Below are 96,188 nucleotides of genomic sequence, written 5' to 3'. Positions count from 1 at the left end.
GCTGGGCAACGACACTTATGTGGTCGATAACGCTGGCGACACCATAAGCGAAACCAGCACCCTGGCCAACGAGATCGATACCGTGCGTTCGTCGATCAACTGGACACTGGGTGCCAATCTGGAAAACCTGATCCTGACCGGGACCGCCAGCCTTAACGGCACCGGTAACAGCCTGAACAACCTGATCACGGGCAACAGCGGCAACAACATCCTTGACGGTGGCGCCGGTGACGACACCCTCGATGGCGGTATTGGCGCCGACACCATGATCGGTGGCGATGGTGTCGATACCTACTACGTCGACAACATCGGCGATGTGATCATCGAAACCGACGCTTCGCCTACCGCTTATGACCGGGTCTTCTCCTCCATTGACTACACCCTCGGTGACAACGTCGAGAATCTGCTGTTCGTCGGCACGGCCAACCTGCGCGGCATCGGCAGCAATGTTGCCAACCGCATGACCGGTAACGCCGGCGACAACTACCTCGACGGCGGCCTCGGTGCCGACACCCTGATAGGTGGCTTGGGCAACGACACTTACGTCGTCGACAACGTCGGCGACACCATCAGCGAAACCAGCACCCTGACCAACGAGATCGATACCGTGCGTTCGTCGATCAACTGGACACTGGGTGCCAACCTGGAAAACCTGGTCCTGACCGGGACCGCCAGCCTTAACGGCACCGGCAACAGCCTGAACAACATACTCACGGGCAACAGCGGCAATAACACCCTCGAAGGCGGTGCCGGTGATGACATCCTCGACGGGGGACAGGGCCATGACCTGATGATGGGGGGATCTGGTTCCGACACTTACTATGTCGATGATGCCTTTGATTTCATTTTTGATATGGGTGCCATGCCCAACGACGTCGATCAGGTGATAGCGTCCATCGACTACACCCTGGACAGCTCCATTGAAAATCTCACCCTTGCCGGTAGCGAAAACCTCAATGGTACTGGCAGCGAAAAGAACAACGTGCTGACTGGCAACGCCGGCAACAACACGCTCGATGGCGCAGCCGGTGCCGACACCATGATCGGTGGCGCCGGCAACGACACCTACGTTGTGGATAACATCAACGATGTCGTGATCGAGCAGATCGGCGAAGGGCATGATCTGGTCAGAACCAGTATCAGCTACACCCTCGGCGCCAATGTCGAAGACTTGACGATGTTTGGCGACACGTGGGGTGCACTCACCGGCAATGCGCTGGACAACACCATCACAGGCAACTCCGCCACCAACTACATCGATGGCGGGCTAGGCGCAGATACCATGATTGGTGGAGCCGGGCATGACGTCTACAACGTGGATAACATCAACGACGTTATCGTTGAACTCGCGAATGAGGGGATTGATACCGTCAACACCAGCATCGACTACACACTGGCGGACAACGTCGAAGATGGTCAGATGATTGGCAGTGCCAACCTGAATCTGACAGGTAATGCCCTGGAAAACGTCTTGCACGGCAACGATGGCAACAACATCCTGTCGGGCGGTCTCGGCGCTGATCGCATGATTGGCGAGGGCGGCGACGATATCTTTATTGTGGATAACGTCAATGACCTCATCTTCGAGTTCCAGAATGGCGGTCACGACCTGATCCGCACTTCGGTCGACTACAACCTTTCGGATTACGTCGAGGACGGCACCCTGCTCGGCAGCGCAGACCTGACAATGTGGGGCAACAACCTCGATAACATTCTGACGGGTAACGCCGGCAACAACGTACTCGGCGGCAATGGCGGAACCGACAAACTGTTCGGTGGGGAAGGAAACGACACACTGTACGGTGGGTGGGGACATAGCACGTTGACGGGCGGTACCGGGGCTGACACCTTTGCCATCACTAACATGATCAATCTCGGAAAGGAATTCGGAACAAGCTCCTCGCAGAACGTCATTGCCGATTTCAACGCTCTGGAAGGGGACAAAATCGATTTCTCCAAATTCGACATTGACCCGATGACCCTCGGCTACCAACACTTGACGTTCATTGGCTCCAATGAATTCACCGGGCTGGGGCAACTGCGTTTTGCAGATAACGTCCTGTCGGGCAACCTGAGCGCAGACGCTGGGGGGCACTTCGAAGTGCAAGTGGTGGGCGTCAACTCGCTCAGTGCGAACGACGTCATCGTCTGATCCCTTAGCTGCCTGAAACATTCGAAGCTGAAAAATGAAAACACCCCGCCATCGCGGGGTGTTTTTTTTGTCCACGTTTTTTATTTCCTAGGCCAACAGGCCCAGCTCTTTGGCCCGCGCCACTGCCTGCGTCCGCCGCTCAACCCCCAGCTTGCTGTTGATATGACTGGCGTGGGTTTTCACGGTGTGCAGCGAAATGAACAATTGCTCGCTGATTTCCTGGTTCGAACAACCCTGGGCAATCAACCGCAGTACGGCCAGTTCGCGACTGCTGAGCTGTTCGGTGACCGTGGACTCCGGCATCTGCCGGGGCGGCGCTGGCGGTAGATGCTCGAGCAATTGCTGGCCTGCCAGTCCGGGGAACGCCAGCAATTGCCCACGCAACCAGTCCGTGTGCTCCTTGGCCAATCCATCGAATGGCTGCAACACCCCGCCGGCCGCCAGCTCCAGCGCCTGGCTCAACGTCTTGCGTGCTTCCGGCTCGCGCCCGCCCGCCAGTAGCAACGCCACCTTTTGCGTCAACGCCATCACGCTGAGTAACTGGCGCCCGGTTTGCTGACCGTTTTCGTGCAGCACGTCCAGCCGCCCTTCGGCGAGCATCGGCTGGCCGCGCGTCATGTCGAGCAGCGCTTGTTGCAGCTCCACGTGCAATGGCAATTGGGGGTGAAACTCCGGCGGCGCAGCGGCGCGCTCGCCGGTGTAGGTCTGGCCCAACCGCGCCAGCCACGCCTCGGCCAGATCGGTGCGGCCCTGCGCCAGCCACAACTCACATTTGACCAGCGTGATCATTGCCAGATAGTAGATCGGCGGCACGTCCCAGATGTGCATCAGGCGTTCGGCTTCGGCCAGTTCGGCAAAGGCCTTGGCGAACTCGCCGCTGCTGCCATCCAGACGCGCGATCACGCAATGGCCAATCAATACGCTGATGTCGCGACAGGCCCGTGCCTCGCCGATCCCGGCCAACAAGCGCACGCGTGCGGCCTGAGGCTGCAAGCGCATCGCCAACAGAAAACCCTCGTACAGGGTCAGCCGCGCGCGCACCGCATACAAACGTTGTGGCGAGAGGCCGCGCAACCGTTCCAGCCCCTGATGGACTTCATCGAGTGCTCGCAGAATTTCGCCACGCGATTGCAACACCCGTGCACGGTCGTAATGGGCCAAAGCTTCGAACAACGGATTGCCGACCCGCTGCGCCAGCTCCAGGGATTCACGGTTAAGACCGCGTGCGCGCCACAGATCGCCATCGGCAATGGCCAGATTGGACAAGGTCGATAGACACATCAGCCGTTGGCCATAACGTTTGGCCGGCAGGCTTTCCAGGGCCTCGGTGCAATATCTGATCGTCAACTCCCGATGCCCACGCCCCCGAGCGATGATCCCGCTCAACGCCAGCCATTGCGCCAGCATCGATTTTTGCGCGGTGGCGGAAGGTGCCGGCAGGAAGCGGCTCAAGTGGCTGGACAACTCTTCGGCGGCATCGAGCTGGCAGGCCAGCCCCAGCGCCCAACTGTAGAGAACGATCAGCCGCGGCGTGCTGATCAGCAGGCTGTCGGGCAAATCCATTTTCCAGCGCAGCAGCATGCCGACGTTTTGCTCGGCCAGCAGTTGCTCCTCCGAGAGGTTCTGCACCAGGTTCGCGGCGACATCGAGGTGACCGGCGCGCAACGCCTGTTCAACCGCTTCATCCAGCAGCCCCTGCGCGTTGAACCAGCGACAGGCGCGCAGGTGCAGCGTGGCCGTCGGCACCATCGCCTGAGCAATCGGCCGGCTGCGCAATAAATCAGAGAATAAATGGTGATAACGATACCAGTGCCCATGCTCATCCAGCGGTACCAGAAAGACCTGATGCGCCAACAGGAAACGCAGAATCTCGGCGCTGTCGTGGGCCTCACGAACGGCATCGCACAACTCACTGCAAAAACGCTCTTGCGGTGCGGTTTCATAGAGGAACGCCTGCACTTCGGCTGGCAGGCAATCGATGACTTCTTCCAGCAGGTAGTCGCGGATCAGCCCTTCCCCGCCGTTCAGCGCTTGTGGCAGCGCCGCATCGCTGCCCGCTTCGGACACCGCCAGCAGCCAGAAACGCAAACCGGCGACCCAGCCTTCGCTGCGCTGAATCAGGTTTTCCAGCGCTTCGCCGCGCAGCGAACTGCTATGACGATCAAGCAAGGTCAGCGCTTCGTCATGGGTCAGGCGCAGATCCTGCTCATGCAACTCCAGCAACTGCCGCGACAGACGCAAGCGCGCCAGATGCCAGTCCGGGCGCTGGCGACTGGTGACCATCACCAGCAAGCCATCAGGCAGATGATTGAGGAAAAACTGCAGGCAACGGTCAAGCACCGGACCTTGCGCGAGATGGTAATCGTCGAGCACCAGCAGCAACGGCGCAGCAGGATCGAGGTGCAGCGCCAGCTCATCAAGCAGGCCGTCGAGCCATTCTTCAAAGGCAAAGGGCTGATGGCGTTGGCGCATTTTCAGCAGGCCGAGTGCGCGACTGCCCAGTTGCGGAAAATAGTCCTGCAAACCTTCGAGCAAACGTTCGAGAAAGCGACCGGGGTCATTGTCGCGAGGACTCAGGCCCAGCCAGAGGCTTTGCCAGTGCGCCGGCAGACTCTGACAGAACTCCACCGCCAGCGAACTCTTGCCGAACCCGGCGGGGGCGCTGACCAGCAACAGCCGCCCACCGAGCCCGGCCTGCAGGCGCTCGCAAAGGCGTGGTCGCAACACGTAGCCGTCGGGTAATGGCGGGCGAAAAAAACGCCCGTCCAGTGCCGCGACGGCAACGCTTGCGGGACCCGGAAGTGGGGACAGATCAGTCATGGCCGGCTCTTGTTCGAATTGCTGTTGGCGGCGTTGCAGATGTCCGCAGACTAGCCTTAAACGAACCGGTTATGAAGGTTGCTGCTACAAATGGCTACAAAAAGGCTACACCCTCCTGTGGCTCCCCCCCTACAAAAGCAAAAAAACGCCCCGAACCAGTCGGGGCGTTTTCACGAGGATGCGGCCTCGGGTTACAACGGGTTAGCGGACACCATCCTGACGCAGGGCGGCCGGGGTGAAGTCGCTGGTGGTAGCGGTGAAGCCGAAGTCATAGGCACTCTTCTCTTCGTTCTTCATGCCCAGTGCCAGATAGCGGCCGGACTGCAGGTCGTAAAGGGTTTCCAGGGCATACCACGGCACTTGCTTGTCGTAGTAGTTCTCGGCGTGTGCTTCAGCGACGCGCCACAGTTGGCCACGACCGTCGTAGTGGTCGATCACCGCAGCCTGCCAGGTGTCTTCATCGATGTAGAAGTCACGCTTGGCGTAGATGTGGCGCTGACCTTCCTTCAGGGTTGCTACCACATGCCAGACGCGACGCAGCTCGTAACGCGCCAGGTCCTGGTTGATGTGGCCGGCCTTGATGATGTCGGCGTACTTCAGTTTCGGATCGTCGAGTTTGTAGCTGTCGGAGGCGATGTACATCTCTTTCTTGCCTTCGAGCTTCCAGTCGTAGCGATCCGGCGCACCGTTGAACATGTCGAGGTTGTCGGAAGTCCGCAGGCCATCCGCCGCAGTACCCGGGCCGTCGTAGGACACTTGTGGCGCACGACGGACACGGCGCTGACCGGCGTTATAGACCCACGCCGAACGTGGCTCTTTCACCTGGTCGAGGGTTTCGTGCACCAGCAGCACACCACCGGCCAGACGTGCCGGCGCGGTCACTTTCTGCTTGAAGTAGAACAGGATGTTGCCCGGGTTCGCCGGATCGTAGTCCTTCATCTTGTCGCGGAACACGAACTGATCCTGGAAGTACACCAGGCTGTACGAGCCGTTCGGTTGCGGCGTGGCCTGGGTCACCAGACGGGTCACGCTGCCGCCGCGATAACGGGTGATGTGGTTCCAGATGACTTCCACACCGGTTTTCGGAATCGGGAAAGGCACCGCGGTATCGAAGTTTTCCAGACCGTTGCCGCCGGACACCAGGTTGGTGGTGGTAGCGTTTTTCTTGATGGCGGCGAATACGTCATCCGGCACGGTCGCACCGCGATGGGACGGATAGACCGGCATCTTGAAGGTTTCAGGGTAGCGCTTGAACATCGCGTACTGACCTGGCGCCAGTTTGTCCTTGTACTTGTCGACGTCTTTCGCGGTGATGGTGAACAGCGGTTGCTCACTGGCGTATGGGTTGGACAGGAACCCCTTGCTATCGACCGAGCCGGCGTTCTTCGGCAGCGGCTTCCACGCCGGGATCGAACCGTCGGCGTTACCGGCCATTTCGGCGCCCATCGGCGTCAGGCTCTTGCCCAGTTTGTCGGCTTCGGCAGCAGGCACGGCGGCCATGACGCCGGTCGCCAGCAGCGACAGGCCCAGAACACCGGCGTGGAACAGACTCTTTGTTATTTTCATAAATTCGTTCGTCCTGAATGCAGTGCTTAGAAGTTCACGCCGAAGCTGAGCGCAACGAAGTCGCGGTCATCCACAGTGGTGTACTTGCCGTCAAAGAAGTTGGTGTAAGCCAGGCTCGCGGTGTAGGTGTTCTGGTATTCGGCATCAACGCCCAGGCTGACCGCTTTGCGACCTTCCTCGAAGTTGCCGCCAGGGCCTGGCGAGTAGCCGCTGACGTCGTGGGACCAGGCCACGTTCGGCTTGAGGTTCACACCGGCGAAGACGTCGTTGTATTCCCAGATGGCGCGACCGCGGTAACCCCACGACATCGATGTGGTGAAACCGTCGTTGTCGCAATTGCGGCTGCGGTTGTTCTGCGGCGAACCCGGCCCTGCACCGTTGATGGTGCTGGCGTTGAGAATGTTGGCGCAGGTGTTGGCTGTGCCAGTGGCCGGCAACTCGCCCGGGCCATACACCGGATCGCGGCCATAACGCTTCTCGGAACGGCTTTCCAGGCCGCCGACGTAGGTCGCGCCGACTTCACCGACGAGGGTCAGACGGCTGGCGCCCATGACCTGGTCGAAGAAGTGCGTGAACGTTGTCTGGATCTGGGTGATTTCCTTGCGTTCGTAACCGTGCAGGTCCTGACCCGGCACGCCATTGAGAATCGAAGCGTTGGTCAGTGCACCACCGATCGGACGCACACCGGCGAACAGGATGTCGGTGGAGTTCAGTTGCACCGGCGCGTTCGGACGGTAGCTGATCTCACCGCTCCACGCCGTACCGGTAGGCAGGGTGGTGGAGAAGCTCAGACCGTAAAGGCGAATGTCTTCAGGGTATTCAATGAAGTAGTTCGAGTTGCCCGCTACCAGCAGTGGCGCGAGCGCGGCAAATGGCCCCGGCAGCGAGGCCGCAGTGTTGTAGACAGACTGCGGTGCACCAGTCGCACTGAAGATCGGCGCACGGCTGTGGTAATTCATGAAGTAGGCGCCGAACTCGGTATCGAGTGGCTCGAACATGTATTTGAGGGACGCCCCCCACTGACCGCTGTCGCGGGCATCGCGATCCGGGCCGCGACGCACCAGCACGCCTTCTTCGTTGACATCGACGCCTGCGCCCGCCAGAGGCCCCAGGGCAATCGCCGGAATCTGCGAACGCTTGTTCAGCACGCGCAGATTGCTGTCGCAGCCATCCGCAACGATGTCCGGCTGAGAGAAGAACGTGCCGCAGTTATCGACGACGGTCTGGTCCCATTCCAGCTGGTAGAACGCTTCAGCCGAGAGGTTTTCGGTCAGGCTCTGCGACACGTAGAACATGTTGACCGGGATCAGGCCTTCCTTGATCTCGGCGCCCGGACGACGGAACGCGGAGACGTCGATCGGGTTGATCGAGTTGATGCCGCCGCCGATGAAGGTACTTTCACCCCAGCTCACCACCTGCTTGCCCAGACGCACGGAACCCGGCTGATCGGCAATCGCGTAGTTGTGGTAGACGAAGGCGTCGAGGATCTGCCCGCCGGACGATTTCGCGCCCTCTTTGCGACCCGAATCGCTGATGTCCTTGAACTGGCGGCTTTCATCCTTGAGTTCGAAGTCGTACCAGTATTTGCCACGGACGAACACGCCGGTGTCGCCGTATTTCAGTTCAAGGTCATGGATGCCCTTGAAGATCTTCGAAAAGGTTTCACCGCTCTTGAAGTTGGCGTGACCGTCATCGGATGTCTGCGACAGGCCGTGGCCACCGTTGTTGACGCCGATGAGGTTCTTGTTCGGGCTCTGAGTAGACCAACTGGCACCGATCGACAGGGACGAGTCGAACTGGCCCTCGATTTCACCGACGTTGAAACTGACGCCGAATGCGGGCCCGGCGAGCGAAGAGGCAAGACTGACCGCCAGAGGCAGTTTCGCCCGGCGCCAGAACTGGTTTACTGAGGTCATCGACGCTACTCCATGTGCATTATTGTTATGGCAGTGAGTACTTTTAAAAACGCCTGAAGGACCGGGTGCCAGAGACAACCCGAAATCACTCCAAAGATGCATCGCCCCGATTTGTGCGTGTGCTCCGTTCTTAAAAATCCTTGAGCGGACTATAGCCAGCAGGTGGTACTGCTTGATCCCTCTAAAGTGTGATTTGCAGCTGCCGGCCACTCTGGAACAGTCCTTTCGCCAGTCCGACGCATGTCGGCACGGCAAGGATGGCTGATTTTTTCGATTTCACAAGCCAAGCGCTTGCTTGGTGGGTCTGGCGCGCCGGTTTCGGCGCGCCAGCAGACACTCAAAGTGTCGAGAGGAAGGTGCTGTTGTTGGCCTGCCATTCGGTGATGTCGAGGCGGATGCGCTTCTTGTCGAGCTTGCCGACGCTGGTCTTGGGAATTTCGGTAACAAGGGCGATCTGACTCGGGATTGCCCACTTGCTCAGGTGGCCCAACTCCACGAACGGCTTGAGGTGTTCCTTGAGCTCGCGTGCCCCGATCACATGCCCTTCGCGGATCACCAGCAAGGCAAACGGGCGCTCGCCCCACTGCGGATCGGCGATCCCCACCACTGCTACTTCGCGTACCGCGACGTGACGACTGATCAGGTCTTCGAGGTCCAGCGAGGAGATCCACTCGCCGCCAGTCTTGATCACGTCCTTGATGCGGTCGCGGATGTCGATCACGCCCATGCTGTCGAGCGTGGCGACGTCACCGGTGTGCAACCAGCCGCCGGCCCAGAGTTCGGCGCCCTTCTGCGGTTCGTTGAAATAACCTTCGGTAAGCCAGGGCGCGCGCAGCACCAGTTCGCCCTGGGTCTCACCGTCGGCCGGGAGGAAATTGCCGTCGCCGTCGACGATTGCCGCTTCCACCAGCGGCCCCGGCACACCGGCCTTGATTCGGTAAGTGGTGCGCTCGTCTTCGGTGCCGGCCATCAGCTCGTCATTGAGGTGCGCGCAGGACACCAGCGGCCCGGTTTCCGACATGCCGTAGGCGGCGGTGAGCTGAATGCCGCGAGCCTTCGCGGTTTCATACAGCGTGCGATTGAGCGCGCTGCCGCCAATGACGATTTTCCAGCCGCCGAAATCGGTGCCTTGTGCGCCTTTGGCGTTAAGCAGCATTTGCAGAATGGTCGGCACGCAGTGGGAGAAGGTGACCTTCTCTTTGCGCCACAACTCCACCAGAAACTCCGGATCGTAGCGGCCCGGATAAACCTGCTTGAGTCCGAGCATGGTTGCCACGTATGGCAGACCCCAGGCGTGAACGTGGAACATTGGCGTGATCGGCATGTACACATCGTTGGTGCCAAGCAGGCGCACGCTGTCGATGGAACCCATGATCGTCGACACACCCATGGTGTGCAGCACCAGTTGCCGATGGGTGAAATACACGCCTTTCGGGTTGCCGGTGGTGCCGGTGGTGTAGAACGTGGTTGCGACCGAGTTTTCGTCGAAGTCCTGGAAGTCGTACTGCGGACTTGCAGCGGCCAGCAGTTGCTCGTACTCGCCGACCAGATTCGGCAAATCGGCGGTTTTCTCCGGCAGATCGGTCAGCAGCAGGGTTTTCTCGACCGTGGTCAGGTGCGGCGCGATCGCTTGATACAACCCGACGAACTCGCTGTTGACCAGCACAAAGCGGTCCTCGGCGTGGTTCATGGTGTAGAGGATCTGCTCCGGCGACAGACGCACGTTGATGGTGTGGATCACCGCGCCAATCATCGGAATCGCAAACATGCATTCCAGGTAACGGTGGCTGTCCCAGTCCATCACCGCCACGGTGTCACCGGCCTTGACACCGGCCGCCGTCAGCACGTTGGCCAACCGCGCCACGCGCTCGATCAGGGTCGGGTAGCTATAGCGAATCTGGTCGCGGTAAATGATCTCGCGGGTTTTCTCGTAACGGGCGCCGGACATCAGCAGCCGTTTGATCAGCAATGGATACTGGTAGGCCCCATCGGCCGGGGGAATGACGCGAGTCTGCAACATAAGAATCCCTTTTCTGACTGCACGGTGTTGGCGTAGAGATTGGTACTCTAGAACCCTTATACGCCAGCCAAATCAGCCAAAGGAATGATTTGCAAAGCCGTACAAATGCTAGCTTTGCGCCAGCATTTGCCGGTTTTCGTCTTCGGTCAGGCCGTTTGTCCTACTGCCTCTTCAGAAGGCGTGCGTGGGAATACGACTGCAGCAAGGAAGGTCAACGCGCCGAAACCCGCGAGAATCAAGTACAGGCCTACAAAACCATGGCGCGGTTCGACATAGGAAATCAGCGGAATCGCCGTCGCACTGGCGCCAAACGATAAACAGTAACGCAGGGCGAACACCCGTGATTGCCATTGCGGGGCGACGAAGTTGGCAACCATCGCATCGTTGACTGTTACCTGCCCGAACACCACGAACATGAACGCTGCACCGAGGGCAATTACTGCCCAGCCGTCGGCATAGGCCAGCGCAAACAGCAACGGTGCCTGGCACAGCGTCAGGACAATGAACGGCCATTTCAGGCTGAGCCGATGCAATATCCGACCAATGCTCAACTGCGCGACCGCGCCGAAGGCATAGGCCAGACTGACCACCACGCCGAGGGTTTGCGGCGAAGCGAACAGCTCATGCAAACGCTCCTGAAACAGCTTTGGATAGGTCATGGTGGTGGCGTTGAACACCACACCGCCGGTGGCCGTGGCCAACGCCAGCACGCCGAACACCATCATCATCGAAATACGCTGACCGGCGGCACCTTTGAGTGGTGTGTGCGCACGCTTCGGAATCGGTTCTTCACGCACCTGCAAAGCGAAACCAACCCCCAGCACAATCGCCACTGCGCCCGGGATCAGAAACGCCGATCGCCAACCGAATTGCGCCACCAACAACCCCGTGATCAACGCAGAAAACGCCACGCCCAGATTGCCCCACATGCCATTGATGCCGATTTCGCGGCCACGGTTCTGCGCGTAAGCAACCAGCATTGCCGTGCCGACCGGGTGATAAATTGCCGCAAAAATACCGATCAGGGTCAGGCCGATCACCAGCATGCTCGGGCTGTTGCTCAGCCCGGTGAAGATCGCCGAAGCGCCAATGCCGAAGAAAAACACCAGCATCATCTGTCGCCGACTCCAGTGATCACCCAGCCAACCAGCGGGTAGTGAACAAGCGCCGAAGGCAATGAAACCGCCCAGTGACAAGCCGATCAGTGCGGCGTAATCGAGACCGAACGCTTGAGTCATGCCAAGCACGGCGGCGGGAAAAATCAGCATGAACATGTGATCGATCACATGCGCGGCGTTGATATAGCGAATGACATTGCGGGATTGATTCATGGCGGCACGCTTTACGTTGTTGTGTGGCGCTTATGCTAAGTTGGCCATAAAGCGCATTCCTGCCAAGCAAGTCATCGAATCAGACATGTTGATCAGCCACTTCGAACACGGCCCGGTGAGTGCCTACCCCCGGGATTATCTGGATGGCGCGCACCAGCCGCTGCACCTGCATCGCGAGGCGCAGTTGTTGTACGCGGTCAGCGGGATCATGCGCGTGGTCACGCAATCGGGTGCGTGGGTGATTCCGCCGAGTCGCGCGGTGTGGATTCCACCCGAGGTGGCGCACGAGATTTTCATGAGTGGCGATGTGCAGATGCGCTCGCTGTTCATCGCCCCTGAGCTGTCGCCCGCCAGCCTGCAACAGTGCTGTGTATTGGCGGTGACGCCACTGCTGCGCGAGCTGATCCTGCGTGCCGTGCAAGGGCCGCCGCATGCCGACAATCCGTTGATCCAGCAACTGATGCTCGAAGAACTCGCCAGCCTGGAGAACCTGCCGCTGCACATTCCGATGCCCACTGACCGGCGTCTGCAAAACATTTGTCTGGCGCTGCTGCACACCCCGGATCACGCCAATACGCTGGAAGACTGGGCGCAGCAGGTTGGCGCCAGCTCACGCACGTTGGCACGGCTGTTTCAGCAGCAATTGCAGATGAGTTTCAACGCCTGGCGCCAGCAGCTGCGCCTGATGGAAGCCCTGCCGCGCCTGCTCGCCGGGGACAGCGTGCAGCGTGTGGCGCGGGATTTGGGTTACGGCAGCGCGCGGGCGTTCAGCGCGATGTTTCGCCGTTTGCTTGGGGAAAATCCCCGCGAATACCTGAATAACCTGAGCAAGCTCAGCGAACTCGTGTAGGAGCTGTCGAGTGCAACGAGGCTGCGATCTTTTGACTTTGTTTTTTAAGATCAAGATCAAAAGATCGCAGCCTTCGGCAGCTCCTACACAGTAGGATCAATGCATCTCGGTGAACGCGATTTTCACGCCGAGAGCAATCAGCACCGCGCCCATGGTGCGGTCGAACCAGTGGCCCATGCGGGCGAAACCGGCGCGCACCCGTTGCTGGCTGAACAGCATCGCCACCAGGCAGAACCAAATCGCAGTTGCGACAGCCAGGTAAATCCCGTAACCGGCCTGCACGGCCAGTGGCGTGTGCGGATTGATCACCACGGTGAACAGCGACAGAAAGAACAGTGTGGCTTTCGGGTTCAGGCCGTTGGTCACGAAGCCTGAAGTGAATGCGCCGCGAGCGGTGCGTACGCCAGCCTCTTTGTGCAGATCATCGGTGACGGTTTTCGCCGGTTGCGCGCGCAATGCCTTGAAGCCGATGTACAGCAAGTACGCAGCCGCCGCCCACTTCAAGGCGTTGAACAGCACAATCGATTGCGACACGATCAGGCCAATGCCGAGCAGCGAATAACCGACGTGCAGGAAAATCGCCGTGCCGACACCGAGTGCCGTCCAGGTGCCCGCGCGGCGCCCGTGGGTCACGCTCTCGCGCACTACCACGGCGAAGTCCGGGCCGGGGCTGGCGACGGCCAGCAAGTGGATCAGTGCAACGGTCAAGAACTCGGTCCAGTACATGGGGGCTCCTTTCGGCCAGGCGTATCAATTTGTTTCATCTGGTAGGCTCGGCAGATTACGCCCAACGCTCACAGCACAAAAGGTACAGTTGATGACGAACACGCGCCGCGCGGTATTCCTTGATCACCCTTCGCTGGATCTCGGCGACCTCGACCTCAGTCCGTTGCGCGAGTGTTTCAGCGATCTGCAGCTGTTCGCCCAGACCTTGCCCGAGCAAGTCAGCGAACGCCTGCATGGCGCCACCGTCGCCATTTCCAACAAGATCCTGATCGACGCCGCCGCGATGGCCGCCAACCCCGAGCTGAAACTGATCCTGATCACCGCCACCGGCACCAACAACGTCGACCTTGCTGCCGCCCGCGCTCACGGCATCACCGTGTGCAACTGCCAAGGTTACGGCACGCCGTCGGTGGCGCAGCACACGATCATGCTGCTGCTCAACCTCGCCACGCGTCTGGCCGATTATCAGAAAGCCGTTGGCGAAGGTCGCTGGCAACAGGCGAAACAGTTCTGTTTGCTCGACTACCCGATTGTCGAGCTGGAAGGCAAAACCCTCGGCTTGCTCGGGCATGGCGAACTCGGCGGCGCCGTGGCGCGATTGGCCGAAGCGTTCGGCATGCGCGTGCTGCTCGGGCAGATTCCCGGGCGCCCAGCCCGCCCGGATCGCTTGCCACTGGATGAGCTGTTGCCGCAGATTGACGCCCTCACCCTGCACTGCCCGCTGAACGAACACACCCGCCACTTCATCGGTGCCCGCGAATTGGCGTCGATGAAACCCGGAGCATTCGTGGTCAACACGGCACGCGGCGGATTGATCGATGAGCAAGCGCTGGCCGATGCCTTGCGCAACGGTCACCTCGGCGGCGCGGCTACCGATGTGTTGAGCGTCGAGCCGCCGACCCAGGGCAATCCGTTGCTCGCGGCGGACATTCCGCGCCTGATCGTCACCCCGCACAACGCCTGGGGCAGCCGCGAGGCACGGCAGCGCATCGTCGGCCAATTGACCGAAAACGCCCAGGCGTTTTTCAGCGGTAAGGCGCTGCGGGTCGTCAGTTGATAAACTGCGGCACTTTTTTTTGAGGAGCAGTTATGGATCCGCGCAGTGAAGTACTGCTTCGTCAGCCCGAGTTGTTTCAAGGTTCGTTGCTGTTGGCCGGTTTGCCCGCCGACGATTTGCTCGGGCGCCTGCCCAACGCATTCGGCTGGTGCTGGCATGCCGGCGATCAAGCCGCGCTGGACGCGCGCTTCGAAGGTCGCAGCCATTTCGGCGTGAATGTCCCGGAGCGCGAGTTCGACAGCGCCGTGGTGTTCTTGCCAAAATCCAAGGATCTGACCGATTACATCCTCAACGCGGTGGCTTCGCGTCTGGCCGGCCGCGAAGTGTTTCTAGTCGGCGAAAAACGCAGCGGCATCGAAGGCGCGTCCAAGCAGCTCAACCCGTTCGGCAAACCGCGCAAGCTCGACAGCGCTCGTCATTGCCAGCTCTGGCAAGTCACCGTAGCCAACGCGCCGGAAGCAAAATCCCTGGAAAGCCTGGCGCAGACCTATGAATTGCCTTTGGCCGAGGGTTCGCTGAAAGTCATCAGCCTGCCGGGCGTATTCAGCCACGGTCGCCTGGATCGCGGCAGCGCCCTGCTGCTGGAGCATCTGGACAAACTGCCGAGCGGCCATTTGCTCGACTTCGGTTGCGGCGCGGGCGTGCTGGGGGCTGCGGTCAAACGTCGCTACCCACACAATCAGGTCACGTTGCTGGATGTGGATGCGTTTGCCGCTGCCAGCAGCCGTCTGACGCTGGCGGCCAACGGTCTGGAAGCCGAAGTGCTGACCGGGGACGGGATCGACGCTGCACCAATGGGTTTGAACGCTATTCTGAGCAACCCACCCTTCCATGTCGGCGTGCATACCGATTATTTCGCCACCGAGAACTTGCTGCGAAAAGCAGCGAAACATCTGAAAAACGGCGGCGAACTGCGCTTGGTGGCGAACAGCTTCCTCAAGTATCAGCCGCTGATCGAAGAGCATTTGGGTGTGTGCGCAATCAAGGCTGAAGGCAATGGTTTCCGGATTTACCGGGCCAAGCGCGGCTGAAAATTTGTTCTTGCCCAAACGGATTTGCCTAGGCAGAATCCGCTCCGTCCTAGGGGAGTAGTCTCCCACGAGCGCCAAGCTCGTCCGGCATACGTCAACATACTTGATCCTCAGATCATGGCGTATGCGACCCAAGCGTCCGCAGCAGACGGATCGCAGGGTTTGACAAGACCTATGACACGCACACCTTACCCGGGGCGGGAAGGCTGTACGTGTCATAGCCGTGTCGACCCGCCCCTTAGGAAATCCTGATGCTGGACTCGTTACTCGTTCCCACCGCAATCGTTGCCTTGGCCGAAATCGGCGACAAGACGCAACTGCTCGCGCTGATTCTTGCCGCTCGCTTCCGCAAACCCTGGCCGATCATTGCCGGTATTGTTGCCGCGACCCTGGCCAACCACGCAGCAGCCGGTGCGGTCGGCGCCTGGTTCGGCAGTTTCTTCTCGAATGCGACGTTGCACTGGATACTCGCCGCAAGCTTCACCGCCACTGCGCTGTGGACATTGGTCCCGGACAAAATGGACGACGATGAAACCAGCACCGCGCGCAAGTTCGGGCCTTTCCTGACCACGTTGATTGCGTTTTTTCTCGCCGAAATGGGCGACAAGACTCAGGTCGCCACGGTAATGCTGGCCGCGCAATACCCGGATCTGTGGCTGGTGATTATCGGTACGACAGCGGGCATGTTGATTGCCAACGTGCCGGTGGTTCTGGCGGGTAATTTTGCTGCGGACAAACTGCCACTGACCCTGATCCGTCGCCTCGCGGCCTCGGCATTCATGATTCTGGCGATCGTTGCGGTGTACAAGGCAATGCAGAGCAGTGGCTGGGTTTAACCCTGAGAGAAGGATCGTTCCCACGCAGGGCGTGGGAACGATCACCGACTCAGGATTTAGGCGCTTGTTCGTACAGCGGCATGACCTTCGGAATCGCCGCCTGCAACGAGGCAATCCGGCTGGTCGAAGCCGGGTGAGTGCTCATGAACTCCGGCGGCGAACCCTCCGACGCCTTGCTCATTTTGTTCCACAAGGTGATCGCGGCGTTCGGGTTGTAACCGGCACGTGCGGCCAGTTCCAGGCCGATCAGGTCGGCTTCGTTTTCGTTGGCGCGACTGTTCGGCAGGGTCATGCCGTAATTGGCCACGGTGTCGGCCAGCGCCAGACTGTCCTGACCCAGACCGAGCAACGCACCTGCGCCCTGCTTGGCCATTTCAATCCCGTAAGCCTTGGACATCGCTTCACGACCGTGTTCGCGCAGGGCGTGGGCGATTTCATGGCCCATGACCGCGGCAATTTCATCGTCGGTCAGTTTCAGGCTGTCGATCAGCCCGGTGTAGAAAATGATCTTGCCGCCAGGCCCGCAGTTGGCGTTAAGTTCATCACTCTTGATCAGATTGACCTCCCACTGCCATTGCGCCGCATCCGGACGGAAGTTCGGCGCCTGGGCGATCAGGCGGTTGGCAATCGCCTGAACCCGCTTGGCCTCGGGGCTGGTCTTGTCCAGCACACCTTTGCTGGAGGCCTCGCCGACGGTCTTCTGATACGACTGGGCATACATCTGGTCGACCTCTTGCGAGGACAGCATGCTGAACATGTACTGCTTGCGCTCGACACCCACGGCGCCGCCGCTGGTGGTGTTGACCGACTGACAACCGACCAGCAACAGCGCTGCGCTCAGTGCACTTACAACCAATGTCTTGTTCATTCAAAAGCTCCCTGAAAACCTGTCGCGTATCCTAGGCGGGTAATTGTATCGACGCCAGATACAACGGACGTGTTGCAGCGACTTTCAGACGTTTCCCACTTGGCCTGTCGTAAAAAATTCACAGCCACCATCAAGCCCCGTGCAACTGCGTCGCGCACTGATCCATTTGCGACATCGGCTTTCAATTGCACCTGCTCGCACTCATGGCCCAATGCCGGCTGCCGATACATCAGCGCAGACGTCCTCTTGCGTGCGGAGCTCCCATGAAGTTCAAGTCGATCCAGTTTTCCGTTGCCGCCCTGGCTGGCGCCATCGTGCTTAGCGTGGTGGCCGCGCTGGTGCTGTATGCGCTGTTCTCCGGTGCGCGCACGCAAGAGATGGTGCAACAGCGTACTCAGGCGCAGTTCGAGCAAGTCATCGAACAGCGCCTGACTTCGCTGGCGCAAACCCAGGTCAGCCAGATCCAGCGCGAACTCGAAGCGCCGCTGCTGATCGCCGGCGGACTGGTGCGGGTCAACGCCCTGCTCGGTACGCCGGGCGCCGATGGCCAGCCGCGCCTGACCGTCAGCCGCGAACAACTGATCAGCCTGATCAAAGAAAACGTCGAAAAGAACCCGAAGATTCTCGGCACTTACATCGGCTGGGAAAAGAACGCCCTGGACCACAATGACGCGGCCTACGTCGGCACCAGCGTGGTCGGCATCGATGCCGCCACCGGGCGCTTCCTGCCATGGTGGTTCCGCAACGATGACGGCACCCTCGGTCTCGACAAACTGGTCGACGTCGACGACCAGAAAACCCTGTCCACCGGCGTGCGCGCCAGCGAGTACTACCTGTGCTCGAAGGAAACCAAGAAAGCCTGCGTGATCGATCCGGCGCCGTACAAGGTCGGCGACAAGATCGTCATGCTCGCCTCCTTTATTGAGCCGATCATGCTCAACGGCGCTTTCCAGGGCATTGTCGGCGCCGACCTGTCGGTGAACTTCATTCAGGAAATGCTCCTCGGCGCCAACCAGAAGCTGTACAGCGGCGCCGGGCAAATGGCGCTGATTGGCGGTAACGGGCGGATCGTTGCCTACACCAAAGACCCGAGCAAGTTCGGCGAAAAAGTCAGCGACATCCTCGACGCCGAACAAACTGCCAACATGGCCAATCTCAAGCGCGGCGAAGTGACTTACTCGGTGAACAAGGACAAGGGGCGCATCGAGTTGTACCTGCCATTCGGCATCGGCCAGACCGACGCGCGCTGGACGTTGATGTTGCAACTGCCGCTCAACGCGGTGATGGCGGATCTGCAAAAGCTACAGGCCGATCTGGATGCTCAGCGTAAATCCGACACCTTCGGCATGGCCATGGTCGGTCTGCTCATCGCGGGCATTGGCTTGCTGGTGATCTGGCTGGTCGGCCACGGCATCGCCCGACCGCTGAAGCAAATGGTCGCGATGCTCAATGACATTGCTCAGGGTGAAGGTGATCTGACCCGACGCTTGAGCAGTGATCGCAGCGATGAATTGGGCTCGATCGCCAAGGGCTTCAATACCTTCCTCGCTAAATTGCAGGCGATGATCACCCAAGTGGTGACGTCGGTGCAGAGCGTCAGCGATTCTTCGGAACACACCGCCGACATTGCCATTCGCACCAACATCGGCATCCAGAAACAAATGGCCGAGATCGATCAAGTCGCCACGGCGGTGCAGGAAATGACCGCCACCGCCCAGGACGTCGCGCGTAACGCTACGCAGGCTGCGCAAGCGGCCAGCCATGCCGATCAGGCGGCGAGTCAGGGCATGCAGATCGTGCGTGACACGTCCGATTCGATTGGCGTGTTGGCGCTGGAAATCGGCAAGGCTGTCGATGTGGTGCAGACCTTGGCCAAGGACAGCGAGAACATCAACGCGATTCTCACGGCGATTCGCGGGATTGCCGAGCAGACCAATCTGCTGGCGCTGAACGCGGCGATTGAAGCGGCGCGTGCCGGCGAGCAGGGTCGCGGCTTTGCCGTGGTGGCGGATGAAGTGCGCAATCTGGCGCAGAAAACCCAGAAAGCCACTGAAGAAATCCAGTCCATGATCCAGCAACTGCAACAGGGCACCCGCGATGTCGTGCGGGTCATGGAGGACAGCCAGAACCGCACTGACGAAAGCGTGCAGCACGCGGCGAAAGCGGCTCAAGCACTGGAGACGATTACTCACGCGGTATCGGTAATCAACGACATGAACACGCAGATTGCTAGCGCGGCTGAAGAGCAGAGCGCGGTGGCGGATGACATCAATCGCAACGTGATCAACATTGGGCAAGTGGCCAATGAAGTGGCGGGTGGCGCGGATGAGTCGAGTTCGGCGAGCGCGGATCTGACCAAACTGGCGGAGCAGCAGCGGCGGTTGATCAATCAGTTCAAGGTCTGAAAAGCCAAGAGCACCCTCACCCTAACCCTCTCCCAGAGGGAGAGGGGACTGATTGGGGGATATTGACGAAGTACACCGACTTGAACGCTTTTCACCGAATCCATAATCGCCACGATTTTTCAGGTCGATGCATGACGGTAGAAAACTCGGTCAGTCCCCTCTCCCTCTGGGAGAGGGCTAGGGTGAGGGGCTTTTGATCTAAATGCTTTAACCCGGAGTCAAACACTCCGGCCCATTGAGCTTCGGATCATTAATCAGATTCGCCAACACCCGCTCACGCAATGCAGCAGGTTCACTGGCCAGCAACCCCTGCAATACATGTAACGGCGTCTCCGGATCCAGCCAAGCCGCCTGCCCCGCCTCATCCAAAATCAACGGCCGGCGCTGACTCGACGCCGGCTGAGTAATCACCGCCGTGCTCAGCCAGACCTGCTCCTGCACCGGATACGCCTCCCAGATCGCCGCAAAAAACAGCGAAGCGCCCTCCCCCGGCGTCAGCCAGTACGGCCGCTTGCGCTGCGTTCCGCGCCATTCGTAGAAACCATTCGCCGGCAGCAGGCAGCGACGCTGGCGCAGTGCCTCACGAAACATCGGTTGCTCAGCCACGGTTTCCGCGCGGGCATGCGCCGGCGTCTTCGACAAATCGGTCAGCCACGGCGGCGTCAGCCCCCAACGGGCGAGGGCCAAGGTGCGCTGGCCATCTTCAGCGGCACGCAGCATCAACACCGAATCATTGGGGGAAATGTTCCACTGCGCCTGCTGATCGGCGGGAAAACCTGGCAGGGCCGCGAAATCGCGGTTCCAGCGAAACAGGGCATAACGTCCACACATGGGGCAACACGACTCTGAAGTAAAACGAAGCTCAGCCTAACAGACCAGCGTCCCGGGAAAGCTCTCCGGTTCATCGCCGGGCAGCGGCAGCGCGGCATTGTACGCGGTGATCAACTCACGGGCGTATTCGGCCTGATCGTTATCCACAGACAAGCCCAACAGACCGAAGATCGGCAGCTCGCCGGTGCCACCGAGCAAATCGCGGCCAATCAAGTGCGCCTCGATGCCTTCGCTGGCGAGCATGCCCTTGAGCATTTCACCTTCCATCAGGTTTTCCGGCTCGTAGATTCGCTGCATGGGCGCGCCTCACTCGTTTTCGCTGAAGACTTCCAGAAACCAGTCCTCTTCGTGTACCTGCAATACAAACGTGATTGGCCGGCAACACACCTGACAATCTTCGATATAGGTCTGATCGCCACCGGACAGGTCCACTGACGTTTCGACCGTTTCCCCACAATAAGGACATTCGTATTCAGCAGGTTCCAGCATCGCGGTCTCCCAAGTGACTTGTGCGTATAATCGCCGGTCTATTTGCAGGGCTATTTTTGTCTGGCTACTTTTTCAGACCGTGCCCCGCGGGTTTTCGATCAAAACCTTTACTTACCCTAGCCGTTTCCAACAAGAGAGCATGATGGGCGAATTCGATGCCATCCGACCTTACGACGACAGCGAAGTACCTGTGGTACTGGCAAGACTGCTCGGCGACAAGGCGTTTCTAGATATCCTCACCCACTTCCGCTTCCCGCGTTTTGCCGGTGCCTTCGGCTGGATGCTCAAACCACTTATAGCCCATCGGCTGCGTCGTGAGTTCGCCGACGTGACCTCGGTGGCGACGTTGCAGGACAAGGTCGAGTCCTACGTCGACCACACCATCGAGCGCGCCACCGACGGCGTGACCTACACCGGTGTCGAGCAATTCAAGTCCGGCAGCGCCTATCTGTTCATCGCCAACCACCGCGACATCGTGATGGACCCGGCCTTCGTCAACTATGCCGTGTACCACGCAGGCCTGCCGACCCCGCGCATCGCGATCGGCGACAATCTGCTGCAGAAGCCGTTTGTCAGCGACCTGATGCGCTTGAACAAGAGCTTCATCGTTCACCGTTCGATCACCGGCCGTCGCGAGAAAATGGCTGCGTATCAACTGTTGTCGGCGTACATCAACCACTCGATCCGCAACGATTGCGCGTCGATCTGGATCGCTCAGGCTGAAGGTCGGGCGAAGGACGGCGACGATCGCACCGAGTCGGCGATCCTCAAGATGTTCCACATGAGCCGCAAGGACGAGCCGTTCGGCGAAGTCATTCGCTCGCTGAACGTCACCCCGGTGTCGATCAGCTACGAATACGACCCGTGCGACCAGGCCAAGGCCCGCGAGCTATTCATCCGCGCCACCACCGGCACCTACGCGAAAGCGCCGGGCGAGGATGACGTAAGCATCGCCAAGGGCATCACCGGCTACAAAGGCCGGGTGCACGTGAACTTTGCGGCGCCGATCACCGAGCTGTTTGAAGACACCAAGCAATTGGCGGTCGAAATGGACAAGCAGATTCTCGGCGGCTACCGGTTATTCCCGGTGCATTACCTGGCGTACTCGCAGTGGGCCGATGCCGATCCGCAGTTGAATGTGCCGAAGGCTGCCGAGGTTTTCCCGGCGGATGAGCTGGCCAAGGCGCAGGAAGAATGGCAGAGCCGGCTGGACGCTTGCCCTGAGGAGCATCGTCCGTATCTGGTCCTGCAATATGCGACGCCGGTGCGTAATCAATACCGGGTCAAGGCTGGGTTGCCGCTGTAAAACAACGGCAAGATCAAAAGATCGCAGCCTGCGGCAGCTCCTACAGGGGATTCGTGTAGGAGCTGCCGAAGGCTGCGATCTTTTGCTTTTAGAAGCGTGTGCTGATCCAGGAGACGATCAGGGCCAGCGCGAGGCAGGCAAAACCAAAACGGTAGAAAAACCGGTTCATGCGCAAGGTCGCCCAGTCCAGGATCGGCTCGGCATTCGGCTGTGCCTGACGCTGGGCGGCAATGCTGGCCATCGCGCGCTGTTCACGGCGGCGGGTCGCATGCAGCAGCCAACTGCCTGGAAACGCCAAGAGCAGCGCCAGCAGGTTGATCAATTTGGCGGGATGGGCGGTAAACAGTGTCATCAAGTGCAGCGACATCACAGACCTCTATCTGAACCGGTATGGCAGACGCCCGATCGACGACTGCGGCGCGGATTCTAACCAAACCTGCCGGTTCACCCCCAGTCTTTGCGACAAATAACCTGACAATCGACCGATGGCTGTCCTGTGTCACGGCATCGTCATGTGGATAGGCCACCCTGCGCACCTCGAAACACACATGGAACGCGACATGCTTCACGCTGAAAACCAGGATCGTCTGTACCTCATCACGCCTTACGACGAACAACAAAGCCTCGTCGGCAGCCTTGCCTTCAATGTTCAGGATCGCCATTGGCTGGTGTATTGCGCGCTCGGCGGGCATCAGCATGCAGATTTGCCGGAGACGGATTTGCTGACGGGCGTCAGCGTGCTCGACTTCTATTCTCAGGCGGCCTGAAAATAGCAAAAGCACCCTCACCCTAGCCCTCTCCCGGAGGGAGAGGGGACTGACCGAGGTGGATTTTCGAGGTACATCGACCTGAAAGTTCGAGGTGAATGCAGATCTCAAGAAAGACACCGATCTGCTCCCTTTCCCCCTCGCCCCCTTTGGGGGAGAGGGCTGGGGTGAGGGGGATCGATTTCCCATACGCCACAAGCCTCGAACCTGACACCCACAAAAAAGCCCGAAACCATCACTGGCCCCGGGCTTTTTCACATCCGCCGAAAACTTACTCAGCCAAAACCTGACCCACAGTCGGATCCTTGAACAGACGCGTCAGCGCATCGCTCAAGACATCGCTGACCAGTTTGGTGTTGGTTTCCTGGTTCGGCGCCATGCCGAAACGCTGGTCCAGCGACGCACCGTAACGGCCGCTGTAACGGCGGTTGGCGTTCTGCACGTCGGAGCGGAAGGTCGCGCCGATGGTTGCTTCGGTCACGTACATGCCTTCTTTCGGCGACTGATACTTCAGCTCGGCCAGCGTCACGGTCAGCTGTGGAGCATTTGGCGCGTTGTTGGTCGGGGTGAACCCGAGCAGACGCACGGCGGCTTCAGCCTGAGCCTGCAGCTTCGGCAGGATCTGCTCGCGCTGCACAGTGATGGCGCTGGTTTCCGGGTACAGACCGCCACGGGTGCCGAGGGTTGGCGACGGACGACCGTCTACTACACGCACAACAACAGGCTGGCCACGGCCGACCGCAGGCAACTGGGTGGTCAGCTTCGGCTCCGGGTTCAGTTGTTGCGGGCTGTGGGCGCAGCCGGCCAGGGTCAAACCGGCCACAGTGATCAAACCGAACAACAGGCGTTGCAACATGCTCTTCTCTCCAGAATCAGGCACAAACAGGCCGGCAGTATAGCGGTGGGCCACTGCGGGTAACCAGCGCCCGGCAGCGAATACTGAAATGTCTGACAAAGCCTTGGGAAAGCGGTTCCTGTCACAGATTATTCACCCGCCATACACGTTCACGTCACGGCGCTTTGGCAACCTTGCAATCAGTCCCCCACAAGGTACTCAATCATGCGTTATCTGATCTCGTTGTTCGCCCCACGTCCGCTGCATCGCAGCTTCGCCCTGCTCGACCGCAACGGCCATTGCCAGGCATTCAAGCAGTGCAGCCTGCAGCCGATGGGTGACGGTTGGGTGGAAATCGAAGAAATCCGCCTCAACTGGTTGCACCAGCCACTGCCCGCCAGCGCCCGCGTCATAGCGTCGCAGCCCCGCGCACGGGTGCAAGCGATGTTGAGCATCTGACCGGATGCCTAATAAAAGTCATTAAACACGAGCAACTGCCCGCATTTCTTCGATACAATCTCCCCCCGATTATAAGGACGTCTCCTGATCGGGCCCCGCAACAGCGTCAATGCGCATGCATCGACACCCAAAATCGCCCACAGAGAGCCGCCCACACAGATCGAGTGAAGTTGGCGCGCTTGCCTGTTCTTCCGGCAAAAACCCCGCTTTTCGCGAATCTGCAGAGCTGTCATGACGCTCGGCCACCGCGTTGTTTTGCCTTTGCGGGCAAGGTGCCAGGCCTGGACAGCCCTTTTTTGAGGTTCACGTCTTCAAAAGAGCGTGAAAAAAACGGGTTTTCACAACTTCACAAGAGTGTGGCGAGCAAATGAAAAGTTTTGCGTCTGAACATGCACCATTAGCGTCTGAAACAGCCCAACGACACAGGACCGGGTATACCTCGAATATCGGAGCCTGAAGCCTGTCCGCTACGGATTTGGTTGCACAAAAACGGATGTCTCGACCATAAGTCGAATTGCCAGCCGCGCGCTGAAATGAGTTCATGGAGCTCTTGAAGCCAAGCCGCATACATCCGTCGAAGTTGCGAAAAATTGCGAAGATTCGGACATGGCGAACCTGACCACGGATAGCTGGGGCACAACTGACCTGTCCCGGAACGCCTGGCAGCCATGCCGACAATTTGGTGCTGCAGATTTTGGAGACGCGTTAAATGGCGCATAACGAAGCAGTCGACGTAGTTCTGGTTGGGGCGGGCATCATGAGTGCCACCCTTGCCGTGCTGCTCAAAGAGCTCGACCCCGCGATCAAGCTGGAAGTCGTCGAGCTGATGGATTCCGGTGCCGCTGAGAGTTCCAACCCTTGGAACAACGCCGGTACCGGCCACGCCGGTCTGTGCGAGCTGAACTACACGCCGCAGGCCGCCGATGGCACCGTCGACATCAAGAAAGCCGTGCACATCAACACCCAGTTCGAGGTGTCGAAGCAGTTCTGGTCGTACCTGACCAAGAAAGGCACCTTCGGCTCGTGCAAATCCTTCATCAGCCCGGTACCGCACCTGAGTTTCGTCCAGGGCGACTCCGGCGTGTCGTTCCTGAAAGAACGTTTTGACGTGCTGCACAAGCACCACGCCTTCGCCGACATGGAATACACCGAAGACAAGGCCAAAATGGCCGAATGGATGCCGTTGATGATGCCGGGCCGCTCGCCGGACGAAGTCCTCGCCGCCACTCGCGTGATGAACGGCACCGACGTCAACTTTGGCGCCCTGACCAATCAGTTGCTCAAGCACCTGACCAGCGCACCCGACACCCAAGTCAAATACTGCAAGCGCGTCACCGGCCTCAAGCGTAACGGCGCTGGCTGGACCGTGAGCATCAAGGACGTCAACAACGGCAACACCCGTGAAGTCGACGCCAAGTTCGTCTTCCTCGGCGCCGGCGGTGCCGCCCTGCCATTGCTGCAGGCTTCGGGCATCGAAGAAAGCAAAGGCTTCGGCGGCTTCCCGATCAGTGGCCAATGGCTGCGCTGCGACAATCCGGAAGTGGTCAAACAGCACCAGGCCAAGGTTTACAGCCAGGCCGCCGTGGGTTCGCCACCGATGTCGGTGCCGCACCTGGACACCCGCGTGGTCGACGGCAAGAAATCCCTGCTGTTCGGGCCATACGCCGGTTTCACCACCAAGTTCCTCAAGCACGGTTCCTTCATGGACCTGCCGCTGTCGGTGCGCGCCGGCAACATCGGGCCGATGCTGGCCGTGGCGAAAAACAACATGGACCTGACCAAATACCTGGTCAGCGAAGTGATGCAGTCGATGGAACAGCGTCTGGATTCCCTGCGCCGTTTCTACCCTGAGGCGAAAGCCGAAGACTGGCGCCTGGAAGTGGCCGGCCAACGGGTGCAGATCATCAAGAAAGACCCGAAAAAAGGCGGCATCCTGCAGTTCGGTACCGAACTGGTTGCGGCCAAGGACGGTTCCCTCGCCGCCCTGCTCGGTGCTTCGCCAGGTGCGTCGGTGACCGTTTCGATCATGCTGGAACTGATCGAGAAGTGCTTCCCGGCCAAGGCCAAGGGTGAGTGGGCTGGCAAACTGGCCGAGATCTTCCCGGCCCGTGAAAAGGTTCTGGAAACCGATGCTGCGCTGTATCGCAAGATCAATACGCAGAACAACATCGCGCTGGAGCTGGTTGAAGAAAGCAGCGAGACCCCAAGCTACGCTTGATCAAGCCGCATAAAAAACGCCCCGATCGGGGCGTTTTTTTATGTCTGTCAGAAGCAAAAGATCGCAGCCTGCGGCAGCTCCTACATGGGATGTGTATTTATCCTGTAGGAGCTGCCGAAGGCTGCGATCTTTTGATCTTAAGCGCGAGCTTTATCGATCAGCTCGATGTAGTCCGGGGCGTTGCGCTGATCGGCGATCAGGTCAACAAAGGTCTTGCCCTGCTCGTCCTTGCCATCGACGTCGTAACCGGCCTCGACGAAGAAGCCGAGGAAGCGTTCGAAGTCATCGATACGCAGGCCACGGTAGGCCTTGATCAGTTTGTGCAGCGACGGCGAAGTGGCGTCGACCGGTTCAAAATCGAGGAACAGCTTGATCTGCTCATCGCCGATCTCGTCACCAATCACTTGTTTCTTATCTTTACGCATTGCCGACTCCAGCTCGCAGACATTACACGGGGCGGGCAGTTTACCCCTGCCCGGCCGCCGGGCTCAACGCGATCGCACCGCCCCGGTGTGCAAATCGGCCCAGATATGGCCGTTGGCGTAACTGAGGAACTGCACATACACGGTGTCATTGCGCAGCAGATCGATGATCACGCGGTATTGGGCCTGTGGATAAAACAACGTCAGGGTTTTGCTCTTGTCGTCGTAGACCGGTTTTTTCAGGCTTTTACTTTCGCCGTCGAAATTGACCAGTACTTGAGTGATCGTCGCGCCCTTGTTCAGGGACTTGCCCTTGAGGCGAATCATCAATGGCGAGGTAACCGGAATCGGCTGCTGATTGGACTGACGTTGCGCGCCGACGACCACCGAGTAATCGGTGACCTGCAGAAGTTGCTGCTGCTCGGGCTCGGCATCGCGCACGGTCAGATCGTCCGGCGGCAGGAATTGGCTGTGCATCGGCGCGGCGGACAGCGGCAGGCTGAGGATCAGTAAAAGCGCGGCGAGGCTGCGGATCAAGAGGCGCATGACAGGCTCCGGAGGGCGGGGCCGAGCACTCTAGCATGGGTATCACGCAAACAAATGTAGGAGTGAGCCTGCTCGCGATTGCGGTCTGTCAGCAACGTTGATGTTGGCTGATACGACGCTATCGCGAGCAGGCTCACTCCTACAGGGGATGGTGCAGGGTCTTACATGCCTTTAACGGCAAAGATCCCGTTGGCGTTGCGCCAGTAGCCTTTGTAGTCCATGCCGTAACCGAAGATGTAGCGGTCAATGCACGGCAGGCCAACGAAATCGGCTTTCAGGTCAGGACGCGCTTTGCGGTCGTGGTCCTTGTCGATCAGTACGGCGGTGTGCACTTTGCGCGCGCCGGCGTGTTTGCAGAAGTCGATGATCGCACCGAGGGTGTGACCTTCGTCGAGGATGTCGTCGATGATCAGTACGTCGCGGTCGATGAACGAGACTTCCGGCTTGGCTTTCCAGAACAGGTCGCCGCCGCTGGTTTCGTTGCGATAACGGGTCGCGTGCAGGTAGGAGGCTTCCAGCGGGAAGTGCAGATGCGTCAGCAGTTTGCCGGAGAAAATCAGCCCGCCGTTCATCACGCAGAACACCACCGGGTTGCTGTCAGCCAGTTGTTCGTTGATTTGTGCACCGACACGGGCGATGGCCGCCTCGACTTCAGACTCGGTGTACAGGCAGTCAGCCTCTCGCATGATTTGACGGATATGCTCGAGATCAGCGGACATGGCGCTCTCCAGGGGGGGAATGTGGGGGGGTATGGCTGCGAAAAGCGGGCAAAGGTACGCATCTCGCGAGGCCGAATCAAGCCTTTATGGACTAACGTACAGAATGTCCTATAGGACATCACCCTCGGATAGATTAATCTAGGCCGGTTTTTTTGCCCGCCGCCGGAGTTTTTCCATGCCCATCCTCGAGATCCGCCATCCGCTGATCCGTCATAAACTCGGCCTGATGCGCCGCGCCGATATCAGCACCAAGAACTTCCGTGAGCTCGCTCAGGAAGTCGGCGCCCTGTTGACCTATGAAGCTACAAAAGATTTGCCGCTGGAGTCCTACGATATTGCAGGCTGGTGCGGCACCGTGTCGGTCGAGAAAATCGCCGGCAAGAAGATCACTGTCGTGCCGATCCTGCGCGCCGGCATCGGCATGCTCGAAGGCGTGCTGAGCCTGATCCCGGGTGCCAAGGTTTCCGCTGTGGGTGTCGCCCGCAACGAAGAAACCCTGCAAGCGCACACCTATCTGGAAAAACTGGTTCCGGAAATCGACGAACGGTTGGCGATGATCATCGACCCGATGCTCGCCACTGGCAGCTCGATGGTTGCGACCATCGACCTGTTGAAAAAGGCTGGTTGCAAAGACATCCGCGCGATGGTGCTGGTTGCCGCGCCGGAAGGTATCGCAGCAGTCGAAAAAGCTCACCCGGACGTGACCATCTACACCGCGTCCATTGATGAGCGCTTGAACGAGCACGGTTACATCATTCCTGGACTTGGCGACGCCGGTGACAAGATCTTCGGCACCAAGCAGAAGGACGCTTGACCATGCAGCAAGAGTTCAACGATCCGCTCTGGCGCACGGTGCTGTCCGGCGCCCAGATGCTGTTCGTGGCTTTCGGCGCTTTGGTGCTGATGCCGCTGATCACGGGCCTTGACCCGAACGTGGCACTGTTTACCGCAGGTCTTGGGACGATCCTGTTCCAGATCGTCACCGGGCGTCAGGTGCCGGTGTTTCTGGCGTCGAGCTTCGCTTTCATCACCCCGATCATTCTCGCCAAGGGCCAGTTCGGCCTCGCCGCGACCATGGGCGGAGTGATGGCAGCCGGTTTCGTCTACACCTTCCTCGGCCTTGCCGTGAAGATCAAAGGCACCGGATTTATCGACCGTTTGCTGCCGCCGGTGGTGATTGGTCCGGTGATCATTTCCATCGGTCTGGCCATGGCACCGATTGCCGCAAACATGGCAATGGGCAAGGCTGGCGACGGTTCTGAACTGATCCATTACCAGACCGCGATGATGATCTCGATGCCGGCATTGCTGACCACGTTGATCGTGGCGGTGTTCGGCAAAGGCATCTTCCGTCTGGTGCCGATCATTTCCGGCGTGCTGGTCGGTTTTGCCATGGCGTTCTATTTCGGTGTCGTTGATACCGCGAAGATTGCCGCAGCGCCCTGGTTTGCGATTCCGCACTTCACCGCGCCGGAGTTCAACTGGCAGGCGATCCTGTTCATCGTTCCGGTGGCGCTGGCGCCGGCCATTGAGCACATCGGTGGCGTGATTGCCGTCGGTAGCGTGACCGGTCGCGATTACCTGAAGAAGCCCGGCCTGCATCGCACCCTGCTCGGTGACGGCATTGCCACCACCGCTGCCGGCCTGTTCGGCGGCCCGCCAAACACCACCTACGCCGAAGTGACGGGCGCGGTGATGCTGACCAAGAACTACAACCCGAAAATCATGACCTGGGCGGCGATCTTCGCCATCAGCCTGGCGTTCATCGGCAAGTTCGGCGCGCTGCTGCAGAGCATTCCGGTGCCAGTGATGGGCGGGATTCTGTGCCTGCTGTTCGGTTCGATTGCGGCGGTGGGGATGAACACCCTGATCCGTCACAAGATCGATCTGGGCGAGGCGCGCAATCTGGTGATTGTCTCGGTGACGCTGGTGTTCGGCATTGGCGGTGTGCTGGTCGGCACCGGCACCGGCCCGGACGACTTCGGCCTCAAAGGCATTGCGCTGTGCGCGGTGGTGGCGATTGCGCTGAACCTGATTCTGCCGGGCAATGATGGCTGGAAGAACAAGAAGGCGGATGAGCCGCTGATCTAACCCCTTAGATCTGATCGTTCCCACGCTCTGCGTGGGAACGATCATGTGGGAGTGAGCCTGCTCGCGATTCGCTTTCAGAGCGCCAGCGGTGCTCTTTCGCAGAGAGTCGCCAAGGCTTTCGCCCAATGCGTGTCATCATTCAGGCACGGCACCAGCACCAACTCTTCGCCCCCCGCTTCGCGGAACTGTTCCTTGCCGCGATCACCAATCTCTTCCAGCGTCTCGATGCAATCGGCGACAAACGCCGGGCACATCACCAGTATTTTCTTCACGCCGCTTTTCGCCAGTTCATCCAGCCGCGCTTCGGTGTACGGCTCGATCCACTTGGCCCGACCCAGACGCGACTGAAACGACACCGACCATTTGCCATCCGGCAGGCCCATTCGCTCGGCGAACAACGCCGCTGTCCGCAGGCATTGCGCGCGATAACAGGTCGCCAATACCGCAGGCGAAGCGTTCTTGCAGCAGTCGTCATTCTTGAAACAATGATTGCCGGTCGGATCGAGTTTGGTCAGATGCCGCTCGGGCAAACCGTGGAAGCTCAGCAGCAAGTGATCGTAATCCTGCTGCAAATGTGGCCGGGCGCTTTCAACCAGCGCATCGAGGTATTCCGGCTGATCGTAGAACGGCTGCAGCACCGACAATTGCACGTCGAGCTTCTTCTGGCGAATCACCCGTTTGGCTTCTTCGATCACCGTGGTCGTAGTGCTGTCAGCGAACTGCGGATACAGCGGCGCCAGCGTGATGCGCTTGTGCCCCGCCGCCACCAGCTTGAGCAAACAGGTTTCAATCGACGGCTCGCCGTAACGCATCGCCAGTTCCACCGGGCCGTGATTCCACTGTGCGGTCATCTGCTGTTGCAGACGACGGCTGAGCACCACCAGCGGTGAGCCCTCCTCCCACCAGATCGAGGCGTAAGCGTGGGCCGATTGTTCCGGGCGCTTGACCAGGATCAGCGACACCAGCAAACGCCGCACCGGCCACGGCAGGTCGATCACGTACGGGTCCATCAGGAATTGGTTGAGGTAGCTGCGTACATCGGCCACTGAGGTTGAGGCCGGGGAACCCAGGTTGACCAGAAGCAAAGCGTGATCGGTCATGCAACGTCCTATTTCAGAGGCGGCTGGAGAGATCGTCCAGGGCCGCGCGTAAATCCGTGAACTGGAAAGTGAAACCCGCTTCCAGCAAGCGTGCCGGCAGGGCCTTCTGGCCGCCGAGCAACAACAAAGACATTTCGCCGAGGCCGACTTTCAGTGCCAGCGTCGGCATCGGCATGAACGCCGGGCGGTGCAGAACGCTGCCCAGCGTCTTGGCAAATTCGCGATTGCGCACAGGTTGCGGCGCGCACGCATTATAAGGACCACTGGCCTGATCACGATGCAGAAGAAAATCAATCAGGGCGATTTGATCGTTGATATGAATCCACGGCATCCACTGCCGACCATTGCCCAAAGGCCCACCCAGCCCGAGCTTGAAGGGCAACAGCAAGCGCGACAAAAAGCCGCCCTCGGCCGACAGCACCAGACCCGTTCGCACCAGCACCACGCGGATTCCCTGCGCTTCGGCACGTTGCGCGGTTTCTTCCCAGGCGATGCACAACTGGCTGGCGAAATCATCGATCACCGGCGGCGAATCTTCCGTCAGCTCGCGCTCACCGCCGTCGCCGTACCAGCCGATCGCCGAACCGGAGATCAGCAGCGCCGGTTTTTGTAATCGCGTTTCCAGCCAGGCCAACAGGGTTTCGGTCAGGGTGATGCGGCTGCTCCACAGCAACGCTTTGCGTCGATGGGTCCACGGCCGATCGGCAATCGGCGCACCGGCCAGATTGATGATCGCGTCGACCGACTCTTCGCCGAGGTCTTCCAGGCGCGCAATACCACGTACCTGCGCACCACAGATTTTCGCGACTTTCTCCGGCTTGCGGCTCCACACCGTCAAGCGATGGCCCTGCCCCAACCAGTGTCGGCAGAGCTGACGTCCTATCAAACCAGTACCGCCGGTCAGCAATATGTGCATGACATCTTCCTCGCGTGGCGTTTAACCCGGATCACTAGTCTATTTTTATAAGCAGGGATCTTTTCTATCGGGCAGGCTCTATTGTTTAACCATAGGCCAAGCTGTCAGAACGAGAACGCTAGAAGTTATACCAAAAAACAAAATTGTACAGGTTTCATCCACGGCGTAGTCTGTACAGAAAGGTAAACGAGGCCCCTATGACTGTACCTATCGCAATCATCGGCACCGGCATCGCCGGGCTCTCCGCCGCCCAGGCTCTGACAGAGAGCGGGCACACCGTTCAATTATTCGACAAAAGTCGCGGCAGCGGCGGGCGTATGTCGAGCAAGCGCAGTGACGCTGGCTCGCTGGACATGGGCGCGCAATATTTCACTGCCCGCGACCGCCGCTTCGTCACCGAAGTGCAGCGTTGGCAAAGCCAGGGTTGGGTCGCCGAGTGGACGCCACAGCTCTACACCTATCAGGGCGGGCAACTGAACCTGTCGCCGGACGAGCAGACCCGATGGGTCGGTGCGCCGCGTATGAGCGCCATTACTCGTGGCTTGCTTGACGGTCTGGAAGTGCACTTTGCCTGCCGGATTACCGAGGTCTATCGCGGTGAAGAACATTGGCACTTGCAGGACGCCGAAGGTTTCACGCACGGGCCGTTCAGTCATGTCGTGATCGCCACGCCAGCACCGCAAGCGACTGCCCTGCTGGCCGCCGCACCGAAACTTGCCGGGGCCGCCGCCGGGGTGAAAATGGACCCGACCTGGGCCGTCGCCCTCGCTTTCGAAACACCACTGGATACGCCGATCGAAGGTTGCTTTGTGCAGGACAGCCCGCTCGACTGGTTGGCGCGAAACCGCAGTAAACCGGGGCGCGACAACACCCTCGACACGTGGGTGCTGCATGCCACCAGCGCGTGGAGCCGGCAACACATCGACTTGTCCAAGGAAGCGGTGATCGAGCAACTGCACGGCGCCTTTGCCGAGTTGCTGCACAGCGCCATGCCCGCGCCGACCTTCAGCCTCGCCCACCGCTGGCTCTATGCGCGACCCGCGACGGGCCACGAATGGGGCACGCTGGCCGATGCCGATCTGGGCCTCTACGCCTGCGGCGACTGGTGCCTGTCCGGGCGCGTCGAAGGCGCTTGGCTCAGTGGCCAGGAAGCTGCGCGACGCTTGCACGAACACCTGCAATGAACCGCATCAATCCGCAAAAATTGCTGCTGTCGAAATGGACAGCAGCTCAACCGCTGAATCGTGAAAAACATTTTCTGGTGACCGAACTGTTCCGAGATGAGGAAGGTACGGTGCTGGAAGTCGAATTGCAGGCGGTGTTGACCAAGCGTGCCGAACGACTCGATTGGCAAGTCCTCAAGAACAACGATCAGTGGTTATTGGGTTGGCAATAAAGCCCCCCTGTAGGAGTGAGCCTGCTCGCGATAGCGTCGTATCACTCAGCATCAATGTTGCTGACATACCGCAATCGCGAGCAGGCTCACTCCCACAGTGAATTGCGTTCAATCAAAAAAGTTGTACAAATAATTTGACTTGTACACCCATGAATCTATGCTGACGAAAGTTGTACAGAGATCTACCTCTGTACAGGTATAGATTCGAGGTGCCCATGTCAGATACTTGCGTAGCCAAGCCAAAAATCGCCATCAGCGCCTGCCTGCTGGGTGCCGAGGTGCGCTTCAACGGTGGGCACAAGGAATCGCGACTGTGCAGCCGCACCCTCACCGAGCATTTCGATTTTGTCCCGGTATGCCCTGAAGTCGCCATCGGCCTGGGCATCCCGCGCGAACCGATCCGCCTCGTTGGCGAGGCCGAGCATCCGCAAGCGGTCGGCACGGTCAACCCGGCGATCAACGTCACCCAGCCATTGGCCGAGTACGGCACGAAAATGGCCGCCGAGCTTGATGACATCTGCGGCTACATCTTCATGCAGCAATCGCCGTCCTGCGGCCTCGAACGGGTCAAGGTCTACCACACCAACGGCGCCCCGGTGAACGGCGGCGGGCGCGGGATTTACGCTCAGGCGTTTTGCGCACAGCACCCGGATCTGCCCGTGGAAGAAGCCGGGCGCCTCAATGATCCAGTACTGCGCGAGAACTTCATCACCCGCGTGTTCGCCTACAGCGAATGGCAACACGTCCTTGCCGGTGGCCTGAGTCGTCGCGCCCTCACCGAATTCCATTCGCGCTATAAATATTTGCTGATGGCGCACAATCCGCCGCAATACAAAGCGCTGGGCAAAATGCTCGGCAACATGGCCGACACCGATCCCGCCGAACTCGGCCCGCGCTATTTCAGCGAACTGATGGCGGCATTGAAGAAATGCGCCACCCGTGGCACGCACTGCAACGTTTTGCTGCACATCAGCGGTTATCTGAAACAGGCAATCAGCGCCGAAGACAAACAGGAAATGCAACACGTCATCGGCCAGTACCGCCAGGGCATCGTGCCGCTGGTGGTGCCGTTGACGCTGCTCAAGCACCACTTTCGCCTCCATCCGGATTCGTACATCGCGCAACAGGTTTACCTGCAACCGCACCCGGAAAACCTCAGCCTGCGAAACGCAATCTAATGAACGACAAAATGGATACCAGCGCCCAGGAAGACCTTGGCGCTGATTTTAAAAAAGCCCTCGACGAGGGCTGGCTGCCGATTCGCGAAGTCGCCCGGCAGACCGGCGTCAACGCGATTACCCTGCGCGCGTGGGAACGCCGCTACGGGCTGGTCGTGCCGCAACGCACGCCCAAGGGCCACCGGCTGTATTCGGCCGAACATGTGCAGCGGATTCTGACCATCCTTACCTGGCTCAACCGTGGCGTCGCGGTCAGCCAGGTCAAACCTCTGCTCGACACACCACAGGCGTTCAGCGAAACCGTGGAAAACGACTGGCAGCGGTTGCGCCAGACACTGCTGACGGCCGTCACGCAACTCAATGAACGCAGCCTCGACGACAGCGTCAATCAGGCCATGGCGCTCTACCCGCCACGCACATTGTGCGAGCAATTGCTGATGCCGCTGTTGGCGGAACTGGAGCAGCGCTGGCAAGGCCAGTTTGGCGCGCAGATGGAGCGGGTGTTCTTTTATTCATGGTTACGCAGCAAATTCGGCACACGCATCTACCATAACAATCGTCAGTTGCATGGCGCCCCGCTGCTATTGATCAATCATTCCGACCTGCCACTGGAACCTCATCTGTGGCTGTGCGCGTGGCTGATCAGTAGCGCTGATTGTCCGGTGCAAGTGTTTGACTGGCCGCTGCCTGCCGCCGAACTGGCGCTGGCGGTCGAACATCTGCAAGCCCGTGGCGTACTGCTGTATTCCAGCAAAGCCATGAACCTTGCGCAGTTGCCCAAACTACTGAACGGAGTCGGTTGTACCAAAATGCTGGTCGGACCAACGGTATGCATCCACCACGCCGAGTTGTCCGTAAAAACCTCAGAGATGGCTGATGTGTTCCTGGCTGAAGACGCGCTTGTAGCGCACCAGGTGCTCGTTCAGCGTGGGCTGATCTAATGGACGCAGTGAGTTCCGACATGCAATTGATCTGGCTGCGCAGCGACTTGCGCCAACATGACAACACCGCCCTCGCGGCCGCCGCAGCGCGCGGCCCGACGGTCGCCGTGTACCTGTTGAGCCCGCAGCAGTGGCTGGAACATGACGATGCGCCGTGCAAGGTCGACTTCTGGTTGCGCAACCTGCGTGAGCTGAGCGCAAGCCTTGGCAAACTCAACATCCCGTTGCTGATTCGCACCGCAACCCATTGGGATCAAGCCCCGGCAGAACTGCTCAAACTCTGCCGGCAGCTGAAGATAGCGGCGGTTCACGCCAATGAAGAATATGGCGTTCATGAAAGCCGTCGCGATGCAGCGGTAGGCGAAACACTAAAGGCCGAGGGCATCACCTTTCACAGCTATCTCGACCAGTTGCTGTTCAAACCTGGCAGCGTGCTGACCAAGACCGAGAGTTACTTCAAGGTGTTCAGTCAGTTCCGCAAAGTCTGTTACGAACGCCTGCATCGCTCGATGCCGGCGCTGGTCAAGGCCCCCGGCAAACAGGAAAAACTTGAGCTCAGCAGCGATCCGATTCCCGACTCGGTTAAGGGCTTCTCGACGCCGAGCCAGACCTTGCGCGATCTATGGCCCGCCGGCGAAAACGAAGCCCGGCGCCGTCTCGACACCTTCACCGACGCGCAGATCGACTACTACCAGAGCGAACGCGACTTCCCGGCCAAACCCGGCACCAGTCAGCTCTCGGCGTATCTCGCGGCCGGCGTGATTTCGCCGCGCCAATGCCTGCACGCCGCCCTGCAAAGCAATCAGGGCGAGTTCGAGAGCGGCAAGGTCGGTGCGGTCACCTGGATCAACGAGTTGCTGTGGCGTGAGTTCTACAAACACATTCTGGTCGGCTATCCACGGGTCTCTCGGCACCGTGCATTTCGCCCGGAAACCGAGGCGTTGGCCTGGCGTGATGCGCCGGACGATCTTGCCGCATGGCAAGAAGCGCGCACCGGTCTGCCGATCATCGACGCGGCCATGCGCCAATTGCTCGAAACCGGCTGGATGCACAATCGCCTGCGCATGATCGTGGCAATGTTCCTGACCAAAAACCTGCTGATCGATTGGCGCGAAGGCGAACGCTTTTTCATGCGCCACTTGATTGATGGCGATCTGGCGGCGAACAACGGTGGCTGGCAATGGAGTTCGTCGACGGGCACCGATTCAGCGCCGTACTTCCGCATCTTCAATCCGCTGAGCCAATCGGAAAAATTCGACAGCGAAGGCTTGTTCATCAAGCACTGGCTACCAGAACTGGCCGGCCTCAACAAAAAAGAAGTGCACAACCCGGCCAACCTCGGCGGCTTGTTCGGCGCCGCAGACTATCCGTCGCCGATCGTCAACCTCAGCACCTCGCGGCAACGGGCGCTGGCAGCCTTCAAGAATCTGCCTTCGCGTACGTCTTCAGGAGGTGATGATGAGTGAATTCCTGCGCCGCTTCGCCCGGCAATTTTCAGCGTTGAACAAAGATAACCTGCAAAGCCTGGGCGAGCTGTACAGCGATGACATTCACTTCACCGACCCGTTGCATGAGGTGCAGGGTCTGGCGCAGTTACGCGACTATTTCGGCGAGTTATACGCCAACGTCAGCGAACTGCGTTTCGACTTTCATGGTTTCGACCAGATCAGCGACTGCGAAGGCTATTTGCGCTGGGTCATGAGCTATCGCCATCCGCGCCTGGCGAATGGCCGCGTGATTCGCGTCAGCGGCTGCTCGCATCTGCTCTGGCGTGACAAGGTTTATCGCCACCGGGATTATTTCGATGCCGGGGCGCTGCTGTATGAACACTTGCCAGTATTGGGCCGGGTCATTGCCTGGCTGAAAAGGAGAATGGGATGAGTCGTACACCTCCACGGCGTTATTGGTTGACCGGGGCCAGCAGTGGCATCGGCGCTGCGCTGGCTGAAGAGATCCTGAAAACCGGTGCGCACCTGGCAGTCAGTTCCCGTCAGGTTGCTCCGCTCAAAGTCTTGTCGCAACGCTATCCGGGGCAGGTTCTGGTCGTGCCGGGAGATCTGACCAACAGCCAGACTGTGCGCGAAATCGGTGAGCAGATCGCCGAGGACTGGGGTTCGCTGGACTCGGTGATTCTCAACGCCGGCACCTGCGAATACGTGGACGCCAAGCAGTTCGACTCATCGATCATCGAACATGTGGTGCGCACCAACCTGCTCGCCAGCAGTTATTGCATCGAGGCCGCACTGCCGCTGCTGCGCAAAGGCACTGCGCCGCACCTGGTCGGCGTCGCCAGTTCGGTGACCTATCTGCCGCTGCCACGGGCCGAAGCCTACGGTGCCTCGAAGGCCGGTTTGCGTTACCTGTTCGAGTCGTTGCGCATCGATCTGGCCGACGAAGGCATTGAAGTCACCGTGGTCAGCCCCGGTTTTGTCGAAACACCGCTGACCGCCAAAAACGATTTCCCCATGCCGTTGAGCTGGCCTGTGGATAAAGCCGCGCGGCACATCTTCGCCAAGCTCAAGGATCGGCCGCTGGAGATCGCCTTTCCGGCGCTGTTCATGGCCGCGCTGTGGCCGCTGTCGAAACTGCCGGCACGGGTACAACTGGCGATCGGCAAGCGCATGGTGCGCAAGTCGCCTCCACTGACGGATCCGACATGAAAATTGCCATCATCGGCAGCGGCATCGCCGGGCTTACCTGCGCTTACCAGCTCAATCGCCGCCATGACGTGACGGTGTTCGAGGCGGGCGACTGGGTCGGTGGCCACACGCACACCGTGGACGTTACGGTCGCTGGACGGCAGTACGCCGTGGACACCGGTTTCATCGTCTTCAACGACTGGACCTACCCGAATTTCATCCGTCTGCTCGGCCAGCTCGGCGTGGCGTTCAAGCCGACGGAAATGAGCTTCTCGGTGACCGACCCGGACACCGGTCTGGAGTACAACGGCAACAACCTCAACAGCCTGTTCGCCCAGCGCAGCAATCTGTTGTCGCCGGGGTTCTGGGGCATGTTGCGCGATATTCTGCGCTTCAACAAAGAAGCCCAGCGCGATCTTGTCGAACTGCGCATTGCCGCCGACACCACCCTCGACGACTACCTCAAGGCCGGCGGTTACGGCGAACGTTTCATCCTGCATTACATCGTGCCGATGGGCTCGGCGATCTGGTCGATGCCGATGGCGGAAATGCTCAACTTTCCGCTGCAGTTTTTTGTGCGCTTTTTCAAAAACCATGGCCTGTTATCGGTCAGTGATCGTCCGCAGTGGCAAGTCATCGAAGGCGGTTCCAGTGCCTATATCGCGCCGCTGACGGCTGCGTTCAAAGACAGGATTCGGCTCAATTGCCCGGTCACTCGGGTTGATCGCGATGTGCATGGCGTAGTTATCCACAGCCCGGCAGGCCTTGAGCATTTCGATCGGGTGGTGTTCGCCTGCCACAGCGACCAGGCGCTGAAACTGCTGGCAGTCCCCAGCGATGCCGAACGCGCGATCCTCGGTGCCCTGCCCTACGCCGACAATGAAGTGGTGCTGCACACCGATACGCGTTTGCTGCCGACGCGCAAACTGGCCTGGGCCAGCTGGAACTATCGGCTCAGCGGCGCCGGTCACACCCACGCCGCCGTCACCTATGACATGAACATTCTGCAGGGCATTCAGAGCGACACCACTTTCTGCGTCAGCCTCAATCAGAGTGCCGGCATAAGCCCCGACAAAGTGCTCGCCCGCTACACCTACGCCCACCCACAGTTCAGCCTCGCAGCAGCGGCCGCACAGCAACGCTGGGGCGAACTTGATGGCGCGCAACACACGCATTATTGCGGCGCCTACTGGGCCAATGGTTTTCATGAGGACGGTGTGGTCAGCGCCTTGCGCGTGGCCGCCGCGTTCGGGGAAACCTTATGAACAGCGCCCTCTACAGCGGCTGGATCGGTCATCGGCGCTTCTCGCCGCGCCGCCATGAGTTCCGCTACCGGATCGGTTTGCTCTACCTCGACCTCAGCGAACAGGACGCGGTGCTTGCACTGTCGCCGCTGGCCGGACGCAGTCGCTTTGCGCCCTTCTCGTTTCGCGAGACGGACTATCTCAAGGCATTCACTGGCCGAGGCATACGCCTGATCGATGCCGTGCGTCAGCAGGTCGGCATCGCCATCGGCCACGAACCGCAAGGCTCGATTTGCCTGCTGACCCAGGCGCGCAGTTGGGGATTGTCGTTCAATCCGGTGAGTTTCTTTTACTGCCATGAAGCCGACGGGCAACTGGCGGCGATTGTCTGTGAAGTCACCAACACGCCGTGGCGCGAGCGTTATCACTATGTGCTGCCGGCGCGTGCGCCCGCCAATCTGCAGGATTTTCACCAGCACTTCGCCGTGGCCAAGGCCTTTCACGTTTCGCCGTTTTTGCCGCGCGATCTCGAATACCGCATGAGCTTCAGCCCCGCTGCGCAGAACCTCGGCGTGCACATGGCCGACTGGCAAGGCGAGCACAAACTGTTCGACGCCACGCTCAATCTGCAACGCGAAAGTCTCGATCGTCGCAGCCTGCACCGCTACTTGCGGCGGTTTCCGTGGATGACCGCAAAAACTGCCTTGGCGATTTACTGGCAAGCGCTGCGACTGCTGCTCAAACGCGCACCGATCTTTGCTCATCAGACTGCCGACGGCAGCTTTCAAACCGCCACTGTGCCTCCCAAGGAGCAGCGCCATGAAATCCTCTAGTCTGTCGGTCAGTCGGTTCAGCCCCAACGGTTTGACCGGATCGCTGCTGCGCCGTGGCGTGTTGCGCCAATTGGCTCAACTCAAACACGGGCAATTGCTGGTGGTCGAGGACGGCGAACGGCTGATGTTCGGTACGCCGGGCAGTGCGTTGCTGGGGGAAATCCATGTGACGGATGCGGCCGTCTGGGGCATGGTCGCCGGCAATGGTTCGATTGGTGCCGGCGAGGCGTTTATCCACGGCTATTGGAGTTCGCCGGATCTGACAGCGGTGGTACGCGTATTCGTCAGCAATCTCGACGTGCTCGACGCCATGGAGGGTGGCCTGGCCCGCCTCGGCCGGCCGTTGGTGCAAGGTCTGCACTGGCTCAACCGCAACACGCGCAAGGGTTCGCAAAAGAACATCGCCGCGCACTACGACCTCGGCAACGATCTGTTCGAGCAATTTCTTGATCCGACCATGATGTATTCGGCGGCGCAGTTCCTTACGCCCGAAGACAGTCTGGAGCAGGCGCAGTTGAACAAACTGGAGCGGATCTGCCAGAAGCTTGCGCTCAAACCCGATGATCATTTGCTGGAGATCGGCACCGGTTGGGGCAGCATGGCGCTTTACGCCGCCCAGAATTACGGTTGCCGGGTCACCACCACGACGCTGTCGAAAGAGCAGTACGCGTTTACCGCGCAACGCATCGAACAACTGGGCTTGCAGGATCAGGTCACGCTGCTGCTCAAGGACTATCGCGACCTGACCGGCGAATACGACAAACTGGTGTCGATCGAAATGATCGAAGCGGTCGGTCACCGCTTCCTGCCGACCTATTTCAAACAATGCGCGCACCTGCTCAAGAGCAACGGTCTGATGCTGATCCAGGCGATCACCATCCGCGAGCAGCGCTATGAACAGGCCAAGCGCGGCGTCGATTTCATCCAGCGTTACATCTTCCCCGGCGGCGCCCTGCCCTGCGTGCAGAAAATGCTCGAAGTGGTCAGCCGCGACACCGACATGAACCTGTTGCACATGGAAGATTTCGGCCTGCACTACGCCCGCACCCTGCGCCTGTGGCACGAGAACTTCCGCCGCGCCCACGGCCGCTTGAGCGAGTTGGGTTACGACGATTATTTCCTGCGGCTGTGGGAGTTCTACCTGTGTTACTGCGAGGGTGGCTTCCTCGAACGCACCATCGGCACCGCGCAATTGTTGCTGGCCAAACCGGCGGCGATGACCGCGCCGCTGCTCGGACGCTTCGATGCTTGAGCGTGTCGCCAATGCCGTGCTGTTCCAGATCGGCTGGCTGACCTGCGTGCTCGGCGGCAACAGTTTGTGGTTGCTACTGGCGTTGGCGGTGCTGGTGATTCATCTGCGCTGGATCAGCAGTTGGGCGGCTGAGGGTCGCCTGGTGTTGAGCGTGGTGATTGTCGGCACGGCGGTGGACAGCGTTTTGCGCGCGCTGGGTGTATTCGAGTTTCAGGATCTGTCGCCGCTGATTCCGTTGTGGCTGATGCTGCTCTGGGCGTTGCTCGCGACCACGTTGCGTCACTGCCTGGCCTGGAGCGCGCGGCCGTGGTGGCTGGCGAGTTCGCTGGGGGCCGTCGGTGGCGCAATGTCGTACTACGCCGGCGGGCGGCTAGCCGGCGTGCAATTTCCCTATGGTGAACTGCCGACACTGATCGGTATCGGCCTGCTCTGGGCGCTGCTGTTTCCGCTGTTGCATACGATGGCGCGGCGACTGACGCACTGAGCGTCTGTCAGACCTTTCACACGCATGCCGGCCACTGCCTTACACTGCCGGCCATGAAGACCATTCCCCACCAACAAATCACGGAACCGGCGGTCACTTGTTCGACCTGCGCGGCGTGCTGTTGCCAGCTCGAAGTGATGCTGATCACCGACACTGGCGTGCCTGATCGCTTTATCGATACCGATGAGTGGGGCGGCGAAGTGATGCTGCGTCTGGACGACGGCTGGTGCGCGGCGCTGGATCGCGACAGCATGATGTGCACGATCTATGAGAAACGCCCGTTGATCTGCCGCGAATTCGAGATGGGCGCGCCCGAGTGCATTGAAGAGCGCAAAGGCATCACCACGGCTTACCGGTGATCCCAAAAACAAAAGATCGCAGCCTTCGACAGCTCCTACATGGGAATGTGTTTCACCTGTAGGAGCTGCCGAAGGCTGCGATCTTTTGATCGTGCTTACAACGGCATCGTGTAATGCAGCGAGTAACTTTCTACGCCGTCGTTGTCACTGGCCAGGCCAGCGTTGGAATAGTGCGTCGCACGAATCCCGACTTCATGCCCGCCATTGAAACGCAGACCAAAACCGAAGCGGTCTTCAAACTGGAAAGAACCGCCGAGGTTGTTGGATTCGTACTTGGTATTGGAGAACGCCGCGACGCCGATCCCCGCTTCCACATACGGTTTGACCGATTGACCGGCGAACTCGTAAACAAATACCGGCGAGAACGACAGGCTGTTGTTACTGGAAGTCTTGTCACCTTCCCAGTAGGTGTACGCCCCGCTCCAGTAACCGGTCAGGCGACCGACGTCACTTTGCAGCCAGCTCTTGTCCCAGTCGAAATTCATGCCCAGGCGGTACGTCATGGTCGAGTCGCTGGTGGCCCCCACCGCGAGCTCAACACCTGCCGCTTGCGCAGTAATACTTTGCCCCATCAGTGCGGCCGCAATCGCGGCCAAGCAGAATAGTCGCTTCACGTTGAAACTTCCTTTTCCGGAACGATCGTTTGGTTTTCTAGGTAACTCTTCGCTATAGAAGCTAGCGCCTACTCAGAAGTTCAGCTGAAGTTTTAGTTATTTCACAATTTTTTTACAAGCTGAAGTTTTGCACTTCGCCAGCACTTTGCCCCAGTAGCGGCAGGATGTTTTTGAAGTACGCAGGATCGGCGCTGGTCCAGAATCTGACCGGCTGGTTCGGGCCGCCAGCGAGCAAATCGCGCTCCGCCAAAAGCCGCTGAAGTTGCCGTGCTACAGCCGCGCCGGTATCGATCAGACTTATGTCAGCTGGGATCATCGACTTGAGCATCGGCTTGAGAAAGGGATAGTGGGTGCAGCCCAAAATGATCGTGTCGCAACCGCTGGCCAACAGTGGCTCGACATACCCTTGCAGCAACTGGCGCAACTCGGCGCTGTGCAGATCGCCGCTTTCAATCAGCTCGACCAGGCCGGGGCATGGCTGGGTAATCACGCGAACGTCGGTGGCAAAGCGATCAAGCAGCGCGGCGAACTTGGCGCTCTGCAACGTGCCAGTGGTGGCTAGCACGCCGACCACACCGCTGCGGGTCGCGGCAGCGGCAGGTTTGACCGCAGGCTCCATACCGACAATCGGCCAGTCGGGAAAATCACGTCGTAAATCGGCAACGCCTGCGACCGTCGCGGTATTGCAGGCCAGCACCAACGCCTTGGCGCCCTGCTCACGGAAAAACCCGGCCATCACGCTGCAGCGCTGACGGATGAATTCAGGGGTTTTCTCACCGTAGGGAATGTGCCCGCAATCGGCGACATAGAGCAGTGATTCATTGGGCAGCAAACGCTGGATTTCCGCCAGCACCGACAAGCCGCCGACGCCGGAGTCGAACACGCCGATCGGCGCTTCACGCATGGCGCGAACCACAGACACTGCAACCCGGATCGCGCTTGACGCGCAACTCACGGAAACGCGAACCAAGGGCATCGATCAGCAACAAGCGGCCCACCAGCGGCTCACCGAAACCGACCAGAACCTTCAAGGCCTCGAGCGCTTGCAGGCTGCCGACCAGACCCACCAAAGGCCCGACCACACCGGCCTCACTGCAAGTCAGTTCGGCTTCACTGCCATGCCCGTATAAACAGTGGTAGCACGGGCTCTCGGCGCGACGCGGGTCGAACACCGACAACTGCCCTTCCAGCCGAATCGCCGCGCCGCTGACCAACGGTTTACACGCGGCCACGCACGCCGCGTTGACTGCCTCGCGCGTGGAAAAATTATCGGAACAGTCGAGCACCAGATCCACCGCCGCCACGGCTGCGGCGAGAGAATCCTCATCCAGCGCCTGACGGTGAGCGATCAGTTGGATCTCAGGATTGATCGCACCCAGACGCTTGAGCGCCGAGTCGACCTTGCTCATGCCGACGCTGTCGGTGTCATGGATGATCTGGCGTTGCAGGTTGGTCAGATCGACCGTGTCGAAATCCGCCAGATGCAATTCACCGACACCCGCCGCTGCCAGATACAAGGCAACCGGTGCACCGAGACCGCCAAGGCCGACGATCAGCACGCGACTGTCCTTGAGCTTCAGTTGCCCGTCGATGTCGATGTGTTGCAGCAGAATCTGCCGGCTGTAGCGCAGCAATTCCTGATCATTCAGCACGGCAGGCGCCCTAGACTGATGCGTTGATGTCCGCCCAGATCGGTGCGGCTGTGGACTTCTTCGAAACCACGCGTCAGCAACAAATCGCGTACGGCTTCGGCTTGATCATAGCCGTGTTCGAGCATCAGCCAGCCACCTGCTTGCAGATGATCCGGGGCTTGCGCAACGATCAGACGCAGATCGTCCAGACCGTCTTCACCGGCCACCAGCGCACTCGCCGGCTCGAAGCGCACATCGCCTTCGACCAGATGCGGATCGGCCGCAGCGATGTACGGCGGGTTGCTGATGATCAACTGGAAACGCTGACCTTCCAGCGCGCTGAACCAATGGCTGCTCAGCACGGTGGCGTTGTTCAAATGCAGGCGCTGGCGATTGCGTTCGGCGAGAGCCACGGCTTCGAGTACGCGATCTACGGCGGTGACTTTCCATGCCGGGCGCTCGCTGGCCAGGGCCAATGCGATTGCGCCGCTGCCGGTGCCGAGGTCGAGCACTTTGGCCGGGGTCGCGGGCAGCAATTCCAGCGCCGCTTCCACTAGCAATTCAGTGTCCGGACGCGGGATCAGCGTGTGCGGCGCGACTTCAAGATCGAGTTTCCAGAAGCCCTGCTGCCCGAGAATATAAGCCACCGGTTCACCGCTACGGCGGCGTTGCAGGTATTCAGCAAAGGTTAGCGCCGCTTCACTGGGTACGATGCGTTCGGGCCAGGTGTGCAGAAAGCTGCGTGATTTGCCCAGTGCCGCCGCGAGAAGCAACTCGGCGTCCAGACGCGCGGTGGGCGAGTCCGGCAATTCGGCAGCGCGCAACAGGCTGGCAATGATGGTCATTTATTCACCTATCGCAGCGAGTTGGTCAGCCTGATATTCGGCCAACAACGGCTCGATCACCGCTTCAACGCCACCGGCGAGGATTTCATCCAGCGAGTACAGGGTCAGGTTGACGCGATGGTCGGTAACCCGGCCCTGAGCAAAGTTGTAGGTGCGAATCCGCTCGGAACGGTCACCGGAACCCACCAGCAATTTACGCTCGCTGGCAATCGCATTGGCCGCCGCGGCGGTTTGCTGGTCGTTGAGTTTGGCCGACAGCCAAGCCATCGCCCGGGCACGGTTCTTGTGCTGGGAACGTTCTTCCTGACACTCGACGACGGTGCCGGTCGGTATGTGGGTGATGCGGATCGCCGAGTCGGTGGTGTTGACGTGCTGACCACCGGCCCCGGAGGAGCGGTAAGTGTCGACGCGCAAATCCGCCGGGTTGATCTCGATGGCTTCGCGCTCGTCCGGCTCGGGCAACACCGCCACGGTGCAGGCCGAGGTGTGGATACGGCCCTGGGATTCGGTGGCGGGTACACGCTGTACGCGGTGCGCGCCGGATTCGAATTTCAGCTTGCCGTAAACGTTGTCGCCTTCAATGCGCGCGATGACTTCTTTATAACCGCCGTGTTCGCCTTCGTTTGCCGAAAGGATCTCGACACGCCAGCCACGCCGTTCGGCGTAACGCGAGTACATGCGGAACAGGTCGCCGGAGAAGATCGCCGCCTCGTCGCCACCGGTGCCGGCGCGAATTTCGAGATAGACGTTGCGGCCGTCATTCGGATCCTTGGGCAGCAACATGCGTTGCAGATCGCCTTCCAGGGTAATCAGCAATTCCTTGGCTTCACGGACTTCTTCCACGGCCATTTCACGCATGTCCGGGTCGCTGTCCTTGAGCAGCGCCTGGGCGCCTTCAAGATCGCTTTGTACGCTGAGCAGCTTTTTATAGGTTTGCACGACCGGCTCGAGTTCGGCGTATTCCTTGGAATAGGCGCGGAATTTGGTCTGATCGGCAATGACTTCGCCGTCGCCGAGCAGCGCGGTCAGTTCCTCGAAACGGTCCTGGAGGATGTCCAGCTTATTGAGCAGTGACGCTTTCATTGCGATTTTTTATCCGAAAAGCTATCCGGTGAGCCCTCAAGGGCAAAGAGTTCCTGGGCCATGGCCAGCGCATCGAGGCGGCCTTCGGCAGAAAGCTTTTTCAATTGCACGCTGGGCGCGTGCAACAGTTTATTGGTCAGGCCACGGGCCAATTGTCCGAGCACGTCTTCAGCGTTGCCGCCGTTGGCCAGCAGACGCAGGGCTTTTTGCAGCTCTTCGTCGCGCAGGCGTTCGCTCTGTTGACGATAAGCCTTGAGCACATCGACCGCCGCCAGTTCGCGCAGGCGCACCATGAAATCATCGGCGCCGACCGAAACCATCTCTTCCGCGGCCTGGGCTGCGCCCTGACGACTCTTGAGGTTCTCGGCGACCACTTCGTGGAGATCGTCGACGCTGTAGAGGTAAACGTCGTCCAACTCGCCGACTTCCGGCTCGATATCCCGGGGAACGGCGATGTCGACCATGAAGATCGGCTTGTGCTTGCGCAGCTTCAGCGCGCTTTCCACCGCGCCCTTGCCGAGAATCGGCAACTGACTGGCGGTCGAACTGATCACGATATCGCTGCGCACCAGTTCTGCCGGGATGTCCGAGAGCAACACCGCGTGAGCGCCGAACTGTTCAGCCAACAGACTGGCGCGTTCCAGCGTGCGGTTGGCGACGACGATGCGCTTGACCCCCAGCTCGTGCAAATGGCGGGCGACCAAAGTAATGGTCTCGCCGGCGCCGATCAGCAAAGCCTGACTACGCTGCAAATCGCTGAAAATCTGTTTCGCCAGGCTGACCGCGGCAAATGCCACGGACACCGGGTTTTCACCGATCGCCGTGTCGGTGCGCACCTGTTTGGCGGCATTGAACGTGGCTTGAAACAGTCGTCCCAGCAGCGGACCAATGGTGCCGGCCTCGCGGGCCACGGCGTAGGCCGATTTCATCTGGCCGAGAATTTGCGGTTCGCCGAGCACCAGCGAGTCGAGCCCGGAGGCGACGCGCATCATGTGACGAACTGCCGCATCATCTTCATGCACATAAGCACTCGCGCGCAGCTCATCAAGGCTTAAATGGTGATAGTCGGCCAGCCAGCGCAGCACGATATCGGCAGAAAGCTGATCCTGTTCTATATAAAGCTCACTGCGATTGCAGGTCGAGAGGATCGCAGCTTCGCGGCTGTCGGTCAGTCGGCAGAGCTGCTGCAAGGCTTCCACCAGCTGCTCAGGGGTAAAGGCCACGCGCTCGCGGACGTCTACTGAAGCAGTCTTGTGGTTGATACCGAGTGCAAGGAAGGCCATTCAAGGTCGCTGATGGTGACGTGAAGCCGGCAATTGTCCACCTTCGAAAGATTCAGAACAACTACCGCTGACTATTGTCCCAATCGTCAGCCCCTATAATGGGCACAATTGAGTCTCGGTTATGTTTGGCCGAAGGCTTGTGTCATGATGATCCGACCGCAGGTTAGTCGTCCTCTTCCTATATGAATAGATCTTCCGCGTTGCTCCTCGCTTTTGTCTTCCTCAGCGGCTGCCAGGCCTTGGCTCCCGTTTCGCCGGACGGTACGCCGTCGGTTGAAGACACCACGCCCGCGCCTGAAAAGCCCAAGGTTTACAGCTCGTTCAGCGAGGAAACCGTTTTCAGCCTGTTGAGCGCCGAACTCGCCGGCCAGCGCAATCGTTTCGACATTGCCCTGGACAACTACGTGACCCAGGCCATCAACACCCAGGATCCGGGCGTCTCCGAGCGCGCATTCCGTATCGCCGAATATCTCGGCGCCGATCAACCGGCCCTCGATACCGCGCTGATCTGGGCGAAAAACGCCCCGGACGACCTCGAAGCGCAACGCGCCGCTGCCGTGCAACTGGCGCGCGCCGGGCGTTACGACGACTCGATGGTCTATATGGAGAAAGTCCTGCAGGGCAAGGGCGATACCCATTTCGACTTCCTCGCGCTGTCGGCAGCGGATACCGATCAGGAAACCCGCAACGGCCTGATGAAAAGTTTTGACCGTTTGTTGCAGCGTCATCCGAACAACAGCCAGCTGATTTTCGGCAAGGCCCTGTTGCTGCAACAGGATGGCGACAACAAAGCCGCACTGGCATTGCTCGAAGACCATCCGCCGGAAGAAGGCGAGATTGCGCCGATTCTGCTGCGCGCACGTCTGCTGCAATTGCTCAACCGTGGCGACGAAGCCCTGCCTCTGCTGCAAAAAAGCATCAAGAAGTACCCGGACGACAAACGCTTGCGCCTGACTTACGCACGCATGCTGGTTGAACAGGACCGGATGGACGACGCCAAGGCCGAGTTTTCCAGCCTTGTTCAGCAATATCCTGAAGACGACGAACTGCGTTATTCGCTGGCACTTGTATGCCTGGAAGCCAAGGCCTGGGATGAGGCCAAGGGTTACCTGGAAGACTTGATCGCCCGGGAAAGCCATGTCGATTCGGCGCACCTGAACCTCGGTCGCATCGCCGAAGAACGCAACGACCCGCAAGGCGCGCTCATCGAGTACGCCCAGGTCGGCCCGGGCAACGATTATCTGCCGGCGCAATTGCGTCAGGCCGATATCCTGATGAACAACGGCAAAACCGCTGAAGCGCAAAGCAAACTCGCCGCTCAGCGCGACGAACAACCGGACTACGCGATTCAGTTGTACCTGATCGAATCGGAAACCCTGTCGGCCAATAAACAGGACGACAAGGCCTGGAAAGTCTTGCAGCAAGCCTTGCTGCAATACCCGGACGATCTGAATCTGCTCTACACCCGGGCCATGCTCGCGGAAAAACGCAATGATCTGGCACAGATGGAAAAAGACCTGCGCCTGATCATCAAGCGTGATCCGGACAACGCCATGGCCCTTAACGCGCTGGGCTATACCCTGTCCGACCGCACCACTCGCTACGCTGAAGCCAAAGCGCTGATCGAGCAGGCACACCAGATCAATCCGGAAGACCCGGCCGTACTCGACAGCCTCGGCTGGGTGAATTACCGCCTGGGCAACCTGGATGACGCCGAGAAATATCTGCGTCAGGCGCTGGAGCGTTTCCCTGATCACGAAGTCGCCGCACACCTGGGCGAAGTGTTGTGGACCAAGGGCAACCAGCGTGAAGCCAAACAAATCTGGGGCAAATTCCTCAAGGATCAGCCCGACAGCACCATTCTGCGCAGCACCATCAAGCGCCTGACCGGATCCGAGACTCTTTAACTCATGTTTTTGCGCCACGTTATTGTTTTCAGCTTCATCGCCCTGCTCGCTGGCTGCTCGGGTTTTGGCACTCGCGAATCGGTCGAGGGCCACGGCAGTCCGGCTCAATGGGCCGCGAACAAACAACAACTGACCGGCCTCGATGGCTGGCAGATCGATGGCAAGATCGGCATCCGCGCACCGAAAGATTCCGGTAGCGGCACGCTGTTCTGGCTGCAACGTCAGGACTATTACGACATCCGTCTGTCCGGCCCGCTGGGTCGTGGCGCCGCGCGCCTGACCGGGCGGCCGGGCAAAGTATCGCTGGAAGTCGCCAATCAGGGTCGCTACGACTCCGAGTCGCCGGAAGCGCTGCTCGAAGAACAGCTCGGCTGGAAACTGCCGGTGTCGAATCTGGCCTGGTGGGTGCGTGGCCTGCCGGCGCCGAACAGCAAAAGCCGCCTGAACCTGGATGCGGACAGTCGTCTGGCCAACCTGGAACAGGATGGCTGGAAAGTCGAATACACCGCCTACACCGAACAAAACGGTTACTGGTTGCCCGAGCGCATCAAGCTGCACGGCACCGACCTCGACGTCACGCTGGTGATCAAGACCTGGCAACCGCGCAAGTTGGGGCAATAACGCATGACCGCTGCACGCCTGACCCTGCCCTCGCCGGCCAAACTCAACCTGATGCTGCACATTCTCGGTCGTCGTGAAGACGGTTATCACGAGTTGCAGACTTTGTTTCAGTTTGTCGATTACGGCGATGAAATCACTTTTGCCGTGCGTGATGACGGCGTGATTCAACTGCACACCGAATTCGTCGGCGTGCCGCATGACAGCAACCTGATCGTGCGCGCGGCAAAAATGCTGCAGCAACAGTCCGGCTGTTCACTCGGCATCGATATCTGGATCGATAAAGTCCTGCCTATGGGTGGCGGCATTGGTGGTGGCAGCTCGAACGCGGCGACCACTTTGCTCGGTCTGAATCATTTGTGGCAGCTGGGTTGGGACGAAAATCGCCTGGCTACTCTGGGCCTGACGCTTGGCGCTGACGTGCCGGTTTTCGTCCGTGGCCATGCGGCGTTTGCCGAGGGCGTGGGCGAGAAACTCACCCCGGTGGATCCCGAAGAACCGTGGTATCTGGTGCTCGTGCCGCAAGTCTCTGTTAGTACGGCAGAAATTTTTTCCGATCCTTTGTTGACACGTAACACGCCGCCCATTAAAGTGCGCCCCGTTCCCGAGGGAAACAGTCGAAATGACTGCTTGCCGGTGGTTGCAAGGCGTTATCCAGAAGTACGTAACGCATTGGATTTGTTAGGTAAATTTACCGAAGCAAAACTCACCGGAACTGGAAGTTGTGTGTTTGGGGGCTTCCCAAGCAAAGCTGAAGCTGATAAAGTCTCGGCCCTTCTGACAGAGACCCTTACAGGGTTTGTAGCCAAAGGCAGCAACGTTTCGATGTTGCACCGCAAACTGCAAAGTCTGCTCTAAAGGAACCAGGTGCTCGGCACTTGATGCAACAGATACAGGGGCGTCGCCAAGCGGTAAGGCAGCAGGTTTTGATCCTGCCATGCGTTGGTTCGAATCCAGCCGCCCCTGCCATTTTCTATACTCATCCAGGTTACCCTCAGCCTCTAGGTACTGCGCGTGTCCAAGATGATGGTCTTTACGGGGAACGCTAACCCCGATCTGGCTCGGCGTGTTGTACGTCAGCTGCATATCCCTCTCGGTGACATCTCTGTCGGTAAGTTTTCCGACGGCGAAATTACAGCCGAGATCAATGAAAACGTTCGCGGTAAAGACGTTTTCATTATTCAGCCGACTTGCGCTCCGACCAACGATAACCTGATGGAACTGGTAGTGATGGCTGATGCCTTCCGCCGCTCCTCGGCTACTCGTATCACTGCTGTTATTCCTTATTTTGGTTATGCCCGTCAGGATCGCCGTCCGCGTTCCGCACGTGTAGCTATCAGCGCGAAAGTCGTTGCTGACATGCTTACCGTAGTCGGCATCGACCGTGTTCTCACGGTTGATCTGCATGCTGACCAGATTCAGGGCTTCTTCGATATTCCGGTAGATAACATCTACGGCTCCCCGGTTCTGGTGGATGACATTGAAGATCAGCGCTTCGAAAACCTGATGATCGTGTCCCCGGACATTGGTGGCGTCGTGCGTGCACGTGCTGTTGCCAAATCCCTGGGCGTGGATCTCGGGATCATCGACAAACGCCGTGAGAAAGCCAATCACTCTGAAGTGATGCATATCATCGGTGATGTCGAAGGGCGTACCTGTATTCTGGTCGATGACATGGTCGATACCGCCGGCACTCTGTGCCACGCGGCGAAGGCCCTGAAAGAGCATGGCGCAGCCAAGGTCTTTGCCTACTGCACACACCCTGTGCTGTCGGGTCGGGCCATCGAGAATATCGAAAATTCCGTGCTGGACGAGCTGGTGGTGACAAATACCATCCCGCTGTCCGCTGCAGCACAAGCCTGTGCACGTATCCGTCAACTGGATATCGCACCGGTTGTTGCCGAAGCGGTTCGCCGCATCAGCAATGAAGAATCGATCAGCGCGATGTTCCGTTAAGGGCCCTGCCCTTCTCGAAATGTCTCGTTGACGAAAAGCGCCCCGCCCCGGCATTCCTGCCGGGGCGGGGCTTTTTTGCCCATACCGTGTTCGGCGCTGGTCGCAAACGCCACTCGGTCATGGCTATTTTGGAGATACAAAATGAACGATTTTACTCTGAATGCTGAAGTGCGTTCCGACCTGGGGAAAGGTGCGAGCCGCCGCCTGCGTCGTCTCGCCGCTCTGGTTCCAGCTGTTGTTTACGGTGGCGAGAAAGCCCCTGAATCCATCAGCATGCTGGCCAAAGAAGTTGCCAAACTGCTCGAAAACGAAGCGGCTTACAGCCACATCATCGAGCTGAACGTTGGCGGCACCAAGCAGAACGTCATCATCAAAGCTCTGCAACGTCACCCAGCCAAAGGCCACGTGCTGCACGCTGACTTCGTACGCGTTGTCGCTGGCCAGAAACTGACCGCTATCGTTCCTGTGCACTTCATCAACGAAGCTGCTCCAGTGAAGAAAGGCGGCGAGATTTCGCACGTTGTTGCTGAAATCGAAGTGACCTGCCTGCCGAAAGATCTGCCTGAGTTCATCGAAGTCGACCTGGCTGACGCTGAAATCGGTTCGATCATTCACCTGTCGGACCTCAAAGCCCCTAAAGGCGTTGAGTTCGTTGCTCTGGCACACGGCGATGACAAGGCTGTTGCCAACGTCCACGCTCCACGTGTTGCTCCAGAAGCTACCGAAGAAGGCGCAGCAGAGTAATTCACTCTGTCATGCCTGAGTGAGCAAGGAACATCGCGGACTGGAACGTAGCGAGAAAGCGGGCGAGAACGCGGAGTTTACATCCATGGTAAATGAGCATTTTTCGTCCACTTTCGCCGCTTTTCCTGATCGCGGCGATGTTACTCACCACTCAAAGGAAGGGCCCCTATCGTGACTGCCATCAAACTGATCGTTGGCCTGGGAAATCCAGGCGCTGAATACGACCAGACCCGGCATAACGCAGGGGCCCTTTTTGTTGAGCGCATCGCTGACGCACAAGGTGTCAACCTTGTCGCCGATCGCAAATATTTCGGCCTGACCGGGCGCTATTCGCATCAGGGTCAGGATGTTCGTCTGCTGATTCCCACCACTTACATGAACCGCAGCGGCCAGGCCGTGGCGGCACTCGCCGGCTTCTTCCGCATCAAGCCTGAAGAAATCCTCGTGGCGCATGACGAACTCGACTTGCCTCCGGGCGTTGCCAAGCTCAAGCAGGGCGGCGGCCATGGCGGTCACAACGGGTTGCGCGACATCATTGCGCAACTGGGCAATCAGAATACGTTCTACCGCCTGCGGCTTGGCATCGGCCACCCGGGCGTCGCCAGTATGGTTTCAAATTTCGTCCTGGGTCGTGCGCCACGCGCCGAACAGGAAAAACTCGATGCCAGCATCGACTTTGCCCTCGGCGTGCTGCCGGATATCCTCGCCGGTGAATGGAACCGCGCGATGAAAAACCTGCACAGCCAGAAGGCCTGACTCTACTCCGAGGGGAAACACCATGGGATTCAATTGCGGCATCGTCGGCCTGCCTAACGTCGGCAAGTCCACCCTGTTCAACGCCCTGACCAAATCCGGTATCGCGGCCGAGAACTTCCCCTTCTGCACCATCGAGCCGAACAGCGGCATCGTGCCGATGCCGGATCCGCGTCTGGAAGCACTGGCGGCCATCGTCAATCCGAAGCGCATCCTGCCGACCACCATGGAATTCGTCGACATCGCAGGCCTTGTGGCCGGCGCCTCGAAAGGTGAAGGCCTGGGCAACAAGTTCCTCGCCAACATCCGTGAGACTGACGCGATCGCTCACGTCGTGCGCTGCTTCGAAGATGAAAACGTGATTCACGTTTCCAATAGCGTTGACCCGAAGCGCGACATCGAAATCATCGACCTGGAACTGATCTTCGCCGACCTCGACAGCTGCGAGAAGCAACTGCAGAAAGTCGCGCGTAACGCCAAGGGTGGTGACAAGGACGCTGTGGTTCAGAAGGCATTGCTTGAGCAACTGATCGCACACTTCACCGAAGCCAAGCCGGCGCGCAGCCTGATGAAGAACATGAGCGCTGACGAAAAAGCAGTGATCAAGGGCTTCCACCTGCTGACCACCAAGCCGGTCATGTACATCGCCAACGTCGCTGAAGACGGTTTCGAGAACAACCCGCACCTGGACGTGGTTCGCGCCATTGCCGAGGAAGAAGGCGCGATGGTCGTTCCGGTCTGCAACAAGATCGAAGCGGAAATCGCCGAGCTCGATGACGGCGAAGAGAAAGACATGTTCCTTGAGGCCCTGGGCCTGGAAGAACCTGGCCTGAACCGCGTGATCCGCGCCGGTTACGAAATGCTGCACCTGCAGACCTACTTCACCGCCGGTGTCGAAGAAGTCCGCGCCTGGACCGTCAAAGTCGGTGCCACCGCACCTCAGGCTGCCGGCGTGATCCACACCGACTTCGAGAAAGGCTTTATCCGCGCCGAAGTGATCGCCTACAACGACTTCATCCAGTACAAGGGCGAAGCCGGTACCAAAGAAGCCGGTAAATGGCGTCTGGAAGGCAAGGATTACATCGTCAAGGACGGCGACGTGATGCACTTCCGCTTCAACGTGTAAGCGTTACGCCCAAGAAAAAGCCGCGTTTGATACGCGGCTTTTTTGTGCCTGAAATATTTTCCGCCACACCACCAATCCCTTGTAGGAGTGAGCCTGCTCGCGATAGCGGAGTGTCAGTCAATTCAACCGTAACTGACACACCGCTATCGCGAGCAGGCTCACTCCTACAATGGGAAATGTGTGAATCAGGGCTTTTTGGTGCGCGGCAAGAAAATCGCCAACACGCCAAACAGCGGCAGGAACGAACACAGGAAATACACGTACTCGATCCCGTGAATGTCCGCCAAGTGCCCCAGCAACGCCGCACCAATCCCGCCGAAACCAAACATCAAACCGAAGAAGATTCCGGCAATCATCCCGACATTGCCCGGCACCAGTTCCTGCGCGTACACCACGATCGCCGAGAACGCCGAAGCCAGAATGAAGCCGATCACCACGCTGAGAACGCTGGTCCAGAACAGATCAACGTGAGGCATAAGCAGCGTAAACGGCGCCACACCGAGGATCGAAAACCAGATCACCGCCTTACGGCCGATCTTGTCGCCAATCGGCCCACCAAAGAACGTCCCCGCCGCTACCGCGCCAAGAAACAGGAACAGGTGCAACTGCGAACTGGCCACCGACAGGTCGAACTTCTCGATCAGGTAAAAGGTGAAATAGCTGGTCAGGCTGGCCATGTAGAAATACTTGGAGAACACCAGCAGCCCCAGCACCACCAACGCACTGGTCACCCTGCCCTTCGACAGCCCGTGAGTCGCTGCCTGACCCGCCTTGAGCTTGAACAGATTCAAGTGATGGGCGTACCAGCGACTGATGCGGTACAGCACGAACAGCGCAAACACCGCGAACAAACCGAACCACGCCACGTTGCCCTGACCGAACGGAATGATGATCGCCGCCGCCAGCAACGGACCGAACGCGGAACCGGCGTTACCGCCGACCTGGAAGGTCGATTGCGCCAGACCGAAGCGTCCGCCCGAAGCCAGCCGCGCAATCCGCGAGGCTTCGGGGTGGAACGTCGAGGAACCGATACCGATCAGCGCCGCCGCCAGCAGGATCATGGGGAAACTGCCAACCATCGACATCATCACAATGCCAATCAGCGTGCAGATGGAACCGGCCGGCAACAGCCACGGTTTCGGATGCCGATCGGTGTGATAACCGACCCACGGTTGCAGCAGCGATGCCGTCAGTTGAAAGGTCAAAGTGATCAGACCAACCTGAGTGAACGTCAGGCCATAGTTGGCCTTGAGCATCGGGTAGATCGACGGCAGCACCGACTGGATCAGGTCGTTGATCAAATGCGCCAGCGCCACCGCGCCGATGATACGCATCACCAATGGACTGCTTTGCGGAGCAGCGGGCGCCGAGGCAGCGGCGGTCTGAACGTTGCTGATAGCCATGGAAGTTTCCGGACAGCAGATGGGTGCACGCAGGCAGGTGCGTCAATGTGCCATTTTTCGGTGCGTCAGCGCCATCCCCTTAGCCAGCTAACTAACTGACCTGACCTGACCGAATCATGTAGGAGCTGCCGCAGGCTGCGATCTTTTGATCTTGCCGTTAAAACACAGATCAAAAGATCGCAGCCTTCGGCAGCTCCTACAAGGGATAGGTGATAGCGCAACGCCATGGTCTGAATCTTGCCTTGCTTCTCCCCTTGAACGCGGCGCCCTTACAAAGGGCACCGACAATGGGAAGTTTCGCTACAGAGCCGGCCTACAGAGCGGGCGAGAGTGAACTTTCGAGGCCTTTTAGCAGGGCACAACATCAACGTCGAGCGACCGCGATGCACGCCAATGGTGCGTGGTGTCCAGAGGAGTCATGGGGCATGCAGGCTTTCCTTTCACCGGGGATCAAATTGCTGGGGCGGTTTGGCTTCGCAGGTAAATTCCAGTTGTTGTTTCTGCTGTTCATTCTGCCGTTGGCCGGCAGCCTGTTGATGATCGGCCAGGACTATCGCGACAAGCTCAATCTGATTTCCGGCGAACGTGCCGGCGTGCGTCAGTTGCTCGCGCTGGATGCGCTGGACAACCTGCTCGCCGCGCAACGCGACCGCGCCGCCCGTTGGCGTGCGACGGAAACCAATCGTCAGCCGACGCCCGCTACTCTCGCCGCGATGGGCGCGTTCGACGCTGTGCAACCGGCCGTGCAGCAAGCAACCACGGACTTGGGCAACGCCCTGAAGAATGAAGGTGCTGAAGGCGAAACCCTCACGCGCTATCAGGCACTGCAAACCGCACTCAATGGTCTGGATTCGAAAAGCCTCAGCGGAGTCGGTTGGTGGCCGGACGGTTATGACCGTTTCACCAATGCCCTCAGCGCTCTGCAAGCGTTGCGCGAGCAGATCGTCATGGACAATCGCCTGACCCTCGCACCGTGGCTGGAAACCTACCTGCTGACGCAGATATCAACGCAACACGCGCCAGACCTGATCGAAAGGGTCGGACGCCTCGCCGCAGTCGGCCAGGCCTCGGTGGTCTCCGGTCAATTCACCCTGCAAAGCCGTTTGCAGTTGCGCGACTTGCGCAGCCGCATCGGTGATGCCCGCGAGCAACTGGTGAAAACCGCCACGCTACTTGAGGCACGCCTGCCGAATGATCAGCAGAGCTGGGCCAGCCAATACCACGACAGCCTGAAACGCCTTGATAGCGGCCTGAAGGTGCTGGATGACGGCGTGTTCGGCGGCAGCATCACGCTCAAACCGGAAGACTTCGAACGCAACCTTGATGCCCTGCTGACTGACCTCGCCGCTCTGCGCCAGCAGTCGCTGGTGTCGCTGGACCAACGACTCGATGCCTACCACAGCTCGGCGATCCGTCAGTTCATCATCGTCGCGGCCATTTTCGGCTGCCTGCTACTCGCGGCGCTGTATCTGTTTGTCTGCCTGCAAGCCTCGATCCGTCGCAGCGCCAGCGGCATCACCCTGCTCGCCGAAGCCCTGCGCGATGGCAACCTCAGTCTGCAAGTACCGGTGGAGGGCCGCGATGAGCTGGCAGCGATCAGCACCGCGCTCAACGTTGCCGTGGTGCAACTGCGCGCGAGCATGCTCGGTGTCGATCACGAAACCTCGCAGTTGAGCCATGCCGTGCGCAGCCTCAACGAACACTCCAGCGGCGCTCTCGGCGAAGTCGAGGCGCAACAGTTGCAGATCAGCCAGATCGCCGCTGCTGCCACGCAACTGGCCGCGACGTCGCAAGGCGTGGCGCAGAGTTGCGAGCAGGCCTCCGGCAGCGCCCAGCACACCCGACGCATCGCGGCCGACAGCAGCCGCGACAGCCAGCGCACCACGGCGAGTATTCAGCAGCTCAATCAGCGTTTGAACGAAACTGCAGCAGCACTGGGCCGGGTCAGTGAACAAGGTCAGCAGATTCAATTGGTCGTCGACACCATTCGCGGTGTTGCCGAACAGACCAATTTGCTTGCACTCAACGCCGCCATTGAAGCTGCGCGTGCCGGTGAACAGGGTCGTGGCTTCGCCGTGGTCGCCGACGAGGTGCGCAGCCTTTCGCAACGCACGCAGTCGTCCACCGCGCAGATCGCCGGCACGGTCGATAGCCTGCGCGCCACGGTCAACGAAGCCGTGACGCTGATGGAGGCCGCGTGCGGCCAGGCGCAAACCGATGCTGAGTCGGTCACTGGCCTCGGTGAACGTTTGGGCGAAATCGCCAGCGCGGTGCAGAGCGTCACTGATACGTTGGCGCAGATCGCCACAGCGGTTGAGGAACAGGCCAGCACCGCCGATGAAGTCAGCGGCAATATCCAGCAGGTTGATCAGGCGGCCGTACGGTTGCTGGCAGGCGCGCGGGCGGTGAACCTTGCGGCGGACACCCTGAGTCAGGGCAGCCATGCCTTGAGCGCCAATACGGCAAGATTTCAGCTGCGCTGATGCCCTGCCCGGCCCGGATTTTCCGGGCCGGAGGATAAGCGGTTGAAAATAAGAAGAAATATTTTAAATTTACGCTTGACGCTTTTCCATTTCAGGGGAATAATGCGCGCCACTTGGCTACATAGCTCAGTTGGTTAGAGCATAGCATTCATAATGCTGGGGTCCGGGGTTCAAGTCCCTGTGTAGCCACCAAGTACTAAAAACGGCTTACCGAAAGGTAGGCCGTTTTTTTATGCCTGCAATAATCCCCCCTCCGGTTCCCCACCTACAGAAGGCCTATCTTTAGCCCTTTCGATTGGATCAGTGCTTACAGTTTGCACTTCGCCTTTTTTCACATAAGCCAATATCAAATTCAAGATAATGCCTTCCTCACAACCAGGCTTTTAGCCAGATATTACAGGCCTCGCCCGCCATAAAATTCAAGATAATCAAAAGCGCTATTTGAGAAAGAACGCCGCTATCCCTTGAGGATTAGCGGCGTTTTTTCTATGCAAATAGCGTTGCGGCTTTACTCGGACGAATCATCTATTCCGCTGTAATCACCAGACACCCTTTCATCACACGCACTTTGACGTTCTCGTTCACCTCGAATCCCGCTTGCCTCAACCACAGTCCGCGAAGCCTGATCCAGGGCACCGGTTTGGCGGGGCTGTAGGTTTTTTCCTTGGTGTGAACCGGGTAAAAATCAGCGGCGATTTTCAACCTGCGTTCAGTGATGGGGGTTGATGACGTATGATTGGTGTTAGCCATGATTAGCTCCTGTTATTAGCTCCTGTTTAGCTGCTTGTGGTTAGCGGGGCCAGGGTGTTCGCGCACCTTGGTTCCGCGTTCTTTGGGTTACTTCAAATTTCTTTTTCTTCGTCGCTCGCTTTGGTCGCTGCCTGTGCGATCAGTGCGTCGAGCATCTGCGCAATAACCTTCTGCTGGACCTTCGAAAGCTCATTGATGGACTGCAGCCGTCGATACCACGTCGAGGTCAAGCTGCGTCTGGGCGTCTCCGTGTACGAGGGAACCCCGAGCAGATCTTCAACAGGCACGCGAAGCGCAAACGCCATCTTCACCAGTGTCGTGACCGGCATGCTGCGGGTGCCCTCCTCATAGCCCTGAAAGGTTTGCCGGGAAAGACCTAAAGCCCGTGCAAACCGAGTCTGTGTGATCTCGTGCACTGTGCGTAAGTGCGCAATGCGACTGCCCATCGCCACCAGAAAATCGCGATCCTCATTGGAAATACTCATGACAATGGCCGACTGAAAATAGAGTTGATTGGCAACGGACTCATCCTTTTCATCTGAAATCCATCCTGGAAAAAACAACAGAAAATATCCTCAGCCAGCGGTGCGTAAGTTGTCGACCTGAAAAATCTGTAGGAGAAATGTCGAGCAACCGCCAAGCTGAAGCGAAGTACTACAGGCGCGAAATGCCTTTTCATTCGACTGAATCGGTACCGAGCGATCTGGTTGAAAAAACACTGTAGGAAACGGGTTCGATCCAGGTATGAAGTAGATCGCACAGCACAAATACAAAAAAACGGCTTACCGCAAAGTGAGCCGTTTTTTGTGCCTGGAGGAAAGTGCTGACAGCAAGGACACTGATGATTTACTGCGACCAGTTTTCCAACGCCGACAACCCTTTCGCCCAGATTTGCCGCGTGCGCAAACCGACCATTGCGCGCCAATCCGGATCGGCTGGATAGAACTGCTCGAGCAGATTCAACTTGATCGCCCTCCCCGTCGCATCCAGCGGATCACCATGCAGATGCAGCCAATGGTCATCGCGCAAATGCCGATGCACATCCGGCCCCGGATACGTCCCGCACTCGATCACGAACGGCGTCAACTGCACGTCCGGTAAAGCATTGAGCAACGCTTGGGAGGTGTACCCGGTAGCCGTCGCAGCCACTCCGGTTTCGCTCAAGGTTTCGGCGCCGGTGTGCAGGGTGTAAAGCCATGGACCATAAATCGCCTGGGCCTGCGCGAGTGCCGGGTAAGGCGCCTGGGTGATGGTCAGCAACATCGGATGGCGGTATCGCCAGCGCCGGTGTGTAGGTCGAAGCACATCACGGTCTCAGCGGCTGTCAGATGCTCATTGATGATTTGATGCAAGGTGCGATTCGACCAGCTCGGCGCGCGGCCGCCGTACAACAGGCTCACCGCCGGCCAGCCGTGTTCGTTGATCTGCGCATCGAGCAAGGCATCCGCGCGTTGGCGCTCGGGGCCGTGCAAATCGGTGCAGGCGTAGATTTCATGCAGTGCGGCGTAAGCGCGGTTATCCGGCAACGGCACCGTGAAATCCAGATGATTACGGTTGAGGTCGATGTTGTCTTCGTTAACCCGGCGCAACCACGCCGTGCCCCATGGGTTGATCAGGTGCACCATCACCACCGCGACATCCTTGGGCAGCGAACCGGGTTCGAAGGTTTTCAGCCAATCGATCTGCCAATCCGAGCCGGCGCGGATTTCCTTGAGTGGTGACCACGCGCAGTGACCACCACCAGTGACCATTCTGGTACTGAGCGGCCGTAACGACTGAATAGCTCTGATCCATGAAAAGTTCATCAGCCAACCCCAACGTCTAACTCGAATCAGATTACTAAGATTTGACGGCACGGATTGGCCGGCCTTCACTCATGTCTCGACAGATACGGTGGATCAAGGAGCGACCATGATTTGGGAGCGCAGGCACGACCCTGAGGAATACGTTTTAATCATCGCGGAAGTTTTCTATGACCCCGCCCGGCGGAAGAATGGTGTTCGACCAGCAAGCGGACAGTCCTTTTCCCAAAACATGAAGATCGAGTGCTCTAGAGAGATCAGAAATTATCCGGTAGGCACGAAGGTGCGCCTGCGAGTTGTGGAGACAACAAAAGAGGACAGTCGACCATTTCTGTACAGCAGTTACAAATGGGCGCATGAACTCGTTTAACTTTCCTCCCTTGGACTTGCCAAATCAAACTGACCCGAAGGAACACAAAATGTCAGGAACGGACGAAGATTTTGATGCTGAAGCATGGCTAGCTGGCCGCCCATCTCTAACCGAGATGAATAGTCATCCCAATCACTGGTTCAATCGGTCATCAGATCTACACGCAAGCGCAGGGGCGGTGTGGCATTCCATGGGAGACAACAGAACTCTAATCGCCGAAGAACTCGGGCTAGGATCGAGCTTCGACATGGGAATTGCCTGTTATCACGTTTACCACATGCTATGCGGCCTTGCCCTCGAGGTCATGATGAAGGCGGTTCTGATACAACGAAGGGTCGAACCGAAGGATTTCAAGACTCATTCCTTTGAAAAGCTCAACCGCCTTTTGAGGGTATCGATAGGGGAGCAAGAGAGAAACCTACTCAAGTTCTATGAAGGCATGCTTGTCTGGGCAGCTCGATATCCGACGCCTACAGACGCCACTGACGAAAAGCTCGAATCATTCTACTCACTGGCTAATTCCGTTTTGACTATGGACGGACCACCTTTAGAAGGAACAACCCTTCGCTTTACCGTCAATAGTGGAGCTACAGACTGGGCTGTGTTCAGCGCTCTGTGGGCGAAGTACGCCGGTCTCTTTGACCATAAATGACGTGCATTAGGTTTCTAAAGTGATCTGAGAAAGCATTGAACAGTGTGGGCGCTTTGGAAAATGCGAGGCGTCCTCACACAGGCTAGTTTCACGCACCCTTCACGTGTCATCTTCACGCATGGAATGCGTTTCCTGTGGCAGCGAACTGGATTGTTACGCAGCCTGGTACGCATATGGCACCGGCAGCCGCCAGCAAGTTCGCACATGGTTCGCAACCACCATTGCGCGCGAACCGCCGTGCCCATGCCGACCTTTCGCGACAAAGTCGTAAAACCCCTGGCTGACATCCAGGCATCCCCGCTATCTAGAGTTGTGGTCGTCGAAGGTTTCCACTGAGGTTTCGACCATAAACCGTGGTTTCTGCTGGAAACCTGGCCTGTTGCCTATCAAACCCACGGAGGAGGCGCGACGAGCTTGGAGGCCCTTCACAAAAGCCGACGGGCGCGTAGGATTAATATGCGCAAATTGGAGGGCGCCTCTATGAAATTGATCATGGACTTCAAGGCAGACTGGCACGACACACTCAAGGAGATCATGAGCAAGGAATGGGGGATGGACACGACAGGACTTACTACAGACGTCCCCGTTCATTACTTCAACGCAGCACAGAGAAGAATATCCGCGAGGGCTAGGACGCTACTAGTATCGGATACCTTCAAGTGCCCCGAAGAACACCAGGCTGGCTGGGACCTAATTCAGCAAAAAGTGAAAGATGGTCAAGATCTAACCCCGCACCTGAGCAAGCTTATCGAAAAAACGACAAAAACAGATCTGATGCTGAACGACTGGGGGGTTTACCACTTACACCTTGGAACTCAGATCAAAAACGGTTTTGTCGAAAGAGCAGGCCCGTTGCTCTTCGCCAGAATCACTGATGAGTACTTTTATGCGATTGATATTTACGACCATCATTCGTGGACGAACAGCGAAATCGTGGAAACTGTTCATCGCAACTGGCCGGAGTCAGTTGCCCGTTGGGTCATACAAGGCGTAAAGGGGGAAAGGCTCACCGACGAGGAGCGAGCTGCGTTACGGAAAGTACACATGAACGCATTTTTCCTTACCGAGGATGAGACAACATACGGCCCTTTGGGCGGCGGCACAGTAGCGTCAGGGCACAACGTATTCTCAGTTATCCAAATGGACATCGAGCATGATCGCCTTGAATGCTTGGAGCGTCGACTGGTTGAAATTACCGGCGAGGTGATGCCAGAGCTCAAAAAAGCTGGCTACACAGACGCGGCGGAAGTGACTGCCAAGCTCGTTCTAACGGAAGGGTTTTACGCTGCTTTCTTCCCTGAATACAGGCTCCTGGTGAATTTCTATCCCCGTACCGCTTGAGCGGTTCGCTGGCCGGTCCCGAGTGTTTGATTGACTTCGAATACTTTGACCACGCTTTGAAGGAATGTGAGACAGGCGTGAGACGAAATCCGCGCAGCGCAACCGTCTGAGGCTTATTCCGCGCGCGTGGCGTCAAAGAGTCGGGCTTTGCCGTCTCATACCCATGACAGACCCCAGACAGATTCTGGACAGGCTCTGGATGGATTTACCGGCCGCATTTGAGTAGGTGGCGGGGGGGGCGCTACGGCCATCAAGGCCGATTCAACGCGGAGGGCTGAAGGGAATAGCCGAGTCGTCCAGAACGGATAGGGCTGTTTCAGCGCAGGAGACGCCCAAATCCTTGACCCCCCTTGACGGAGCCTTGACGAAATTCTTGACAGGTCTTGACGGACTTATCCGGAGCCATCAGCGATCAGGAGCCCTGAAAGCAACGCAGATCAAGGCTTTGCGAGCATTCGGGCTGTTTGACCAGCACCAGCCCTGTCTAAAATTCGAGAGGCGGCCGTCAAGGTAACTGCTTGATCAAAAACCAGGCCTACGCTGGCGGGATGAGGTGGTGAAATACCGGGTCAGGTAAATCCTCAGTGTGACAACCATTAGGAAGTAGACACTGAAGGATTATGATGATTAAAACCAACAACTGCCGACAGTGGCATGCTTCAAATACCGAAGGGAATTTCTTGGTTCAATACAATCCCATCTTGCACCGACGGGCATACATATTGCTCATTTGGAGCAAACGTCGGCATAGAGATTATATGAAACGGCGAAAAGCCACCCATGAATGAATTAGTGTGGATCTCAGGCCCCCACTGGGCTGCGAGCATTACATGAACCGCGGCCATTGCGTCGATGACAAATTGAATCTGAGCCTGTTCAAATTTTCCCTCTCGATCGTGCTTGACGGCGTTGTAGGCGGAATACCATTCAAGACTTTGAGAAGGCTTGGCTATATCCCAACTTTCAAAAGGCGCGATGAATCTGTATCCAAAGTAATCCTTTAACGTCACACGCCATTCTTTAAGACGCAGAACTGGGGCAAGCTTTATGTAATCTTTCGTGCCAAGGTTGGGGCTTGCGGGCGGTTTCTGCATATTCTGTAGCAATACGCTCTTCCAGTGAGATTCGACTTCAGTACAAGCGAGAATCAGTAGTTCTCGGGCGCGGTGCCCGAAGCAATGATCGTTTGTGCTACTCGGTTCCACATACCTAAAGAGCTCGACCAAGCCGCTGAAAAGACTGGTTGCGGCTACCGTTGCTTGCTTGCGTGAGGAGTAAATCAGCGGTGAAGGCGCGACACCTTCATAGCCGCCAAAGCCGGGTGACTTGGGGATGCCCCGCCAGACTCTTGGATGAAAACAGCCCATCGGAGTGATGAGTTCCGAAACTAAAGATAAATCAACGTCTATTCCATTTGCCGCGAAATTCCACTTTGCAAGGTTGTGTAACTCTGGAAATTTGACGTCATACAAATCTGGGTTGTGACGGGCTGTAACTGAAAACCCATGGAGTTTGGACATTTCTGTAGCCACGCGAGAGTAATGAGGTAGGAACATGAATGGCGCCCCCTCATCGTTCTCCCAAAAAGCACCAAAGGTCCTGTTTTTATCTTCGAATACGTAGACGGTCGCCATAGTTTTTTTTCTGCCCATCTGTAGAGGCTTTTCGACTCAGGGAGTATATGAATCTGACGGGATAATTTGCATTGGGAAATTGCATCCCGCCGCAGGAAACATCCAATGTGTTGTCTGATCGAAAAAGTACTTAGCACACCAACAAATACTAGACAGGCCCTAGACGGATTCAGGTCGGCAAAATACCAGTGAGGAGCCGGGCATGTGCGTGGTGCGCGGCTTCCGGCGGGGACGGCGTGCCGACGCGCTGCTGGCCTGTCTAATATCTTGCGGACGCCTTGGCTCCTGACAGCAGGCCGGAGCAGGCGACAAGAAACTACCAAGGATTTCTCGGTAGTTCGATTGCGCACTGATAACATCGGCAGATCATCGCTGGCGCCGATCCGCTCCAACGCCAGCATTCCGCGAGCACGAGGACTGCGCCGTGTCTGTGATCGATTGCGATACCTGCCAACCGAGAAAGTGAAGATCCCCGCCGAGCTGGCGCTGCTGATCATCAGGAAGGCCAGCGCCATGGCGGCTACATTCGAGGAGCAGGCGCTCGATCAACTGACCAAGGACGCGCTACAAGCGCTCAGGCAAGGCGCAGACCCGCAGAAGCTCATCAGGGAAATGCGGCTGTGAGAGGCGCCGGGAAGTTATCAGCAACTGCCCTACCGAAATGGGAGGGCAGGTAGCCGCGGCCACTCCCCCTTCCCGGGGTAGCGCTTCAGTGGCGCCGGATCGAAGCGGGGGTACCGTTCATCGGCTACAAGAGAGCAGCTTCAATGGTTAATCCTGGACGACGGCGAACAAACCAAAAACAGCCCAGCAGACGGCGCTGTGTATCCCCTAGTGTATCCCTTGAATATCGCCACTTATAAATATTAAATAAATACAGTAGGTTAGGCGTCCAGTTCAATTGCCTGTGTACCACCAAGTACTAAAAACGGCTTACCGAAAGGTAGGCCGTTTTTTTATGCCTCGAGAAAAGTGCGATTTCGTGATGGGGGATTTCTCCCCTCATCTGGTTTTCAGCCTGTCAGCGCCGCCAACCCTTTCGCCCAGATCTGCCGAGTGCGCAACCCGACCATCGCCCGCCAGTCCGGATCGGCCGGATAGAACTGCTCCAGCAGATTCAGTTTGATTTCACGTCCTACCGCATCTAGCGGATCGCCATGCAAATGCAACCAATGGTCATCACGCAAATGCCGATGCACATCCGGCCCCGGATACGTCCCGCATTCGATCACGAACGGCATCAACTGCACGTCCGGCAAGGCCTTGAGCAACGCCTGCGAGGTGTACCCCGTAGCCGTCGCTGCCACGCCGGTTTCGCTCAAGGTGTCGGCGCCGGTGTGCAGGGTGTAAAGCCATGGGCCATAAATTGCCTGGGCCTGCGCGAGAGCCGGGTAAGGCGCCTGGGTGATGGTCAGCAACATCGGATGACCGTACTCGCCAGCGCCGGTGTGCAGGTCAAAACACATCACGGTTTCAGCGCCAGCCAGATGCGTTTCGATGATTTGGTGCAAGGTGCGATTCGACCAGCTCGGCGCACGGCCACCGTAAAACAGTCCGTCGGGATGGCTGTGTTGACCACCCTCGACAATCGACATCACCGCTGGCCAGCCGTGTTCGTTGATCTGCGCATCGAGCAAGGCATCGGCGCGTTGGCGCTCGGGGCCGTGCAAATCGGTGCAGGCGTAGATCTCATGCAGTGCGGCGTACGCGCGGTTATCCGGTAGCGGCCCGGTGAAGTCGAGGTGATTGCGGTTGAGGTCGATGTTGTCTTCGTTGACCCGGCGTAACCATGCCGTGCCCCATGGGTTGATCAGGTGCACCATCACCACCGCGACATCCTTGGGCAGCGAGCCCGGTACGAATGCCTTCAGCCAATCGATCTGACAATCCGAGCCGTAATAGCCCTCGACGCCGTGCGTACCGCTGAGCGCTACCAGTCGGCGTTTGGCCTGTGGATCGCCGAGCACGGCGACGTCGGTGCTCAGGGGTTCGCCAAAGGGGCCGCTGCGTGGATGGGCGTACGAGGTGAGCGTGGCACCGGCGGCGTTAGCGGCGGCGATGAACTGTTCGCGTTGGTCGCGGTAGCTGGATTCGGTGGGGAACTCGCTGTGCATATCAGCCTCTTGTTGATCTTGTAATTGTAGGAGTGAGCCTGCTCGCGATAGCGGTGGTTCAGTCAGCAATGATGTTGAATGTGATGACGCTATCGCGAGCAGGCGAAGGCCTACAAGGGGACGTGTGCGGTAGATCGATTGCGGTTGACCCTAGCGAACATCCGCCCCGAAAAGAAAGACAAAAATGCCCACCGGTTTGCGTCGCGACCGAGCGGTCGATAAAGTCCCCGAGACTTTTATCCCACGGACGGAGAGCCCGCGTGTTTTCAGCCTTGCCCTTGAGCCGCTTTCGCCTGCCTGCCCTGACGCTGATCATCAGCGCCCTGACCCTCACCGCGTGCAACGCCCCGCCCTCCTCGACTTTGCCGCTGGCACCTGAAGCTGCTTCCGGTTACCGCACCGATCTGCAAACCCGTCACGCCAGTAAACACATGGCCGCCGCTGCCAATCCACTGGCGGCCGAGGCTGGTCGCGAGATGCTGCGTCAGGGCGGTTCGGCGATTGATGCGGCGATTGCGATGCAAGCGGTGCTGACCTTGGTTGAGCCGCAGTCTTCCGGGATCGGTGGCGGCGCGATGATCGTGTTGTGGGACGGTAAACAGGTGCGCACGTATGACGGTCGCGAAACCGCACCGGCCGGCGCGACCGAGAAACTGTTCTTGCGCGCCGATGGCCAACCGATGTCGTTCCCGCAAGCACAGATCGGCGGTCGTTCGGTCGGTACACCGGGCGTGTTGCGCGCGCTGGAAATGGCACATAAACAACACGGTCGCCTGCCGTGGGCGAAGCTGTTCGAACCGGCAATCAAACTGTCCGAGCAAGGCTTTGCGATCTCTGCGCGTCTGCACTCGCTGCTGGAATCAGATCCAGTCATCCGCAAGTCGCCTGATATGGCCAGGTACTTCCTCAATGCCGATGGCAGCGTCAAAGCCGTCGGCACGCGCCTGCAAAACCCGGCGCTGGCCGCCGTGCTCAAACGCATCGCCAACGAGGGCCCGGACGCGTTGTACAAAGGCCCGATCGCCGAAGAAATCGTCGCCAAGGTGCAGGGCCACGCCAACCCCGGCAGCCTGTCGCTGAACGATCTGCAGCGCTATCAGGCCAAGGAACGCGCGCCGCTGTGCACCGATTACAAGCGCTGGCAGGTCTGCGGCATGCCGCCGCCGTCGTCGGGCGGGATCGCCGTGGCGCAGATTCTTGGTACGTTGCAGGCGCTGGAAACCCGCGATCCACGCCTTTCCCTGACGCCGCTCAAACCAGTGAAAACCGACAAACCGGCTGGCATCGAACCGGCGCCAGAGGCTGTGCATTTGATCGCCGAGGCCGAACGTCTGGCCTACGCCGACCGTGCGCAATACGTCGCCGACACCGACTTCGTGCCGGTGCCGGTCAAAGGCCTGGTCGATCCCGGTTACCTCGCCAGCCGCGCCAGCCTGATCGGCGAACGCAGCATGGGCAGCGCCAAACCAGGCACGCCACCGGGTGTGCAGGTTGCCTACGCCCCGGACCGCTCGCCGCTGCGCATCTCCACCTCGCAAGTGGTCGCGGTGGATGACCTCGGCGGCGCCGTGTCGATGACCACCACCATCGAGGCCGCGTTCGGTTCGCACCTGATGGTTCAGGGCTTTCTGCTGAACAACCAGATGACCGACTTCTCGTTCATCCCCGAAGAGAACGGCCAGAAAGTCGCCAACCGCGTCGAACCCTTAAAACGCCCGCGCTCGTCGATGGCGCCGACGTTGATCTTTGATCGCCACAGCGGCGAATTCGTCGCCACCGTCGGCTCGCCCGGCGGTTCGCAAATCATCGAATACGTGGCGAAAACCACCGTCGGCCTGCTCGACTGGAACCTCGACCCGCAAAGCGCCATCAGCCTGCCCAACTTCGGCAGCCGCAACGGCCCCACCGAACTGGAACAAGGCCAGTTCAGCCCGACGCTGATTCAGGCACTGAAAGACAAAGGGCACGCAGTGAATGAAATCGACATGACCAGCGGCACCCAGGCCATCGTGCGGGTCAAGGATGCGCAGGGGAAAGCGTCGCTGGAAGGTGGCGCGGATCCACGGCGTGAAGGCGAAGCGTTGGGGGATTGAGGCTAGAACGCAAACAAAAAAGGCTTACCGCGAGGTAGGCCTTTTTTCATGCAACTGATTTAACTTGGAAGATCAGTCGGCTCAGCGATTAGCCAGCAGATGCACCCCAAACAGCAAATAACAACCACCGGCCAAGCGATCCAGCCATTGCCGCGAACGCTCATACACACCAGCAATCCGGCGACTGGCGAAGAACAGCGCTACGCAGCAATACCAACTGAACGACAGCGTCGCCATGGTCAGCACCGCCAGCGCCAGCAACAGTGGCGGGATGTGAGCCGGCATGGCGGTGGCGAAGATTGTCGCGACGAACAGGGCGGATTTGGGATTGGTCATGTTGCCCAGAAAGCCGCGGCCATAAGCGCCGAGCAACGTTTGCTGCGAGTCATCCAGCGTACCCGCGACGATCGGCGCCTTGCGCTTGAACTGCTTGAGCCCGAGGTAGATCAGGTAACAGCCGCCGGCAATCTTGAAGCTCAGGTACAGCGTCGGCGCGGCACTGAACAGCGACTGAATGCCCAAGCCCCCCGCCAGCCCCCACAACACGGTTCCGCTGGCTACGCCCAGCGCCGCGACCACGCCATGACGGCGGGAACGGCTGACCGCGAGTTGCGCGATGTTGAAGAAGTTCGGACCGGGCGTGACCACCGCGACTGTCCACAACAGGGCCAACGACAGCAGCGGCGCCAGATAACTTGAAAAGGAAAGATCCATGGGGCATGCGCCTGATAGGTTTGACGATGCTCTCCACCTTGCAACATCCGGTAATGTTTTGCCATCAGCCGTATTCAAACCGCTAACGTCTTGCCATCCACCGCGTCACCAATCTTCAGGAAATGCCCGCCCGCCACGTGGTGCAAGGTGCGCAAGCCATCGTGCCCTTCGAAATGCCAGCGTCCGTCGCTGAACACACGCTCATCGGCATGGGCGGCGATGACTTCGGCGAGGAACAGATCGTATTGCTCGTGATTGCGCGGCTCCGGGAGCAAACGGCATTCGAGCCAGGCCACACAGCCGTCGAGCAAAGGTGCTTCGACTTGTTCGCCGGTAAACGTCTGCAAGCCGTACGCCTGAAACTTGTCTTGCCCTTGGGTTTGGCTGATTTCCAAGCCCGACGTATTGCCGACGGTTTGCACGATGTCGGCCTGATTGACGCAAGGTACATTGAGCACGAAGGTGCCGGACGCTTCGAGTAACTGGCGGGTCCAGGTCGATTTGTCGAGGACGACGGCAACGTTCGGTGGCTCGAAATCCAGCGGCATGGCCCAAGCGGCAGCCATGATGTTGCGCTGACCGTCGTGGGCGGCGCTGACCAGAACGGTCGGCCCGTGGTTGAGCAAACGGTAGGCTTTGTTCAGGGGCACCGGGCGGCGGTGGGAATCGCTCATGGGAATCTGCTCCGGGGAAAAGGAGCAGATTGTAGCGCCAGCATCGAAATACAGGCAGGTGAAAACTCTGTAGGAGCTGCGGCACGCTGCGATCATTTGATCTTGATGTTGATCCTCGGAATCAAGATCAAAAGATCGCAGCCTCGTTTCACTCGACAGCTCCTACAGGGGTTGGGTGCAGGTCAGTGGGAGAGTTGATTGGCGAACTGGCCGACGGCATTCACGACTTTCTGCGCACCGTCCTGAATCTCGACGATCACCGTGCCCGCCTCGGCCGCCAGCGCCAGCCCTTGTTCGGCCTGAAGCTTGCCGTCGGTCATCAGCGCCACGGCGTTGCGCGCCATTTCCTGGTTCTGCCGCACCACAGTGACGATCTCTTCGGTCGCCTGACTGGTGCGCGAGGCCAGTTGTCGCACTTCGTCGGCCACCACCGCAAAGCCTCGGCCCTGCTCGCCGGCACGGGCCGCTTCGATGGCAGCGTTGAGCGCCAGCAGGTTGGTCTGTTCGGCAATGCCGCTGATGGTTTTAACGATGGTACCGATCACCTGCGACTGCTCGTTCAGTGCCTCGATGCCCTCACCGGCAGCCTGCATGTGCCGCGACAGATCTCGCATTACGTTGACCGCTTCAGTCACCACCGTGGTACCGCGCTGGGCGGTGCTGTCGGTTTGCTGCGAGGTGCTGTAGGCGATGCTGGCTGCGTCGGCGACGGCTTGCTCGCGGTTGACCTGATCGGTGATCACCGTGGCGAACTTCACCACTTTGTACAGTTTGTCGTTGGCATCGACCACCGGGTTGTAGGACGCCTCCAGCCAGACCGTACGACCGTGGCTGTCGACACGCTTGAAGCGATCAGCCACGAACTCACCGTTGTTCAAACGGCGCCAGAAGTTTTGGTACTCGGCGCTGTTGTACTCCTCCGGCGTGCAGAACATGCGGTGATGTTTGCCCTTGATCTGCGCCAGGCTGTAACCCATGCCGCTGAGGAAGCGATCGTTGGCGTTCAGCACATTGCCGTTGAGGTCGAACTCGATTACCGCGGTCGAACGCACAAGCGCACCGATCAGGTTTTCGTGTTCACGAGAAGCTTCGATGGTGCGGGTCAGGTCGCTGGCGAACAGCGAAATGTGCTTGATGCGCCCATCCGAGGAGCGCACCGGTTGCACGATCGAACGCAGCCACGCTTCTTCACCATTGCCGCGCAGCAGGCGCACGGCACCGGCGAAATGTTCGCCGCGGTTCATGGCGTTTTTGAAGCGGTGATGGAACTCGTCAGTCTTCACATGCGCCGGGACGATGTCTTCAATCGCCCGCCCGATCAGGTCCTGACTCTTGTAGAGCATCTCGGTGAGGAAGTTCTGGTTGACCGATTGAATGCGCCCGTCGGGCTCAAGGTTCAGCACCAGCATCTCGCTTTCCAGGCTTTCCTTCACCTGCACGAGGCTGGAGAGTTCTTCACGAAGAGCGGCCAGCTCTTGCTTCAGGCGTTTGTTGAACATGGGAAAGTACCGATGGGCAGGATAGAAAGCGGGATGCAGCCTAGCCATCGGCCTTGAAAATCTTTTCTGAAGAGCGTTTGCGACCGGTCAGTCAAAAATAATCTCGATAGGCCACTGGTCTGTTCTGTTCCCCACCGAGCGACTGCAAAACCCAGCGCTCTGGCCCGGCCATATCGGGTATCCTCAAGGCAAATTGCAACAATATGTTGCAGCTATCCGCCCGATAAGGAGTTCCGTTTTGGATTTATCGACCGCTGCCTGGATGGTTCACGACACCCGCCTGATTCTCTGCTGTCTGCTGGCCATTGCGACGATTATCGTGTTGATCAGCGCGACTAAACTGCCGCCGTTTCTATCGATCCTGATCGGTACTTTCATTGCCGGTGTCGGCGCTGGTTTACCGCCCGAAGACGTGGCCAAGGCGTTCAGCAAGGGCGCCGGGGCGATTCTCGGTGAAGCGGGGATCATCATTGCGCTGGGGTCGATGCTCGGTGCGCTGATGGCCGAATCCGGCGCCGCCGACCGCATTGCGTCGACCTTGCTCGGGCTGGGCAAAGGCAAGTCATTGCCGTGGGTCATGGCGCTGGTGGCGATGGTGATCGGCCTGCCGCTGTTCTTTGAAGTGGGCCTGGTGATGATGGTGCCGATCATTTTCGTCATGGCTCGCCGTTCGGGTCAGCCGCTGTTGAAAATCGCGATTCCGGCGCTGGCCGGGATGACCACGCTGCATGCTCTTATGCCTCCGCATCCCGGGCCGTTGATTGCTGTCAGCGCGTTGCATGCCGACCTTGGGCTGACCATGCTGCTGGGTTTCAGCATTGCCATCCCGGCGGTGATTCTGGCCGGGCCGCTGTACGGCAATTGGCTGTCGAAACGCATGCACATTGATGAGCCGGCAGAACTCGGCGCGCTGTTCAGTGCGCCGCCGAAAGCGCCGCGCCAGCCGAGTTTCGCCATGTCGCTGCTGATCATTCTGCTGCCGGTGCTGCTGATGCTCGGCAGCACCCTGGCGAAAGTCGCGATGAGCCCGCAAAGCAGCGTCGCCCTGAGCCTGAAGTTTCTCGGCGAACCGTTGGTGGCGCTAAGCATTGCGGTGATGGCGGCGGTGATCTGCCTCGGTTGGGCCAACGGCATGCCCCGTGAAGACGTCGGCGGCACCCTGCGTAAAAGTCTGGCGCCGATTGCCGTGCTGTTGCTGACCATCGGCGCCGGCGGCGGCTTGAAGCAGACATTGCTGGATGCCGGCGTCAGTCAGACCATCAGCAAAGTCGCCGAAGGCGCGCACATGCCGTACCTGTTGCTGGCCTGGTTGATCGCTGTGGCATTGCGTCAGGCCACAGGCTCGGCGACGGTGGCCACGACCACGACGGCGGGGATTCTGGCGCCGATGATGGCGGGCCTCGCCGCGACGCAAAGTTCGTTGGTGGCATTGGCGATTGGTGCCGGCTCGGTGTTCTTCTGCCACGTCAACGACGCCGGTTTCTGGATGGTTCGCGAGTACTTTGGCTTGCAGCTGAAACAGACGATCTGGGTCTGGTCGATCCTGCAAACCATCGTCTCGGTGGTGGGTCTGGCGGGGACGTTACTGTGGTGGCACTGGTTGACGTAACGGCCTCCGCGGGTTTGCGCTGAGGCCGTTAACTCGCCTTCAGGAACAAGGCGCCACGGATTGGCTGCCGACTCGGGGCATGCGCGCGCCGAAATACGCCGCGCTGACGATGCCGACCATGCCCATCAGCGCGCAGAACATCACACAAATCCACGGGCTCCACGGCATCAGACCGATCAGCAGCAGCGGTGTGATGCTTGCCCACGCGGCGTAGGCGATGTTGTAGGTGAAGGAAATGCCTGACACGCGGATACGCGCAGGGAACAAACCGACCATCACCGACGGCACCGCACCGACCACACCGCACGCCAGACCGGCGACGGCGTAAGCCAGGCCAATCCATTCGCCGCCCATGATCAAACAGCCATACAGCACGCCGATGCCCAACGGTAGCAGCAGGCTATACAGCATGACCGTGCGCCAGGCGCCAATACGATCGACCAGCAACCCGGCGATCACGCAGCCGATATTGAGAAACACGATACCCAAGGCACTGAGCGCGAAGGTGTGGCTGGCGGTCATGCCGAAAGTTTTCTGCATCATGGTTGGGGTGATCACTACGAACACCACCACCGCCGAGGTCAGCACGCAAGTCAGCAGCATCGCCGGCAACATCGCCAGACGATGCTCGCGCAGAACGGTGCGCAAGGGCAGCTCGACCCGCGCCTCGCGCTGCGCTTCCATGGCCATGAACACCGGGGTTTCGCTCAGCCAGCGGCGCAGATAAACGCCAATCACGCCGAACACACCGCCGAGCAGGAACGGATAGCGCCAGGCGTAATCAAGGACTTCCGCCGGGGTGAAGACTTGCGCGAGAAACGTCGCCGTCAATGCGCCGATCAAGTAACCGAACGTCAGCCCGGCCTGCAAGAAACCCAAGGCATACCCGCGATGACCGGCCGGCGCGTGCTCGGCGACAAACACCCAGGCGCTCGGTACTTCACCGCCGACTGCCGCACCCTGGAGGATGCGCAGCGCCAGCAACAGCAAAGGCGCGAAATAACCGATCTGTGCATAAGTCGGCATGATGCCGATCAGCAGGCACGGCAGCGCCATCATCAGGATGCTCAGGCTGAAGACTTTCTTGCGCCCGAGTTTGTCGGCGAAATGCGCCATCAGAATCCCGCCCAGCGGCCGCGCCAGATAACCGGTGACGAAGATGCCGAAGCTTTGCAGCAGACGCAGCCATTCGGGCATTTCCGGCGGGAAGAACAACTGGCTGAGGGTCAGGGCGAAGAACACGAAGATGATGAAATCGTAGATTTCCAGCGCGCCGCCCAGGGCCGCAAGGCCGAGGGTCTTGTAGTCGGAACGGCTGAACGGCGCAGGTTTGGCCGGGGATTGGGCAGTCATGGCAAAGAACTCGGAAACAGGCAAAAACCAAGGCGCCCATGGTCTACGCAAATGGGCTGGTGGACAACCCGTTAGACCATAGTCCCGGTTTTGCAAAACCTGCTCACAAAGCATCGGCAGTTGAATTACTGTTAATGCCTGTCCAGCGGGACCACGCCAACGCCGGCCAACCGCCGTAAACCCCATGTGGGAGCGAGCCTGCTCGCGAAAGCGTCAGTTCAGGCAACTTCAATGTTGAATGTGCCGACCTCTTCGCGAGCAGGCTCGCTCCCACAGGGATCTCTGTGTTGTCGAGATCGGCGAGCGTTCCCGCGGACCACAATAACCATAAAAAATCCGAGGTACTCCCTGTGGCCGTTGATATCGAAGATAGCCGCTCCGCACGCTTTGCCCTGCGCTGTTCAAGTTTTGCCGAACGCTGGTTTCCCGACTCCTGGGTATTCGCCGCGCTGGCGGTGATCATCGTCGCCCTGGCCACGCTGGCCATGGGCGCCAAACCCACCGATGCTGCCATGGCCTTCGGGGACGGCTTCTGGAGTCTGATTCCGTTCACCATGCAGATGGCCTTCGTGGTGATCGGCGGCTACGTGGTCGCCAGTTCGCCGCCCGCTGTAAAACTGATTGATCGCCTGGCACGCATCCCGAAAAACGGCCGTTCCGCCGTGGCGTGGGTGGCGCTGATCTCGATGGTCGCGTCCCTGCTCAACTGGGGCTTGTCCTTGGTATTCGGCGGTTTGCTGGTGCGCGCCCTCGCCCGCCGCACCGATCTGAAAATGGATTACCGCGCTGCCGGCGCCGCTGCCTATCTGGGCCTTGGCGCGGTGTGGGCGCTGGGCTTGTCGTCGTCGGCTGCGCAATTGCAGGCCAACCCCGCCAGCCTGCCGCCGTCGATCCTGTCGATCACCGGGGTGATTCCGTTCACCGAAACGATTTTCCTCTGGCAGTCGGGCGTGATGCTGCTGGCGCTGATCGTGATCTCGATCATCATTGCCTACGCTACCGCCCCCGGGCCGAATTCGGCACGTGACGCCGAGGCCTGTGGGATCGACCCGGCCTTCAACCTGCCACCGCTGCAACCGCGCACGCGGCCGGGTGAATGGCTGGAACACAGTCCGCTGCTGATCATCGTGCTGGTGCTGCTGGCGGCGGGATGGCTGTTCCATGAGTTTTCGACCAAACCGGCGATCACCGCGATTTCCGGGCTCAATACTTACAACTTCCTGTTCATCATGCTCGGCGCATTGCTGCACTGGCGTCCGCGCAGTTTCCTCGATGCCGTGGCCCGCGCGGTGCCGACCACCACGGGCGTGTTGATTCAATTCCCGCTGTATGGCTCGATTGCCGCGCTGATGACTACGGTCAAAGGCACCGACGCGCAAACCCTGGCGCACCACATCTCGACGTTCTTCGTCAGCATCGCCTCCCACGACACCTATGCGCTGCTGATGGGCGTGTATTCAGCGATTCTCGGTTTCTTCATTCCGTCGGGTGGCGGCAAGTGGATCATCGAAGCGCCGTACGTGATGCAGGTCGCCAATGATCTGCAATATCACCTCGGCTGGGCGGTACAGATCTACAACGCCGCCGAAGCGTTGCCGAACCTGATCAACCCGTTCTACATGCTGCCGCTGCTGGGCGTGCTGGGGTTGAAGGCGCGGGATCTGATTGGTTTCTCCTTCGTGCAACTGCTGGTGCACACGCCGCTGGTGCTGCTGTTGTTGTGGGCGCTGGGGACGACACTGGCGTATACGCCGCCAGTGATGCCGTAACAAAGCGGGCGCGGTCATGCTGGCCGCGCCCGCATTTTTCTCCTGAAACAGCCGTGTGTCGGGCTGCCTGTCGCAAATAATGGCTCAGAGCCATCATCCTGCTTTACCGCATCGCACCCTCGGTAATATTCTGCGCGCCCATAAATGTTTCCATTTTTTACCAAGCGCAAAGGGAGTTCGTTGCAATGATCGTAGGGATTGACCTGGGAACCACCAACAGCCTGGTCGCCGTCTGGCGGGGCGATGCCACCGAGTTGGTGCCCAATGCCCTGGGCCAGTTCCTGACACCAAGCGTCGTCGGCCTGGATGATCAAGGCCGGATTCTGGTGGGTCAGGCGGCGCGCGAGCGTCTGCACACGCATCCGCGCCTGACCGCTTCGCTGTTCAAGCGCCACATGGGCAGCGCCACGCAAACGTACCTGGCGGACAAGGCGTTTCGCCCGGAAGAACTCTCCGCCTTGGTGCTCAAGAGTCTGAAAGAAGACGTTGAGCGCGCGTTTGGCGAAACCGTCACCGAAGCTGTGATCAGCGTCCCGGCCTACTTCAGCGACGCTCAACGCAAAGCCACGCGCATCGCCGGCGAACTGGCCGGGCTGAAGGTCGAGAAGCTGATCAACGAGCCGACCGCCGCCGCCCTCGCCTATGGACTGCACCAGCGCGACAAGGAAACCTCGTTCCTGGTCTTCGACCTCGGTGGCGGCACGTTCGACGTGTCGATTCTGGAGTTGTTCGAAGGCGTGATGGAGGTCCGCGCCAGTGCCGGTGACAACTTCCTCGGCGGCGAAGACTTCGACACCGTGCTGCTGGAGCACTTCATCAGCCAGCACCGTTCCGCCGCAGACTTCCCGGAGCGCAGCAGCGTCATCCAGCCGCTGCGTCGCGAGGCCGAGCGCGTGCGCAAGGCGCTGGGTCAGGACGACAGCGCTGAATTCCGCTTGCAACTCGGTGAGCGGCAGTGGACGCACACCATTACTCAGCAACAGTTGGCGACGCTGTACATGCCGCTGCTCGAACGTCTGCGCGCGCCGATTGAACGGGCGCTGCGCGATGCGCGCATCCGCGTCAGCGATCTCGACGAGATTCTGCTGGTCGGCGGTACCACGCGCATGCCGCTGGTGCGCAAACTCGCTGCCGGGCTTTTCGGCCGGTTCCCGTCGATCACCCTCGACCCGGATCAGGTTGTGGCCCAGGGCGCGGCCATTCAGGCGGCACTCAAGGCCCGCGCCGCAGCGCTGGAAGAAGTGGTGTTGACCGATGTCTGCTCTTACACGCTGGGCATCGAGACCTCCACGCAGGTCGGCCGCAACTATGAGAGCGGCCACTACCTGCCGATCATCGAGCGCAACAGCATCGTGCCGGTCAGTCGGGTGAAAACCGTGTACACCCTGCACGACAATCAGGAACAGGTGGTCGTGCGCATCTTTCAGGGCGAAAGCCGTCTGGTCAAAGACAACGTGGCACTCGGCGAACTGGACATCAAGGTGCCGAAACGCAAGGCCGGCGAAGTTGCCCTCGACGTGCGTTTCACCTACGACAACAACGGTCTGCTCGAAGCCCAGGTGAAAATCCCCCTGACCGGGCAACAGCATTCGCTGGTCATCGAGAACAACCCCGGCGTGCTGTCACCCGAGGAGATCCAGCAACGCCTGGCGAACCTCGCACAACTGAAGATTCATCCGCGCGAGCAGCAGGTCAACACGCTGCTCAGTGCACGTCTGGAGCGCCTCTATCAGGAAAGCCTGGGCGATCTGCGTGATCTGATGGGCGATTGGGCCAAGCAATTCCAGATCGCGCTCGACTCTCAGGATGAGCGCCAGATCCGCGAAGTGCGCACCGATTTGAGCCGACGCCTGAGCGAACTCGACCGCACCCCGTGGCAATAAGGAGTCTGGCCATGGATTGCTGGTCGGTGCTGCACCTGCACGATGACGCCGAAGCCCGCGACATCAAGCGCGCCTATGCGCGGCTGCTGAAAACCTTCCGCCCCGATGAGGATGCCGAAGGTTTCCAGCGCCTGCGCGAAGCCTACGAGCAAGCGCTGGCGATTGCCCGGTGGCGCCTTGAAAACGCCGAACCCGAGGAGGAACAAGACACCGACGTCGCCACGGCGTCCAGCGCCTTTGCCGCGCTAGCGTTCGATGCTGCGCTGGCCAACAAACACAGCCACCGGCAAAACCAGCCGTGGGAATTTGCCGATCTCGACTTTCCGCCCGTCAACCCGGCAGCCCCAGAGCCTTTTGCACCGCCGGCGAAGGATGATGTTTTGCCTGTCGAGCCACTGACGGCGGCCCCGGACACAGAAGCGTATGTGCTTGAAGCGCAGGCCGCACGGCAACTGCTTGAGGGACTGTCGCCTGAAAATCTCGGCGAGCGTTGGGATCAGGCGCAACAGCAAAGCTGCGCCAAGGCGTTCGAAAGGCTGCTGCTGCAACGGTGTTTTGACCAGCCACAATTGCGCAGCCCAGTGCTGCACTGGGCCGTCGAGCACCTCGGATGGCTAGGGCCGTGGCAAGACGTGCTGATGAATGATCGCCAGCGCGACCTGCTCGCCGAAAGCCTGATGGCCGATTATCGAAACGCCCTGCAAGCGCTGCTCGAAAGCCAGAGCGAACGCGAATTTCTCAACGTGCTCAAACGCTACAGCGCTCAACCGTGGCTGCAGGTATTCGATCGCCGCGAACAATGGCAGCAAACCCTTTTGCACTTGCTCAATGACACTGAGTGGAGCGTGCCGCTGTTCGAACGCATCGGCCAACTGTTCGGCTGGGATCACAACAAAGGCCTGCACCCGCAACCGGACTGGCTCTGGGACACCTTGATCGAACGCTGCGAGCAGGAAAGTTTCTACGACAATCTGCGCGCCAAGGCTGAAAGCGACCGCACGTGGGCGGCCGATGTTCAGGCGGCGCACTTGTTGATCAACCCGCTCAAGCCTCTGCAGCAAAAGAAAATCATCGACGGCTTTGGCCAGAATGAATGGCAGGCCTGCCATGACTTGTCGGAAAAGCTCACGTGGCGCTTCCCCGAGCTGCTCGCACGTTTGCCTTATGCCGATGTTTTTTACTGGCGACGGTTCTTTCCACGACCGATTGCCGCCGAAACCTGGGTGTGGGTCTGGACAGCGATTGCCTTGGCGCTGTTCCTGCAACATCTGTCCTCCCAAGAAAAAACGGCCATGCACCTCGTCTTCTTGCCGATGTTGTTTGCCTGCGTGCCGGTATGGTTTTTTCGCTTTGCCCTGAGTTGGTGGGTGGTGCTCACGTCCTATGTCATCGTGCCGGACCTGTGGCTCACCGAATGGCTGATACCGCGCAAATGGAACCCTGACACGCGCTGGCTGCTGATACGCCACGGAGTACCGCAAGGGATGATGGTGCTGCTGTTTTCGCTGATGCTGGGGCCGCTGGGCGCGCTCACTTATGTCGGCACGCTCCTGATCGGGCTGGTGCACAAACGCCGTATCGGTTCGCTCGATCCGGAACTGAGCAGCCGCCGCCCGTGGCTGACCGCATTGCACTGGGCGCACTTCAGTCCGCTGCAATTGCTGTTTCTGGTGGTCATGACCGCCGTAACAGCGGCCAGCAGGCTCGGCTATTCGCTCACCCAGCTCATGCCCGGCTAGGAGCGCAACGACAAAACGCTCTGTCACCCAACCGTCATATTCCCTTGCTAGCGTCCGCCCGAAACATACTGAAACAATTAAGCAAAACGGGCTGAACGATGAAAGACGACACAGACGGCACTGACGCAGCTGAATCCAATCAACCCACCGACACCAGTCGCCGCCGCTTCCTCGGCGGCGTCGCGGTGCTCGGTGTCGGAGCCACACTGGCCGGGTGTGGCAGCGCAGGTGATCAACCGGGCAAACCGGCCGAGCGCCCGCTGACGCCCGCCGAACTGGACAAGTCCCTGCGCGATCAGGTGAAAACCGTGGTGGTGATCTACGCCGAGAACCGCAGTTTCAATAATCTGTTCGGTGATTTCCCCGGTGTCGAAAAGCCGCTGGCCGCACTCAAGCCCGGCGACTATCAACAACGTGACCGCGACGGCTCGCTGCTGCAAACCCTGCCACCCGTTTGGGGCGGCGTCCTGCAGATCGGCCCGCAAACCCTCGATGGCGTGTCTTACCCCAGCGCCACGCAGTTTCAGGAAAACCTGCCCAATGCACCGTTCGCCCTCAAAGGACCGAATGGCGAAGACTTGCCATTCGGTCTGGTGACCCGCGATTTGTGGCACGTGTTCTATCAGAACCAGATGCAGATCAATGGTGGCAAGAACGACGGCTTCGTCGCTTGGGCCGACTCCGGTGGTTTGACCATGGGTCATTACGCGCAGAGCCGTTATTCCCTGCGCCTGTGGGACGTCGCTCAGGAGTTCGTGCTGTGCGACAACTTCTTTCAGGGCGCCTTCGGTGGCTCGTTCCTCAACCACCAGTACCTGATCAGCGCCACCGCGCCGTTCTATCCGGACGCAGCCAATTCGGTGGCCAAGTCGCAGATCGCCGCGCTGCAAAGCGATGATCCGGCCGATCCGCGCCTCAAGCCGCTGGACGCATCGCCGGCCAGCGCCATGACCGGCCCGCCGCAGTTCGGCCCGAGTGCGCTGACCCCGGACGGCTTTGGCGTCAACACCCTCGCCCCGCCCTATTGGCCCACCTGGATTCGCGACCCCGAGCGCCCGGCGTATTCGAAAGCGGATCTGCCCAACGTCATGGTGCCGCAGACCCACGAGCATATCGGCGACAAGTTGTCGAAAAAGAACATTGACTGGGCGTGGTATGCCGGTGCGTGGCAGGCGACGCTGGATCAGTACAAGGATTCCGGCGGCATTCCGAAAATCCCCAACTTCCAGTATCACCATCAGCCGTTCAACTACTTCAAACAGCAAGGTCCGGAGAACCTCGACGAGCGCAACAAACGTCTGCGTGATGCCGGCTTGGGTGACGAATCGAGCAGCAACAAGTTCTTCGCCGATGCCGAAGCGGGCAAGTTGCCGGCGGTGAGTTTCTACAAACCCCAAGGCAACCTGAACATGCACGCCGGTTATGCCGATGTGGCTTCCGGGGATCGACACATCGTGCGCGCGTTGAAAGTGCTGCGCGAAAGCCCCCAGTGGAAAAACATGGTGGTCATCGTCACGGTCGACGAGAACGGCGGTTGGTGGGATCACGTCGCGCCGCCCAAGGGCGACCGCTGGGGTCCGGGGTCACGCGTGCCGGCGCTGGTAGTGTCGCCGTTCGCGCGCAAAGGCACGGTGGATCACACGGTCTACGACACCGCGTCGATCCTGCGGCTGATCACCCGTGTCTTCCAGTTGGAGACCCTTGACGGCCTCAAGCAACGGGACGAGGCGATGATTGCCCGGGGTCAGAAACCCATGGGCGATCTGACCAACGCCCTGCATTTTCAGGCTTGAAAACCCGCCCTGCGAGTTTGCGCAAAAATCTGCCGATGACGGCTTCTCTGTCAAACGCGGCTGATCCACTATGAGGCGCCCCCGATACGCGGGGGAACCCACGCTGAAAAGGATCTGAGCATGTTCAAACTCGCAGGACTCACACTCGCCGCGCTCACACTGAGCGCAGCCGCCCACGCCGATGTCGATCTGAAACTGGGCAGCACCGAACGCGTCACCCGTCTCTTCGCTTACCCCAACAATTGCAGCGTGATCTGCTTCCGCAACTGGACGCTGGAACAGACCGTCGCCCATTACCTGAGCCAGAGCGTGCAACGCGATGGTTATGCCGATGCCAAGGTGTTGGTAAAAACCGACAACGGCCAGCTCTACGCCGAAATCACCGGCGTGCCAAAGGATTACGACAAACCGCTGTCGGCGCTGCTGGACGCCGGGGATCTGGCCTACACCGGCGCCAGCAAGCTCAACGCCGATGGCAAATGGGCCTACAGCTGGTACCTGTTCCTGCCGCTGGGCATGGCTCTGGAAAACCGCAAAAGTGTCGAGTTGCTGCATTTCCCGCCGGATTACTCGCTGACGCAAGCGCAGGATTATCTGCGTTCGAACACCACCGATCGTTGGGCGACTCTGTTGACCGACAACGGCATCCCCGCCGCCCAGACACCAGCGTTCCAGACCATTATCGACATCGCCCCGATCGCGGCACCGTCCAACGCCGGCAGTGATCTGGAAGGCGTGTATGACTATTTCAAGGACTACCAGACCACCCTGGTCAAACAGTTCAGCCAGACCGCCAGCGGCACGACGCTGCCAATGGTCGCGTTCGGCGCACCGGTGCGTAACTGGATCAAGCAACAATACGGGCCAACCGTGAATGTCTTGGGCCTGGCGACGATCAGCCCGAGCGAAGGCGTGAAAGTGCCGGTGCTGGGTTCCAACCATCCGAGCTATATCTGGTACGCCGCTGACCCGAAAAGCTACACCGGCGACGACGCCCAGGCCAAGGCTGATGCTGCGGGTCTAAAAGTCATGGGGCAGGATTTGAGCGCGGCCTGCTGGCAGGCTGGCATGGGCAGCAAACCGGGCAGCGATGCGCAGGCCACCCTCAACAGTTGCACACAGACGTGGCAGGTGACGCAGAAGGTCAAAACCTGCGAGTTGTTCTACACCTCGATCCGCAACCTGCCCCCGGAACAGGCCGTCGCCAAGTGCGCGACCACCCCGATCAAGGCGCAACTGAAGCAATTGCAGACACCGCTGCCGGCCACCGCCGTTCCCGCCCCGCACCTGTAATCGCCGAAAGCGCTCCCGTGTCAGCCAATGCTGACGCGGGAAAGCGTCTAAATCGCCTGTCAGATCTGACAGTAGACCGGCTATACCTAATACGACACGATTGGATCCAAACAGAAGTGTTGCAGTGCTGACAGGACGTCAACCCAAAGAAGTCGCAAAACCTTTGCGACAAGGACTGTTATGAATATCCACGCCATGGCGCAATCGGCGCCACGCGATACTGAGGGTATTTACCCCTTCGCCGGTTTGCCCGTGCGACTGGGGTTTCCCGCCAGTGCCGATTTCGAAATCATCCACGATGCGCACGGCAGCCCTATGGCGGTCGCAGCGCGAAGCGAGTTTGTGCAAAGTCATCGGATATGCCGGGTGTCCGGGCAACTACTGCCCTATCGCTGCCGACAGACCCGACAAATGCTGACGGGCATCCACATTTACGATCCGCGCTTTTGCGGTTTGATCGAACACGCGTGCGACCCCAACGTATTTCTCGACATGAGCGAGCTGTGGTTGTGGGCGTTAAAAGATATCCACAGGGGGGAGCGGCTGACCATGGACTACGCCGCCACCGAAGACAAACTGCTGCATCAGTTTGCCTGCGGCTGCGCAGCCAAACGCTGTCGAGGGTGGATCACCGGTCACGACGAACCACCCAGTATCGAGGGCCAGCACTTTTTACAGCGCTGGCGGCTCTCGGGTTTGCGCTGACAGCCCGGTTACAAAGCGCCAACCGGACGCAAACGATACTGCGGCGGCAATTGCTCAAAACCGCTGATGGTGGTGTTCAGGCTTTTCCAGCGACCATCCTTGATGCCGTAGATGCAACCGTGGATCGACAGGCTCTGCCCACGATGCCAGGCGTTCTGGATGATGCTGGTGTGCGCGACGTTGGCCACTTGCTGGATCACGTTGAGTTCGCACATCCGATCAACCTGCTCTTCTTCGGTCGGCAGCTTGGCCAGTTCTTCGCGTTTCTCGTAGTACAGATCGCGAATCGAACGCAGCCAGCCATCAATCAGGCCAAACTGACGATCCTGCATTGACGCGCGCACACCGCCACAGCCGTAGTGGCCAGTGACGAGGATGTGTTTGACCTTGAGTACGTCGACCGCGTACTGGATCACCGACAGGCAGTTGAGGTCGGTGTGTAGCACCACGTTGGCAACGTTGCGGTGCACGAACAGATCGCCCGGCAGCATGCCGACGATTTCGTTGGCCGGCACACGCGCATCGGAGCAGCCGATCCACAGATATTCCGGCGTTTGCTGGCGCGCCAGTTTGGCGAAGAAATCCGGGTCTTCCTTGGTGATCGCGTCAGCCCAACGCTCGTTGTTATCAATCAGGTCTTGTAAGTCATGCATGCTGTAAGGCCTCAAGAAAGATGCGCTGGTATGACAGACGACCGCCCGTCGGGGTCACGCCGCCAACGCAAGTGATTTCATTGGAATTCTCGTGTGCCTGGCGAGTCCACCTAAGTAAGGCCCACAGTATGAGGAATTGCCATGACTGATTCACGACGCCCTTACGATGCGGTGCAACCAGAACCCATTGATGATAACGAAGACCGCATGGGTTCGGTGCATGAGCTGGATTTCGATGAAGACCAGCCCAGCGCGAAAATCGGTGATGAGATTCCCGAGCGTGAGCGCGAGCAGTTGATGCCGCGTGAGCGGGTGCGCGAGGCCGGTTTTACCGGTGCATCGACCGCTGACCATGAACCCACCGACGATGACTTGAGCCCGGAAACGCTGATTCACGAAGACGGTGCGCGGGATGCCGAAGAGGCCGGGGAAGGCAATCAGGCGGATTGGGATTTGAGCATTGTCGATGAAGATGACATCGGCGGTGGCAATGGGCTGGATGAGGCGGAGCTGGCGCGGCGTGATCCGCTGGATGGCAACCGCTAGCAGACGCGCCCCCTTGTAGGAGCTGCCGACGGCTGCGATCTTTTGATCTTGGTCGTAACATCAAAATCAAAAGATCGCAGCCTTCGGCAGCTCCTACAGGTCATCAGTCAACCAGGGTGCAGGCCATGACCACGGCATCCTCGCGCCCGCCCACCGCCGGATAATAATCCCGACGCCGGCCAATCTCATTGAAGCCATAACGCTCATACAACTTGAACGCGCCCGTATTGCTGTCACGCACTTCCAGAAAACATTCCCGCGCCGAAGCCGCATACGCCCGCGACATCAAGTGCTCAAGCAACGTCAGCCCCAGCCCACGCCCCTGATTCTCAGGTTTGACGGTAATGTTGAGCAGATGCGCCTCATCCAGAATGATCTGCACCACCCCGTGACCAACCTGCTGCTCACCCTCGAACATCAGCCAGATCTGGTACTTGCCCAGCCCATCAAGAAAAATCCCCCGAGTCCACGGGTGGCTGTAAGCGGCGTACTCGATTTTCAGCACGGTTTCCAGATCCGCCTCGGTCATCGGGCGGAACGATACAGCGTCACTCATTCGATTCTTTCCAGCGCGCCATCAGCCGACGCATGGCTTGCCACACAGCGGCCTTGCGCTGTGGCTCTTCCATTAACAATTCCAGACCGGGAATGGCCCAGGCCGAGCCCAGACCTTCGATCTGCAATTCACGATTGAATGCTTCGGCATCCGCTTCACCGGCAAAACGTACCGCCGGCAGGCCGATCAGCCACAGGCAGGCGCACGGAGCGGCTTCCATTTGCACCGAAAGGAAACCCTGAACGAAGTCGCGCGCCGCGTCCGGGCCCTGATCCATGGTGCCGCGATTGAGCCACGGCCAACGCACCGGTTCGCCGACGATTTGCGGCGCATCCGGCAGACCGGCGGCGCGCAGCATGTCCTTGAGCAACAGATAAGCCGGATCACGGCTCTGGAACGGTTCACCTGTGGGTAACTCGACCAACAACAGGCAGCGCCCGGCACGAAGCAATTGCAGAGCAAAACGTGGCGGTGGCACTGGCGCCGGTTTGGCGACAACCGGCGTGTCGTCGGCCTCTTCCACCGGTTTGGCGTTGGTCCGGGTGCTGGCCAACGAAGGACGCGGCACTTCGATCTTCGGCCGTTCGGCCGGACGAGCGGCAGGCTGCGCGGGCGCTTCGACCGCAGGCGCAAGCACCACCGGCGCCTCTACCTCGGGCTCGGGCATGTCCAGCAGCTCGGGCCGTGAAGGCGCGGCGAAAGGCAATTCGGTGCGCGGCAGCCAGTTGACCACCTGCATGGCGTTCAAATAGGCGCGGCGGCGGGACTCGATTAGCAAGGGTCGGCCACTTGTGGATAACTGAAGTGCGCTGATTCTACCGCCGTTCGCTCAAGATCGCCCGTTGTTGATCGATAGACTTGGTCTAAAGAAAGCGACAGTCCGTCCCGAGAGTGAATCGCATCCTTCGTGATGCAGTACAATCGCCGCTTTTCATTGCCAACCAGCCGGGCATTCCGATGATCGAACCCAAGCGCGTCTTGCGCGCCCTCGCTGAACACTGGGCATTGCTTGAGCCACTGTGTGAGCATTTCGACCAAGGCACATTGAGCCTCAACGAACTGCGCTCGCAACTGGCCGCCCAACAACTGGACAGCACACCGCAGGACATCACCAGCCTGCTCGACGTGTGGATTCGCCTCGATATTCTGATTCCGGTGGCGAAAAGCCCGAACCGTTTCGAGCTGAATGCGCAGATTCATGACTTCCTCGCTTACCTGCGTCGTGAGCACCGGCTGGGCCTGTGCCTGGAAATCGAAGCCTATCTGCGTCACCTCGAGCGTCTGGCCGGTTACATCCAGGACGCGTTCGACATCCGCGACGGCCACGACCTCGCGCGCCAGTTGCGCCTGCTCGACATGCGCGTGCGCGATGTGCTGAAGAAGCTCGACAACGACGAACAGGCCCTGGTCGCCGTCGCCGAGCGCGCGAAGACCAGCGATCGACAAATTCCGCTGCGTCAGCGCTACGCCGAAGTGCTGGCGACGTGGGACGAATATGTCGAGCCGATGATCGATCTGGTGAACGCCGACGGCGCCTTCGAACAAGGCGTGCGCAAGGTCGAAACCGTGCTGCTGAAGATGCTCAGCGAACAGCAGCGCCTCGGCCATCTGGTCGATGACGACATGCTGCTGCGCACCCACGCGCGCATCCTCGAAATGCAGACCAGTGCCCAGCTGACTTTGCGTCATGCCCGTGAACTGCTGCTGCCGCTGCGTGAAGAAGCGCGTCGGCATAACGCCGTGACCCGTGGCGCCGCGTTGGCGTTGGCAGCGATTCGCCGCAAAGGCATCGACGCCGTGCCGCAAGCGGCGATGCCGCTGTTTACCCGCCCGCAGAGCACCTTCCTCGGCAGCGCCAGTCAGGTCGAAGCCTACGTTTATGCCTTGGCGCGATTCGAGCCAAAACCGGCGCGCTTCCCGAAAGCGCACAAAACGCAGAAAGGCGAAGCCCCACGCGCGCCACGCACCGTTCGCGAGATGGTCGACCGCTGCGAAGAAGCCCTGCCGATGCCGGATCTGATGACCTGGCTGCTGGAGCAGGAACCGGACGGCGCGACCGACGAATTGCTCTACTGGTTCTCGCGCCTGTCGCGGGAAAAACGCTTCAAGCGCGAGCGTCTGGAACGCCGCGAATACCACACTCACGAGCACCAGGTCAGCCTGCGCTCCTTCGCCCTGCTCTCGGCCAGCGATAACGCCGCCGAGAATTCTGCGAGCATCCCCAATGCATCTTGATCTTTCCGAACTGTCGCAACTCGCGCCGATTTTCCGCGAGCTGTTCAAGGGTTACCACGTCAGCCGCCGCGACCCGGAGCTGTACACGCAACTGTCGAACTTCCAGGATCAATACCGCACGCTGTTCAAGGCGCTGGGTTTTGAGCTGGTCTGCGATACCCGTGGTTTCTACTACTTCGTGCCGGACATGGCCGCTGCGGCGGTGAACAAGACTGCCCAGCGTCTGGCGCTGTTCACCTTCATCCTCGTCGAGCATCTGGCCGATCAGGGCCGCGACCCGATTGCCGTGCTCGATGGCGGCAGCCTCGGCCGCGAAGAGCTGCCATCGCTGCTGGAGAAATACCGCGACCTGTTCATTCAGGCCGAAGTGCAGACCGTTGAAGAACTCGAAGAAAAGATCATGCGCCGCATGACTCAGCTCGGCTTTGCCAGCGAAGAAAACGGCGTGTACCGCTTCCTGCCGCCGATGCACCGCTTCCTCGACGTCTGCCTGTCGGTACAGCAGGACCGTGATCTGGCGGCCAGCGTGCACAGCGTGCTGCCGTTGCCAGCACCGGTGCTGATCGACGAAGCGGCCGAAGCCAAATTCCTCGAAACCGACGACCCGCTCGATCTTTCCGAATTTGAAGAAGAGAGCGAAGAAGACGCACTGGCCCGCGCCATTGCCGAAGAACAGGAGTCCGACGCATGAGCCAGGAACGCTACGGCATCCGCCGCTTTGCCCTTTTGAACACCGCCGGTTACAGCCTCGGCCTGTTCCCGCTGGAAGAACCGCTGTCGGTTTACGGCGCAAACAACCTCGGTAAATCGGCATCGATCAACGCCTTGCAATTCCCGATTCTGGCGCGCATGTCGGACATGAGTTTCGGCAAATACAGCCTGGAACAATCGCGGCGCTTCTACTTCGCTTCCGACACCAGCTACATCCTTGTCGAAGTGAATCTGCCCCACGGCCCGCACGTGATCGGCGTGGTCGGTCGCGGCCCGGGCGGCGGTTTCGGTCACCAGTTCTTTGCTTACGCCGGCAAGCTCGATCTGGCGCATTACCAGAAGAACGACACCTGCCTGCGCCAGAAAGAGCTGTTCAGCAACCTTGAAAAAGAAGGCCTGAAAGCCTACGAACTCAAGCCTGATGAGCTGCGTCGTTTGCTGGTGGGCGGTCATACGTCGATTCCTTTGGATCTGACCCTGATTCCACTGCGCTCCACCAGCGAACAGAGCCTGAAGACTTTCCGTGCGCTGTTTATCAACCTGCTGCACATGCGCGAAATCACCGCGGCCAAGCTCAAGCAGTTGTTCCTCGATGCCTTCGAACACAGCCTGCGTTCCGGCAGCGTCGATTACATCGCCGCCTGCGAAGAAGCCTTCCGCGACGTGCGCCGGATGGAACAGGACTACAACTCGCTGGTCGCTGCCGGCCCGTTGGTTGAAGCCTTGGCCAACGGCGTGAAACAGCGCGACGTGCTGCGCGGCAAACTGCATCGCCTGTCGCCACTTCTGGATTCGTTGCTCGGCACCTGGTCGGACTACGCCAGTGCGCGCAAAGAAGAGCTGACGATTCAGGCCGACCACTACCGTGGCGAGCAGGACAGTCTGCAAAACGATCAGCGCGGCGGCACTCAGGAACTGATGCGTCTGGAGCGGGAAATTTCCGGTATCCAGCGCTGGCTCGGCGAATTGTCGGTGCTGAAAAATCGCTTCGCCCTGGTCGATGACGTCAAAATGCTCGAGCAACAATTGCTCGCCGCCAAAGACGCCCACGACGAACTGGCCGGTGCCTTGGCGCAATCGCGTCAATTCAGTGCGGAAGATCTGGAAGAGCGCGTACGCGATCTGGAAAAACGCCTGAAGTCGGTGAAGCAGCAACTCGATCACGCCGACAACAACAGCTATGCCCGTCTGCGCGAAGAGTTCTCGCAACAGGACGTCGAGCGTCTGATGCGCCTGTTCAATAGCGCACTGTTCAGCCTGCCACTGGGCGAACACGGCATCACCCTCGACGACGACGGCGAGTGGGTCAAATCGGTCGAGCTGATTCTCGATGGCTTCAAGGGCGAGCGCTTCGAAGTGCCGGGCTTGTCCATCGACATCTCGCACATCGAGCCGCCGGCGCTGCAGGCCTTGGCTGACCGCGCTGCGCTGCGCGACCAGAAAGAGCGTCTGGAAAAAGAACTCAAGCAACTGAAAACCCAGCAAGCCGTGGCCGCCGACCGCGCCGCGAGCAAGACCCAGACCGAAGCGCTGTACCAGCAAGTGCTGGACGCGCAGAAAGCCTTGGAAGATTTCCGCCGCACGCAGACATTGAGCGCTGAAGAAAGCGACAAGCTCGAGCAACTGGCGCAGATGGAAGGCGCGCAGGACGAACTCAAGCGTTCCAGCGACGCCTTCACCGAACGTGTCCAGCAACTGTCGGCCAAGCTGCAACTGGTCGGCCGCCAGATCGCCGATATGGAAGCCAAGCAACGCACCCTCGACGATGCGCTGCGTCGCCGTCAGTTGTTGCCGGCGGATCTGCCGTTCGGTACGCCGTTCATGGATCCGGTCGACGATTCGATGGACAACCTGCTGCCACTGCTCAACGACTATCAGGACAGCTGGCAAGGTCTGCTGCGCGCCGATGGCCAGATTGAAGCGCTGTACGCGCAGGTGCGCCTGAAAGGCGTGGCCAAGTTCGACAGCGAAGACGACATGGAGCGCCGCCTGTCGTTGCTGATCAACGCTTACGCGCACCGCACCGATGAAGCGCTGACACTGGGCAAGGCCCGTCGTGCGGCGGTCACCGATATCGCCCGGACCCTGCGCAACATTCGCAGCGACTACGACAGCCTCGAACATCAACTGGCGCTGTTCAACCGCGAGATCAACAAGCGTCAAGTGTCCAACCTGCAGAGCTTCCGCATCGTCCTTGCGCCGAACAAGGAAGCGCTCAAGCACATCGACCAGATCATCCACAGCGCCGGTCAGTACGAAGAAGGCGAAACCCTGTCGGTGTTCGACCTCAGCCAAAGTGCCGAGCAGGACAACAAGAACGAAGAGGCCAAGGAATACCTGGCGCGGCTGGTGGCGGCGAACCACAACCAACTCGGCCTCAAGGACTTGTTCGAACTGGCCTTCGAGATCACCAAGGTCAACGGCCAGCCGGTGATCCACACCGACATCGATGGCGCGGCGTCCAACGGTACGACCATGACCATCAAGGCGCTGACCAACATGTACTTGTTGCTGCACTTGATGGATCGCGATCTGGCCGGTCGCGTGCGCCTGCCGTACTACCTCGACGAGGCCGCAGACATCGACGAGAAAAACCAGGCTGCACTGCTGGAAACCAGTCTGCAACTGGGCTTCGTGCCGATTCTGGCGAGTGTGAAGCCGCAGGTCTGCGCCAGTGTCGCGATCGACCTGGAAGGTGGCAGCGGCCCGGCGGGGATCTACATTGATGAGGCGGACTGGAAGTACATCCGTCGCCATGATGTGGTGAAGGCTACGGTCAATGTTGAAGCGGATGAGCCGGAGCTGGATGCGGTTTGATCGGCATTAGCTGAAGGCAATAAAAAGGGCCGCGATCTATTTGGATCGCGGCCCTTTTTTATGGCTTGGGATTTGTGCTGATTTTGCGGGCCCTATCGCTAGCAGGCTCACTCCTACAGTTGGAATGCGCTCCCCTGTGGGAGTGAGCCTGCTCGCGATGGCGCCACTTCAGACACCATAGAATCACTTACCGAGGGAAATCTTCGGCGCCCAGGTCAGCCACTCATCCTCAAACTTGTCGAACAGCGGGAACGTCTGCTCCGCCCGTGCCGGGTTACCCATGCGCTCGCCATCCGGCGTGGCGAAAGCAATCCCACCCTGAATCGCCGTCTCCAGCGACTCGGTGCGCACCGTCAGCCCGTTGAACAAACCGATATCAAACCCGACACCGCTGGTGTTCCAGAACCGGCTACCGCTGCGCACCAACGGTGCGTATTTCGGCTCGATCAGAATGTGCACCAACACGCGATCAGCTGTCTGGCCCAGTTCATAACCGGTGACCTTACCCACGGTAATTTCACGGTAAGTCACCGGCACACCCGGTTTCAGCGAACCACGACGGGCCGCGCTCAAGACCAGACTCAGACCGGCCTCTTGCTTGGTCACTTCCGGCGCATTGGCCAAGGCCACAAAGTTCTTCTGCGGGCCGAGGTTCTTCGCCGCCGGTTGCACTTCGATGTACTTCCCGGTCACCAGGGTTTCCAGATTTTCTGTCTTGATCAGGCCGAGCTCCGGTTTTACCACCCAGAACTGGCTACCAACCCGGGCGATCTTCTCCGGCACTTCAGTGATGCGCGCCGTGAGGATCACCGATTGCAGATCGTCAGTCAGATCAACGCTTTCAATCTTGCCGACATCCAGTCCCTTGAAGCGAACCGGCGTGCCGCTGCGCAAACCATCGGCGCGATCGACCTTGATCGTGACCACGGCACCCTTCTGATTAGCGTCATCGTGGTTGGCGAACAGACGGAAGCGCGGAATGCGCTTCTGTAACGGCGCCTTGGCTTGCGGTGTTTCGAAAGCGATACCGCCGGCCATCAGGGTTTGCAGCGACTCGCTCTTCACTTGGATTCCGCCGGTCAACCCGCCAGTCAGCGTGACACCGCTGACGTTCCAGAAGCGTGTCGAGGCGTTGACCAGGTTTTCGTACTCCTTCTCGATGTGCACACCGATGACTATCTGCTTGCGAGTCTTGGAGAACTGGTAGCTCTGAACCGAACCGACCTTGACCTGTTTGAACAGAATCGGACTGCCGACATCAATCGAGCCAAGTGTATCGGTGAACAACACCAGGTGCAGGCCCGGCGAACGCAGATCCAGCGGCGGCGCCTTCGGCCGTGCCTCGAACTCGCGTTTCGGCGGCGCGCCTTTATCACCCGGACGCACAGCGATGTAGTTACCTTTCACCAAGGCTTCCAGACCGGTAATGCCCGCCAGGGAAATCGACGGCTTCACTACCCAGAACTGCGTGCCGTCCACCAGATAGTCTTCAGCCAACGGATCAAGAGTCAGTTCGGCAGTGGCGCTGTTCAGGTCCGGATCGACCTTCAGCGCCTTCAGGTTGCCGACCTGAATACCTTTGTACATAACTGGTGTACGGCCAGCCTGCAGACCTTCGAAATCGCTGAGTTTGACCTTCACACGGATCCCGGCAGCGGCCGCATCGAAGTCTTCGTACAAACGAAATGGCAGGCTTGGATCGGTCGGCGGGCTGTCCTTGCGGTTTTCGGGTGTGGCGAAAGCGATACCACCGGCGACGATGCTGGCCAGCGATTCGCTGCGCACTTTCACCCCGGACAGGTTGGCGTCGATGCTGATGCCGCTGGCGTTCCAGAAACGCGTGTGTTTGCGCACCAGTTTGGCGTAGGTCGGCTCGATGAAAACCTTGAGCTCGACGGTACTCTGGTCTTCCGAGAGCAGGTAGCTTTTGACCTGGCCGACCTTGATCTGCTTGTAGAACACGGGGCTGCCACGGTTCAGTGATCCGAGACGATCCGCCTTGATAGTCAGGTGCAGACCGGGCTTGGCGTCCGACAACGGCGGCTCTTCGGCCAGCGCCTTGAACTTGCGCGTCGGTTCGCCTTCGCCGGGGCTGATAGCCACGTAGTTACCCGAAACCAGAGTTTCCAGGCCGGTGATACCGGCCAGGGTCACGCTCGGTTTGACCAGCCAGAAGCGCGTGCTGGTCTTGAGGTATTGCTCGACGTCTTTGTTCATCTCAACGGTGGCGATCACACCTTTTGAGTTGCCTTCATCGTCGAGCTTAAGCGCCTTGACCTTACCGACCGGCATGCCTTTGTACATGACCTCGGTCTTGTTGGCCTGGATGCCTTCACCGCTTTCAAAGCGGATCTGAATCTCGATACCAGTTTCGGAATAGGCACGCCAGCCGAGCCAGCCGCCGATGATCAGCGCGATCAGAGGCAGAACCCAAATGGCAGACCAGTTCGAAGCCGGTCGGGTTTTCGCTACGGGCAAATCAGTCATGGTCGTCGTCCGACTCCGTGTTATCCCAAATCAGTCGGGGATCGAAAGTTACTGCGGCGAGCATCGTCAGAATCACCACACTGGCGAAGGCGATGGCGCCAAGATTGGCTTCGACACTGGCAAGCCGGCCGAAGTTGACGACCGCCACGAGAATGGCGATCACAAAAATATCGAGCATCGACCAGCGGCCGATGAACTCGATAAAGCGGTACATCCAGATACGCTGACGCGCGGACAACGGTTGGCGTCGTTGTACCGAAAACAGCAACAGCGCAATACCCACCAGTTTGAAGGTGGGCACGAGAATACTGGCGATAAACACCACAGCCGCGATCGGAATCATGCCGTGCTGCACCAACTGGATCACGCCGGACATGATAGTGCTCGGATCACCCTGGCCCAAAGAACTGACAGTCATGATCGGCAGCACGTTGGCTGGAATATAGATAATCGCTGCCGTGATCAGCAGTGCCCAGGTACGGGTGAGGCTGTCAGGCCTGCGAGCGTGCACCAATGCACCGCAGCGGGTGCAGGTCTGCTCGTCGGTGTCCGCTTCCTGCCTGTTCAACTCATGACATTCAGTACACACCAGAATGCCCGCATCAATCGCCCGCATGAGCGTCCTCTCCTGATAACGCCTGCCAGATCTGGTGCGGTGACATCACCACTTCCAGCCAGACCTGAACCAACAACAAGCCGATGAAACACGCCAAACCCAGGCCTACGGTAATGGCTGCCATGTCTGCCAGTTTGACGATCGCCACCAGTACGCCCATGAGGTAGACCTCGAGCATTCCCCAGTCTTTGAGGTGGTGATAAATGCGATAGAGCAGCAAGCCATAGCTGCGTCCGACATTGAAGCGGATCGTCAGTAACACGAACAACTGGCACAGCAACTTGAGCAGCGGTATGGCCATGCTGCACAGAAATACGACAATCGAAACGCCCTGCATGTCCGTATTGAACAGGCCGAGCACACCACTCCAGACCGTATCCTGCGAGGATTGTCCGAGGATATTGAGTTGCATGATGGGTAAAAAGTTTGCCGGGATGTACAGCAATAAGGCTGCGATCACCAAGGCGAGGCTGCGCTGCACCACGTTGTGACGGTGAGCGTACAACTCGTAACCGCAGCGTGGGCAGAGCGCTTTTTCGCCGTGGGCAAGTGTGGGCTTGCGCATCAGCAGGTCGCACTCGTGACAGGCCACCAAGTCTTCCAGCGGTAAATCTGACAGCCCGGGGGCGTCAACCGACTCTGACATAAAGGCTCTGGCTCCGAATAAGGTGGGGCTATTCTAGTGTTCTGATTCGAAAATAACTGTGCAAATTTGTTCGCTGTCGCGAGTA

84 protein-coding genes, 2 tRNA genes, 4 pseudogenes and 1 riboswitch are annotated in these 96,188 nt (G+C 59.3%); of the genes and pseudogenes, 50 read left to right on the top strand and 40 right to left on the bottom strand.

All coding sequences use genetic code 11. The features are described from left to right. Positions 1-2,152: beta strand repeat-containing protein (locus tag ACM6JQ_RS08880; RefSeq protein ID WP_414893585.1), on the top strand; the 2,152-nt coding region annotated here is incomplete at its 5' end. 87 nt (positions 2,153-2,239) lie between these two features. On the opposite strand, the gene ACM6JQ_RS08875 is transcribed toward ACM6JQ_RS08880, so the two are convergent. The 5 genes from ACM6JQ_RS08875 to ACM6JQ_RS08855 form a co-directional block, all read right to left on the bottom strand. After that, positions 2,240-4,972, bottom strand: coding sequence for a LuxR C-terminal-related transcriptional regulator (locus ACM6JQ_RS08875; RefSeq protein WP_123376563.1), 2,733 nt, complete (start codon positions 4,970-4,972; stop codon positions 2,240-2,242). Positions 4,973-5,173: 201 nt separating this feature from the next. Further along, the gene (locus tag ACM6JQ_RS08870) at positions 5,174-6,538 is read right to left on the bottom strand and encodes a DUF1329 domain-containing protein (protein ID WP_007912796.1); all 1,365 of its coding nucleotides are present in this window, start codon (positions 6,536-6,538) and stop codon (positions 5,174-5,176) included. Positions 6,539-6,564: 26 nt separating this feature from the next. Then, a complete protein-coding gene (locus tag ACM6JQ_RS08865; RefSeq protein WP_007912799.1) occupies positions 6,565-8,454 on the bottom strand; it encodes a DUF1302 domain-containing protein in 1,890 nt (629 codons plus the stop codon). A gap of 337 nt (positions 8,455-8,791) precedes the next feature. Then, positions 8,792-10,474, bottom strand: coding sequence for a fatty acid--CoA ligase (locus tag ACM6JQ_RS08860; RefSeq protein WP_007912801.1), 1,683 nt, complete (start codon positions 10,472-10,474; stop codon positions 8,792-8,794). A gap of 146 nt (positions 10,475-10,620) precedes the next feature. Then, positions 10,621-11,805, bottom strand: a complete 1,185-nt coding sequence (locus tag ACM6JQ_RS08855; RefSeq protein WP_414893584.1) for an MFS transporter — start codon at positions 11,803-11,805, stop codon at positions 10,621-10,623. Positions 11,806-11,890: 85 nt separating this feature from the next. Between ACM6JQ_RS08855 and ACM6JQ_RS08850 the strand changes: the two genes are divergently transcribed. After that, positions 11,891-12,655 (top strand): AraC family transcriptional regulator, encoded by a 765-nt coding sequence (locus ACM6JQ_RS08850; RefSeq protein ID WP_007912805.1) that lies wholly within the window; start codon positions 11,891-11,893, stop codon positions 12,653-12,655. A 96-nt stretch (positions 12,656-12,751) separates the two neighbouring features. Here the strand turns inward: ACM6JQ_RS08850 and ACM6JQ_RS08845 are convergent, their stop codons facing one another. Beyond that, positions 12,752-13,381: a LysE family translocator gene (locus ACM6JQ_RS08845; protein ID WP_007912807.1), complete on the bottom strand. Its 630-nt coding sequence runs from the start codon at positions 13,379-13,381 to the stop codon at positions 12,752-12,754. Between the two features lie 91 nt (positions 13,382-13,472). Between ACM6JQ_RS08845 and ACM6JQ_RS08840 the strand changes: the two genes are divergently transcribed. From ACM6JQ_RS08840 to ACM6JQ_RS08830, 3 genes are all read left to right on the top strand, one after another. Further along, positions 13,473-14,438 carry a 2-hydroxyacid dehydrogenase gene (locus ACM6JQ_RS08840; RefSeq protein ID WP_095112424.1) on the top strand — a complete coding sequence of 322 codons (966 nt, stop codon included), beginning with the start codon at positions 13,473-13,475 and terminating at the stop codon, positions 14,436-14,438. Between the two features lie 32 nt (positions 14,439-14,470). Next, on the top strand, positions 14,471-15,469 hold the full coding sequence (locus ACM6JQ_RS08835; protein ID WP_414893583.1) for a methyltransferase: 999 nt from the start codon (positions 14,471-14,473) through the stop codon (positions 15,467-15,469). Between the two features lie 40 nt (positions 15,470-15,509). Then, a riboswitch (yybP-ykoY riboswitch) is annotated at positions 15,510-15,632 on the top strand. Positions 15,633-15,720: 88 nt separating this feature from the next. Continuing rightward, on the top strand, positions 15,721-16,305 hold the full coding sequence (locus tag ACM6JQ_RS08830) for a TMEM165/GDT1 family protein (RefSeq protein WP_007912813.1): 585 nt from the start codon (positions 15,721-15,723) through the stop codon (positions 16,303-16,305). Between the two features lie 49 nt (positions 16,306-16,354). Here the strand turns inward: ACM6JQ_RS08830 and ACM6JQ_RS08825 are convergent, their stop codons facing one another. Beyond that, entirely contained in the window at positions 16,355-17,173 is an 819-nt protein-coding gene (locus ACM6JQ_RS08825) for a M48 family metallopeptidase (protein ID WP_095112426.1), read from the bottom strand. Between the two features lie 203 nt (positions 17,174-17,376). Between ACM6JQ_RS08825 and ACM6JQ_RS08820 the strand changes: the two are divergent. Both ACM6JQ_RS08820 and ACM6JQ_RS08815 read left to right on the top strand, forming a co-directional pair. Continuing rightward, a pseudogene (locus ACM6JQ_RS08820) lies at positions 17,377-18,723 on the top strand (HAMP domain-containing protein); the annotation flags it as partial. Positions 18,724-18,735: 12 nt separating this feature from the next. Continuing rightward, entirely contained in the window at positions 18,736-19,578 is an 843-nt protein-coding gene (locus tag ACM6JQ_RS08815) for a methyl-accepting chemotaxis protein (RefSeq protein ID WP_414893586.1), read from the top strand. 207 nt (positions 19,579-19,785) lie between these two features. On the opposite strand, the gene ACM6JQ_RS08810 is transcribed toward ACM6JQ_RS08815, so the two are convergent. From ACM6JQ_RS08810 to ACM6JQ_RS08800, 3 genes are read right to left on the bottom strand one after another with little or no spacing between them, the layout of a single operon-like run. Next, positions 19,786-20,409, bottom strand: a complete 624-nt coding sequence (locus ACM6JQ_RS08810; RefSeq protein WP_414893582.1) for an SOS response-associated peptidase — start codon at positions 20,407-20,409, stop codon at positions 19,786-19,788. Between the two features lie 36 nt (positions 20,410-20,445). Then, positions 20,446-20,706, bottom strand: a complete 261-nt coding sequence (locus ACM6JQ_RS08805) for a putative signal transducing protein (protein WP_007912819.1) — start codon at positions 20,704-20,706, stop codon at positions 20,446-20,448. Positions 20,707-20,715: 9 nt separating this feature from the next. Continuing rightward, a complete protein-coding gene (locus ACM6JQ_RS08800; protein WP_007912820.1) occupies positions 20,716-20,898 on the bottom strand; it encodes a CPXCG motif-containing cysteine-rich protein in 183 nt (60 codons plus the stop codon). 142 nt (positions 20,899-21,040) lie between these two features. On the opposite strand from ACM6JQ_RS08800, the gene ACM6JQ_RS08795 reads away from it, so the two are divergent. After that, positions 21,041-22,204 (top strand): 1-acyl-sn-glycerol-3-phosphate acyltransferase, encoded by a 1,164-nt coding sequence (locus ACM6JQ_RS08795; RefSeq protein ID WP_414893581.1) that lies wholly within the window; start codon positions 21,041-21,043, stop codon positions 22,202-22,204. Between the two features lie 88 nt (positions 22,205-22,292). Here ACM6JQ_RS08795 and ACM6JQ_RS08790 read toward each other — a convergent pair whose 3' ends face one another. Continuing rightward, positions 22,293-22,571, bottom strand: a complete 279-nt coding sequence (locus tag ACM6JQ_RS08790) for a hypothetical protein (protein WP_007912825.1) — start codon at positions 22,569-22,571, stop codon at positions 22,293-22,295. A 193-nt stretch (positions 22,572-22,764) separates the two neighbouring features. Here ACM6JQ_RS08790 and ACM6JQ_RS08785 point away from each other — a divergent pair, with 193 nt between their 5' ends. Beyond that, positions 22,765-22,971 carry a hypothetical protein gene (locus tag ACM6JQ_RS08785; protein ID WP_008083982.1) on the top strand — a complete coding sequence of 69 codons (207 nt, stop codon included), beginning with the start codon at positions 22,765-22,767 and terminating at the stop codon, positions 22,969-22,971. A gap of 271 nt (positions 22,972-23,242) precedes the next feature. Here the strand turns inward: ACM6JQ_RS08785 and ACM6JQ_RS08780 are convergent, their stop codons facing one another. Beyond that, entirely contained in the window at positions 23,243-23,827 is a 585-nt protein-coding gene (locus ACM6JQ_RS08780; RefSeq protein ID WP_008086137.1) for a YajG family lipoprotein, read from the bottom strand. A 204-nt stretch (positions 23,828-24,031) separates the two neighbouring features. Here ACM6JQ_RS08780 and ACM6JQ_RS08775 point away from each other — a divergent pair, with 204 nt between their 5' ends. Both ACM6JQ_RS08775 and mqo read left to right on the top strand, forming a co-directional pair. Beyond that, a complete protein-coding gene (locus ACM6JQ_RS08775) occupies positions 24,032-24,265 on the top strand; it encodes a hypothetical protein (protein ID WP_007912834.1) in 234 nt (77 codons plus the stop codon). 709 nt (positions 24,266-24,974) lie between these two features. Beyond that, positions 24,975-26,483: a malate dehydrogenase (quinone) gene (gene mqo / locus ACM6JQ_RS08770; protein WP_095114387.1), complete on the top strand. Its 1,509-nt coding sequence runs from the start codon at positions 24,975-24,977 to the stop codon at positions 26,481-26,483. A 137-nt stretch (positions 26,484-26,620) separates the two neighbouring features. Here mqo and ACM6JQ_RS08765 read toward each other — a convergent pair whose 3' ends face one another. The 3 genes from ACM6JQ_RS08765 to ACM6JQ_RS08755 all read right to left on the bottom strand — a co-directional run bounded on the left by ACM6JQ_RS08765 (position 26,621) and on the right by ACM6JQ_RS08755 (position 28,170). After that, positions 26,621-26,908 (bottom strand): PA4642 family protein, encoded by a 288-nt coding sequence (locus ACM6JQ_RS08765; RefSeq protein ID WP_007912836.1) that lies wholly within the window; start codon positions 26,906-26,908, stop codon positions 26,621-26,623. Between the two features lie 63 nt (positions 26,909-26,971). Further along, positions 26,972-27,451, bottom strand: coding sequence for a hypothetical protein (locus ACM6JQ_RS08760; RefSeq protein WP_414893580.1), 480 nt, complete (start codon positions 27,449-27,451; stop codon positions 26,972-26,974). A gap of 161 nt (positions 27,452-27,612) precedes the next feature. Further along, complete coding sequence (locus ACM6JQ_RS08755) at positions 27,613-28,170, bottom strand: hypoxanthine-guanine phosphoribosyltransferase (RefSeq protein ID WP_007912840.1); 558 nt, start codon at positions 28,168-28,170, stop codon at positions 27,613-27,615. Positions 28,171-28,345: 175 nt separating this feature from the next. Here ACM6JQ_RS08755 and upp point away from each other — a divergent pair, with 175 nt between their 5' ends. Together upp and ACM6JQ_RS08745 are read left to right on the top strand one after the other, a co-directional pair. After that, on the top strand, positions 28,346-28,984 hold the full coding sequence (gene upp / locus ACM6JQ_RS08750) for a uracil phosphoribosyltransferase (RefSeq protein ID WP_007912842.1): 639 nt from the start codon (positions 28,346-28,348) through the stop codon (positions 28,982-28,984). A 2-nt stretch (positions 28,985-28,986) separates the two neighbouring features. Next, the gene (locus ACM6JQ_RS08745; protein WP_007912843.1) at positions 28,987-30,261 is read left to right on the top strand and encodes a uracil-xanthine permease family protein; all 1,275 of its coding nucleotides are present in this window, start codon (positions 28,987-28,989) and stop codon (positions 30,259-30,261) included. Positions 30,262-30,335: 74 nt separating this feature from the next. On the opposite strand, the gene hemH is transcribed toward ACM6JQ_RS08745, so the two are convergent. Both hemH and ACM6JQ_RS08735 read right to left on the bottom strand, forming a co-directional pair. Continuing rightward, on the bottom strand, positions 30,336-31,361 hold the full coding sequence (hemH, locus tag ACM6JQ_RS08740; RefSeq protein WP_123376573.1) for a ferrochelatase: 1,026 nt from the start codon (positions 31,359-31,361) through the stop codon (positions 30,336-30,338). A gap of 13 nt (positions 31,362-31,374) precedes the next feature. Further along, the gene (locus ACM6JQ_RS08735; RefSeq protein ID WP_414893579.1) at positions 31,375-32,277 is read right to left on the bottom strand and encodes a TIGR01777 family oxidoreductase; all 903 of its coding nucleotides are present in this window, start codon (positions 32,275-32,277) and stop codon (positions 31,375-31,377) included. Between the two features lie 197 nt (positions 32,278-32,474). Between ACM6JQ_RS08735 and ACM6JQ_RS08730 the strand changes: the two genes are divergently transcribed. The 12 genes from ACM6JQ_RS08730 to ACM6JQ_RS08675 all read left to right on the top strand — a co-directional run bounded on the left by ACM6JQ_RS08730 (position 32,475) and on the right by ACM6JQ_RS08675 (position 42,603). Beyond that, on the top strand, positions 32,475-33,461 hold the full coding sequence (locus ACM6JQ_RS08730; protein ID WP_007912846.1) for an NAD(P)/FAD-dependent oxidoreductase: 987 nt from the start codon (positions 32,475-32,477) through the stop codon (positions 33,459-33,461). Continuing rightward, positions 33,458-33,673, top strand: a complete 216-nt coding sequence (locus ACM6JQ_RS08725; RefSeq protein WP_414893578.1) for a TIGR02450 family Trp-rich protein — start codon at positions 33,458-33,460, stop codon at positions 33,671-33,673. The genes ACM6JQ_RS08730 and ACM6JQ_RS08725 overlap by 4 nt, the downstream gene beginning before the upstream one ends. Positions 33,674-33,888: 215 nt before the next feature. Then, positions 33,889-34,851 carry a YbgA family protein gene (locus ACM6JQ_RS08720; protein WP_414893577.1) on the top strand — a complete coding sequence of 321 codons (963 nt, stop codon included), beginning with the start codon at positions 33,889-33,891 and terminating at the stop codon, positions 34,849-34,851. Further along, complete coding sequence (locus ACM6JQ_RS08715) at positions 34,851-35,792, top strand: MerR family transcriptional regulator (protein WP_007912849.1); 942 nt, start codon at positions 34,851-34,853, stop codon at positions 35,790-35,792. Before ACM6JQ_RS08720 ends, ACM6JQ_RS08715 begins: the two co-directional genes overlap by 1 nt. 20 nt (positions 35,793-35,812) lie before the next feature. Next, complete coding sequence (gene phrB / locus ACM6JQ_RS08710; protein ID WP_414893576.1) at positions 35,813-37,258, top strand: deoxyribodipyrimidine photo-lyase; 1,446 nt, start codon at positions 35,813-35,815, stop codon at positions 37,256-37,258. Beyond that, positions 37,251-37,673 carry a nuclear transport factor 2 family protein gene (locus ACM6JQ_RS08705; protein ID WP_007912852.1) on the top strand — a complete coding sequence of 141 codons (423 nt, stop codon included), beginning with the start codon at positions 37,251-37,253 and terminating at the stop codon, positions 37,671-37,673. The genes phrB and ACM6JQ_RS08705 overlap by 8 nt, the downstream gene beginning before the upstream one ends. Beyond that, entirely contained in the window at positions 37,670-38,452 is a 783-nt protein-coding gene (locus ACM6JQ_RS08700; RefSeq protein ID WP_007912854.1) for an SDR family NAD(P)-dependent oxidoreductase, read from the top strand. The genes ACM6JQ_RS08705 and ACM6JQ_RS08700 overlap by 4 nt, the downstream gene beginning before the upstream one ends. After that, positions 38,449-39,696: an NAD(P)/FAD-dependent oxidoreductase gene (locus ACM6JQ_RS08695; protein WP_414893574.1), complete on the top strand. Its 1,248-nt coding sequence runs from the start codon at positions 38,449-38,451 to the stop codon at positions 39,694-39,696. Before ACM6JQ_RS08700 ends, ACM6JQ_RS08695 begins: the two co-directional genes overlap by 4 nt. After that, the gene (locus ACM6JQ_RS08690; RefSeq protein WP_414893573.1) at positions 39,693-40,508 is read left to right on the top strand and encodes a DUF1365 domain-containing protein; all 816 of its coding nucleotides are present in this window, start codon (positions 39,693-39,695) and stop codon (positions 40,506-40,508) included. The genes ACM6JQ_RS08695 and ACM6JQ_RS08690 overlap by 4 nt, the downstream gene beginning before the upstream one ends. After that, on the top strand, positions 40,495-41,760 hold the full coding sequence (locus ACM6JQ_RS08685) for a class I SAM-dependent methyltransferase (RefSeq protein WP_414893572.1): 1,266 nt from the start codon (positions 40,495-40,497) through the stop codon (positions 41,758-41,760). Before ACM6JQ_RS08690 ends, ACM6JQ_RS08685 begins: the two co-directional genes overlap by 14 nt. Then, on the top strand, positions 41,753-42,244 hold the full coding sequence (locus ACM6JQ_RS08680; RefSeq protein WP_007912864.1) for a DUF2878 domain-containing protein: 492 nt from the start codon (positions 41,753-41,755) through the stop codon (positions 42,242-42,244). The genes ACM6JQ_RS08685 and ACM6JQ_RS08680 overlap by 8 nt, the downstream gene beginning before the upstream one ends. A 53-nt stretch (positions 42,245-42,297) precedes the next feature. Continuing rightward, positions 42,298-42,603: a YkgJ family cysteine cluster protein gene (locus ACM6JQ_RS08675; protein ID WP_007912865.1), complete on the top strand. Its 306-nt coding sequence runs from the start codon at positions 42,298-42,300 to the stop codon at positions 42,601-42,603. Between the two features lie 95 nt (positions 42,604-42,698). Here the strand turns inward: ACM6JQ_RS08675 and ACM6JQ_RS08670 are convergent, their stop codons facing one another. The 6 genes from ACM6JQ_RS08670 to hemA all read right to left on the bottom strand — a co-directional run bounded on the left by ACM6JQ_RS08670 (position 42,699) and on the right by hemA (position 48,059). Beyond that, on the bottom strand, positions 42,699-43,217 hold the full coding sequence (locus ACM6JQ_RS08670) for an acyloxyacyl hydrolase (protein WP_414893571.1): 519 nt from the start codon (positions 43,215-43,217) through the stop codon (positions 42,699-42,701). A gap of 112 nt (positions 43,218-43,329) precedes the next feature. After that, positions 43,330-44,121, bottom strand: coding sequence for a glutamate racemase (gene murI, locus ACM6JQ_RS08665; protein ID WP_095114378.1), 792 nt, complete (start codon positions 44,119-44,121; stop codon positions 43,330-43,332). Then, on the bottom strand, positions 44,114-44,869 hold the full coding sequence (locus tag ACM6JQ_RS08660) for a molybdopterin-synthase adenylyltransferase MoeB (protein WP_007912884.1): 756 nt from the start codon (positions 44,867-44,869) through the stop codon (positions 44,114-44,116). Before ACM6JQ_RS08660 ends, murI begins: the two co-directional genes overlap by 8 nt. After that, positions 44,863-45,693, bottom strand: coding sequence for a peptide chain release factor N(5)-glutamine methyltransferase (prmC, locus tag ACM6JQ_RS08655; protein WP_007912886.1), 831 nt, complete (start codon positions 45,691-45,693; stop codon positions 44,863-44,865). Before prmC ends, ACM6JQ_RS08660 begins: the two co-directional genes overlap by 7 nt. Beyond that, positions 45,694-46,776 carry a peptide chain release factor 1 gene (gene prfA / locus ACM6JQ_RS08650; protein WP_095114376.1) on the bottom strand — a complete coding sequence of 361 codons (1,083 nt, stop codon included), beginning with the start codon at positions 46,774-46,776 and terminating at the stop codon, positions 45,694-45,696. Next, a complete protein-coding gene (hemA, locus tag ACM6JQ_RS08645; RefSeq protein WP_007912890.1) occupies positions 46,773-48,059 on the bottom strand; it encodes a glutamyl-tRNA reductase in 1,287 nt (428 codons plus the stop codon). The genes prfA and hemA overlap by 4 nt, the downstream gene beginning before the upstream one ends. A 182-nt stretch (positions 48,060-48,241) precedes the next feature. Between hemA and ACM6JQ_RS08640 the strand changes: the two genes are divergently transcribed. From ACM6JQ_RS08640 to ychF, 8 genes are all read left to right on the top strand, one after another. After that, positions 48,242-49,966 carry a tetratricopeptide repeat protein gene (locus ACM6JQ_RS08640; protein ID WP_007912892.1) on the top strand — a complete coding sequence of 575 codons (1,725 nt, stop codon included), beginning with the start codon at positions 48,242-48,244 and terminating at the stop codon, positions 49,964-49,966. Positions 49,967-49,969: 3 nt separating this feature from the next. After that, positions 49,970-50,587 (top strand): lipoprotein insertase outer membrane protein LolB, encoded by a 618-nt coding sequence (gene lolB, locus ACM6JQ_RS08635; RefSeq protein WP_007912895.1) that lies wholly within the window; start codon positions 49,970-49,972, stop codon positions 50,585-50,587. A 3-nt stretch (positions 50,588-50,590) separates the two neighbouring features. Next, a complete protein-coding gene (gene ispE / locus ACM6JQ_RS08630; RefSeq protein ID WP_414893569.1) occupies positions 50,591-51,442 on the top strand; it encodes a 4-(cytidine 5'-diphospho)-2-C-methyl-D-erythritol kinase in 852 nt (283 codons plus the stop codon). A gap of 36 nt (positions 51,443-51,478) precedes the next feature. Then, positions 51,479-51,553: transfer RNA gene (locus ACM6JQ_RS08625), tRNA-Gln, on the top strand. Positions 51,554-51,598: 45 nt separating this feature from the next. Continuing rightward, positions 51,599-52,540 carry a ribose-phosphate pyrophosphokinase gene (locus tag ACM6JQ_RS08620; RefSeq protein ID WP_003171603.1) on the top strand — a complete coding sequence of 314 codons (942 nt, stop codon included), beginning with the start codon at positions 51,599-51,601 and terminating at the stop codon, positions 52,538-52,540. A gap of 141 nt (positions 52,541-52,681) precedes the next feature. After that, entirely contained in the window at positions 52,682-53,284 is a 603-nt protein-coding gene (locus ACM6JQ_RS08615; protein ID WP_007912900.1) for a 50S ribosomal protein L25/general stress protein Ctc, read from the top strand. 171 nt (positions 53,285-53,455) lie between these two features. Beyond that, entirely contained in the window at positions 53,456-54,040 is a 585-nt protein-coding gene (gene pth / locus ACM6JQ_RS08610) for an aminoacyl-tRNA hydrolase (RefSeq protein WP_007912902.1), read from the top strand. A gap of 22 nt (positions 54,041-54,062) precedes the next feature. Continuing rightward, positions 54,063-55,163, top strand: coding sequence for a redox-regulated ATPase YchF (gene ychF, locus ACM6JQ_RS08605; protein WP_007912904.1), 1,101 nt, complete (start codon positions 54,063-54,065; stop codon positions 55,161-55,163). Positions 55,164-55,348: 185 nt separating this feature from the next. Here the strand turns inward: ychF and ACM6JQ_RS08600 are convergent, their stop codons facing one another. Next, on the bottom strand, positions 55,349-56,566 hold the full coding sequence (locus ACM6JQ_RS08600; RefSeq protein WP_414893568.1) for an MFS transporter: 1,218 nt from the start codon (positions 56,564-56,566) through the stop codon (positions 55,349-55,351). 425 nt (positions 56,567-56,991) lie between these two features. Between ACM6JQ_RS08600 and ACM6JQ_RS08595 the strand changes: the two genes are divergently transcribed. Then, positions 56,992-59,049 carry a methyl-accepting chemotaxis protein gene (locus ACM6JQ_RS08595; protein ID WP_414893567.1) on the top strand — a complete coding sequence of 686 codons (2,058 nt, stop codon included), beginning with the start codon at positions 56,992-56,994 and terminating at the stop codon, positions 59,047-59,049. A 115-nt stretch (positions 59,050-59,164) separates the two neighbouring features. Continuing rightward, positions 59,165-59,241 (top strand) — tRNA-Met (locus ACM6JQ_RS08590). A gap of 333 nt (positions 59,242-59,574) precedes the next feature. Here the strand turns inward: ACM6JQ_RS08590 and ACM6JQ_RS08585 are convergent. The 3 genes and pseudogenes from ACM6JQ_RS08585 to ACM6JQ_RS08575 form a co-directional block, all read right to left on the bottom strand. Then, entirely contained in the window at positions 59,575-59,799 is a 225-nt protein-coding gene (locus ACM6JQ_RS08585) for a SymE family type I addiction module toxin (RefSeq protein WP_150776205.1), read from the bottom strand. A gap of 92 nt (positions 59,800-59,891) precedes the next feature. Beyond that, positions 59,892-60,362 (bottom strand): helix-turn-helix domain-containing protein, encoded by a 471-nt coding sequence (locus ACM6JQ_RS08580; RefSeq protein ID WP_414893566.1) that lies wholly within the window; start codon positions 60,360-60,362, stop codon positions 59,892-59,894. A 283-nt stretch (positions 60,363-60,645) separates the two neighbouring features. Further along, a pseudogene (locus ACM6JQ_RS08575) lies at positions 60,646-61,496 on the bottom strand (DUF2817 domain-containing protein); the annotation flags it as partial. 524 nt (positions 61,497-62,020) lie between these two features. Between ACM6JQ_RS08575 and ACM6JQ_RS08570 the strand changes: the two are divergent. Then, complete coding sequence (locus tag ACM6JQ_RS08570) at positions 62,021-62,623, top strand: hypothetical protein (protein ID WP_414893565.1); 603 nt, start codon at positions 62,021-62,023, stop codon at positions 62,621-62,623. Positions 62,624-63,103: 480 nt separating this feature from the next. Next, the gene (locus ACM6JQ_RS08565; RefSeq protein ID WP_414893564.1) at positions 63,104-63,964 is read left to right on the top strand and encodes a hypothetical protein; all 861 of its coding nucleotides are present in this window, start codon (positions 63,104-63,106) and stop codon (positions 63,962-63,964) included. A gap of 659 nt (positions 63,965-64,623) precedes the next feature. On the opposite strand, the gene ACM6JQ_RS08560 is transcribed toward ACM6JQ_RS08565, so the two are convergent. Next, positions 64,624-65,598, bottom strand: a complete 975-nt coding sequence (locus tag ACM6JQ_RS08560; protein WP_414893563.1) for a hypothetical protein — start codon at positions 65,596-65,598, stop codon at positions 64,624-64,626. Positions 65,599-65,940: 342 nt separating this feature from the next. Here ACM6JQ_RS08560 and ACM6JQ_RS08555 point away from each other — a divergent pair, with 342 nt between their 5' ends. Further along, a complete protein-coding gene (locus tag ACM6JQ_RS08555; RefSeq protein WP_414893562.1) occupies positions 65,941-66,222 on the top strand; it encodes a hypothetical protein in 282 nt (93 codons plus the stop codon). 389 nt (positions 66,223-66,611) lie between these two features. On the opposite strand, the gene ACM6JQ_RS08550 is transcribed toward ACM6JQ_RS08555, so the two are convergent. Then, positions 66,612-67,712: a DUF2817 domain-containing protein gene (locus ACM6JQ_RS08550; protein ID WP_414893561.1), complete on the bottom strand. Its 1,101-nt coding sequence runs from the start codon at positions 67,710-67,712 to the stop codon at positions 66,612-66,614. A 260-nt stretch (positions 67,713-67,972) separates the two neighbouring features. On the opposite strand from ACM6JQ_RS08550, the gene ggt reads away from it, so the two are divergent. Then, entirely contained in the window at positions 67,973-69,805 is a 1,833-nt protein-coding gene (ggt, locus tag ACM6JQ_RS08545) for a gamma-glutamyltransferase (protein ID WP_414893560.1), read from the top strand. Positions 69,806-69,886: 81 nt separating this feature from the next. Here ggt and ACM6JQ_RS08540 read toward each other — a convergent pair whose 3' ends face one another. The 4 genes and pseudogenes from ACM6JQ_RS08540 to ACM6JQ_RS08525 form a co-directional block, all read right to left on the bottom strand. Next, complete coding sequence (locus ACM6JQ_RS08540; protein ID WP_414893559.1) at positions 69,887-70,519, bottom strand: LysE family translocator; 633 nt, start codon at positions 70,517-70,519, stop codon at positions 69,887-69,889. Between the two features lie 74 nt (positions 70,520-70,593). Further along, positions 70,594-71,193 carry a flavin reductase family protein gene (locus ACM6JQ_RS08535; protein ID WP_414893558.1) on the bottom strand — a complete coding sequence of 200 codons (600 nt, stop codon included), beginning with the start codon at positions 71,191-71,193 and terminating at the stop codon, positions 70,594-70,596. A 182-nt stretch (positions 71,194-71,375) separates the two neighbouring features. Next, positions 71,376-71,813 (bottom strand): annotated as a pseudogene (locus tag ACM6JQ_RS08530) (methyl-accepting chemotaxis protein); the annotation flags it as partial. Between the two features lie 102 nt (positions 71,814-71,915). Continuing rightward, a pseudogene (locus tag ACM6JQ_RS08525) lies at positions 71,916-72,692 on the bottom strand (PAS domain-containing protein); the annotation flags it as partial. 238 nt (positions 72,693-72,930) lie between these two features. On the opposite strand from ACM6JQ_RS08525, the gene ACM6JQ_RS08520 reads away from it, so the two are divergent. Then, a complete protein-coding gene (locus ACM6JQ_RS08520; protein ID WP_007912937.1) occupies positions 72,931-74,301 on the top strand; it encodes a gluconate:H+ symporter in 1,371 nt (456 codons plus the stop codon). 39 nt (positions 74,302-74,340) lie between these two features. Here ACM6JQ_RS08520 and ACM6JQ_RS08515 read toward each other — a convergent pair whose 3' ends face one another. Next, positions 74,341-75,654, bottom strand: a complete 1,314-nt coding sequence (locus tag ACM6JQ_RS08515) for an MFS transporter (RefSeq protein WP_414893557.1) — start codon at positions 75,652-75,654, stop codon at positions 74,341-74,343. A gap of 350 nt (positions 75,655-76,004) precedes the next feature. Here ACM6JQ_RS08515 and ACM6JQ_RS08510 point away from each other — a divergent pair, with 350 nt between their 5' ends. The 6 genes from ACM6JQ_RS08510 (at position 76,005) to ACM6JQ_RS08485 (ending at position 84,836) form a co-directional block, all read left to right on the top strand. Beyond that, positions 76,005-77,423 (top strand): short-chain fatty acid transporter, encoded by a 1,419-nt coding sequence (locus tag ACM6JQ_RS08510; RefSeq protein ID WP_095114366.1) that lies wholly within the window; start codon positions 76,005-76,007, stop codon positions 77,421-77,423. A 185-nt stretch (positions 77,424-77,608) separates the two neighbouring features. After that, on the top strand, positions 77,609-79,306 hold the full coding sequence (locus ACM6JQ_RS08505; RefSeq protein WP_007912942.1) for a molecular chaperone HscC: 1,698 nt from the start codon (positions 77,609-77,611) through the stop codon (positions 79,304-79,306). Between the two features lie 11 nt (positions 79,307-79,317). Next, positions 79,318-81,045, top strand: a complete 1,728-nt coding sequence (locus ACM6JQ_RS08500; RefSeq protein ID WP_414893556.1) for a J domain-containing protein — start codon at positions 79,318-79,320, stop codon at positions 81,043-81,045. Between the two features lie 98 nt (positions 81,046-81,143). Then, complete coding sequence (gene acpA, locus ACM6JQ_RS08495) at positions 81,144-82,838, top strand: acid phosphatase (protein WP_414893555.1); 1,695 nt, start codon at positions 81,144-81,146, stop codon at positions 82,836-82,838. A gap of 120 nt (positions 82,839-82,958) precedes the next feature. Further along, positions 82,959-84,131 carry a hypothetical protein gene (locus ACM6JQ_RS08490; RefSeq protein ID WP_414893554.1) on the top strand — a complete coding sequence of 391 codons (1,173 nt, stop codon included), beginning with the start codon at positions 82,959-82,961 and terminating at the stop codon, positions 84,129-84,131. Positions 84,132-84,311: 180 nt separating this feature from the next. After that, a complete protein-coding gene (locus tag ACM6JQ_RS08485; protein WP_007949698.1) occupies positions 84,312-84,836 on the top strand; it encodes an SET domain-containing protein-lysine N-methyltransferase in 525 nt (174 codons plus the stop codon). Between the two features lie 8 nt (positions 84,837-84,844). Here ACM6JQ_RS08485 and can read toward each other — a convergent pair whose 3' ends face one another. Continuing rightward, complete coding sequence (gene can, locus ACM6JQ_RS08480; RefSeq protein WP_007912954.1) at positions 84,845-85,489, bottom strand: carbonate dehydratase; 645 nt, start codon at positions 85,487-85,489, stop codon at positions 84,845-84,847. Between the two features lie 141 nt (positions 85,490-85,630). Between can and ACM6JQ_RS08475 the strand changes: the two genes are divergently transcribed. Then, on the top strand, positions 85,631-86,035 hold the full coding sequence (locus ACM6JQ_RS08475) for a hypothetical protein (protein ID WP_007912958.1): 405 nt from the start codon (positions 85,631-85,633) through the stop codon (positions 86,033-86,035). 103 nt (positions 86,036-86,138) lie between these two features. Here the strand turns inward: ACM6JQ_RS08475 and rimI are convergent, their stop codons facing one another. Next, complete coding sequence (rimI, locus tag ACM6JQ_RS08470; protein ID WP_007912963.1) at positions 86,139-86,591, bottom strand: ribosomal protein S18-alanine N-acetyltransferase; 453 nt, start codon at positions 86,589-86,591, stop codon at positions 86,139-86,141. After that, positions 86,584-87,330, bottom strand: coding sequence for a hypothetical protein (locus ACM6JQ_RS08465; protein ID WP_007912965.1), 747 nt, complete (start codon positions 87,328-87,330; stop codon positions 86,584-86,586). The genes rimI and ACM6JQ_RS08465 overlap by 8 nt, the downstream gene beginning before the upstream one ends. Positions 87,331-87,548: 218 nt before the next feature. Between ACM6JQ_RS08465 and mksB the strand changes: the two genes are divergently transcribed. The 3 genes from mksB to mksF are packed head-to-tail and all read left to right on the top strand — an operon-like array spanning position 87,549 to position 92,354. Next, positions 87,549-88,826: an Mks condensin complex protein MksB gene (gene mksB, locus ACM6JQ_RS08460; protein WP_414893553.1), complete on the top strand. Its 1,278-nt coding sequence runs from the start codon at positions 87,549-87,551 to the stop codon at positions 88,824-88,826. Beyond that, positions 88,816-89,517 carry an Mks condensin complex protein MksE gene (mksE, locus tag ACM6JQ_RS08455; RefSeq protein ID WP_095114361.1) on the top strand — a complete coding sequence of 234 codons (702 nt, stop codon included), beginning with the start codon at positions 88,816-88,818 and terminating at the stop codon, positions 89,515-89,517. The genes mksB and mksE overlap by 11 nt, the downstream gene beginning before the upstream one ends. Next, positions 89,514-92,354, top strand: coding sequence for an Mks condensin complex protein MksF (gene mksF, locus ACM6JQ_RS08450; RefSeq protein WP_414893552.1), 2,841 nt, complete (start codon positions 89,514-89,516; stop codon positions 92,352-92,354). The genes mksE and mksF overlap by 4 nt, the downstream gene beginning before the upstream one ends. A 183-nt stretch (positions 92,355-92,537) precedes the next feature. Here the strand turns inward: mksF and ACM6JQ_RS08445 are convergent, their stop codons facing one another. From ACM6JQ_RS08445 to ACM6JQ_RS08435, 3 genes are read right to left on the bottom strand one after another with little or no spacing between them, the layout of a single operon-like run. Next, positions 92,538-94,841 carry an intermembrane transport protein PqiB gene (locus ACM6JQ_RS08445; RefSeq protein ID WP_007912970.1) on the bottom strand — a complete coding sequence of 768 codons (2,304 nt, stop codon included), beginning with the start codon at positions 94,839-94,841 and terminating at the stop codon, positions 92,538-92,540. Then, positions 94,834-95,457, bottom strand: coding sequence for a paraquat-inducible protein A (locus ACM6JQ_RS08440; protein WP_007912971.1), 624 nt, complete (start codon positions 95,455-95,457; stop codon positions 94,834-94,836). Before ACM6JQ_RS08440 ends, ACM6JQ_RS08445 begins: the two co-directional genes overlap by 8 nt. Beyond that, positions 95,444-96,103, bottom strand: coding sequence for a paraquat-inducible protein A (locus tag ACM6JQ_RS08435; protein WP_007912972.1), 660 nt, complete (start codon positions 96,101-96,103; stop codon positions 95,444-95,446). The genes ACM6JQ_RS08440 and ACM6JQ_RS08435 overlap by 14 nt, the downstream gene beginning before the upstream one ends. Between the last annotated feature and the right edge of the window lie 85 nt (positions 96,104-96,188).

This window comes from Pseudomonas sp. IT-232MI5 (genome assembly GCF_949767845.1).
Classification (GTDB): domain Bacteria; phylum Pseudomonadota; class Gammaproteobacteria; order Pseudomonadales; family Pseudomonadaceae; genus Aquipseudomonas.
This window is presented reverse-complemented; position numbering and strand designations above follow the sequence as displayed.

What these genes read in the sequence shown, in the direction of transcription:
- acpA (WP_414893555.1), top strand. Translation starts at nt 81,144, where the DNA reads ATGAAAGACGACACAGACGGCACTGACGCAGCTGAATCCAATCAACCC.
- ACM6JQ_RS08435 (WP_007912972.1), bottom strand. Translation starts at nt 96,103, where the DNA reads ATGTCAGAGTCGGTTGACGCCCCCGGGCTGTCAGATTTACCGCTGGAA.
- ACM6JQ_RS08585 (WP_150776205.1), bottom strand. Translation starts at nt 59,799, where the DNA reads ATGGCTAACACCAATCATACGTCATCAACCCCCATCACTGAACGCAGG.
- ACM6JQ_RS08445 (WP_007912970.1), bottom strand. Translation starts at nt 94,841, where the DNA reads ATGACTGATTTGCCCGTAGCGAAAACCCGACCGGCTTCGAACTGGTCT.
- ACM6JQ_RS08685 (WP_414893572.1), top strand. Translation starts at nt 40,495, where the DNA reads ATGAAATCCTCTAGTCTGTCGGTCAGTCGGTTCAGCCCCAACGGTTTG.
- ispE (WP_414893569.1), top strand. Translation starts at nt 50,591, where the DNA reads ATGACCGCTGCACGCCTGACCCTGCCCTCGCCGGCCAAACTCAACCTG.
- prfA (WP_095114376.1), bottom strand. Translation starts at nt 46,776, where the DNA reads ATGAAAGCGTCACTGCTCAATAAGCTGGACATCCTCCAGGACCGTTTC.
- can (WP_007912954.1), bottom strand. Translation starts at nt 85,489, where the DNA reads ATGCATGACTTACAAGACCTGATTGATAACAACGAGCGTTGGGCTGAC.
- ACM6JQ_RS08870 (WP_007912796.1), bottom strand. Translation starts at nt 6,538, where the DNA reads ATGAAAATAACAAAGAGTCTGTTCCACGCCGGTGTTCTGGGCCTGTCG.
- upp (WP_007912842.1), top strand. Translation starts at nt 28,346, where the DNA reads ATGCCCATCCTCGAGATCCGCCATCCGCTGATCCGTCATAAACTCGGC.
- ACM6JQ_RS08795 (WP_414893581.1), top strand. Translation starts at nt 21,041, where the DNA reads ATGGGCGAATTCGATGCCATCCGACCTTACGACGACAGCGAAGTACCT.
- ACM6JQ_RS08780 (WP_008086137.1), bottom strand. Translation starts at nt 23,827, where the DNA reads ATGTTGCAACGCCTGTTGTTCGGTTTGATCACTGTGGCCGGTTTGACC.
- ACM6JQ_RS08855 (WP_414893584.1), bottom strand. Translation starts at nt 11,805, where the DNA reads ATGAATCAATCCCGCAATGTCATTCGCTATATCAACGCCGCGCATGTG.
- ACM6JQ_RS08570 (WP_414893565.1), top strand. Translation starts at nt 62,021, where the DNA reads ATGTCAGGAACGGACGAAGATTTTGATGCTGAAGCATGGCTAGCTGGC.
- ACM6JQ_RS08690 (WP_414893573.1), top strand. Translation starts at nt 39,693, where the DNA reads ATGAACAGCGCCCTCTACAGCGGCTGGATCGGTCATCGGCGCTTCTCG.
- ACM6JQ_RS08535 (WP_414893558.1), bottom strand. Translation starts at nt 71,193, where the DNA reads ATGAGCGATTCCCACCGCCGCCCGGTGCCCCTGAACAAAGCCTACCGT.
- ACM6JQ_RS08840 (WP_095112424.1), top strand. Translation starts at nt 13,473, where the DNA reads ATGACGAACACGCGCCGCGCGGTATTCCTTGATCACCCTTCGCTGGAT.
- ACM6JQ_RS08490 (WP_414893554.1), top strand. Translation starts at nt 82,959, where the DNA reads ATGTTCAAACTCGCAGGACTCACACTCGCCGCGCTCACACTGAGCGCA.
- ACM6JQ_RS08775 (WP_007912834.1), top strand. Translation starts at nt 24,032, where the DNA reads ATGCGTTATCTGATCTCGTTGTTCGCCCCACGTCCGCTGCATCGCAGC.
- ACM6JQ_RS08845 (WP_007912807.1), bottom strand. Translation starts at nt 13,381, where the DNA reads ATGTACTGGACCGAGTTCTTGACCGTTGCACTGATCCACTTGCTGGCC.
- mksB (WP_414893553.1), top strand. Translation starts at nt 87,549, where the DNA reads ATGATCGAACCCAAGCGCGTCTTGCGCGCCCTCGCTGAACACTGGGCA.
- ACM6JQ_RS08515 (WP_414893557.1), bottom strand. Translation starts at nt 75,654, where the DNA reads ATGACTGCCCAATCCCCGGCCAAACCTGCGCCGTTCAGCCGTTCCGAC.
- ACM6JQ_RS08595 (WP_414893567.1), top strand. Translation starts at nt 56,992, where the DNA reads ATGCAGGCTTTCCTTTCACCGGGGATCAAATTGCTGGGGCGGTTTGGC.
- ACM6JQ_RS08715 (WP_007912849.1), top strand. Translation starts at nt 34,851, where the DNA reads ATGAACGACAAAATGGATACCAGCGCCCAGGAAGACCTTGGCGCTGAT.
- murI (WP_095114378.1), bottom strand. Translation starts at nt 44,121, where the DNA reads ATGCGTGAAGCGCCGATCGGCGTGTTCGACTCCGGCGTCGGCGGCTTG.
- ACM6JQ_RS08485 (WP_007949698.1), top strand. Translation starts at nt 84,312, where the DNA reads ATGAATATCCACGCCATGGCGCAATCGGCGCCACGCGATACTGAGGGT.
- ACM6JQ_RS08615 (WP_007912900.1), top strand. Translation starts at nt 52,682, where the DNA reads ATGAACGATTTTACTCTGAATGCTGAAGTGCGTTCCGACCTGGGGAAA.
- phrB (WP_414893576.1), top strand. Translation starts at nt 35,813, where the DNA reads ATGCAATTGATCTGGCTGCGCAGCGACTTGCGCCAACATGACAACACC.
- ACM6JQ_RS08505 (WP_007912942.1), top strand. Translation starts at nt 77,609, where the DNA reads ATGATCGTAGGGATTGACCTGGGAACCACCAACAGCCTGGTCGCCGTC.
- ACM6JQ_RS08745 (WP_007912843.1), top strand. Translation starts at nt 28,987, where the DNA reads ATGCAGCAAGAGTTCAACGATCCGCTCTGGCGCACGGTGCTGTCCGGC.
- ACM6JQ_RS08735 (WP_414893579.1), bottom strand. Translation starts at nt 32,277, where the DNA reads ATGCACATATTGCTGACCGGCGGTACTGGTTTGATAGGACGTCAGCTC.
- ACM6JQ_RS08810 (WP_414893582.1), bottom strand. Translation starts at nt 20,409, where the DNA reads ATGTGTGGACGTTATGCCCTGTTTCGCTGGAACCGCGATTTCGCGGCC.
- prmC (WP_007912886.1), bottom strand. Translation starts at nt 45,693, where the DNA reads ATGACCATCATTGCCAGCCTGTTGCGCGCTGCCGAATTGCCGGACTCG.
- ACM6JQ_RS08790 (WP_007912825.1), bottom strand. Translation starts at nt 22,571, where the DNA reads ATGTCGCTGCACTTGATGACACTGTTTACCGCCCATCCCGCCAAATTG.
- ACM6JQ_RS08720 (WP_414893577.1), top strand. Translation starts at nt 33,889, where the DNA reads ATGTCAGATACTTGCGTAGCCAAGCCAAAAATCGCCATCAGCGCCTGC.
- ACM6JQ_RS08725 (WP_414893578.1), top strand. Translation starts at nt 33,458, where the DNA reads ATGAACCGCATCAATCCGCAAAAATTGCTGCTGTCGAAATGGACAGCA.
- ACM6JQ_RS08550 (WP_414893561.1), bottom strand. Translation starts at nt 67,712, where the DNA reads ATGCACAGCGAGTTCCCCACCGAATCCAGCTACCGCGACCAACGCGAA.
- ACM6JQ_RS08600 (WP_414893568.1), bottom strand. Translation starts at nt 56,566, where the DNA reads ATGGCTATCAGCAACGTTCAGACCGCCGCTGCCTCGGCGCCCGCTGCT.
- ACM6JQ_RS08500 (WP_414893556.1), top strand. Translation starts at nt 79,318, where the DNA reads ATGGATTGCTGGTCGGTGCTGCACCTGCACGATGACGCCGAAGCCCGC.
- ACM6JQ_RS08465 (WP_007912965.1), bottom strand. Translation starts at nt 87,330, where the DNA reads ATGCAGGTGGTCAACTGGCTGCCGCGCACCGAATTGCCTTTCGCCGCG.
- ACM6JQ_RS08830 (WP_007912813.1), top strand. Translation starts at nt 15,721, where the DNA reads ATGCTGGACTCGTTACTCGTTCCCACCGCAATCGTTGCCTTGGCCGAA.
- hemA (WP_007912890.1), bottom strand. Translation starts at nt 48,059, where the DNA reads ATGGCCTTCCTTGCACTCGGTATCAACCACAAGACTGCTTCAGTAGAC.
- ACM6JQ_RS08800 (WP_007912820.1), bottom strand. Translation starts at nt 20,898, where the DNA reads ATGCTGGAACCTGCTGAATACGAATGTCCTTATTGTGGGGAAACGGTC.
- ACM6JQ_RS08785 (WP_008083982.1), top strand. Translation starts at nt 22,765, where the DNA reads ATGCTTCACGCTGAAAACCAGGATCGTCTGTACCTCATCACGCCTTAC.
- ACM6JQ_RS08440 (WP_007912971.1), bottom strand. Translation starts at nt 95,457, where the DNA reads ATGCGGGCGATTGATGCGGGCATTCTGGTGTGTACTGAATGTCATGAG.
- ACM6JQ_RS08695 (WP_414893574.1), top strand. Translation starts at nt 38,449, where the DNA reads ATGAAAATTGCCATCATCGGCAGCGGCATCGCCGGGCTTACCTGCGCT.
- ACM6JQ_RS08700 (WP_007912854.1), top strand. Translation starts at nt 37,670, where the DNA reads ATGAGTCGTACACCTCCACGGCGTTATTGGTTGACCGGGGCCAGCAGT.
- ACM6JQ_RS08475 (WP_007912958.1), top strand. Translation starts at nt 85,631, where the DNA reads ATGACTGATTCACGACGCCCTTACGATGCGGTGCAACCAGAACCCATT.
- ACM6JQ_RS08675 (WP_007912865.1), top strand. Translation starts at nt 42,298, where the DNA reads ATGAAGACCATTCCCCACCAACAAATCACGGAACCGGCGGTCACTTGT.
- ACM6JQ_RS08760 (WP_414893580.1), bottom strand. Translation starts at nt 27,451, where the DNA reads ATGCGCCTCTTGATCCGCAGCCTCGCCGCGCTTTTACTGATCCTCAGC.
- ACM6JQ_RS08705 (WP_007912852.1), top strand. Translation starts at nt 37,251, where the DNA reads ATGAGTGAATTCCTGCGCCGCTTCGCCCGGCAATTTTCAGCGTTGAAC.
- ACM6JQ_RS08805 (WP_007912819.1), bottom strand. Translation starts at nt 20,706, where the DNA reads ATGCAGCGAATCTACGAGCCGGAAAACCTGATGGAAGGTGAAATGCTC.
- ACM6JQ_RS08850 (WP_007912805.1), top strand. Translation starts at nt 11,891, where the DNA reads ATGTTGATCAGCCACTTCGAACACGGCCCGGTGAGTGCCTACCCCCGG.
- mksE (WP_095114361.1), top strand. Translation starts at nt 88,816, where the DNA reads ATGCATCTTGATCTTTCCGAACTGTCGCAACTCGCGCCGATTTTCCGC.
- ACM6JQ_RS08540 (WP_414893559.1), bottom strand. Translation starts at nt 70,519, where the DNA reads ATGGATCTTTCCTTTTCAAGTTATCTGGCGCCGCTGCTGTCGTTGGCC.
- ACM6JQ_RS08825 (WP_095112426.1), bottom strand. Translation starts at nt 17,173, where the DNA reads ATGAACAAGACATTGGTTGTAAGTGCACTGAGCGCAGCGCTGTTGCTG.
- ACM6JQ_RS08755 (WP_007912840.1), bottom strand. Translation starts at nt 28,170, where the DNA reads ATGTCCGCTGATCTCGAGCATATCCGTCAAATCATGCGAGAGGCTGAC.
- ACM6JQ_RS08560 (WP_414893563.1), bottom strand. Translation starts at nt 65,598, where the DNA reads ATGGCGACCGTCTACGTATTCGAAGATAAAAACAGGACCTTTGGTGCT.
- ACM6JQ_RS08730 (WP_007912846.1), top strand. Translation starts at nt 32,475, where the DNA reads ATGACTGTACCTATCGCAATCATCGGCACCGGCATCGCCGGGCTCTCC.
- ACM6JQ_RS08865 (WP_007912799.1), bottom strand. Translation starts at nt 8,454, where the DNA reads ATGACCTCAGTAAACCAGTTCTGGCGCCGGGCGAAACTGCCTCTGGCG.
- ACM6JQ_RS08860 (WP_007912801.1), bottom strand. Translation starts at nt 10,474, where the DNA reads ATGTTGCAGACTCGCGTCATTCCCCCGGCCGATGGGGCCTACCAGTAT.
- ACM6JQ_RS08875 (WP_123376563.1), bottom strand. Translation starts at nt 4,972, where the DNA reads ATGACTGATCTGTCCCCACTTCCGGGTCCCGCAAGCGTTGCCGTCGCG.
- ACM6JQ_RS08565 (WP_414893564.1), top strand. Translation starts at nt 63,104, where the DNA reads ATGAAATTGATCATGGACTTCAAGGCAGACTGGCACGACACACTCAAG.
- ACM6JQ_RS08680 (WP_007912864.1), top strand. Translation starts at nt 41,753, where the DNA reads ATGCTTGAGCGTGTCGCCAATGCCGTGCTGTTCCAGATCGGCTGGCTG.
- hemH (WP_123376573.1), bottom strand. Translation starts at nt 31,361, where the DNA reads ATGACCGATCACGCTTTGCTTCTGGTCAACCTGGGTTCCCCGGCCTCA.
- ACM6JQ_RS08835 (WP_414893583.1), top strand. Translation starts at nt 14,471, where the DNA reads ATGGATCCGCGCAGTGAAGTACTGCTTCGTCAGCCCGAGTTGTTTCAA.
- ychF (WP_007912904.1), top strand. Translation starts at nt 54,063, where the DNA reads ATGGGATTCAATTGCGGCATCGTCGGCCTGCCTAACGTCGGCAAGTCC.
- ACM6JQ_RS08765 (WP_007912836.1), bottom strand. Translation starts at nt 26,908, where the DNA reads ATGCGTAAAGATAAGAAACAAGTGATTGGTGACGAGATCGGCGATGAG.
- mksF (WP_414893552.1), top strand. Translation starts at nt 89,514, where the DNA reads ATGAGCCAGGAACGCTACGGCATCCGCCGCTTTGCCCTTTTGAACACC.
- ACM6JQ_RS08640 (WP_007912892.1), top strand. Translation starts at nt 48,242, where the DNA reads ATGAATAGATCTTCCGCGTTGCTCCTCGCTTTTGTCTTCCTCAGCGGC.
- lolB (WP_007912895.1), top strand. Translation starts at nt 49,970, where the DNA reads ATGTTTTTGCGCCACGTTATTGTTTTCAGCTTCATCGCCCTGCTCGCT.
- mqo (WP_095114387.1), top strand. Translation starts at nt 24,975, where the DNA reads ATGGCGCATAACGAAGCAGTCGACGTAGTTCTGGTTGGGGCGGGCATC.
- ACM6JQ_RS08815 (WP_414893586.1), top strand. Translation starts at nt 18,736, where the DNA reads ATGATCACCCAAGTGGTGACGTCGGTGCAGAGCGTCAGCGATTCTTCG.
- rimI (WP_007912963.1), bottom strand. Translation starts at nt 86,591, where the DNA reads ATGAGTGACGCTGTATCGTTCCGCCCGATGACCGAGGCGGATCTGGAA.